Source organism: Streptomyces sp. NPDC013157, assembly GCF_042899865.1.
Taxonomy (GTDB): Bacteria; Actinomycetota; Actinomycetes; order Streptomycetales; family Streptomycetaceae; genus Streptomyces.
The window spans coordinates 1-83,775 of the sequence record NZ_JBIBAK010000030.1; the positions used below are offsets into that span (position 1 = coordinate 1).

Sequence of the window (83,775 nt, forward strand, 5' to 3'; positions counted from 1 at the left end):
CCACCACCCCCCGGGGGCCCTCGGCCCCCACAACCTCTATGCGGACGCGGGGCGCCCGCCGGTATTCCTCCCCCCCCCCCCCCCCCCGGGGGGGGCCCCCCCCCGGGGGGGGGGCCCACCACTTTTTCCCGGCGGAAGCCGTCCCCGGCCGTCGGCCTGACGGACCCCGGACTCAGAGCTGCGTGGCGGCGCGGACCAGGCCGGCGACGGCCCGGGAGCGGCTGTGCGGCGGCCACGCGATCACGGTGGTGACCGGCGGCGCGTCCACCACCGGTACGGCGGCGAGGTCCTCGCGCAGCTGGGCCCGGACGGACTCCGGCACGACACAGCAGGCACGGCCCAGCGCGATCAGCTGGTACAGCTGGGCCTGGTCCCGGACCTCCGGACCGGGACCCTGCGGGTACCTGCCGTCGCGGCCCCGCCAGCGCGCCAGGGGCAGCCCGGCCGGCTCGCCGATCTCGGCCGTCCGCACCTGTTCGCGGACGGCCAGGGGATGCCCGGCCGGCACCACCAGCACCTGGCCCTCCGTCAGCAGTTCCTCGGTGTCGAAGCCCGCCGCGGAATCGAACGGCAGGTGCAGCAGCGCCACGTCGGCCCGTCCGTCACGCAGCATCCGCTCCTGCTCGCCGACCCCGCACAGCAGCAGATCGACGGCGACCGCGCCCGGTTCGGCGGCGTAGGCGTCGAGCATCTTCGCCAGCAGTTCGCCGGACGCGCCCGCCTTCGTGGCCAGCACCACGCCCGGCCGGCCGGACGCGGCGAGCGCCGCGCGCCGGGTGCGCTGCTCGGCGGCCGCCACCGCGTCCAGCGCCGCCCGGGCCTCCCGCAGCAGCACCGACCCCGCCTCGGTCAGGCGGACCGCGCGGCTGGTGCGTTCCAGCAGGGTCGCCCCGAGCCGCCGTTCCAGCCGGCTGATCGCCCGCGACAGCGGGGGCTGCGCCATCCCGAGTCGCTGGGCCGCCCGCCCGAAGTGCAGCTCCTCGGCAACGGCCACGAAGTACCGCAGCTCCCGCGTCTCCACACCTCCATGCTACCGATCCGGCCGGGATCGATACCCCTGCGGTATCGCTGCCCACCCGATCGGTCCTGGCCCATACGCCCCGGCCCCGGACAGGATCGAAGCATGACCGAACAGCAGAAGACCGCGCTGGTCACCGGCGCGAACAAGGGCATCGGACACGAGATCGCGGCCGGCCTCGGCGCCCTCGGCTGGCGCGTCGGCGTCGGCGCGCGCGACCCGGAGCGCCGGGAGACCGCCGTGGCCAAGCTGCGGGCGGCCGGCGTCGACGCGTTCGGCGTGCCGCTCGACGTCACCGACGACGCGAGCGTGACCGCGGCCGCCGCGCTGGTCGAGGACCTCGCCGGACACCTCGACGCCCTCGTCAACAACGCCGGTGTCACCGGCGGCATGGCACAGACACCGACCACCGCCGACCTCGCGACGGTACGGGAGGCCGTCGAGACCAACGTCATCGGCGTCATCCGCGTCACCAACGCGATGCTGCCGCTGCTGCGCCGCTCGCCGTCCCCGCGGATCGTCAACGTCTCCAGCAGTGTCGGTTCCCTCACCCGGCAGACCGCGCCCGGCGCCGAAATGGGTCCGATCGCCGTCGCCTACTCGCCGTCCAAGACGTTCCTCAACGGCGTCACCGTCCAGTACGCCAGGGAACTCCAGGACACGAACATCCTGATCAACCTCGCCTGCCCCGGCTACTGCGCCACCGACCTCAACGGCTTCCAGGGCCACCGCACCCCGCAACAGGGCGCGGCGACCGCGATCCGCCTCGCCACCCTGCCCGACGACGGCCCGACCGGCCGCTTCTTCGACGACGACGGGGAGGTGCCCTGGTGACTCACCCCGAGGTACGAGCTCATCCCGGTTGAGTAGCTCTACTCAGGCGGGGACACCCGGGCGGGGACGAGATTGGGAGCATGAGCCTTCCACCGTCGCGCCCCGCGCAGGGCGGGCCCCTCAGGGTGGTCTTCGCCGTCGTGGTCGTTCAACTCCGCAAAGCGGGGGTCCAGTTCGACGCAGTCGGGGTGGACGACGGGGAGTGGGGGCGGCGGCTCGCCGACCGGCTCGCGGAGATGACCGGGGGTGACCCCGGGCCCGTCATCGAGGTCGCCAGTGGGCGGCGGTGTGTGTACTTCCTGGTGCCGGCCGGGAGTACGGACCACCTGCCCTGGCCTGCGGAGGTGACCAGGCTGACCGCGGTTCCGGCGCGGGTGTCGTACATCCCGGTTCCCGCGCTGGACGACATGACCTGGCCGCTGTCGTGGCGCTACCGGCCGACCGCGCACGGCCGTTTCGTGCACACGCGACTGCTGCGTTCCGCGCTTCACTCGCCGGAGTGAAAAACGTCAACAAACGGCCAGAAATAGGGGATTGCGGCTTGCGCTCGCCGCTTTGCGGGGCCCTAGAGTCACGATCAACAGATCGCCCCCGCGGTGCGCCAACACCCGGGGGCTCGACACCTGGAGACAGCCCTCCGATGCGCGTTCATCGTATGGCGCCCGTGCGCGCCTTCGCAGCCCTTGCCCGCACTCGTTTCGGGGACCGTCGTCTGTCCTGGGGTGCGGTAGGCGTACTGACGTACCTCTTGGGGCTGCCCGACGGTTCCTGGATCACGGAGCGCATCCTCGCCGAACGGCGCCGAGAAGGGTGCATGTCGGTCGTCGCCTCCCTGTGTGAGCTGGAGGAACGGGGTTATCTGCGGCGGGTGGTGTGGCGGGACCCGGTCACCCGGCAGTACTCGACGGTCTGCGAGGTGTTCGAGAGGCCGTACGAATCCACTTCACCGACGGGTGAAATGCAAAAAGTTCGCCCTGTGGCGGCCTGGAAAGCAGAGAAGGGAACGTCGTTGACTGTCACCACTCGTACGCCCTGAGGTGGTATACCGACGGTATACTGTCCTCATGGCTGACACCACGATCAAGGTCGACCCCGCTGTCCGTGACCGCCTCCAGGAGCTTGCCCGGGAGCGCGGGATGAGCATGCGGGACCTCGTGGCGGAGCTGGCCGGAACCACGCCCACCAAGGAAGAGCTGCGCAAGCGGTACGAGGAGACCAGGGCTTACGTCGAGGAGCACTTCCTCGGGCGGCCCTACACGGAAGAGGACGAGAAGGCCGGCGAGAAGTTGTGGGCCGACATCGAGTCCGGGCGTATCGGGGAGGTCCAGTGACCGAGGAGGAGCGGTACCCGCTGCCGCGTGCCGTCATCTTCGACGACACGGCGGCCCTGGCGCTCGGCGCCGGTAACAGGATGACCTCCCGGCTGGTCGTCGAGGCGGAGAAGGACGCCGCGCTGCGGGTCTACATCCCCGCGGTGAGCCTGGCCGCCGCGGAGCGGGAGCGGGCCGGGGTCGCGGAGCACGTCGGTGCGCTGCCGTCCGTCAACATCGAGGGGCTGGACTTCGCGGCGGCCACCGCTGTGGGCAAGCGGCTGCGTGCCGCGAACGGCGAGCCGGAGGAGGGGAAGGACGAGCCGGACTGGAGCGGCGCCCATGTGCTGCACCTCGCCCTGCCGACCGTCGAGTGGCCGCGTGGCCGTCCCGTCCTGACCAGGACCCCGATGCGGTACCGGGGCACGGGCATCCGCACCATCAGGATCGTCGAGCAGGGCTGACCGCGGTCCCGACGGCACACCCCAAGGCTCCGGACCGGGGACGGTCCGGAGCCTTTTTCACTCACACAGAGATGAATACGCGGCTCACGGCCGCTTCAGTGGTGCGTGACGGCCTACCAGTCGCCGCGGCCGCAGTCGGAACCGAGGTCGGTGAACTGCGCGCCCGGGCTGCCCTCGCCGTTGAGGAGGTTGCCGGCGAGCCCGTTGGCGATGCCCACGTTGCCGAGGATGTCGAGGTTGAAGTCGTGGGACCGGCAGCCACCGCCGTGACCGCCGTACGCGTGCTGCTGCGCCGTGAGGGCGGTGGCCGGGACGGTGCCCATGAAGCCGACGCCACCGACGATGGCGATCGCGACAGCTGCCTTGTGAAGCTTGCGCATGTTCCTCCTCGAGCTGATGAGAGCGCGCGGTCATATGAACTGATAAGCGCTCAATTCGGAGGCTAGATCGACATCGCTCGCCGCGCTCTTCGGAGGAGCCATATGGGGTGACCGGCATCCGGGTGACCGGTCGTCAGCGTGACCGGCCGTCAGCGTGATGTGTCATCAGCGTGATTTGGCGTCAGCTGAAGACGATCATCGAACCCTGGGCCAGGCTGCGGGTCGCCGCCGCGTGCAGGCCCAGCCACACGTGCCGTTCCCGTGCGAACGGGCTCGGGTCGTAGGGGGCGGGGACCGCCGGTTCCTCCAAGTCGGTGGGCGCGGCCGGGGGTTGGGGCGGGGTCGGGGGGTTCGCCGGGTCGATGCCGATCGACGGGGCGACGTACTCCAGCTCGCGCAGCAGGGCGTGGGAGGAGCCCAGCGGGCCGCCGCTGGCGAGGAGTTCGTCACTGGAGAGCGGGCGCGGGAAGTCGACCGGGACGTAGGCGCCCGCGTGGTCGTAGTGCCAGACCAGGTGCGACTGCTGGGCCGTCGACTCGAACATCTCCAGGAGCTGCTCGTAGTCGCCGCCGAGGTCGTCCACGGGGGAGACGGGCAGGCCGCAGACCTGGAGGAGGTAGGCGCGGCGGAGGAAGTGGAGCGCGTCGTAGTCGAAGCCGGCCACCGGGGCGACCTCGCCGGACAGGCCCGGCATGTACTGGTACACCGGCACCGGGGGCAGCCCGGCCTCGGCGAGCACCTTGTTGTATTGCGCGAGTTCCTCGGCGAAGGGATTGTCGGGGGTGTGGCACAACACGTCGACGAGCGGTACCAGCCAGAGGTCACAGGCCAAAGAGGGCTCCTCATATCAGCGCGTTCACAGCAGGTGCTCAGCTAGGTGGTCAGGGAAGAGTAGTCCGTGCGGCGCCGGTCAGCTCCCCTCGTGCAGGTCCCATACCCAGACCCCACCGGTCCACTTACCGGGTTTTCCGGTCAGGGCCTCCACCGCCTGTCGTAGTTTCTCGTCATTGGGTTGCGGGGCGACCACCAGGGCCCCCGCCTTCCAGTACGCGAAGTCCTTCTTCGCCTGCGCCCGCCAGTTCTTGCCGATCACCGGCACCTTGCCGGAGTAGCGGACGTCCCGCAGCATGCTGGAGGTGTAGCGCGGGACGGCGCCGTAGATGCCGGTGCGGTCCGCGCCGTAGGGGCCGTTGAAGTACCCGCCGGGGAGCTTGAAGCCGAGCCCCGCGCTGGTCTGCCAGTGCAGGGCCTCGGCGTAGCCGGGATCCGGGAGCGGGAGGGGGACGAGGGACTCGCCCTTGCCCACGTACGACTTCCACATCCCGCTGCTGATGAACGACGGGACAGCTTCCCGCTGTTCGGACTTCAGCGGGGCGGGGACGATCGGGAGCAGGGCGAGGGCGACCGCCAGCAGACCGAAGTACTGGGCGCCGAGGCGGCGGGTGGCCAGCGCCTTTTCGACCGCGAGCGCGAGCAGGATGCCCAGTGCCGGGGCGCAGATCATCGCCACCCGGCCCTCGATGACGGACTCGAAGAGCGGGAACCTCCGCACCAGCGCCCAGGGTCCCGGATACACCGTCTCCGTCAGCGGGATGCGGATCTCCGGGCCCATGGACAGCACGGCCGCGGCCACCGAGGTGAACGCCAGCGCCTTGACCAGCGGCCGTTCCCAGAGCCGTACGACGATCCCGAAGGCGACCAGGACCAGCGGCCAGCCGTAGAAGGCGTTCTGCTCGGTGGGGTTGAGGGAGAGCTCGTTGGCGCGGCCGGCGTCGCCGTAGAGCATCGAGCGTTCGGCGAAGGCGAGGAGGGAGAGGGGGCTGTTTCCGGCGTTGTCGCCGTGCAGGACGCTGTGGTAGCTCTGCGGGCCCGAGAACTGCCAGTGGAGCGGGAAGGCGACGAGGGGCAGGCAGACCGCCCCGGCGATCAGCAGGCCCTTGCCCAGCGGGCGCCATGCCTCCTTCGCCACCTGCGGGCGTACGGCCGCGTAGGCGAGGGCGAACAAGGTCATCCCCAGTGCCGCCAGCAGGAACGGCTCCTCGCCCAGGAAGACCTGGTACGCCGCCATCAGGCCGAGCACGATCCCGTCCCGCCGGACCCGGGCGCCGGTGGCGAGGCGCAGGGCGCGGTCGATGACCAGCGGGATCATGAACAGGATCACGAAGTTGGGGTGCGCGTTGGCGTGGCTGACCATCGGCGGCGCGAAGGCCGCGAGGGCCGCGCCGACGAAGGCGGCGGCCCGGTGCCGTACCACCCGCCTGACGATCAGCCAGTACCAGGCGACGGCGGTCGCGGCGAGGCCCAGCGCCATGCAGACGGAGAGCGAGACGGCCGGACCGGCCATGAGGGTCAGCGGGGCGAAGGGGACCGACAGGCCCAGCATGACCGTGTTGGCCATGAGGTTGACGCCGTCGGGGAAGTTCTGGAAGTCGGAGAAGAGCGGGTTGCGGAAGTGCGCGAGGTTGTCCGCGGTCACCGCGAAGAACCACTCCCACTGGTTCTGGTCCTGGAGGGAGTCGGTGAGGTAGCGGTGGTCCGGGTCGAAGAAGCGGCCCGAGTAGAGGGCGACGGAGAGGGCGAGGAAGAGGACGGGGACCAGCAGGTCCGCCGGGCGCAGCCGGCGCAGCCGCAGCCGGGCCAGGTCGGCGAGGACCTTCGGGTAGTCCAGCGGGCCCACCTTCGAGCCGGGCTGGTGGCTCCAGCGGACCGGGACCTCGGTGACGGGGTGGCCGGCGCGGTGCAGGTGCTGGAGGACCTCCACGTCGATGCCCCAGCCGTCGAGCCGGGAGCCGGCGAAGGCCTCGCGGGCCAGGTCGCCGTCGAAGAGCTTGAACCCGCACTGGGTGTCCCTGAGACCCGGCACGGCGGTGGCGCGTATCAGCAGGTTCCCGGCGCGGCCGAGCAGTTCGCGCAGCCGGTGCTGGTGGGCGGCTATCTCCGCGCCCGGCACCGCACGCGAGCCGATCGCCGCGGCGCCGCCCTCGCTGAGCGCCTTGTCCAGCCGCTCCAGCTCCTCGATCGGCGCCGCGAGGTCGGCGTCGGTGACCAGCACACGGCCGCCGGAGGTGGCGGCGACGCCGAGCCGCAGGGCGTTGCCCTTGCCCCGGTTGCGGTCGGCGGTGACCAGCCGGACGTGCGGGTGCTGTAAGGCCGCGACCTCGCGGGTCCCGTCCGTCGAGCCGTCGTCGGAGACGATCACTTCCCAGGAACCGAAGCGGCTCTCGTTGTCGGCGAGGTAGCGGGTGACGGCGTCGAGGGTCGGGCCGAGCCGCTCCTCCTCGTTGTACGCCGGGATGACGACGGAAAGGTCGACGGTGGTGGGCGCGGTCATCCGTCCTTCTCCGCCAGTCGCTCGATCAGGGCGAGGGAGTGCGTGTTGTACGCGGCGACGATCCCCCGGGCGGCCTCCGTGTCCCGGCGCGACAGCGCGTCGACCAACTCGGTGTGCCGGGACCACAGATACCCGCGTAGATCGGGCAGCCGACGAAGATGCCGCACCGCGCACACCCAGGACTGCACGCGCAGCCGGTGCAGGAAGTCGGCGAGGTAGGGGTTGCCGAACAGGGCGGACAGCTCCCGCCAGAACCGGAGGTCGTAGCCGATGAGGACGGTCAGGTCACCGGCGGCCGCGGCGCGCTGCGCCTCCTCGCCACGCCGCCGGACCGCCGCCAGGGCGGCCGAGACCCGGGGCTCCTCGGGGTCCTTGAAGGCGGGGTGCAGGCCGTCGGTGAGGGCCTGGAACATGCCGTCGGTGACCAGGCTGCGGGCCTCGATCATGCCCCGGTAGTCGGCGAGCGTGTACTCCGGCACCCGGAACCCGCGGTGCTGGTCGGCGTCGAGGATGCCCTGCGCCGACAGGTCGACCAGCGCCTCGCGGACCGGGGTGGCGGAGACCCCGTACTGTTCGGCGATCTCCTTGACCGTGAACTCCCGGCCCGGCTGGAGCCGCCCGGCGAGCACTTCGTCACGGAGCGCGTCCGCGATCTGCTGGCGCAGGGTACTGCGGGTCACAGCGCCGTTGCCGGGCATCGTGGGGTCCCTCTCCTCACGCGTTCGGGTGACGTGCTCGCTTACACGTACATGTACGAGCACGCCACCTTACGCGTTCGGGTTCCGCGTGTACTCCTTCCGTGTCCGCGAAGCTACCCGTGGGTCGTTTCTACGGATCCTGTGAGCGTCCTGTGCTGTAGCGCCCCGCAAGGGGCGTACCCCCGGCCGAAGGCCGGGGGTAGGAACTGCGCGACCAGCCCCCACGCACCCGCAGCCAAAACCCGGCCTCAACCCACCGTGTACTCGTCGGCCACACTCAGCGCCGCGTCCAACGCCGCGAACCCTTCCTTCAGCTCCGCCTCACTCACGTTGCACGGCGGCACGACATGCGTCCGGTTCATGTTCACGAACGGCCACAGCCCGTGCTTCTTCGCGGCGGCCCCGAACGCGGCCATCGCCGCGTTCGCCTCCCCGGCCGCGTTGTACGGCACCAGCGGCTCCCGGGTCTCCCGGTTCTTCACCAGGTCGAGCGCCCAGAACATGCCGACCCCGCGGACCTCGCCGACGCTCGGGTGCCGCTCGGCGAGCGAGGCGAGCGCGGGTCCGACCACCTCGGCCCCCAGCCGCTTCGCGTTCTCGACGACCCCCTCCTCCGCCATCACGTTGATGGTGGCGACGGCCGCGGCGCAGGCCAGCGGGTGCCCGGAGTACGTCAGCCCACCCGGGTAGGGCCGCCTGCCGAAGGTCTCGGCGATCTTCTCGCCGATGGCCACACCGCCGAGCGGCACGTACCCGCTGTTCACCCCCTTGGCGAAGGTCATCAGATCGGGTACGACCCCGAACAGGTCGGCGGCGAACCACTCACCGGTCCGCCCGAACCCGGCCATCACCTCGTCCAGGACGAAGACGATCCCGTACTTGTCGCAGATCTCCCGGACACCGGCGAGGTACCCGGCCGGCGGCACCATGATCCCCGCGGTGCCGGGGATGGTCTCCAGCACGATGGCCGCGACCGTCCCCGGCCCCTCGAAGGCGATGGTCGTCTCCAGGTGCTCCAGCGCCCGCGCGGTCTCCTGCTCCTCGGTCTCCGCGTAGAAACGGGAGCGGTAGAGGAAGGGCGCCCAGAAGTGCACGACCCCGGCGGCGGCGCCGTCGGAGGCCCAGCGGCGCGGGTCGCCGGTGATGTTGATCGCCTGCTGGGTGCCGCCGTGGTACGAGCGGTAGGCGGACAGCACCTTCGGGCGCCCGGTGTGCAGCCGGGCCATCCGCACGGCGTGCTCGACGGCGTCCGCGCCCCCGTTGGTGAAGAAGATCTTGTCGAGGTCCCCGGGCGTCCGCTCGGCGATCAGCCGTGCCGCCTCCGACCGCGCCTCGACGGCGAAGGCGGGAGCGAAGGTCGTCATCTTCGCGGCCTGCTCCTGGATGGCGGCGACGACCTTCGGGTGCTGGTACCCGACGTTGGTGAAGACGAGCCCGCTGGTGAAGTCCAGGTAGCGCCGGCCGTCGTAGTCCCAGAAGTACGACCCCTCGGCGCCGGCCACGGCAAGCGGGTCGATGAGGTCCTGCGCGGACCAGGAGTGGAAGACATGCGCACGATCGGCCGCCTTCACGGCGGCGCCGGCCTGGGGATTGGGCTGAGGGGTCATGCTGGGGAGCGTAGGAGCGGCCGGCACCGGAGCGGTATCGGCGACCTGTTCCGTGGCCAGGGGGATTCCGCGACAGATTGTCCACAGCCTGGGGACATGGCCCGCGGTCGGTCCCTGTTACGTAACCGTAGACATGGCACTGCGCGATCCCCGGAAGGGCCGCATTATTCTCGGCTCGATCACAAGTGTGAGCGAGGGGCGGATCTGCCATGGAGAAGCTGGGGCCGGGGGATCCGCAGCACATCGGGAGCTACCGGCTGCTGGCGCGGCTGGGCGCGGGCGGCATGGGGCACGTGTATCTCGCCCGGTCGGAGCGCGGTCGTACCGTCGCCGTGAAGCTGGTGCGGGCGGAGCTGGCCGCGCAGGAGGAGTTCCGGGCGCGCTTCCGGCAGGAGGTCCGCAACGCCCAGCGGGTCGGCGGGTTCTGGACCGCGCCCGTGCTCGACGCCGACACCGAGGCCGCCGTGCCCTGGGTGGCCACCGGCTATGTGGCCGGGCCGAGCCTCCAGCGGGTCGTCGAGCACGACCACGGGCCGCTGCCCGAGCGGTCGGTGCGCATCCTCGCCGCCGGGCTTGCGCACGCGCTGGGCAACATCCACGCGGCCGGGATCGTCCACCGGGACCTCAAGCCGTCCAACGTGATGCTCACCATAGAGGGGCCCCGGGTCATCGACTTCGGCATCGCGCGGGCGCTGGAGACACTGCCCGGCGAGCGGCTCACGCAGACCGGCTCGCTCCTCGGCTCGCCCGGCTTCATGGCCCCCGAGCAGGTGCGCGGCGACCGGATCACCCCGGCCTGCGACATCTTCTGCCTCGGCTCGGTGCTCGCCTACGCGGCCACCGGCCGGGTTCCCTTCGGCTCCACGGAGGGCGGCGCACACGCCCTGATGTTCCGGATCGCCCAGGAGGACCCCGACCTCTCCGGCCTCCCCGAGGACATCGCCGACGTGGTCCGCGACTGCCTGCGCAAGGACCCCGCGGCCCGTCCGTCACTGGACGCGATCCTGTCCCGGACGGGAGCGGGCGACACGGTCTGGGAGGGCCGGTCGAGAGACCCGTGGCTGCCGGGGGCACTGGTGGCGCAACTGGGCCGCCACGCGGTGGAGCTGCTGGAGGTGGAGGACCCGACGGTCTACGGGGCCTTGAACGAGGCCCCGGCAACCGCGGCCGCGGCGACGAATCAATGGGCGCAGGGGCCAACTCCCCGAGGGGCGCGGGGCGGTGTCGAATCTGCGGCTGCCGCCGCGGGGGCGCGATCAGCCCCCACCGACCCGCAGTCGCCCCACAACGCCTCGTCCCCCGAACACGCCCCCGCCCACCCGGCCTACGGCTACCCGAACCAACCCCACCAGCACCCGCAGTCGTCGCCGAACCCGTACAACCCGTACAACCCGTACACCGCGACCGCACCCGAGCCCGCCCCCGACCCCACCCAGATCTACCCGCCCGTCCCGCCGCCCCCGCTGTACGACCCCCTCCCCGCCGACGAGCCCCGCCGCACCGCCCGCTCCACCGCCCTCCTCGTCACCGTCGCCCTGATCGTGCTGCTGGCCGCGGGCGGCTCCGTCTACGCGCTCATGAACAGCGGCGGCGACGACGGCACGGACGCCAAGGCGGGCGGCCGGACCACCGCCGCTCCCTCGGCCACCGCCCCGACCACCGCCGCGGAGCCGTCGCCCACCGAGCCGCCCTCCTCCTCGGCCGCCCCCAAGGGCACCGTTCCGAGCGGCTTCCTCGGCACCTGGGTCACCTCGATAGACAACGACACCGGTCACAACACCCGCGAACTGGCCATCCGCCAGGGTGCCGTGGGCGACACGGTCCTCACCCTGGTCGCGGACGGCCCGGGCTACCACTGCGAGTTCGCGGCGAAGCTGGCCGAAAAGCCGGGCTCGGACGGTCCGTTGGAGATCGGCCCGTCCACGGTCACGGCGGGCAAGCCCCGTTCGTCGTGCACCGCCGGAGAGGCCACCGAGGTGACCCTGCTCCCGGGCGGCAAGCTGAAGCGCGTGACGAAGGGCGGCGACGAGAGCCTGACCTACAGCAAGGAGTGAACTGCCGCCGGACACGGGGTAGTTGAACGTTCGGCGAACAACAGTGCGGGCGACCGATATGTCCCTTCGCGGCCGCATCCGGCCCCTTACGGTGACCCCACCATCCGACTCCGGGGAGTGGCGGGGGCACCCACATGGAGTGGCTGAGCGCGGAGAACATCGTCGCCGTGGGGACCGCGGTGCTCGGCATCGTCGCGTCTGCGGGCATCTTCTGGTACGAGCGCCGGGTCCCGCGCCGTAAGCGCATCGGCTACCGGGTGCAGATGGACAACCCGATCGGCGACGACGTCCGTTCGGGCCGTATCGGCAGACGCCTGGGCCTCTTCGACGAGGCCCCGGACATGACCGACGCCACCCTGGTCCTGCTGCGCATCGAGAACGACGGCTCCCAGGGCATCGGGCGCGACGACTACACCAGTCCCGAGCTGCACGGTCTCACCGCGGTCTTCACCGACCGCATCATCCGCGGCGTCTCGGTCACCCAGCCGACCGACAGCGACCACCTCATGCCGCACTTCACGCCGGACCGCGGCTTCGGCTACTCGGGCAACACCCTGCGCATCCCGCGGGTCCCGCTCAACCACGGCGAGCACTTCAAGCTGCTCGTGCTGCTCTCCGGCGGTGACGTCGGCCGGGAGATCAGGATCGTCGGCGGTCTCCACGACGGCGAGGTGCACCCCAACCGCAGCGCCACCCCGGACGACGCCACGCCCCTGTTCAGCCGCGCCTCCCGGCTGATCACCATCATGCTGACGCTCAGTGTCCTCACCCTCGCCACGATCGTCGTGGCCCGTGACGACACCCCGCCGCCGATCGGCTGCGCGAAGGGCTCGCTGCGGGTCATCGGCTCGACCGCCTTCGCCCCGGTGATGCAGGACGCGGCGAAGAAGTACGAGAAGCAGTGCGAGGGCGCGTCGATCGCGGTGGACGCGCACGGCTCGACCGCCGGGATCAGGGAGCTGGACGGCGCCGGGAAGGACGCGAAGAACGGCTCCCCGCCGGTCCTGGCCCTCTCCGACGGTCCCAAGCCCACCGACATGCCCCAGTTGAAGGAGAACCGGGTCGCCCTGGTGGTCTTCGCGCTCGTCGTGAACGACGACGTGCCGCTGCGCAACCTCACCACGTCCGACGTGCGACGGCTGTACCGGGGCGAGATCACCGACTGGAAGCAGCTGGGCGGCCCCGACCTGCCGGTGGTGCTGGTCAGCCGGGACGCCAACTCCGGTACCCGGCAGGTGTTCCAACGGCGGGTCCTGAAGCGCGGCGAGATCGCCAACTCCTCCGTGGACTGCCTGCACAAGGACGACCCGACGGCGAAGGTGATCCGCTGCGAGCTGGACTCCACCGACCAGGTGCTGTCGGAGGTGGCCCAGCTGAAGGGCGCGGTCGGCTACGCCGAGCTGAACAGGGCGGAGGGCGCGAAGGGTCTGCACATCCTCTCGCTGGACGCCGAGGCCCCGTCGGTGGACGCGATCGAGCGCGGCGTCAGCCCGTACCCGTACCGCGAGATCGAGTACGCGTACACCTACGGTCAGCCGGCCGCCACCTCGCTGGCGTCGAGCTTCCTGTCGTACGTCGAGAAGGGCAACGGCCAGGACGTGATCCGCTCGTACGGGCACGTGGCCTGCTACACGCCGGTGGGCATGAAACTCTGCGCGTGACGCCCGCCGCCCGCCCCGGTCAGCCGAGGCTCACCCAGCTCCCCTGTGCGGCCGAGCGGCTCATCGCGTCCAGGGCCGTCGCGCTGTGCACGGCGTCCTCCAGGGTCGGGCCGTAGGAGGTGCCCTCGGCGACGGACCGCAGGAAGTTGCGGGCCTCGATCACCTTGAGGTCGTCGTAACCCATGGCGTTGGCGGCGCCGGGCTGGAAGGCGCCGTACTCGCCGTGGCCGGGGCCGACGAAGACGGTGGAGACGGGCTGGTCCTGGTAGGAGGTGCCGAGGCTGACGCCCAGCTCGCCCATCCGCCGGTAGTCCCAGAAGACGGCGCCCTTGGTGCCGTGCACCTCGAAGCCGTAGTTGTTCTGCTCGCCGACCGAGACCCGGCAGGCCTCCAGGACACCGCGGGCGCCCGAGGCGAAGCGCAGCAGGCAGTTGACGTAGTCCTCGTTCTCGACCGGGCCGAGTTCGCCGCCGGTGGCGAGGGTGTGGCCGGCGGTGGCGCCGGTGGGCCGGGCGCGCTCCGGGATGAACACCGCCGTGTCGGCGGCGAGCGACTCGATGTCGCCGAGCAGGAAGCGGGCCAGGTCGACGCCGTGCGAGGCGAGGTCGCCCAGCACCCCGCCGCCGCCCCGGGCCCGCTCGTACCGCCAGGTCAGGGCGCCGTCCGGGTGGGCCGCGTAGTCGCTGAAGAGCCGGACGCGGACGTGTGTCACGGTTCCCAGCTCACCGGAGGCGATCAGCTCACGGGCGTGGGCGACGGCGGGCGCGTTGCGGTAGTTGAAGCCGACCGTCCCGCGCACCCCGGCCTTGGCCACCGCCTCCGCCACCGCGCGGGCGTCCTCGGCGGTCAGCCCGACCGGCTTCTCGATCCAGATGTGCTTGCCGGCCTCCGCCATGGCGACGCCGATCTCGCGGTGCAGGAAGTTCGGTGCGGTGATGCTGACGGCGTGCACCCGCGGGTCTGCGGCGACCTCGCGCCAGTCCCGGGCGGTGGACGTGAACCCGAACTGCGCGGCGGCCTCCTCCGCCCGCCCCGGCACCTCCTCGGCAACGGCCACGAGCTCGGGCCGCACGCCCAGCTGCGGGAAGTGGTGCCCCACCCGCTGGTAGGCCTGCGAGTGCACCCGCCCCATCCACCCGAATCCGACGACGGCGACGCCGAGCGTACGCACCATGGGGCTGCCCCTCCTTGGACCGTCCAGAGCCTGCGTGCTCACGATGGGGCGCCGCTTCCAAAGATGTCAAGACATTCGGGCGTCTGGACAAGGCCGTGTGCACCGCCGTCGTGGTTGCCCGCGCAGTTCCCCGCGCCCCTCAGGGGCGCCTCCGCGGCCCCGCCCGCTACAGCGCCCCGTCAGGGGCGCGGGCAACTGCGCGACCAGCCCCCACGGCGCGGCACTGAACCATGGTGCGATGCACCCACCTTCCAGGGGCGCTGGGGGTCCCCGGCCGAAGGCTGGGGGGAGGAACTGCGCGAACACCCCCGCGGCGCCGCACCGAACCGACGGCGCGCACCCCTCTCACCGAGGTTCCGGCGGCCGCTGCCTCGGCATGTTCGGGCGAGTCCCGTTCGGCCCCGGCGGTAGCGGGAACCGTCCGTTCAGATGCCCCGCATCCGCCCGCGGCCCCGCCGTCACCGTCGCCTGCATGCCCAGCGGCGCCGGCCCCGTCCGGAACTCCACCATCCAGTCGGCCGTCTCCGTACGGACCAGCTCGGTCACGTCCTCGGAGAACCTCCGCAGCACCCCCAGGCACCGCTCGGCCGCCTCGCTCGCCGTACCCTCGGCCGGCCCCAGCACCTCCCGCACGCTCTCCGACGCCCAGTCGAACTGCAGCACCTGCAGCCGCCGCTGCACGGCCTGCGCGGTCGCCATGTCCCTTATCCAGCCGGACGTCACCCCGAAGAACCGGTCGATGCCGACGCAGGACACCGCCAGCAGCAGCGCGAGATATCCCCAGGGCGCGACCCCGCCCACCACCCCGGTGAGGTCGAGGAGCGGCAGCGCGGCCCCCAGCACCGCCCCCACGGCCGCCCCGCACCGCAGCGCCCTCGCCCCCCGCCGCTTCCAGACCCGGTCCGCCAGATACCACCCGGCCGTCTCCAGCGCCCCGCGCTCCACCCACCGGTACAGCTCGTCGAGCCGCTCGGCCGGCTCGCCCCAGTCCCCGAGCGGGAACGCCCGCCCGGTCAGATCACCCGGCCGCAGTCCGGCCGCGCCCTCGCCGCCCCGCCCGTCCTGAGGCGGCCCCTCGGGCTGCATCTCCGGCTGACCCACCCGGCACTCCCTTACTGATCCCGACCGGTCACGTTCCGTGACATCGGACCTGACATCGGACTGACGTCGGGCCTGACACTGACCCCGGCACTGGACCTGACAATGGATGCTGACGACGGGAACCCTTCCTACCGCCCAATGGGTGGCGAAGGCTGTGCTTTCGTCTCTTTTCCGCCCGGAAGGGGGTCTTGATCAGGTATAGGGCGGCCGGGAATCTCACTCGAAAGAGTGGCGGGGCGATGGCTGCGTCAACCACGTAGGCTCATGCACAACAGAGAAAATCCGGACCCGACCCAGGAGCTGATCGTGATCCCCGGTGGTGGCCAGCCCAACATGCAGCAGCTGCTCCAGCAGGCCCAGAAGATGCAGCAGGACCTGGCACGGGCCCAGGAGGAACTGGCGGGCACGGAGGTCGAGGGACAGGCGGGCGGCGGCCTGGTGCGGGCCACCGTGACCGGTTCCGGCGAGCTGCGCGCGCTGAAGATCGATCCGAAGGCGGTGGACCCGGAGGACACCGAGACCCTCGCCGACCTGATCGTCGCGGCAGTGCAGGCGGCCAACGAGAACGCCCAGGCGCTCCAGCAGCAGAAGCTCGGCCCGCTGGCGCAGGGTCTGGGCGGCGGCAGCGGCATCCCCGGCCTGCCGTTCTGATGTTCGTCGCCCGCACGACACCCGCACCGCCTTCCTAGGACAGGCGGCAGCCAACTACCGTACGTACCGAAAGACTCCAGGAAGGGCAGTCCGTTGTACGAAGGCGTGGTCCAGGACCTCATCGACGAGCTGGGGCGGCTGCCCGGCGTCGGTCCGAAGAGCGCGCAGCGGATCGCCTTCCACATCCTGCAGGCGGAGCCGACGGACGTACGGCGTCTCGCGCAGGCTCTCCTGGAGGTGAAGGCGAAGGTCCGCTTCTGCGCGACCTGCGGCAACGTGGCACAGGAGGAACTGTGCAACATCTGCCGCGACACCCGCCGCGACCCGACGGTGATCTGTGTCGTGGAGGAGCCGAAGGACGTCGTCGCGATCGAGCGCACGCGTGAGTTCCGCGGCCGTTACCACGTCCTCGGCGGCGCGATCAGCCCGATCGAGGGCGTCGGCCCCGACGACCTCCGCATAAGGGAGCTGCTCGCCCGCCTCGCGGACGGCACGGTCACTGAGCTGATCCTCGCCACGGACCCGAACCTGGAGGGCGAGGCGACTGCCACCTACCTCGCCCGCATGATCAAACCCATGGGCCTGAAGGTCACCCGCCTGGCCAGCGGCCTCCCGGTGGGTGGCGACCTGGAATACGCGGACGAGGTCACGCTCGGCCGCGCCTTCGAGGGGAGACGACTCCTAGATGTCTGACGCCACGCTGCACGCGACCGCGCAGAACCCCGACGACTTCGCGGTCCAGATCGCCGACCAGGTGGAGAGTTTCCTGGTGGCCGTCACGGAGGTGTCGAAGGGCGACGAGCCGGACTCGGCGGTCCCCTTCCTCCTCCTGGAGGTCTCCCAGCTGCTGCTGGCCGGCGGCCGCCTCGGCGCGCACGAGGACATCGTCCCCGACGAGCGTTACGAGCCGGACCTGGGCCCGGAGCCGGACGTCGACCAGCTCCGCGAGAACTTCGGACGCCTCCTCGACCCCATCGACGTCTACTCCGAGGTCTTCGACCCGTACGAGCCCCGCAAGGCGCCCGTCCCGGCCCGGATCTCGGACGACCTGGCCGACATCATCACCGACCTCCGCCACGGCATGGCCCACTACCGCGCGGGCCGCACCACGGAGGCACTGTGGTGGTGGCAGTTCTCCTACTTCTCCAACTGGGGCCCCACCGCCTCCGCCGTCCTCCGCGCCCTCCAGTCCGTCCTCATCCACGTCCGCCTCAACCAGCCCCTCGAAGAACTGGACGGCCTCGACACCGACCAGGCCACCATGGGCGACGAGACCCTGGAGTTCGAGGCGGGCCAGGTCATGCAGCAGGAGATCGGCGGGCCGGTGGGGATGCGGCCGGTCAAGTAGCCGTCCTCGGGAACCGGCCCACCCGCCCCAGCAGGTCGAACAGCTCGCTCGGGGACTGCGTTACGCCGTTGCCCCGGGCGGCGGCCACCTGCTCCCGGCGGGCCGTCGCGCCGCTGCCGCCGTAGATGAACACCGGGGTCGTGGCATCGGTCTCGCGGATCTTCCGGATCAGCGTGAGCCCGGCTTCGGGGTCGAACCCGCCGGCCTCGGCGCGGCCCATGTCGGAGATCACGGCGTCGAAGGGCCGCGAGGCCCTCCGCAGGGCCCGCAGGCCCTCGTCCGTGGACTCGGCTTGTACGACCTCCACGCCTATCGCCTGTAACTGGGCGGTCTGGTAGGCGTTGTTGGAGGGGTTGTCATCGACCCACAGAACCCTGTGCAGGACGCGTTGCGGCGGTGGCGACGGCTCCTGCCGGAGCCGGCTCTGATCCGTCCGGACTGTGAGTTGCTGCTGGAGCTCCGCGGTGGTCTCGACGACCTGGTTCGTGAACTCCTGAACCGTCAGTTCGTTGTTGCCGACCTTGATGCTGAAGGCCCGGTGCCTGACGATGCCCCGGATCTCCGGAAGCAGCTTCCACACCACCCAGGCGGCGAACAGCGGCCAGGCCAGCCCGGTCAGCGCCCTGATCAGTTCCGTCGCGTCCTTCATCACAGATCCAGCCCCCCGTCCGAGCCGTCCGGGTCCAATCCGTCGTCCGGGTCGCCCAGCTCCGTTCGATCCGGGTCGAGATGGCCCCAGTTGCGACGGCCCCAGGTGAGGTCCGGGTCGAGACCGTCCGGGGCGAGATCATCCACTTCCAGTCGGTCTCGACGTAGACCAGACGGATCTGGGTCAGGTGGGTCCGGTACGTCCACCACCTCCAGGCCGAGGTCCAGCGGCACCAGGGCGAGGTCGGGCAGTTCTGCGGTGGCCAGCAGGACTCGCATCCGGCGCCGGCCGAAGTGCCGTGTGCCCATCGCCGTCGTGCCGATCACGTCCAGGTCCGCCACGTCGATCGGGGCCGCGCCGTTGGACCAGGTCAGGGTGTTGGCCATGGCGAGGCCGACCGTCCTGGCATAGGCGCGGGACAGTTCGGCGAGCGTGTCGGCGTACCGTCGGGCGGCCTCGCTGTCCTCGGGAGAGAGCATGTCCACCGCCAGTCCCCAGAAGGTCCGCACCGGCATGGCCATCGACCCCATGGGAACGACGCCGTCCCGGTGCGGTGACTCGGTCGCGAAGGACCTGAGCTCTGTCGCCTGCGGGCTCCCGGGCGTGGTGAGCAGGGCGCAGGCCAGGAGCAGATAGGCCTGCTGCTGGACATGTCCGAGGATGTCGTCCGGCCGGTGGTCCTCAAGCCCGAGCTCGACGAGTGGTTCGCTCTCGCGGTGTCGCTGCCCGGCGGTGCGCAGGAGCCGTTCCACCCAGGAATCGAGCTGGTCGCCATGGCTGACAGGTGCCAGCGAGGCGCTGAGGTAGGCGCCGTAGGTGAGTCCGGCCCGGGTGAACAGTGAGGCGGCGTGGAGCAGCAGTTCGACTCCGGCGTCCTGTTCGACCAGCCACCGCCACTGGCCCGCGAGGCGGTACGCCGACGCGGCCTCGACGAGGGCCTTGAAGTCGGCGTTCTCCTGGTCGGGTTCCACGAGGCGCCCGTATGCCTCGTGGAAGTCCGCGGCGGTCCCCGCCTGCTCGGCGCGGAGCCCCAGGAGGCCCAGTGAGCGAGAGGTCATCTCAGAGCATCTCCCTGACGTTGCTCAGCGCTTCGGGCCGCACGAAATGGGGGTTGGAGTGAGTCCACGTCTGCCGGATCGTCTTGCTCTCGCGGTTCCACTCCCATCGCTCGCACCGGCTGATCTGGTTCGCGGGCACGAGGATCTTCGCGGCCACCTCGCCCTCGACCTGGTACGCAGAGTATCTGCGGTAGGTGTTCAGGTCCCGGACCTCTTCGGCGACGCCCTGTACGGCCACCGCGGAGCGGGGGGCCAGGATGACCCAGCAGAAGTAGAGATAGGCGACCGGCTCCTGGCCGAAGCGGGTGCCGAACCACAGGGCCGTGTGCCGGGCGGTGTGCACGAAGTTGGTCTTCGCCGCCGTGTCCCGCTCCACCGTCCCGCACGAGAGGGAGATGAACGGGGTCTCCTCGCAGAACGGCAGCCCCGTGGCCGGATCGGGGCTCTCGAAATGGTTCACATGCAGATTGAGGTTCTGCGCGGTCAGTTTCGAGGCGACGTCACCGTGCGGCAGGGGGTCGATCCGCTGCCACCAGCGGCAGGCGATCCCGAACCTGTCGTCGATCACTTTTCTGGCGACGTCGTCGCCGGGGAGCGCCATCCCCTTCACACACCACTGCACGATCAAAGCTCGTCCCCCGAGTTCATGCGCGTGCGGGACCCATCAGCGTAGAGCAACTTCGCCGCTCTGCTGATGAGTTGAGGCCACAACAGTCATATAGGACAGGGGCGGTCCTAAGTCTTGCCTACGGTCGTCGATGGCACCGACACCAGCGAGGGGACCGCAGTGACCGAGCAGGCCAGCGCTTCACCGGAGGGGTACACCACAGTCGCGCCCTGGGTCGTCACCGACGACACCGGGGCGTTCCTGGACTTCGTCAGCCAGGCGTTCGGGGGTGCGGAACTGGGGCGCGTACAGACCGAGGACGGTCTGATCGGGCACGCCGAGATCAGGGTCGGCGACACCGTCGTCCTGGCCTTCGACCGGCGCGCGGACTGGCCCGCCATGCCGAGCCTGCTCCGGGTGTTCGTCGCCGCCGCCGACGACTCGTTCACGCGTGCCCTAGCGGCCGGGGCGACGGTCGTCACCCCCCTGGCCGACAACGCCTTCGGTCAGCGCGGAGGACGTGTCAAGGACCCCTTCGGCAACATCTGGTGGGTGGTCGCCCACGTCGCGGACGTCCCCGAGGACGAGATGTGGACCCGGCTCCAGGAGCCGGTGTACGCCGATGCCATGCGCGTGGCCCAGGAGACCCTCGACGTCGAACTCAGCGGCCGCGGCCGGGGGCGCAGCAGCCCGCCCGTGAAGTCGACCGGCTGATCCTTGGTTCTGACCGTCAGCCGCAGTTCGTCCCGGGGCCCGAGCCCCGGGCTTCGAGCTCTTCCCATGGGTGTCCGGGGTGGTTTGAACCGACCCAACCGAGCAGACCTGTGAACGAGTTGGAGTCGCCTACCTCGTGTATCCCCGTCCACCTCCCAGGAGAGGCTGCCGTTCGGAGCGGCCGTGGAGCTTCCGGAACCGGTGGACATCGCCCTCGACACCGAGCCCCTCGAGGAGTTCGTGGACTGAGTCTCGTCGGCGCGCGGGTCACAGCGTCCACACCCCCTTCGCCACCGCGGTGACCCCGCCCGTCAGGGCCAGGAGGAGGACCAGGCGGCGGGCGTGGTGTTCGGGGGTGCGGTCGGCCACCGCGCGGCCTGTCAGGCCGCCCGTCAGCATGGCGCCACCCACCGCCGTCCACTGTGCCGCGCTCAGCCCCGGCACCCCGTTCGCCGTTACCGAGAAGGCGTTGACGACGACGCCGTAGAACTGGGCGTTGGGGACGAACTCCCGTACCGTCCAGCCCGCGTTGAGGGCGTAGAGGGAGATCGGCGGGCCGCCCACGCCCGCCGCCGAGTTCATGAAGCCGCCCACCGCGCCGGCCGTCAGTGCGCCGCCCCGGCCGCCGAGGGCCGGGAGACGGGCGCCCCGCATCACGAGGAGCACGGCCAAGGTGACCAGGGCTCCCATGGTCAGGAGGAGGAAGGGCGGGGGGAGTTGGCGGGTCAGCCAGGTGCCCGCCGGGACCGTGCAGGCCGCCGCCGCGCACAGCGGGACCATCGCGGCGGGGCGGACCCGGCGCCAGCCGCCCGCCAGGCCCACCACACTGATCGCGCCCGCCGCGCAGTTGGCGAGCGCGACGCCCTCGGCCGGGCCGAGGAGGAGGATCAGGGCGGGGACGGCGACGAGCGCGAAGCCCATGCCGGTCAGCCACTGCACGCTCGCGCCCAGCAGCACGATGCCGGAGAGAAGGATCAGCGCCGTCATGGTGTACCTGCCTACACCAGCGGTTCGGGGGTGCGCTTCCTCGTTGCGGCCGCCGGGAGACGGGATTGTTGATCTCGCCAGGTCAGCCAAGCCGAGAAACAAGGATCCCGCCGTGAAGCCGCTGCTCTCCTCCCGTCCCGTCCTGTGGTTCCTCTTCCTCTTCAACCTCGCCGTCGCCGCCGTCGCGCCGTTCGTCGTCGACGGCACGCAGGGCGTGCTGACGGCCGTCGGGATGGGGGTCGTGTCGCTCGGTGCCGGCGTCAGTCTCCTGCGCAGCTGAGGAAGTTGGCTCAGCCCTGCACCCGCGCTGTACGTCGGCTGCACGGGCGTTAACCAGCGGAAAGCGAGTCTTGGGTCATGACCAGAAAGAACCGCATACGCGCCGCCGTCGTCACCGCCACCGCCCTCGTCACCGCCGCCACGGTGAGCGTGGGGGTGAGCCAGGCCGGTGGCTCGCGGACCGCGCACGAGCCCAGCAAGAAGCAGATCGCCGGCCTGTTCGACAGGTGGAACGCGGCCCTGAGGACCGGCGACCCGGAGAAGGTCGCCGACCTGTACGCCAAGGACGCGGTGCTGCTGCCGACCGTCAGCAACAGGATCCGCACCGACCGCGCCGGGATCGTCGACTACTTCGAGCGCTTCCTGCAGAACAAGCCCGTCGGCAAGAAGGTCGAGACGATCGTCAACGTCCTCGACACCGACTCCGCCGTCGACACCGGGATCTACGAGTTCACCCTCACCGACCCGAAGACCGGCGCCAAGCGGGTCGTCGAGGCCCGCTACACCTACGAGTACGAGAAGCGCGGCGGGACGTGGCTGATCGTCAACCACCACTCCTCGGCGATGCCCGAAGGGTGACCGCCACCCACAGGCCGCCGCCGGGCGCGTCCCGCAGAGCCACCGTGCCGCCGTCGTCCGCCACCAACTGGCGTACGACGGACGGGCCCAGGCCCGGGCCCGACCCCGAGCGGCCGGTCAGGCCCTGGCCGCGCCAGAAGCGGTCGAAGGCGCGGGACTTCTCCGCGTCGGTCATGCCGGGGCCCTCGTCCAGGACGGAGAGCGTCACCTCGCCGGCGCCGGCCTCGACGCGCACGGTGATCGTGGCGCCGTCCGGGGAGACCTCCAGGGCGTTGGAGAGCACGTTGTCCGGCACCTGGTCCAGGTGACCGGGACTGGCCGGCACGGACGGCCGGCCGTCGGCACTCCCCCTGAGCGCGATGTGGACTCCGCGCTCGTCGGCGGCCGGTCTCCAGACGGCGAGGCGTTCGTCCACCTGGTTTTCGGGCAGGGTGCCCGGTCCTTCAGGACCGGGGTGAATGCCCCGCTCCCGCGGAGCGGGGCAGAGGAAGCCGAATCGCCGTCAGGGCGATTCGGCTTCACCGTCCACGGTGCTGAAGGTGGCTGGGTTCGCCGCATGGCACGTTTCCGGTTGTATCCGACGCGCGCGCAGGCGGTGCAGATGCTTCTGCACTGTGCGCATGCCCGGTACGTCTGGAACCTGGCCGTCGAGCAGCACGCGTACTGGAAGCCGGGCCGCAGGTCCGCGCCCGGTTTTGCGGAGCAGTGCCGCCAGCTCACCGAGGCTCGGCGTGACAACGAGTGGCCGGCCGCTGGGAACGCGGACGTGCAGCAGCAGGCCCTGAAGGACTTCGCCACAGCCAAGAACGTCCGCTTCACCTCCGGCTCCGGTGAGCCGACCTGGCGCAGGAAGCACGAGCACGAGGGCTTCGCGAGGCCGCCGCGTACGGGAAGGTCGCCGACTCGAGGCCCGTGAGGTGAACCGGCGAAAGGACTGGTGCGAGAAGACCGGCACCATGCTCGCCCGCAGCTACGGCGTGATCCGGTTCGAGAAGCTGAACATCAAGAACATGACCCGCTCCGCGAAGGGGACGGTCGAACAGCCCGGCACGAAGGTCAGGCAGAAGGCCGGGCTGAACCGGGGCATCCTCGCTCAGGGCTGGGGCCTGCTGAGGCGGCGCACGGAGCACAAGGCCCTGGGCCGGATCGAGGACGTTCCCGCGCCGTACACGAGTCGGGGGGAGGATCGAGAAGAAGTCGCGCAAGAGCCAAGCCGACTTCGTCTGCGTGTCCTGCGGGTTCACCTGCAAGGCGGATGAGAACGCAAGCATCAACGTCGCGGCAGGACAGGGCGGGTTTCCACGCCCCCGGCCGACGGCCGGTGCCGGAGGGGCGACAGCGGCCACCAGCTGTTCGAGCGCCCGTGAACCACAACCCACCCGGGTTGGAATCCCCCTCTTCCCAGAGGGGGAGGATGTCAACAGAAGTACGCGCACGCCGTCGTCCCGTACCTCAATTCTTGAAACTTAATCCACAGCCGTCACTGTGAGCCAGGGCACTTTCCGCGTGGGGTGCCGTTCGCTGGGCAGGTTCCGGTCGCGAGCGGCGAGGGTCCCGCCGGTCTCACCATGCGGGAGCAGGCTGGTGGAATTCGGACGCTCGTTAAACTGAGCCGACACAACAAACCGAGCGAGGAGCGCACGTGGGCCTTGTCGTGCAGAAGTACGGAGGCTCCTCCGTTGCCGATGCCGAGGGCATCAAGCGCGTCGCCAAGCGAATCGTGGAAGCGAAGAAGAACGGCAACCAGGTGGTTGTCGTCGTTTCCGCGATGGGCGACACGACGGACGAGCTGATCGATCTCGCCGAGCAGGTATCGCCGATGCCTGCCGGGCGTGAGTTCGACATGCTGCTGACCGCCGGAGAGCGTATCTCCATGGCACTGCTGGCCATGGCGATCAAAAACCTGGGCCACGAGGCCCAGTCGTTCACCGGCAGCCAGGCAGGCGTCATCACCGACTCGGTCCACAACAAAGCCCGGATCATCGACGTCACGCCGGGGCGGATCAGGACGGCGCTGGACGAGGGCAACATCGCGATCGTCGCCGGGTTCCAGGGCGTGAGCCAGGACAAGAAGGACATCACCACGCTGGGGCGCGGCGGGTCCGACACGACCGCCGTGGCCCTCGCCGCCGCGCTGGACGCCGAGGTCTGCGAGATCTACACCGACGTCGACGGTGTGTTCACCGCCGACCCGCGCGTGGTGACGAAGGCGCGGAAGATCGACTGGATCTCCTTCGAGGACATGCTGGAGCTCGCCGCCTCCGGTTCCAAGGTGCTGCTCCACCGCTGTGTGGAGTACGCGCGCCGATACAACATCCCGATCCATGTCCGGTCCAGCTTCAGCGGACTGCAGGGCACGTGGGTCAGCAGCAAGCCGATTGGGGACAAGAAGGTGGAACAGGCCATCATCTCCGGTGTCGCGCACGACACCTCCGAGGCCAAGGTCACGGTCGTCGGGGTGCCCGACAAGCCGGGCGAGGCCGCCGCCATCTTCCGGACCATCGCCGACGCCGAGATCAACATCGACATGGTCGTGCAGAACGTGTCCGCCGCCGCCACCGGCCTGACGGACATCTCCTTCACGCTCCCCAAGACCGAGGGCCGCAAGGCCATCGACGCGCTGGAGCGCAACCGGTCCGGCATCGGCTTCGACTCGCTGCGCTACGACGACCAGATCGGCAAGATCTCGCTGGTCGGCGCGGGCATGAAGACCAACCCGGGGGTCACGGCGTCGTTCTTCGAGGCGCTCAGCGACGCCGGGGTCAACATCGAGCTGATCTCGACCTCGGAGATCCGCATCTCGGTCGTCACCCGGGCCGACGACGTGCCGGAGGCCGTGCGCGCCGTGCACACCGCCTTCGGTCTCGACTCCGACACCGACGAGGCCGTCGTCTACGGAGGCACCGGCCGATGACTGCCAAGCCGGCGCTCGCGGTCGTGGGTGCGACCGGGGCCGTCGGCACGGTGATGCTCCAGATCCTGTCCCAGCGGGCGGACGTCTGGGGCGAGATCCGCCTGATCGCCTCCGCGCGCTCGGCCGGCCGCAAGCTGACCGTGCGCGGGGAGGAGGTCGAGGTCGTCGCGCTGTCGGAGGAGGCCTTCGACGGCATCGACGTCGCGATGTTCGACGTCCCCGACGAGGTGTCCGCGCGCTGGGCGCCGGTCGCGGCCGCCAAGGGCGTCGTCGTGGTGGACAACTCCGGCGCCTTCCGGATGGACCCGGAGGTGCCGCTGGTCGTCCCCGAGGTCAACCCGCACTGCGCCCGCAACCGGCCGCGCGGGATCATCGCCAACCCCAACTGCACCACCCTGTCGATGATCGTCGCCCTGGGCGCGCTGCACGCCGAGTTCGGGCTGCGCGAGCTGGTGGTGTCGTCGTACCAGGCGGTGAGCGGGGCCGGGCGGGCCGGCGTGGAGACACTGCGGGCCCAGCTGTCGATGGTCGCCGGTACGGAGCTGGGCACGAAGCCGGGTGACGTACGGCGGGCGGTCGGCGACCTGACCGGGCCGTTCCCGGAGCCGGTCGCGCTGAACGTCGTACCGTGGGCCGGGTCGCTGCGGGAGGACGGCTGGTCGTCGGAGGAGATGAAGGTGCGGGACGAGTCCCGCAAGATCCTCGGGCTGCCGAAGCTGCCGGTCGCGGTGACGTGCGTGCGGGTGCCGGTGGTCACCACGCACTCCCTGACGGTGCACGCCCGCTTCCAGGGCGAGGTCACCGTCGACAAGGCCCGGGAGATCCTCGACACGGCTCCGGGCGTCGTCCTCTTCGACAACCCGGCCGCCGGGGAGTTCCCGACGCCCGCCGACGTGGTGGGCACCGACCCGACCTGGGTCGGGCGGGTGCGGCGGGCGCTCGACGACCCGACCGCGCTGGAGCTCTTCGTGTGCGGGGACAACCTTCGCAAAGGGGCCGCGCTGAACACCGCTCAGATCGCCGAGCTGGTGGCGGTGGAACTGACCGGCCGTTCAGGTATGGCGGATTTCGTGTGAACACCCGGTGACCACGGCAAATGCCCCGGATGCGCCCTGAGTGGGAGCGGGCCCACAGGTAGGGTCCACGTAAGAAATGTGTCCCGGAGCATGGTCCAAACCTCTTGAACCGGGGCCGGTCCGCGTTCGAAGATTTTCCTCCCCGTCCTCCGCAACCATGCGGACGGCGGGGAGCGTCTTTGCGGTCGCCCACTTACCGGGCGCTTACGCAACCGGGCCTTGGGGGCGCGGGGACGCATGATCCTGGCGTGGGGACGCCGTGATCGGGGCGTGGGGACGCCCGTTCATAATGGGACATAAGGGAAGAGCGGGACGCATGGCGGCAATTGACGCACCGTCGGGTGTGCTGCCGGACGCGCACAGAACGGTGCCGACCGCGCAGCGCGCGCCCGGCAGAGCCGACGTGCGCCCGTCCGGCGGGCTCGGTACGCGCCCGTCCGGCAGACCCGACGCAAAAGTGATGCCCGGCACGTACAACCCCGGCGGGGGTAGACGTGTCCAACTTGCGTGGCAGAGGTACTCGAACTCAGCGCGCCCCGCGGCGCGACGGCCCTGCGGCCGCCCCGCGCCGGCCTGCGCCCCCGCATGCCCGGCGCGCCCGGCGGCATGCCGGTGATCGCGCCCATGCCCGCAGCGCGGCCCACCCGCATACCCAGCCAGCGCGACGGCGCGGAGGAGACGGCGACGGCGGCCGGTACCACCGTCGACCACCTCACCGAGACCTACCGGGCGCACTACCGCTCGCTCCTCGGCCTCGCCGCGCTCCTCCTCGACGACACCGCCTCCTGCGAGGACGTCGTCCAGGAAGCGTTCATCCGCGTCCACTCCGCCCGCAAACGCGTCCGCGACCCGGAGAAGACCCTGGCCTACCTGCGCCAGACGGTCGTCAACCTCTCCCGCTCCGCGCTGCGCCGCCGCATCCTCGGCCTCAAGCTCCTCTCCAAGCCGATGCCGGACGCGGCCAGCGCCGAGGAAGGCGCCTACGACCAGCTGGAGCGGCGCGACCTGATCAAGGCGATGAAGGGCCTCCAGCGCCGCCAGCGCGAGGTCCTCGTCCTGCGCTACTTCGCCGACATGACCGAGGCCCAGGTCGCCGAGACGCTCGGCATCTCGCTGGGCTCGGTGAAGGCCTACGGCTCGCGCGGCATCGCGGCACTACGGGTGGCGATGGAGTCGGCGGCATGACGGACAGCCCCGAGGGAGGCGACTCGCATGATCGCCACGAGCCCTACGCCTGGCACGAGCCGATGCCGGAACAGCACCACGAGCACGAGCACACGCAATCGCACGCTGGGAACGGAACTGTGAACCACGGCCCCGACGACAAGGGCCCCGACGGCCTGGAAGAGGGCCCTGAAGGGCTCCGGAGCGGGCTCGGCGCCGGCTTCGGGGCCGGTGCCGACGGCCCCGAACCCCTGGACGGGCTCGACACGGACGAGCTGGCCCTGCGCCGGCTGCTGCACTCCGCGGTCGACGACCTCGCGCCGCGTGACGGCAGCCTCGACCACCTGCGCCGCGCAGTGCCCGCCCGCCGGGCCCGCAAGCGGCAGGCCGCCGTCGGCATGGCGGCGGCGGCCCTGTTCATCGGCACCGCGATCCCCGCCCTGGTGCACGTCTCCAACTCCGGCGGCGCCGACCCCAACACCTCCATGGCCGGCCAGGCCTCCGAGGCGCAGGGCGGGTCCACCGGCGGCAAGAACCCCGACGGCGGTGCCGGCACCGCGGGCGGCAGCGGCGGCCAGGCCGCCGACCAGAGCCCCGGCGGCGCGAAGGACGGCGGCAAGAGCGAGAGCACCGGAGCCGCCTCCGGCACCAAGGTCGTCCCGACCGCCAGCGCCGCCAGCAGCGCCCCCGTCTGCACCTCGGCACAGCTCGCCACCCCGACCTCCACCGTCGGCGCCCCCGACTCGACGGGCGCCGTCTACGGCACCTTCCGCGTCGTCAACGTCTCGACGACGAGCTGTACCGTCGGCGGCCCCGGCAGCGTGGGCGTCCTCGCGCAGGGCGCGGCCGACGCCACCAAGGTCCTCACGGCCCGGCACACCTCCGGCGACGCGGCGGCCGGGCTGCCCGACCCGACCACCGAGCTCACCGGCCTGGTCCTGGCGCCCGGCGCGGCCTACGAGGAGAAGTTCGGGTTCGTCCCCTCGGAGACCTGCCCGACCAGCGGCTCCAGCACCGGCGGCTCCACCGGCACCGGCTCCACCGGCTCCACCGGCGGTTCCACGCCTTCCCCGAGCCCCTCCGAGGGCGCCAGCAGCAGCGCCGGTACGACCACTTCCGGGTCGGACGGCACCACCACCCAGCTGCTCACCGAGGACGGCGGCACGGCCGACGGGAGCGTCGCGGTCTCCTACACCCCGCAGGCCGGGTCCCCGACCGGCTCGGCGACGGTGACGAACGCGTGCGCCGGGACGGTCTACTGGACCGGGGTCCTGGCGGCCCAGTGACCGGCGGGACCGGCGGGGGCCGTCATACGGCGGTCGGCTGCTGGGCTTCCTCTTCCGGGTCCGGGACCAGGCCGAGCGCCGCGTCCCGGGCGAACTCCACCTCGCGGCGCAGCAGCCGGAACCACATGAACACCACGAACCCCGCGAACACGAACCACTCACCGGTGTAGCCGAGGTTCTGGAACGCCTTCAGGTCGAGCCCCGAGTTGTCCGGCGCGGTCGCCGGTACGGCCGTCATCCCCGAGTCGGCCTTGTCCAGGGTGATCCACGCGTCGTACACCGGGTACGGCACCAGGTTCACCAGCGAGGCCGCGCTGATCGCCGCCGTCTGCCCGGACGGCAGCCCGCCCTGGTTGCTGACGCCGTTGTCCCCCGGCGTCTCGGAGGCCTGCAGCGCGCCGGTCACGGTGACCTCGCCGGTGGGCGCGGCGGGCACCTTGGCGGCGTCCGCCCTGCCGGGCAGCCAGCCGCGTACGACGGGCAGGGCCTTGCCGGAGTCGGTGCGCAGCAGGGTCAGGACGTAGAAGCCGTTCTTGCCGTCGACCTGGCGGTCGGGCACGAGCAGCTGCTTGGCGTACCGGCCGGTGACGGTGGCCCGCTTGCCGGAGGTCGACTGGTCGACGGGCAGCAGGTCGGCCAGCGGGCGGGCCGCCTCCGTCTTCGCCGTCTCCACCTGCTCGTCGGCGCTGCGGTGCGCGGCGACCCGCGCCTCGAAGCGGCTCAGCTGCCACGACCCCATGAAGATGCAGAACGGGATGGCGAGCAGCACGAAGACGTTGATGCCCCACCAGCGGGGTGTCAGCAGAAAGCGGTACACACCCTCCACGGTACGGGGCGCCTTGTACGGGTCTGACTCGGGGCCTCGCAAAGTTATCCACAGGCTGCGGACACGCGCCAGCGCGTTGTGGGCGGGTGCAGGCACTATGGGGCCATGACTGCGGCCATGAGTGAGAGCGACATGCCGGACTGGGAGAAGCGCTTCCGCGCCCCTCGGGTCTCCCTGCCGGACTGGGCGGAGGACGCCCCCGACCGTTCCCTGTTCGTGTCGAACGCGACGGGGACGTACGAGCTGTACGCCTGGGACCGCGCGAGCGGGGAGCAGCGCCAGGCGACGAACCGGCCGAACGGCACGACGGACGGGCTGCTCTCCCCGGACGGCGCGTGGATCTGGTGGTTCGACGACAAGGACGGCGACGAGTTCGGCGTCTGGCGCCGCCAGCCCTTCGGCGGCGGTGCGGACGAGGAGGCGACGCCGGGCCTGGAGCCGTCGTACCCCTCGGGGCTGGCGCTCGGCCGGGACGGCCGCACGGCGGTCGTGGGCCGCTCGACGGACGACGAGGGTACGACGATCTACCTGGTCAGAGTGGGGGAGGAGCCCCTGGAGATCTACCGGCACGCGGAGTCGGCCGGTGTCGGCGACCTCTCCCACGACGGCTCGCTGATCGCGATCGAGCACACCGAGCACGGCGACGCGATGCACTCGGCGCTGCGCGTGGTCCGCCCGGACGGCACGACGGTCGCCGAGCTCGACGACACCGACGGCGGCACGGAGGAACTGGGCCTGGAGGTGCTGGGCTTCGCCCCCGTCGACGGCGACCCGCGCCTGCTCATCGGCCACCAGCGGCGGGGCCGCTGGGAGCCCCTGGTCTGGGACGTCGTCTCCGGCGCGCAGACGGACCTGACCCTCGACCTGCCGGGCGACGTGAGCGCGGAGTGGTACCCGGACGGTGGCGCGCTGCTCATCGCGCACAGCCACAAGGCCCGCAGCGACCTGTTCCGCTACGACCTGGCCACGCGCGAGCTGGCCCGCATCCCGACCCCGCCGGGCTCCGTCTCCGGCGCCACGGCCCGCCCCGACGGCACCGTCGAGTACCTGTGGTCGTCGGCCGCAGAGCCGCCGGTGGTCCGCTCGACGACCGGCGAGGTGGTGCTGGACCCGCCCGGCATGAAGTGCCCGCCGTCGGTTCCGGTCTCGGACGCCTGGGTGGAGGGCCCCGGCGGCCTGATCCACGCCCTGATCCAGAAGCCGGCCGGAGCGACGGGCCCCCTCCCCACCGTCTTCGACCTGCACGGCGGCCCGACCTGGCACGACAGCGACAGCTTCGCGGCCGGCCCGGCGGCCTGGGTCGACCACGGGTACGCCGTGGTCCGCATCAACTACCGCGGCTCCACGGGTTACGGCCGGGCCTGGACCGACGCGCTGAAGCACCGGGTGGGCCTGATCGAGCTGGAGGACGTGGCGGCGGTCCGGGACTGGGCGGTCGAGTCCGGCCTCGCCGACCCCGACCGTCTCGTCCTGACCGGCGGCTCCTGGGGCGGCTACCTCACGCTCCTCGGCCTGGGCACCCAGCCGGCCTCCTGGGCGGTGGGCATCGCGGTCGTTCCGGTCGCCGACTACGTCACGGCGTACCACGACGAGATGGAGGCCCTGAAGGCGATGGACCGCACGCTGCTGGGCGGCACGCCGGAAGAGGTCCCGGACCGCTTCGCCGCGTCCTCCCCCCTCACCTACGTGGACGACGTCAAGGCCCCGGTCTACATCTCGGCCGGCCTCAACGACCCCCGCTGCCCCATCCGCCAGATCGACAACTACGTCAACCGCCTGGCCGCCCGCTCGGCCATCCACGAGGTCTACCGCTACGACGCGGGCCACGGCTCCCTGGTGGTCGACGAACGCATCAAACAACTCCGCCTGGAAATGGAGTTCGCGGAACGCCACCTCGCGCCTACGGCGACAGCGCCGACGGAATGACGGGAGTCTGCCCACCCACCCGACTCGGTTCATCGAGAAGCGAGGCCCGCACTCGTGCGCTCCGCCAAGGGGGAGTGCAGAGCAAGCGGCACCGAAGCGCCCCGTAAGGGGCGCAGGGCACTGCTGAGCACGCGGCACTCAGGCGCCCCGTCAGGGGCGCTGGAGGTACCCCCGGCCGAAGGCTGGGGGAGGAACTGCGCGCTCGGCCCCCGCCCGGCCGCACGTGGGTGCTCCACCCCAGCCCATCCACCCCACCTCTCAACCGAGCGAGTCGGGTGGGTGGGCGGGCGGCACCCGGCGGCCGGACAGCTCCGCCAGCCCCCTCCGGGTGGCGACCACCACCGCCCGGTCCCCACCCCGCAACACGTACTCCCCCGCCGCAACCCCCTGTCGGCCCTCGAGCGCCAGCACCCGCCACGCCCCCGCCCGAAACGCCCCCGCCACCGTCCGCCCCTCCAACTGCGGATGTCCGCCCACCTCCACCACCGCCACCAGCAGCACCTTCCGCTCCACCGGGATCGCCCCGAGGATCTGCCGCCCCAGCATCGCCCCCGCGAAGGACGGCGCCGCCAGGTACGAGACACTCCGGCTCCGGGTGATCGCATGCGGATGCGCCGCCCGCAGCGTCCGGTACACGGCGGTCGCGAAGTCGTCGTCGTACAGCCGCAGCACCGCCGTCAGATCGGGCCGCACGGACCGTGCGTACAGCACGGCCTCCAGGTTCGTCGTGTCCGCGCTGGTCACCGCGAGCAGCGCCTGCGCCCGATGGATCTTGGCGGCCTCCAGGACCCCTTCCTGGGTCACGTCCCCGAGCACCACCGGCACCCGGAGCCGCCGTGCCACCGCCAGTCCGCGCGCCTCGGGGTCGGCCTCGACGCACACCACGGGCACGTGCAGCTCGCGCAACCGCGTCAGCACCCGCGTGCCGATCTTCCCCAGCCCGAGGAGCACCACATGCCCACCCAGCCCCCGCGGCGGCTTGCGCAGCGCGGACGCGGTGCGGAAGGTCCCGAGCGCCTCCAGCACCGCCGCCAGCAGCACCGGCAGCAGCAGCAACCCGACCAGCCCCGACAGCAGCTGCAGGATCTGCCGGCCGACCGGCGCCCCGATCGCGGGGTCGTCGATGGCGAACAGGTCGAGGAGCGTGTAGTAGAAGGCCCGCACCGGATGCATGTGCGTCACCACCGACAACGCGACCGCGAGCGCGACCACGCACCCCACGCTCCCGAACAGCGACCACCTGAGCCGCCGCGAGAACAGCGAGGCGAGCGGGGGTACGACCCCCACCCCGCGCCCGGCCGGCTCCGCCGCCCCCGCCGACGACGACACGTGCTCCAGCACCATCACGCCACGCTCGCCCGCGGCCCGTACCTGCTCGTCGTCCGGCAGCAGCCGCGGCCCCCGCTCCTCCCGGCCGCCCTCGGCCGGTTCGGGCCCGGTGCCGTTCGGCGAGAGCAGCGCCAGCGGGAACAGCCCCCGCTCGACGGCGTCCTGCCCCGCACCGGCACCCGGCGGCAGATCCACCGCCCGCAGCACCAGACCGTCCGTATGGATGACCTTGCCGCGCCCGGCGAGCGCGGTGGCGGCGAGCGCCGGCGCGGCGGTGTCGGCGTCGGACAGCACGATCGTGGAGGCGTCCCCCACCGCGCCGCTTCCGCTGCCGTCCGCGTCCCCGATCGCCAACGCGGCCGCCTGGTCGAGGAGTTCCTCGATGTGCGCCCCCAACCGCCGGTTGTACAGCCGCAGCACCAGCCGCAGCCGCGGATTCAGCCGGCGGGCGGTGAGGGCGGCCCGGATGTTGGTCTCGTCGTCGTCGTACACGAGCGCGAGCGCGGCGGCCCGCTCCACCCCCGCCTCGGCGAGCACCGCCTCACTGGCCTCGTCGGCCTCCAGCACCCGTTCCCCGCGCGGCCCTTCACCGCCACCGGAGACCGCACCGGCACCGGTACCGCCACCGCCGCTGCCGCCGTTCCCGCCCGTCCGGCCCACGGTCGCACTGACCACCCGGTCGAACAGCGCGGCCGAGGCGGCCCGGGCGCGTCCGACGACCGGCGGCCGGGCGATGCGCACGTTCGGCGGTACGACGAGGGTGACCTGTTCGCCGTAGACCGTGCGCAACTCGGCGGCCAGCCGGTGCGCGAGTCCGTCGTCCCCGCACACCACCATGGACGCCGGGGCCCCACCACCCTGATACGGAACGCTCGCCACGAGGGAAAAGACTGCCTCAACGCAACGCATGGTTCCAGCAACGAGATGAACAGCCGCCCCCGGCCTCCCGTACGGAGGGAGAGGGAGCATAATCCCGGATCTGACCGAAGTGCCGGAGGTATCCGACCCGTGGCCATCACCGAGAAAGCCGCCCCGCCCGGCGCCGTGCCCGAGGACGGGACCCCCGGCGCCGACGGCACCGGCACCCCGCCCGACCGGGAGGGCTGGCACCTCAACTCCCCCCTGGCCCTCACCCTTCTCCTCCTCCTGGTCGTGGTGTTCCAGGGCCCGGTGCGCGGCGCGCTGTCGAAGCCGGTGATGCAGAGCTGGATGACGGTGTTCGTGGCGGTGGTCGTCCAGGCGCTCCCGTTCCTCGTCCTCGGCGTGCTGCTCTCCGCGGCCATCGCGGTCTTCGTCCCGCCCTCCTTCTTCGCCCGCGCCCTGCCCGGCCATCCCGCCCTCGCGGTACCGGTCGCGGGGCTGGCCGGTGTCGTACTCCCGGGCTGCGAGTGCGCGTCGGTCCCGGTGGCCGGCGCCCTGGTCCGCCGGGGTGTCACCCCGGCCGCGGCCATCGCCTTCCTGCTCTCCGCGCCCGCGATCAACCCGATCGTGCTGACGGCGACGGCGGTCGCGTTCCCGCGCAACCCCGAGATGGTGGTGGGCCGGTTCGCCGGCAGCCTGCTGGTGGCGTGCGCGATGGGCTGGCTGTGGCAGCGGCTCGGCCGCACCGACTGGCTGCGGCTGCCGGCCCACGCGCACCACGAGGGCGAGACCAAGGGGGAGGCGTTCTGGTCCTCGGTCCGGCACGACACCATGCAGGCGGGCGGCTTCCTGGTGCTCGGCGCGATGGCGGCGGCGACGCTGAAGGCGGTGGCCCCGGCGGAGTGGCTGCGCACGGCGGCCGCCAACCCGGTGGTCGCGATCCTCGCGCTGTCCGTCCTGGCCGTGCTCCTGTCCATCTGCTCGGAGGCGGACGCGTTCGTGGCGGCTTCCCTCACCCAGTTCTCGCTCACCGCGAAGCTGGCCTTCCTGATCGTGGGCCCGATGATCGACCTCAAGCTCTTCGCGATGCAGGCGGGCACCTTCGGCCGCGGCTTCGCCCTGCGCTTCGCCCCGGCCACCTTCGCGGCGGCGATCGCGGGCGCGGTCCTGACCGGGGCGGTGCTGCTGTGAACCGGCAGGCGCAGGCGGCGGTGATGTTCCTGGTGGGCGCGGCCCTGCTGCACGCGGGCATGACCGACCTCTATCTCCGTTACGTCAAGGCGGGTCTGCAGCCGCTGCTGCTGGCGGCGGGCGCGGTACTGATCGTCTCGGCGCTGGCGACGGCCTGGTACGAGTGGAAGCGCGCCCGCAGCCGTAAGGAAGCCGCGCAGGAGGTTGCGCGGGAGGCCGCGCGGGAAGCCGTGCAGGAGGCCGCGTCCGAGGGGCACGTCCACCGCGAACCCCGCATCTCCTGGCTGCTGGTCCTCCCGCTCCTCGCCCTGATCCTCATCGCGCCGCCCGCACTCGGCTCCTACAGCGCGATGCGCACCGGTACGGCCCTGCAACAGCCCTACGGCTACAACAAGTTGCCCGCGTCCGACCCGATACCGCTCAACCTGGTCGACTACGCGGGGCGCGCCGTCTACGACCACGGTCGTTCGCTGGCCGGCCACCGGGTCCGGATCGCCGGCTTCGTGGCCGTCGACTCGGCCGGCACCCCGTATCTCGTTCGGATGGCGCTGAACTGCTGCGCGGCGGACGCCCAGCCGGTGAAGGTGGCCCTGACCGGGAAGATCCCCCCGGTCCTCCAGCCGGACGCCTGGCTCCAGGTGACGGGCACCTACACCGCCCGCGAGACCCGCGACCCGGTGAACAACGGCCCGATCCCGTACCTCCAGGTCACCGAGGCCAAGCCGATCCCGACCCCGGCCGACCCGTACGACGAGACCTGGAACAACTGACGGCCCGGCCCTGGCCGCGGAGCCGTGGCCGGAGAGCGGATGTCACGGGCTGTGGTCACGTCCGTCCCGTGGCGCGAAGGCCGCCAGGGCGTCGGCGTCGCTCGCGCGGGCGTGCAGGAAGCAGTCGGCCCACTCGGTGATGCCCGGGTAGGACGACTCCTCGCCGAGGCCGGTCAACAGGTCGAGAACCTGGGCCGGTTGCGGGCCGGCGATGGTGTCACCGTTTCCGCGGGGGTAAGAAGCACGTATCGAGCCTCCCACCTGCCGGTGGACCGCACACCCGGTCACCGGCTCAACCGGCCGCACGGACACCGTTCCCGGACCGGCAGTCCCGGCAGCGTCCGGGGTCCGGCGCTCGGAACGCCCGCTCGCAGCCGTCGCAGGTCTGGAAGCGCGCGACGGTCGGGCGGTCTGTGACGCGCTCGGACCGGAGTGGGGGCGGGGCAGGGAGGGGCGTCTCGCGCAGGCGGAAGGCGAGGATGCCTGCCGGGCGGGTGCGGAGCCGGTCGGGCAGCCCTGCGGTGAGGAACTCGGTGAGTCTGGGAGCGTCGACGCCTGCCGCGAGCCATTCGGAGACTGCCGGCGCGAGTCGTGCGGCCTCCTGCGCGGAGAGGATCAGGCGCGGATCGACGCGGCGCAGTGTGGTGAGTACGGCGACGGCTCGCGGGTCGGCATCGGCGAGCGACGCCGGGGACTCCGCTTCGGCAGCCGGTTCGGGAGTGTGCTCAGCGGCTTGCCGGGGCACCGGCGCGCTCGCGGGCTGTTCCCGGGGGCGGCGGGTCTTCGGCGGTTCGGGCGGCTCCGGGCCGGGATCGCCGCCGGGTACGTCGTGGAAGAACGTCCGGGTGCGGACCTGCCCGGTGGACGTCCGCTCGCGGCGGCGTTCCAGGTATCCGGCCGCTTCCAGTTCCCTGAGTGCCCGCGAGATCAGGATCTCGCCCTCGGTGAAGTGCTCGCAGAGGGCGGCGATGCTCACCGGTGAACCGTCGTGCAGGGAGAGGACGTAGGCCGCGACGCCGACCGTGACCGCGCTGCCGCGCCGTTGCGCGAGGGCGTTGGAGATCACGGTGAAGCCGGCGGTGAGCCGGGTGCGGACGTGGATCACGCCGGAGGCCGGAGCTCCGGCGCCGGTGCGCGAGGGCGCGTTAGACTGCGGGTCAGCCATCGGGAAGCGATCTCTTCCTGATCGGTCAGGCCCTCGTTCGGGATTGCCGTCCCGGCCGGGGGCCGTATCTGTTTGCGGTTGTCGCGGTGAACGTAACGGCCCGCATCCCGAGCCTGCAAGCCGGTCACCCGGACGGGTGACGCGCGCCGCGCGGCCGGGGAGGGTGGGTGGGCGGGTAGTTCTTTCCCCCGGTTCTTTGGGGAGGTCAGCGGCCCGCCGGGCCCTCGCGGACAAGGTTCCGGCGGACCGGGAGGCGTGCCGTGGCCGGGGCCCGGCGGACTCAGACGCGGTGGCGCCGACCGGCCTTCAACTTGCCTATGAAAGCTGCCCAGGAGCCGGCCTCGAAGATCAGTGCGGGTCCGTCAGGGCTCTTGCTGTCCCGGACGGGGACGGCGCCGGGGAAAGCGTCGGCCACCTCCACGCAGTCGCCCCCCTCCTGATTGCTGTAGCTGCTCTTGCGCCAGGCGGCGCCGTTCAGATCGGGACGGGACCTTCGCTCCACGGTGGTTGTCCTCCATCACGGATCGGATCATGCCGAGCGACATGAGCGGGGGCAGAGCTGCCGCCCGCAGCCGATCGTAGGTCAGCGCGAAACTCCTGACCTCGTCCGGATCCTCGACGAGTTGGCCGTAGTGCGCGCCCTCCGTGTAGGCGGCTTCCGAGTCGTCCGGCATGGTCAGAACGGTGAGCGAGCCGCCCATCACGTCGTGCTCGCCCTGATCGAACGGCAGTACCTGCACGGTGACTTGGCGCTCCGCTGCGGCATCGAGCAGCCGCTCCAACTGGTCACGCATGACCTCCGGGCCGCCGACCGGACGCCTCAGCACCGCCTCGTCGAGAACGACCCACAGTTCCGGCCGATCGGCCGCACCGAGCCGTTCCTGGCGGCCGAGACGCGCGGTGACCCTCTCCTCCAACTGCTCCTTGCTGCCCAGCGTTCGACCGACGCTCAGCACCGCCCGCGCGTAGTCCTCGGTCTGCAACAGGCCGGGCACCACATGTGCCGCGTACTGCCGGATGACCACGGCCCGCTCCGAGTACGCCATGAACTTCCGCGACCAGTCCGGAAACGCCTCCCTGTACACGTACGGCCACAGCTCGACCAGCAACTCGTCCGCACCCAGCGCCGTGTCCAGCGCCCGCGCGAGCTCCCGTGTCGGTCTCGCCCCGGAGGCCCGCTCGATCTGTGTGATCCGGGTGCTCACCACGTGTACCGCGGCGCCGAGTTCGGCCTGGGTCAGGCCGGCGTCCGTACGCAGTCTCCGTACCCGCGAACCGAACAGCGCCGCCATCGACGTACTGGGGTCGATTCCGTTGGCCAAGGCGTCACTTCCATCCCTTACGAACCCAGAAGTAAGGCTGCGTCACCTTTCGAGCGTAGGGCGCCGGGGCGACTCTTGGACACGGAACGTGATGTCTCGCGTACAGGGCGGGACATCCAGGCTCGACAGGCAAGGACGGGCAGGCAGTGCTGACAGCGATGGTCGAATCACACTCTTTCGCGGGGCAGTTCGCGTCCTCACCGCGGGGCGCCCGGCACGCTCGGCGCCACGCCGTCCGTTGCCTGGAGGGGTGGGGATTTCCTCCGGCGTCGGACGCGTCGTGCGCGGTCGCCCTCGTGGTGGGCGAACTCGCCGCGAACGCGGTGCGGCACGGCAGGGTGCCGGGGCGCGACTTCGGGCTGAGGCTCGCCCTCGACACCGCGGCGGGCCTCGTCCGTGTCGAGGTCGTGGACGCCGCATCCGGGAAGAGGCCGCCCGCCGCCGTGCCCTCGTCCTTTCCCGAGGGGGAGTCGGGCCGCGGTCTGCTCCTGGTGGATGCCCTGGCCCTGCGGTGGGGGGTGACGCCTCGTCACCCCGTGGGCAAGACGGTGTGGGCGCAGGTGCCCGTCGCCTCGCCGTGACCGGGGTGGCCGCCGGGCCCGGTCACGTCCGGCGAACCGTGTCCTGGTCGTCGACCGGGGCGGCCGGGGCCGGCAGGGCGAGGGGCTGCTCGGGGCGGCGCGTCCGGCGGGTGAGGCGGCGGGCCAGGGGTTCGGTGTAGCGGGCGGTGAGGGGGCCGAGGACGACGAGGATGAGGACGTAGGCGGTGGCCAGGGGGCCCAGGGAGGGTTCGATGCCGGCGGTGACGGCGAGGCCCGCGATGACGATGGAGAACTCGCCGCGGGCGACCAGGGTGCCGCCCGCCCGCCAGCGGCCCTTGGCCGAGATCCCGGCGCGTTTCGCGGCCCAGTAGCCGGTGGCGATCTTCGTCAGCGTGGTGACGGCCGCCAGGGCGAGCGCGGGCAGCAGCACCGGCGGGATGCTCGACGGGTCGGTGTGCAGGCCGAAGAAGACGAAGAAGACGGCGGCGAACAGGTCGCGGAGGGGAGCGAGGAGGAGGTGGGCGCCCTCGGCCACCTCGCCGGAGAGGGCGATGCCGACCAGGAAGGCGCCCACCGCGGCGGAGACCTGCAGTTTCTGCGCGATGCCCGCGACCAGCAGGGTCAGGCCGAGCACCACCAGGAGCAGCTTCTCCGAGTCGTCGCTGGAGACGAACCGGGAGATGTGCCTGCCGTACCGGACGGCGATCAGCAGGACCAGCCCGGCGACCCCGAGGGCGACCGCCAGCGTCAGGCTGCCCGCCGCCAGGCCGGCGCCCGCCAGCAGCGCGGTGATGATCGGCAGGTAGACGGCCATGGAGAGGTCCTCCAGGACCAGGATGCTCAGGATCACCGGGGTCTCCCGGTTGCCGAGCCGTCCCAGGTCCCCGAGCACCTTCGCGATCACCCCGGACGAGGAGATCCAGGTGACGCCGGCCAGCACCACGGCCGCCACCGGACCCCAGCCGAGCAGCAGGGCCATCGCGGCGCCGGGCAGCGCGTTCAGCGCGGCGTCGACCAGGCCCGCCGGGTACTGCGTCCTGAGGTTGGAGACGAGATCGCTGGCGGTGTACTCCAGGCCCAGCATGAGGAGCAGGAGTACGACGCCGATCTCGGCGCCGATCGCGACGAACTCCTCGCTGGTGCCGAGCGGGTAGAGCCCGCCCTCGCCGAAGGCGAGCCCGGCCAGCAGGTAGAGGGGGATGGGCGAGAAGCGGAGGCGCCCGGCGAGCCGGCCCAGCAGGCCGAGGCCGAGGATGATCGCACCGAACTCGATCAGGAACACGGCGGAGTCGTGCACGGCGGCCTCACTCCCGCCCGAGTATGGAGGCGGCCGCGTCGACGCCCTCACGGGTGCCGATGACGATGAGCGTGTCGCCGCCCGCCAGGCGGAAACCGGGCGTGGGGGAGGGGACCGCCTCGGCGCGGCGCAGCACGGCGACGATGGACACCCCCGTCTCGGTCCGCATCCGTGTCTCGCCGAGCAGCCGGCCGTTCCAGTACGAGGTGGCGGGGAGTTCGATCCGCTCGGCCACCAGCCCCAGGTCGGTGGTGGAGAGCAGGTTCGGGCTGTGGTGCGTCGGCATCAGCGCGTCGATGAGGGCCGCCGTCTCCCCCGAGGACAGCCGCAGCGACAGGGCGCAGGCGTCGGGGTCGTCCCGGTGGTAGGCGCTCAGGATCCGTGAACCGTCCCGGTGCGCGACCACGGACACCCGGCCCTGCTCGCGCGTGGCGAGGTCGTAACGCACCCCGATTCCCGGCAACGGCGTCCTGCTCAGACGTGGAGCCCCCAAGGCTGTCTCCCCTGTCTCGTCGTCTCGTCCCGCTGGGTCTTTGCCCTTTCTTTAACAACACCCTAGCGGGGAGGCGGAGGAGACGGGGGGACGGGCCGGGCAGGGGGGAGCGGTCAGGAGAGCGGTCAGGACGGGTAGGGGACGTAGCAGTCCAGGGCCGGGTGGTACAGCACGTGCCAGGTACGGCCCTCGACGACCCCGCTCGCCGGCAGGCCGTGGCAGGTCTGGATCCACTCGATCTTCTTCTGCATGACCGTGCCGTAGACCCCGTCGGTGGTGAGCCTGGGCGGCTGCCCGCCCCACGCGTTGCTGAGGCACTGCGCCTGCCTGACCGCGGCTCCGGTGGCGCCGTATCCGAGCGTCGGCCGGTAGTCCGCCGCCACGTAGGAACATGCCGGGCCGGAGGCGGCCGCCGCGGTGTGGGGCAGCGCGGGGCCCAGGGCGACGGCCGCGCCCAGCAGCGCGGCCGAAGTGAGCAGTCGGTTCCGTCTCATGCCCGCTCCTCAGGGCCGACTCGACTTCCGACCATGGTCGCGCGCGGGCGGTGACCTCCGCGAGTCGGGAGCCGGCGGTCACCTGGAGCCGGGGACGCCCGCCATCTCCGGTGCTTCCGCCGTCTCCGCGGCCCCGCGGCGGGCCGAGCGCCGGTCGCGTACGGCGGTGAGCGCGCCGAGCAGCGTCATGGCCAGGCAGCCGAGCAGGACGACGGTGGACGACGCCTTCAGCATCGCAAGCCCGGACCCGGTGAGCAGCACGACCAGGGCCCAGCGCACCGTGGATCCGGCGACCCGGCTGGAGACGAGGGAGCCGAGCAGCACCCCGGGAACGGCACCGATCAGGAGCGTCGCCGCGAGCCCCAGGTCGGCGTCGCCGACGAGCAGGTGGCCGAGGGCGGCCGCGGCCACCATGGGGATGGCCTGCACCAGGTCCGTGCCGACGAGATGGTTGGCCCTGAGCCGCGGATGGGCCAGCATCAGCATCACGATGATCAGGGAGCCCGAGCCGACCGAGGTCATCCCGACGATCACCCCGCCCACCAGCCCGATGAGCAGGGTGGCCACGGGCCGTACGGGAACGTGCGCGTCCTCGCCGGCCGAACCGTCCGGGCCGTCGGCGGCGGTGCGGCGGTGGTCGAGCCACATCCGGGCGAGCATGCCGGCGACGGCGAGCATCAGCGCCGTACCGACGACGTACTTGACGCGCTGCTGAAGGTCGTCACCGTCGCCGAGCGCCCGGAGCAGGAACACCCCGCCGAAGGCGGCCGGGACGGCGGTCGGCAGCAGCCAGCGCACGATGTCCCAGCGGACGGTCCCGGCCCGCTGGTGGACCAGCGCGCCGAACGGCTTCATGAACACGGACGCGGCCAGGTCGCTGCCGATGGCCGCGGTGGGATTCACCCCGAACACCATGACCATGATCGGCGTCATGAGCGCTCCGCCGCCCATGCCGGTGAGCCCCACGGCGAAGCCGACCAGGGCTCCCGCGATGACGATCGGAACGGTGGAATCCATGGTGGGGGACCTTAGACACCTTTCCTATGGGAAAGGTATGGAACCGCGTCCCGTCCCCGCTGAAACCGGGCTGAAGCCGGGCTGAACCGCCGTGGCCGCACGCTCTGCGGCATGACGACGAACGAACACGAACGCCGAGACGAACGCGAACTCGCGATCGCGGCCACCGGGCTGCGCAAGGCCTACGGGGACAAGACCGTCCTCGACGGCATCGACATCCGGGTGCCGGCCGGCACGGTCTTCTCGCTCCTCGGGCCGAACGGCGCGGGCAAGACCACCGCGGTCAACATCCTGTCCACCCTGATCTCCGCCGACGCCGGCACCGCCCGGATCGCCGGGCACGACCTCACCGCCGAGGCCCAGAAGGTACGGGCCGCCATCGGGGTCACCGGCCAGTTCTCCGCCGTGGACGGACTGATCACCGGCGAGGAGAACATGCTCCTCATGGCCGACCTGCACCACCTCTCCAAGCCGGAGGGACGGCAGGTCACCGCCGACCTGCTGGAGCGCTTCGACCTCACCGAGGCCGCGAGGAAGCCCGCCTCCACCTACTCCGGCGGCATGAAGCGCCGCCTCGACATCGCCATGACCCTGGTCGGCCGCCCGCGCATCATCTTCCTCGACGAGCCGACCACCGGACTCGACCCGCGCTCCCGCCACACCATGTGGCAGATCATCCGCGAGCTGGTCTCCGGCGGCACCACCGTCTTCCTCACCACCCAGTACCTGGACGAGGCCGACCAGCTCGCCGACCGCATCGCGGTGCTCAACGGCGGCCGGCTCGTCGCCGAGGGCAGCGCCGGGGAGCTGAAGCGGCTGGTGCCCGGCGGTCACGTACGGCTGCGGTTCTCCGACCCGGCGGCCTACGAACGGGCGGCGACCGAACTGCGCGAGACCACCCGGGACGACGAGGCCCTCGCCCTGCAGATCCCCAGCGGCGGCACCCAGCGCGAGCTGCGCGCCATCCTCGACTGGCTCGACGCCGCCGGCATCGAGGCCGACGAACTCTCCGTGCACACCCCCGACCTGGACGACGTGTTCTTCGCCCTGACGGGCAACCCCATGGCTTCGACCGACAAGGAGACCGTCCGATGAGCACCGCTTCCCACGCCCTCCGCGACAACCTCACCATGCTGCGGCGCAACCTCCTGCACGCCCGCCGCTACCCCTCCCTCACCCTCAACCTCCTGCTCACCCCGGTCATCCTGCTGCTCCTGTTCGTCTACGTCTTCGGCAACGTGATGAGCGCCGGCATCACCGGCGGCCACGCCGACCGGTCCGAGTACGTCGCCTACCTCGTCCCCGGCATCCTCTTCCTGACCGCCGCCATGACCTCGCTCGGCACCGCCGTGTCCGTGGCCACCGACATGACCGAGGGCATCATGGCCCGGTTCCGCACCATGGCGATCTCCCGCGCCTCGGTGCTGATCGGACACGTGGTCGGCAGTGTGATCCAGACGATGATGGCCCTGGTCCTGGTCCTGGGCATCGGACTTGCGATCGGGTTCCGGCCCGACGCGTCGCCGGTGGAGTGGCTCGCCGCGGCCGGGCTGATGGCCCTGGTCAGCCTCGCGCTGACCTGGCTCGCGGTCGGCATCGGCCTGATCAGCCCCAACGCCGAGGGCGCCAGCAACATCGGGACGCCGCTGGTGATGCTGCCGTTCCTGTCCAGCGCGTTCGTCCCGGTGGACGCCATGCCGGGCTGGTTCCGCTGGTTCGCCGAGTACCAGCCGTTCTCGCCCTTCATCGAGACCCTGCGCGGTCTGCTGCTGGGCAGCGGGATCGGCACGAGGAACGCGCTGCTCGCCGTCGGCTGGGGCCTCGGGCTGACCGTGCTCGGCTACCTGTGGTCCAAGGCCCGGTTCAGCCGCGAGCCCCGGCAGTGACCTCGTGCAGCGCCTGCCGGGCCGCCGCCCGCAACTGATCCCGCCCCAGGGCCGCGTACCCCGACCTCGCGTCGGTGTACGCGGCCCCGTCCGCGTTCTCGGCCGCCTGCCGGGACCTGGCCGAGGAGAGGGTGGGCAGGTCCCGCATCACCGGCAGCACCTCCGCCAGCGCCAGCAGCCGTACCGCCGCCGTGTCGCCCCGGGCCAGCCCGGCATGGCCGAGCGCGAGCAGCACCGAGCCGTAGACCGGCAGTTCCAGCAGGTCCCCGGCGCCGGAAGCGTCGTCGGACAGCATCCCGAGCAGGCGGTCCCGCAGGTGCCGGGCGAGCTCGGCCACCGGCTCGAGCCGGCCGTGCTGGGCGTGCGCGGCGAGCGCGGCCGCCTGCACCTGGAGCGACCACGAGTCCAGGAAGGGATCGTCCGGGGTCAGCGCACCGGCCTCCCGGATCCCGGCCGCCGCCTGCCGCCACAGGCCGAGGCCGACCTCGGTCAGCCCCCGGGCCAGCGCGATCTCCGCCCGGGCCTGCAGCAGTTCGGGGCTGAAGGCCTGGGCGGCCTCCGGCTGCCGGTCCGGGGCGGCCCGGCCCAGCCAGTACTCCGCCTCCTCGACCTCCCCGCGCTGCAGGCAGGCGGAGACCAGCCCGTAGCGGACGCCGATCGCGTCCGACCAGGTACCGGCCTCACTGAGCGCGTCGGCGGCCCGGAGATGGTCGTACGCCTCCGCGCCGCGCTCCGTCTTGAGGCACAGCTCGCCGATCCGGCCGTGGCTGAGCAGCGTCATGACCGGATTGCCGAGCGGCCCCACCGCCGCGAGCATCCGGCGCGCGTAGCGGAGCGCGCGTTCCGTCTCGTACGCGGACTCCCACAGGTAGCTGGCGACACCCGCCGCGAGGCCCGCCAGCAGGGGCTCGTCGGCGTCGCACAGCTCCTCCAGCTGTGCGTACCCGGGCGGGCGCATGTCCGGGACCGCGCACAGCACGACGGCCAGGGCCCGCGGCACGGTGTCCGCCGGGGCGGGCGGCAGGCGGCGCAGCGTGACGAGCTGGCGTACGGCGTGCGGGCCGTAGCCCATGAAGAGACCGGCCGCGCACACCGCCGCCGCGCTCCGGGCCGTCTCCACGTCCTCGGGGTGCTCGGCTCCCGGGCGGAAGTGGGACAGCGGAACGCCGGTCTCGGCGGCGAGGGTGACGAACCGGGTGTAGCTGTTGCCGACCGACCACAGGGAGGCCAGGACGGCTGTGACGGCGGCGGTGGCGGGCCCGTCGGCGCGGGCCAGGGCGTGCCGCAGCGCGAGGACCAGGTTGTCCTGCTCGGCCCGGACCCGGTCGAAGGAGTCCGGCGCCTCGGTGCCGTACATCCCGGCGTGGTGGGCCCGGCCGAAGTCCCGGGCCCAGGCGAGGAACCGGCCCGTGACGGCCTCGTCCTCACCCGCCTCCGCCCGCCGGGCGGCGCCGAACTCCCGCAGCGTCTCCAGCATGTGGAACCGCACCCCGGCGGCGCTCTCGCCGACCTTGACCAGGGACTGTCCGGCCAGCTGCTCCAGCAGGTCCATCGCGTCGCCGTCCCCGTCGGCGGCCCCGCCGGAGCCGAGCACGTACTCCGCCGCCGTCACGTCGAAGCCCCCGGGGAACACCGACAGCGCGCGCAGGGCCGCCCGTCCCTCCGGCTCCAGCAGGTTCCAGCTCCACTCGACCACGGCCCGCAGCGTGCGATGCCGCTCGGGGGCGTCCCGGGCACCGCCGCGCAGCAGCGCGAAACGGTCCCGCAGCCGGTGCGCGATGTCGGCCACGGAGAGCACCCGCACCCGGGCCGCGGCCAGCTCCACCGCCAGCGGCAGCCCGTCCAGGTGCCGGCAGATCTCGGCGACGCGGTCGGCGGGCAGCTCCACCCCGGGCCGGGCGGCCCGCGCCCGCTGCCCGAAGAGCTCGACGGAGGTCGCCAGGGACAGCTCCGGCAGGGCGTACACGGACTCCGAGGTCAGCCCGAGCGGGGCCCGGCTGGTGGCCAGGACGCGCAGCTCCTTCGACCGTGACACCAGCCCCTGTACGAGGGCGGAGGCGCCGGCCACCACGTGCTCGCAGTTGTCGAGGACCAGCAGCGCGGGGCCCGGACCCAGCGCGGCGACGATCCCGCTCACCGCGTCCTTGCCGCCGCCCGGGAGCCGGCCGCCCTCGCCGCCGCCGACGGCCGAGGCGACCTCGTCCGCCACGTCGTCGTCGGTGACCCCGGCCAGGGTCACGAAGTGGACGACGGACTGTTCGGCCGCCCGGCTCACCGCGTGCGAGAGACGGGTCTTGCCGAGCCCGCCGGGGCCGACCACGGTGACCACCCGGGCGCCGCGCAGCAGCCCGGCCACGGCGGCGATGTCGGCGTCCCGCCCCAGCAGCGGGTTCGGTTCGTGCGGCACCCCGTGCCGGACCGGCGCCGCCTCCGCGCTCAGCAACTCCTGGTGCACGGCCCGGAGCCGGGCCCCCGGATCACTGCCCAGCTCGTCCCGGAGCCGGCGCCGGTAGCCGTCGTACCGGGTCAGCGCCGCGGCCCGCCCCGCGCCGGCGGCCTCGCAGCGCAGCAGCTCCGCCAGCACCTCCTCGTCCCGGGGCAGCTCCCGGTTCAGCTCGGTCAGCGGTGCGGTGGCCTCCGCCCGCCGGCCCAGCCGGGCGAGCGCGAGGGCGTGCGAGCGCACCAGCGCCCGGTACGCCCGCAGCCGCTCGGCCCGCAACGCCGCCACCGGGTCGTGCAGTTCCTCGTCCGCCCCGGCGCCCACGCTCCCGTCCCACAGCGCCAGCCCCGCCTCGGCCCGCGCCAGGGCGCCCTCGTGGTCCCCGGCCCGCGCCCGCTCGGCGGCGGCCGCCTCGTGCACGAGCAGCGCGGAACTGTCGACCTGGGTCTCGTCCAGCCCCAGCCGGTACCCCGTCGGCGTGCTCACGACCAGCTCGGCACCCAGCTGCGACCTGAGCCGGGACACCAGGATCTGCACCGCCTTGCCCGGCCGCTCCGGCAGCTCGTCCGGCCACAGCCCCTCCACCAGCCGCCCGGTGCTGCAGCCGGTGCGCAGGTCCGCGGCGAGCAGTGCCAGCAGCCCGCGCAGCCGCGGCGCGGTGATCTCCCGCCCCCGGCACGCGACTCGGGGCAGCAGGGTCAACTCGGGGGTCTCGGTCACCCGTGCAGACTAGGCGGGTCCGGCGAAGTCCGCTCCGGTTCTGCAGCGCCCCGTAAGGGGCGCTGGGGGTACCCAGCCGAAGGCTGGGGGAGGAACTGCGCGACCAGCCCCCACGGTGCCGCACCGGACACACGGCCTATCGCGCCCCTGCTTTCGCGGTCGAGGCCCGCCCGAAGGTCCGCTCGAAGGACGCCGACGCGGCCTCCTCGCGCCACTGCAGCGCAGCCTTCGCGCTCGCGTCGAGCAGGGCCCGGCACTCCGCGCCCGGCGCCCGCCCGCTGCCGGGAAGCTGCCCGGCGCAGGCGGCGGCCGGCCGGTAGCCGCCGCGGGTGGGGTTGCCCCGCCACAGGCTCTCGCCCGGGAGGAAGGCGTACTCCAGCGAGGCCCGGGCCAGGTCCTTGAGCTCCGGGTACGTCAGGCCGTAGGTCTCGGCGGCGTACTGGTACTCGTGGCTGATGTCGGTGCGGGAGACACCGGGGTCGTCGGTGGCCAGGACGACCGGCACCCCGTAGGACCGGTAGGTGTCGAAGGGGTGTGCGGCCCCCCGCACGCCGAGGATCTGGGCGTTGCTGGTGAAGGGCACCTCGACGGCGATCCGCCGGGCGGCCATCGTGCGGGCCGTCCGCTGCCAGTCGTCCTCGTGGCGGAGGTCGACGCCGTGCCCGACGCGCTCGGCGCCGGCGATGTCCACGGCCTCCCGGACGTGGAACCGGAGGTCCTCGGGGTCGACCAGGCCGGGCCGCAACTCGCCCGCGTGCAGGGTGACATGGGCGCTCGGGTAGACCGTGTGCAGGAACCTCACCATGCGCATCTGCACGGTGTAGTCGGCCAGCGCGACGGGCCCGTCCTCGGGCTGGACGAGGTTGACGGCGAGGAAGCGGGGGTCGGTCTCGGCGAGTCGCATGCCGAGGGCCAGCTCGGTGAAGACGCGTTCGCGGGACTCGCCGCGGAAGGCCTGGTAGACGTAGCGCACGGTGAGCCGGCAGCCGGGGCGGGGCCGGTCGGTGCCGCAGCGGGCGGCGGCCCGGAACCCGGCTTCGGCCTCGTCCGTCGCCCGGCGCGCCTCGGCGACCACCTCGTCGAGGCGGCCGTCCGCCACGAGCCTCGCGTACATCTCGGGGAGGTCGGGGTCCCAGCCGACCTCGTCGGCCAGCTGCTCGGCGCGGTCGGAGGCCGGGTTGACCATGGTCTCCAGGTAGAACTGGTGCTGCGCCGCCACCGAGTCGGCGACCTCGGCGAGCACCTTGCCCGGGTGGCGCGCGGGCACCAGCCCGAACGTGTCGAACGTGGCGAAGAAGTGGTCGTGGCCGCTTCGGTCCGGCGGGAAGCCGTACATGGACCAGGCCCGCAGGATCGCCTCGCGGAAGTCACGGTCGCCGCGGGCGTCGGCGGCCGGCCGGGTGCCGGGGCCGCAGGGCGGTACGACGGCGGTCAGCGTCGCCGTGTCGATGCACAGCCCGTCCCCGGCGGCGAGCGCGATCAGGTACTCCGTCCTGACCGCGCCGAAGAGGTGGTTGTGCAGGTCGCCGCCCTTGGGCAGCTTCAGGAAGAACCTGCGCAGGGCCCGGGGGTCCGGGGCCTGCGCCCGCAGCGATGCCAGGTACGCGTCCGTGCGGGCCTCGGCATCCGTCAGGGAGCGTGGGCCGGCGTGGGGTTCTCGGGACGGCCGGGGGAGCGCGGCTGCGGGTGGTGCGGCCGACAGGCAGGCCAGGAGGCAGCAGCAGAGCAGGGTCAGGGCCGCGGCGAGGGCGCGGGCGGGGCCCGGGTGCGGGGCGGTGGCTGCGACGGCGGGCGCCGTGCGGCGTGGGTGGCCGGCGGGGCGAGCGCCGTCGTAGGTCGTCACGGACCGATGATCATCAAGTCGGCCCGGTCCCGGCCGGACAGCCACGCGGCACGCACCGCAGAGCCACCCGGGCGGGCGCAGCACCGTCCGGTGGCCGCGGTGCGGGTCAGCGGCCGGCGAGCGGGCGGTCCGCCGTGACGACGTAGTAGTCCAGCAGGCCGTCGCGGTAGGCCGGCAGGAAGTTGCGCGGCCACTGCACGGGCAGGTCGATGCCGGCGAGGAAGCGGTCCAGGCCCGGCCAGACGTGGTCGCCGATCGACTCGGCCCGTACGCCGGTCAGGCCGGCGCTGCCGAGGGCGTCGAGCAGGGACCCCAGCGGGTGGGCCACGTCCAGGCCGGACGCGAAGCTCTCCAGCCGCGCGGCCAGTTCCCCGCCCGCGTCCTCGGCGCCGGCCGGCAGGAAGAAGCTGGTGACGGCCAGCCGGCCGCCGGGCCGCAGCACGCGGGCGGCCTCGCGGGCGAACGCGGTCAGGTCGCGGAAGTGCTGGGCGGCCTCCACCGAGTACAGCCGGTCGAAGCCGCCGTCCTCGAACGGCATCCGCTCCGCCGCCCCGTGCGCGAAACCGAGGCGTTCCGGCGCCCGGGCGAGCAGCCCGGCGTTGGTCCGGCGGGCCCGTTCCAGTTGCTCGGGGTGGATGTCCAGACCGGTCACGGCGGCGAAACCGAACTCCTCCAGCGCGAGCGCGGCGCCGACCCCCAGCCCGCAGCCGACCTCGACGGCACGGGCGTCCGCCCCGTCGAGGGCCCCGAACACGAGACGGTAGAGGTCGCGCTGGCTGCGTACCCGGTCCTCGGCGGTCAGCGGACGGTCGAGCGGGATCCCGGCCCAGTGCCCGAAGTTGATGAACCCGCCCGCGAACGCCGGTGCGGAGCTGAGGTCCTGCGGCCCGTAGACGGCACGCACGGCGGGCGCGACGGCGAGGTCGCGGCTGCGGTCCACGTGATCTCCTTCTGCACGATCGCGGTCTCCACGGTCACGGATGGTGTTCGCTGTGCGGATGCTCGTGCCCCTCCTGATGCTCCCCGCGGTGTCCGTCCGGCGAACCCCCCATCATCCGCAGCATCGCCCGGCCGCCGGTGCGCAGGAACCGTACGACCAGCGCGGCGGCCAGCAGCAGGAAGACGATGTTGAGGTACGTGGTGTAGTTCCAGCTGATCCCCTCGTCGGGGATCTTCGCGTCGGCCTGGTCGGGGATCAGCCCGAGGCCCCCGAAGACGAGTTCCACCACATAGCCGGCCACCACGATCGAGGCGTAGAAGGTGCCCAGCAGGAACGCGGCGGTCCGGGCGCCGTAGTACTTCCGGTAGATGTTGAGGATCGGCAGGATCAGCAGGTCGGCGTAGATGAAGGCGATGACACCGCCGAAGCTGATGCCCCCTTTCCAGAGCACCACGGCCAGCGGCACGTTGCCGATGGAGCAGACGAACGACACGATGGCCACCACGGGACCGATCAGCGGTCCCGTCACCTTGGCCGCGAGCGGATGGCCGGCCAGGAAGAAGCTCTGCCAGAAGTCGTCCGGCACCCAGGCGGCGATCGCCCCGGCGATCAGCAGCCCCGCCACCAGGTCGCGCAGGATCGCCGCCCACTCCATGACGAAGATGTGCGAGACGGACGTGAACCCGTCCCGGGAGAACAGCCGGCGGACGAAACCGCCCTCGCCGCCCACGGACATGTCCATCGCCGCGTGCCCCTCCATCGAGCCCGCCAGCCCGCGCTCGGCCTGCTCCCGCGCCTGTCGCAGCAGCCGTTCGCGCAGCAGCACGCGGAAGAGCACGGCGAGGACGACGATCATGACCGGGCCGCCGACGAACTCCGCGGCGGTGAACTGCCACCCCATCAGCAGGGCCAGGATCACGCCCAGTTCGATCACGAGGTTGGTGGAGGCGATCTCGAAGGCCATGGCCGCGGTGAAGTCGGCGCCCTTGCGGAACAGGGAGCGGGCGAGCGCGACGGCGGCGTAGGAACAGGACGAGGAAGCGGCGCCGAATCCCGCGGAGATCGCGAGCGTACGGGGCCGGTCGTCCCCGAGCAGCCGTACGACCGTCTCGCGGCGCACCACCGCCTGCACGACCGCGGAGAGTGTGAAGCCGAGGATCAGCGCCCAGGTGATCTCCCAGGTCATCGACCCGGCGATGGAGAGCGCGTGCCCGACCGCGTGCATGGTGTCCGCCCTTCGCAGATGACCGAGACCATCTGTATATACCCCCCCAGGGTATGAGGCCAAGGGGGCCACGGAATCCGGGTGGTACGCATGGCGCCCGTCCGTGCCGGCGGCAGTAGACTCCGGCTGCCGTTCCGGCTGCCTCGGCTGAGTGGGGCTTCGGGGGTCTTCGGCGGTCTTCGGGGGGAGCCCACATGGTCTGGCCGTGGTCGCGTCGTGGGCGGGCGGCCCCGCCGCTCCCGCTGCCCGGCCCGTGCGGGCACCGGCGGCACACCCTGCGGACGGAGCGCCTCCTGCTCTACTCCCCGGAGACGATGCTGGACCTCCTCGCCGCGGCGGCCGCCGCCTCGGACCCGCAGGCGCAGCGATGGCTCGGCTGGGGCGTGCGCGACCTCGTCGGCCCGCGCCACCGCAAGGACCTGCTCCGGCTGCGCCCCGGTGACACCGACGCGCTACGAGCGTCCGAAATGGCCGTGCGCCTGCTGGCCATGCCCTACGAGCCCCGCCCCGGCGGGGGGGAAATACTGATCGGCGTCCGTCTGGACGACGGCAGATACGCCGGGTCCACGGGGCTGGACCCCGCCACCGGGGAGGTCGGCGGATGGCTGGCGCCGCACGCCCGCGGCCTGGGGCTCGGCACCGAACTGTTCCGGGCCGCCGTGCTCCTCGGCCACGCCCACCTGGGACTTCAGACGCTGCGGGCCGGATACGAACCGGCGAACAGGGCGAGTGGCCGGGCCCTGGCGAACGCCGGCTTCGTGGCGGCCGTCGGACCGCCACGCCACACCCTCCCGGACGGCCGCGAGATCGAGGCACGTTGGCTCCGGCACACGTCGACGGTCCCGCTCGGCCGCTGCCACGGCGCCGCCCCGCTACCTGCGTGAGCCGCACCCCGGGCAGAAGGCCGCACCGTCCGGCACCACCGCGGAGCACGACGAACACCGCTCGGACTGGGCCAGGTGGTAACCGCAGCCCGAGCAGAACGCGGCACCGTGCGTCTCGGTGCGGCACTGCGGGCAGACCAACTGGCGGGGCGTGCTGGGGTCGTAGCCCTGCCCGGCCTGCTGCCCGGCCGCGTACGCCCGCTGCGAGGCCATGTCGTTGAGGCCGCGCTGCTGGGCCGCCATCGCCTCGGCTGCCGTGTCCGGAGCGCAGCGCAGGCACAGGCCCTGAGCCGCGTTCCAGCAGCGGCCGCACACGTAGTCGGTGCAGCGCGCGCAGCGGTTGAAGTGCCCCTGCGCGTTGTTGATCGCCCGCTGGAACGCCTCGTCGCGGGAGCGCCCGTAGCCGGCCCCCGCCAGCCCGTCGGCCGCCGACGTCAGCCCGGTGCCGGTCCGGCCGAGCAGTCCCCATGCCACGTCGACGCCCTTGCGGAGCCAGGTGGCGGCCCGTTCCCCGGTGTACGGCTCGAACGGTGAGCGCCAGGTGTCGTAGCAGCGCGAGCAGGAGAACTCGAACTGGAACCCGGCACCCGTCCCGTTCCGCTCGCACAGGTCCCGGTAGTTGTTGCTGAAGTAGATCTCGGCGCTCATGTGGTCCCCCCACAGGTCAGGCCATCGGCACACATGCCGTACGACGCAGGGGAAACGGTACTGGTTCTGGCCAAGGCGGCCGAGTTCAGGCCATGGCCCGAGACGGCTGCCCCGGGCCTATCAGCCGACGGCCACCAGGAGCCACCGCGGGTCGGCGTGCGAGATGAAGGCCGGCGAAGGTCTGCCGGTTCTCGCCGATCTCGGTGTCGTAACCGTCCCTGGTGTGCAGCCGCACGGCCGACTTCAGGCCGAAGGCGTCGACGCGGGTGGTGTTGCCGTTGAGGACGTTGGCGCCGGCCGTGAACTCGAGGCCGGGCGTTCCCCGGCCCTCACATCGTCGCCGTACCGCCGCCGGTGAGCCCCGGAGCCAGCCCCGGGAACCAGAACACGGCGACGGCCAGGGCGATCGAGGTGATCCCCACGGCACGGGCCACCAGGTGGCCGGCCGGAGCCAGCTTCTCGGCGGTGATCACGGCGGTCAGGACCACCATGGCCCACAGGTTCATCACGCCGAACGCGGTCAGCAGCACCATCAGCGACCAGCAGCAGCCCAGGCAGAAGGCCCCGTGGTGGGTCCCGGCACGCAGATCGCGGGAGCGCCCCGGGTACGCGGCATAGCGCAGCATCTGCCCCACCGGCGAGCGGCACTTCGCCAGGCAGCGGTCCTTGAGGGGCGTGAGCTGGTAGACGCCGCCGACGACGAAAACGGCCGCGGCCACCGCGGTCCCGGTCGCGGCGGGGAGGCCCCCCACCCGGCCCAGGCCGGTGGCCAGCGCGTACGCCGGCAGTCCGGCCGCGGCCCAGACGAGCAGGTAGGCGACCGTGAAGACGATCATGCGCGGTGTCCGGTGCACCGTGATGGTGCGTGCGTACAGTGCGGCGACGGGCGCCGTGCCGGGCAGCATCATCGCGGCCATCATCAGGGTCCACACCGCGAGGAAGGCGGGCAGGCCCAGGCCCATCGTGCCCGGCATCGCCCGGGTGCCGCCCCAGCGCGTCACCATCCAGACCCAGGCGGCGGCCGCCGCGACCAGGAGCAGTCCTGCGGGGGCCGTCCCGCCACGGACGGTGACCGGCCGACCGGTCACGCGGACCACGCGAAGGGCGCCGAGTGGCCGTTGCCACCGGAGAAGTCCCAGGACCGGCCGTACACGCCACCGCCCCTCGCCCGGACGGACCGGGCGACGGACAGCGTGCTGTTCGCCGGGTGGAACATGCCGGTCAGGTGCATCACCGGACCGTCCTCGCCGAACTGCGGGGCGACCTGGTCCTCGATCTCGATGTCGATGACCTCGCCCACCCGAGCGGTGTGGCGGCGCCCGTCGTCGAGGTACTCGATGGGAACGCGCTCCACGCCGAGCACCTTGCCGATGAGCGGCGCGAGAGCCGCCATCGGCCCGCCGGCCTCACCGGAGAAGACCCTGCCCAGGGCCTCCGCCTGGCCGTCGTCGGCCGAGGCGTCGAGGTACAGCGCCACCTGCCAGCCGCCGTCGGCCATCACCCGGGGGGCGTCGATGAAGACGGCGACGCTGCGGTCGGAGACGTCCACGCCGTCCACGCTCCCGCTGTCCACGTGGAACGCGAAGGTCACCCGGCAGCGCTCGTGGTCGGCGGGCGCGGTCAGACCCGAGGTCGTACAGGGACAGACCACCTCGCAGTTGCAACTCTCCAGATACGTGCCGTTCAGAGTCCAGGGCATGTCTCTACCTCCCCTTCGGCGAAGGGAATGCCGCTGGAGGGCCCGTTCCATCCGGTACCGCTCTCCCCTTCAGGCTATTCCCGACGCCCCCCGTCGCGCAGATCCACCGCCGGCCGGGCGGCCCGCACAGCGGTCTGCGCCTCGGTGAGGGTCAGCTCAGTGAGGGTCAGCGGGTCGCCGTGGAGTGGAGGTGGTTGAGGGCGGAGATCACGGTGGTGCTGCGGTGCCAGACCAGCCAGCGGCCGACCTGCCTGCCGAGCTGGTCGAGCGCCGCCGACTGGGCGGGGGTGAGGTGGTGCAGGGGCTGGTCGTGGTGGGAGGAGACCATGCCGATGACGGCGCCTCTGGGGCTGAGCAGAGGAACGCTGTGGCAGGCACGGCTGCCCGTCTGCAGGATCGCGCGCCGGGAGGCTTCGTCGAAGGTGTCGGAGGCGGCGACGTCCTCGACGGTGACCTGCCGGATCTCCTCCGCGGCCTGCGCGCAGGACGTGGTGGAGGTGTCGACGAAGGTGAAGTAGTCGGTGAAGCGCCCGTTCAGCCCGGTGTGGTGTTCCATGCGCAGCATGCCGTTCTGCACCAGTTGCACGTTGCCCATCTCGGCACCGGTGATGCGCAGGGTGCGGTCCAGGGCGGTCTTGAGGACGGCACTGTCGTCGGCGAGCCGGCGCTCGTCGCCGCGCAGGGCGGGCAGCGGCGGAGCCGCCGGACGCGGTCGGCTCGGCACCCAGCTGGAGGCGCCCGGTAGCGGGGCGGGCAGGTGGACGGCCGTCTCGGCGAGGGTGTGCAGTTTGACGTTGAACCGCTGGGAGGCACGGCGCAGCAGGTCGAACGCCTCCTGCTCCGAGGAGAGCCGGTACGAGGAGACGAGGAGCCGCTCGGCCCGGGCGACACCCGCACGCGCCAGTCTCCTGTTCCGCGCGTCGATCGCCTGCTGCTCGGCGTCCTGGGACCCACGCTCTCCCGGACGGAGCGCAGGCGTACCGGAATTCTCAGTCATATGAGCAACTCACCTCTTGATCTGCCCCAACCACCCACATGCCGCTCTGCCGCGGTTGTGCCCCACCACGTCTTCCCGCTTCCCCCACGGGCATGTCCGCCTGTGGCATGCGCCACCCGGAGCCGGTGCCCCCACGGCACGGTGCCGACCGGTGCGCCTCCCGCTCGACGCCTGGGCAGAGCTGCCGGGGCGGCCGCACCGAACTCCCCGACAGGCCTGCCGGCCGACGGCGGTGAACCACTCGTAGCCTGGCCCGCCGCAGGTGCGGCAGCACGCACCGCGGAGGCACTCCGTCGGCCACGAGGGGAACGCGACATGAGGGACACCATCGGGCTGCTGCACCCCGGCAGCCTGGGATCCGCCTTCGGGGCCCAGCTGCGAGCCCGCGGCCACACCGTGCTGTGGTCTCGTCTCCCGCTCCGACGTGCTGCTCTCCCTGTGCCCTCCTGCCGCAGCGGAGGAGACTGCAGACCCCGTCGAACGCCTTGACCAGGCCGTCCGTGGCGTCTGCAACAGCGGGCGCCGCCACCAGGTGTTCCAGGCCGGCGGCCCGCTGGGCGTCGAAGTGTCCTGCCGTATGAGGGACACGGCGTCCGATACCTGCTGACTCAACAAAGTGGCCGAAGTGCAGCCGACTGCGGCGGGGATGCTGTCCTTGACCGCAGCGGCGGCCAGTTGTGGTCCCCGCAACCCGCTGGGCGCTTCAGGACGGGTAGGGCACGTAACAGTCCAGGGCCGGGTGGTAGAGCACCTGCCAGGTGCGACCCTCGATGACGCCGCTTTGGGGCAGACCGTGGCAGACCTGGATCCACTCGATCTTCTTCAGCATGCCGGTGTCGTAGACCCCGTCGACGGCGAGCTTGGGCGGCCGGCCTCCCCACGCGTTGCTGAGGCACTGGGCCTGCCGGACCGCCGCTCCGGTATCGCCGTAGGTGATCGTGGTGCGGAAGTCCGAGGACACGTAGGAACAGGCAGCCGAGGCGGGGGCGGCTGCGGCGGCGTGGGGGACCATGAGGCCGAGTCCTGCGGCTGCGCACACTGCCGCAGCCGATGTGAGTCGGTTCGGTCCCATGCTCACTCCTTCGGAAGCGGTACCTGCCCATGATCCCGCGCTGACGGCGACACCCGCGACTTGTGGTCGGCGCGTCCTGAAAGAGATGGACGCGGTGGAGAACGACGGCGGCCGTTCTCCACCAGTCGCCGAGGCGATCGACGCAGGCGACGGCCCCCGCTACGCCGTCACGAGTTTCGGCGTTTGTGCGGTCAGGCATCCGGTGCGGGCCAGAGCGGCGACCGCGGCCGCGCACCCCAGCCCGGTCGCGGTGAGGGCCGTCCAGGGCAGCCAGAGCGCGTCGTGCTGCCGGGCCAAGTCCCAGAGGGCGCCGGTGGCGAGGTTGCCCAGGGTGATGCCGAGGCCCGAGACGGTGTTGTAGAGGCCGTAGTGGGTGGCGACGAGGCGGTCACCGGACAGGGCGACGACCGTGTCCATTTCGAAGGGGTAGACCACCGCGGATCCGGCCGCCAGCAGGACCACGGCCACGATCAGCGAGGTGAGTACGGCTGTGGCGGAGCCGCGCGGGCTGAGGGCGAGGGGGACGAACGCGAGCCCCATCGCCGCCAACCCGCGTACCAGAGCCTCGCTCGGCTGCCAGCGTTGCCTGGCCCAGCCGGTGAGCCGTAGTTGGCCGGCGACGGCGATGGCAGCGGAGACGACGAACAGACCGCTGGTGACCGTCGTGCCGTTCGCCCCGAGGGCGTCCGTCGCCGCGAGCGGCAGGGCGAGGTAGACCTGGAAGGTCAGGACGTACGAGCCGATCATCGCGGCGGAGAAAAGGAGGAAGGGACGGTTGGCGGTGACCGTTCGCCACTGGGTGAGGACCTTTTCCCGGTTGGTGGTGGTCGTGCGGCTCTGATGGCCGGGAAGCGCGCGCCGTTGCAGGAGCGTGAGTGCGGCGAAGATGGCCGCGGCGACCGTGCAGACGAGGCGGAAGTCGGCGGCCAGGAGGGCGAGTCCGACCAGGGGGCCGAGGAGCATGCCGGCCTGGTAGTAGACGTTGAAGGTGGCGAAGGCGTCCACGCGCCGCTCGCCCGCCGCCGCGGCGAGGTAGGCACGCACGGCCGGGTTGAAGAGGGCGCCGGCGAAGCCGGTGGCGGCGGACGCGGCGATGAGGGCGGGGAGGTTGTCGACCCAGCCGAGGAGGCCGAAGCCGACGGTGCGCAGCAGGCAGCCGATCACGATCGGTGTCTTGTAGCCGAAGCGGTCGGCGATGGTTCCGCCGATGAGGAACATGCCCTGCTGGGAGAAGTTGCGTACGCCCAGGACGAGGCCGACCGCCCAGGCGGCCAGGCCGAGGCCGCCGGACAGGTGGGCGGCCAGGTAGGGCATGAGCATGTAGAAACCGAGGTTGATGGCGAACTGGTTGGCCATCAGCAGGCGTGCGGCGGGTGGGAAGGAGTGCGTCTGGTGCCAGAGGGTCTTCATCGGGCGGCTCCGGCGAGGGCGCGCCGCCCGGCGGCGGAGAGCGGGCTGGTGATCTGGGTGCAGCGGGTCCAGCGGGTGACGACCCGGTCGTCGGGGTGGGCGATCTCGTCGGGGTCGTCGGTGGGCGGATGGCCGAGCAACTGGTGTTCTCGGCAGTAGGCGTCGTCGAAGACGGTGCCGACGTAGCGCTGGGGGCCGTCGGGGAAGACGGCGACGATCCGGTCTTCGGCGGGCAGTGTGCGGGCCAGCCAGCGGGCGACGACCGCGACCGCGCCGACGCTCCAGCCGCCGGTGGCGTAGTGGTCGCGGGCCAGGCGGCGGGCGGCCCACACCGCCTCCGGCGCGGCGATCCAGTGGACCTCGTCGAAGAGGTCGTAGGCGACGTTGCCGGGGTAGATGCTGCTGCCCAGGCCGCGCATCAGGCGGGGTGCGGCGGGCTGGCCGAAGATGGTCGAACCGGTGGTGTCCACGCCGACGACGCGCAGGCGGGGGAAGTAGCCGCGCAGCACGGAGGCGGTGCCGGCGGAGTGGCCGCCGGTGCCGACGGAGACGACGAGGGTGTCGATGCGGCCGAGCTGGGCGACGAGTTCGTGGGCGAGCGGGGCGTAGGCGGCGATGTTGTCGGGGTTGTTGTACTGGTCGGGGCACCAGGCGTCCGGTTGTGCGGCGAGGAGTTCCGCGACGCGCCTGCGGCGTGCTTCCTGCCAGCCCCCGGTGGGGTGCGGGGTGCCGACGAGGTCGACCTCGGCGCCGTACGCGGTGAGCAGCCCGGTCATCAGGGGTTCCATGCCGGGGTCGGTGACCACGGTGACGGGGTGTCCGTGGATGGCTCCGGCGAGGGCCAGTCCGAGGCCGAGGGTGCCGGAGGTGGACTCGACGATGCGGGCGCCCGGGGTGAGCTGTCCGCGTTCGCGGGCGGCGCGGACCATGTGCAGGGCGGTGCGGTCCTTGATGCCACCGGGGTTGTGGCCTTCGAGCTTGGCCCAGAAGCCGCGGCCCGCAGCGGTGAAGGGGGCGCCGATCCACAGGACGGGGGTGTCGCCGACCAGGCCGGCGGGGGTGTGCATCGGGCGTTTGGCGTGGGCCAGTAGCTGGGCTGGGGACATGGGCACGGTGATGCGGGTGGTGTGGTTCATGGCGTGCTTCTCCTGCGGCCGGCGCAGAGAATGCGGGCCGGCCGTGTGTCGGGGGAAGAGGCGGAGGTGCTCGGCTGCACGCCGCGGTCGCGAGTCGGAGCGCGGCGGCGGGGCCGGTCAGGTCCGCCACACGCCGAGACGGGCCCGCGTCCCTCCCGGGGAGGCCGCGTCGGGGGCAGGGCGCGCATGCCGAGGGGCCGGACGTGCGAGCGGCAGCGGCGCGCCGTGATGCTGGGCGGGCGGGTCGCCGTGGACCGTGTCAGGGAGGGCCAGGGCCACGTCGCGCGGCGGCTGAAGCGTCGGCTCGTCCGAGCCGCAGCAGTGCGCCGTCCCCTCCTGCCCGGGAGCTGTCTGCCGAGCGGTCGTCCGATGCGCCTGCCCGGGCGCCGGTGTGCAGCTCGCCGATGAGGTCAGCAGCAGGGTGTCGGCTCGCCCCGACGGGTCGCCGTTCGGTCCGTGCGCGCAGTCCAGGACGTGCAGGAGCGCGGCCAGCAACAGCAGGAGCACCGCTCCGGTCCGTGCCACGGAGCGGCTGCCGCCAAAGACCGAGCCAGCCCTCATGAACACACAGCGTAATCGCGTGAGTGCATAAGGTTCTTGTCAAACCTCGGGGTCGCCACCCGGCGTCAGCAGCGCACAGAGGCCGATATCCCGCCGCGGCCGGTGTCCGTACGCGCCTCTGGCAGACACCCGTGCGGGCAAATCCCGTTGCCGTCGATCACTGCATCGGATGAAGCCGGACTCCAATCGGCCGCAGCCGGACCCGGCGGCCGGCGGCCAGGGGTTCCCCGTCGGGAGGACACCAGGAGGTCCCGATGCGGCGCAACCCTCGCACGGCCAGCCCCGCGGCAGCCCGCAGCCCGCAGCCTGGGTGCCGTTGTGCTTCTGGCCCTCCTGGCTCTCCTGCACGCGTCGTTCAGCCCTGGCTCGTCACACCTGCCCGCTCTCGACTTGGACAGCTGCCGGACGCATCTGGTCTGCGAGGAGATGACGGACTTCGACGGCTGCTACGCCGAGATGTCGGTCGACGACCACCTGGTGTCGGTGGCCCGGTCCATGAAGACGGCCTACGAGGTGTACGGCGACGGCCTCGGGCTTCTTCTGGCCGTGAAGGGTAAGGAATCCCAACCGGCCTGTCTGCGTTGGCGCGCAGGCAGGTCGGCTCCTCGGCTCGCTCGGCAGACACGTTGCCTCGGTGATCGGGCCGAGCGGCTGCTGGAGGAGCCGAGTGGTCCCGGAGCCAGGCACATGAGACTTTGCTGCCCTCCCCCGGCGCAGGCACACCGTGAACCCGAAAGGCGCTGCTCGAAACCTCACAGGCTGAGGTGAGCACGGTGATGTAGGGGAATGGCGGCTGGGCTTTCATGTCCCTGCGGGGGACAGCGCTGCTCGGCCTCCCCACCCGCCTTTCGCGGTCGTTCACGGGGCGAGGGAGAAGTAGTTCTCCTCCTCCTGGGTGAAGTGCAGGCGCAGGACGGTGTTGAGGCCGTAGAGGCAGGAGCGGAGGTCGTCGAGTTGCTCGGCGGAGAGGCCCCCGTCCGCGTGGGCCAGTTGCAGGTGGGTGGCGATGCGGCGCGAGAGGCGTTCGATCTCGGTGTGGGCGCGGCTCATGGTGGCGGTGGCCTCGGGGCCGCCGAGGGTGGGGGCGAGGGCGGGGTAGAGCTCGTGCTCCTCCGCGTACTCGTGCGGCAGCAGCCGATCGGTGAGCAGACGGTGGGTCTCCTCCACCGCGGTCAGGGCCGTTGGGCCGGAGCTGTCGGACAGGCGGTCGGCTGCGTCGCGCACCGATTCCAGGACGTCCTGGAGTTCGTCGTGTTCGGCGGCGAAGCGGTGGATGAGGGCTTCGGCAGCGGGGGTGAGGGCCGGGTGCGCGGCTCGGCCGACGCGCAGTGCGCGCAGGGCGTTGAGGATGACAGCGGCGTCGATGCCCTCTTGGAGCAGGGCGCCGGCGGCCGGCGGAAGGAGTCCGGCCGCGGCTGCGGCCATGGCGGCCAGGGACATCAGCATGCCGCCGAGGGCGCTCTGTACGGCGATGTGGCGGGCCCGTTGGGCGATGGTGACGGCGTCGGCGAGGCGGTCGACGCGGTCGGTGGTCAGGACGATGTCGGCCGCTTCGGAGGAGGCGGTGGACCCGCGTGCGCCCATGGCGACGCCTATGTCGGCGGCGGCGAGGGCGGGGGCGTCGTTGACGCCGTCGCCGACCATGACGGTGACCGCACGTTCGCGTTCGGCGCGTACGGCGGCGACCTTGTCGGCCGGGCCGAGTTCGGCGCGCACGTCGTCCAGGCCGAGGACGGCGGCGACCTCATGGGCGGGTGCGGCGCGGTCGCCGGTGAGCATCAGCAGCCGTTCGATGCCCGCCGCTCGCAGGTGGCGCAGGGTGCGGGGCGCGTCGTGGCGGAGAGGGTCGCGCAGCAGGACTGCGCCGGCCGGCTGTCCGTCGACGGTGAGCCAGGCGACAGCCGCACCGTCGAGGAGCGCGCGGTTGTCGACCGCATTCGCCCAGCCCGGCCGGGCGGTCGCCGCGCCCATACGGCCTACGGAGACCTGATGCCCCTCCACGCTTCCGGTGGCGCCCCGGCCGGGTTCCTCGGTGACGTCCGTCGGGACCGAGAGCGCCAGTCCGCGTTCGCGGGCTGTGTCGACGATGGCATGGGCGAGGACGTGCGGCGAGTACTGGTCGAGGGAGGCAGCGAGGCGCAGCACTTCTGCGGCTTTGACGTCGGGCGCGGCGATCACGTCGAGGACGCGGGGGCGGCCGCGGGTGAGGGTGCCGGTCTTGTCCAGCAGGAGGGTGCGGGCTCGGCCGAGGTTCTCCAGTGCGCCGCCGTCCCGGATGACGACGCCGAGACGGGAGGCGCGCGAGAGGCCCGAAACGATCGCGACCGGGGCGGCCAGCAGCAAAGGGCAGGGGGTGGCGACCACCAGAACGGCGACAGCCCGTACCGCGGAGCCGCTGATCAGCCAGGCCAGGCCCGCCACCGCCAGGGACAGCGGCAGGAACCAGGCCGCGTACCGGTCGGCCAGCCGTACGACGGGCGCGGACTCGGCGCCCGCCTGCCGGGCCAGTCGTACGATCCCGGCATAGGTGCTGTCCTGCTCGGTGGCCGTGGCGCGCAGTTCGAAAGCGCCACCGGCGTTGACGACGCCGCTGCGCACCGTCTCGTCGCGGGCCCGCTCGACCTGGAGGGCCTCACCGGTGAGAACCGACTCGTCGAGGACGGCGGCGTCGCTCTCCAGCCGGCCGTCGACGGGAACGACCTCGCCGGGACCGACGATGAGCAGGTCACCGACGGCGACCTCGGCCAGCGGCACCGAGGCCACACCGGCGTCGGTGCGGCGGCGCGCGGAGCGCGGTGCGTGCTCCAGCAGGGCCCGCAGGTCGTGGGAGGCGCGCCGCTGGGCGGCGGCTTCCAGGGTGCGGCCGGTGGCCAGCATCAGCGCGATCAGTGCACCGGCGAGGTATTCGTGGACGGCCAGGGTGCCGCCGAGCGCGAGCACGGCGATGAGGTCCACGCCCGCGTGCCCGTGCCGCAGGGCGACGAGCACCCATGCCACGGCGGGGACGACGGCGGAGAGGGTGCCCAGCCCCCAGAAGAGGTCGGCGAGGTCGCCTGCTCCCGTGAGCCAGGCGATGCCGCCGGCTGTCAGCGCCGCCGCGGTGACGGCCAGGAGGACGGGTTCGAGCCGTGGCGACCCGATTGCCGAGGTCAAGCGGCGCAGCTGCGCTGTGAACGTGCGGTGGGTCATGGCGTACCTCGGTCCGTCCGGCGCGGCGATCCTGAAACCGGTTCCTCTCCATCACAAAGCGCCGCTGGGTGTCCACGGCAGGGGTCGTCCGGCCCTGATTCAGGGCCATGCGGACGGTGCCTGGTGCGTTCCCGGATCCGCCCGGCTCTGATCGAGGCGAGTCATGACGCGCAGCCGGTCGTGGCCGGTGCCCGTGGCCGCAGTGGCTTCACCGGCCTGCTGCTCGGCTCGGTCAGCCAGGCCCTGCTGCAGCACGCGCACTGCTCCGTGGCGGTGGTCCGCGGCAAGGAGTGAGCACCGCCACGCGTTCCTCGCGTATGCGGCGGTCGTGCCGGTCATGAGAGTCGGCCGTCGGCGACGGTGGTTGCGGAGTGGGTGAAGGCGACGGTCAAATCCAGGGTGGTGAACGGCCTGGGCGGAACGTCGTGCTCTGCGAAGGTCTTCCGCACAGCCATGGACGGCGGAGCCGGGTGGGGCGTTGGGTCCTCCGGCCCTACTTCTGGGAACTGTGGCCCAGATCGACTGAGGTCTCACTGATCCATCCTGGTGGCACTGGAGCAATCAGCCGAGGGAAGTGATCGGCATGATGTGGTACGGCGACGGATGGGGCTGGAGCGGCTGGATCGTCATGGCGGTGTTCATGGTGTTTTTCTGGGCCGTCCTGATCGTCGGGTTCATCGCACTTGTGCGCTACCTCACCGGTGCGCGGCAGCAGCAACTGGGCTCTCCTCCACCGTCCGGTGACGGCGGGTGGCAGGACCGACGGGCCGAGAACCTGCTCGCCGAGCGGTTCGCGCGCGGGGAGATCGACGAGGACGAGTACAAACGTCGGCATGCGCTGCTTCGGGAGCACCGATGAACGCGCGCCGCCGCCGAGGAGTGTGGTCGGTGATCGCCATTGCCGCCGCGGCCTTGGTGCTGGGTGTCGCCACGACCGGTCTGATGGCCGCGTCCGGCTCCTTCCACAGGACGGGACCGGCCTCCTGGCGGGCGCAGAGCGCCCGATGCAGCGCACCGGACGCGAAAGGTAGCGCCGTCGACGTGACCGTGTGGGACATGGGGCGCATGATGGGGGGTCCGAACGGGCCCGCCCCGAACAACAGCCGTCCTGGTTGGCACGGCATGGGCATGATGCGCCTGACGGCCCACCCCGTGACGATCCCGGAGGGCACAGTGACCGTGCGGGTGGTCAATGCGGGAACCCTCACGCACGAGGTGGTCGTGTTGCCGCTGCCGACCGGCCGGGCCGCAGGAGAACGTGCCATCGGCTCCGACGGCCGGGTATCGGAGACAGGCAGCCTCGGCGAGGCGTCGCGCACGTGCGGCAGCGGTGCCGGAGACGGCATCGCCCCCGGTGCGGCAGCCTGGACCACGGTGACGCTGCGGCCGGGCCGCTATGAGCTGCTGTGCAATGTCCGGGGCCACTACGCGGCCGGGATGTACACGGAGCTGGACGTCACTCGGTGAGTGAGGGAATCGGCGGCTGCCAGAGCCGGGGGTCCGGGAGCGTTCCCGGGTGACGCTCCGGTCTGCGCGCAAGTGTCCGGTCAGACTGTCGGTTTCTTCGGGCTCCGTCGCTTGGCAGGTTTGCGCGCGGTTGCAGTGACGAGCTGCCGGGCTGACGCTCGGCTCAGCGACCGGCCAGGCAGCCGGAAAGCGGCGCAGGTCTGTGGGGAAGATGAGAATGTGAGTGATTCCGCAGGCCCTGGGCAGGCGCAACCGTCATGAGCACCCTCTATCGGAGCACGGCGGACGAGGCCGCGGAGCAGGGCCTGGATGTGCGGGCGACTCCACGTCCCGTCCCTTCGTCGGCGGAACGCGGTAGACGCGGCGGGCGGGGCTTTTCGTCGGCGCTGCGTGGTGGTGGGCGGGTGCCAGGGCTGGACGGATTGCGCACGGTTGCGGTGGCCGTGGTGATTGCCTACCACGTGGAGCCGGACCTGTTGCCCGGCGGCTCGGTGGGCGTGGATGTGTTCTTCACGATCAGCGGTTTCGTCATCACCCGGCTGCTGGTCGCCGAGCACTCCCGTACCGGTCGGATCGGGCTGTGGTCGTTCTACCGGCGGCGGTGGCTGCGGCTGATGCCGGCCTTGCTGGTGATGTGCGCGGTCACCGCCCTGCTGGCCGCGGCGTTTACGCTGCCGTTGTTCCGCGGGGTGTGGCTGGCGGTGGCGCTGGCCGTGGGTTCGGCGGTCAATGTCGTACGGGCCGGGGAGCCCGGGGCGTACTCGGGTGTCACCGCGCCGTTCGGCCACACCTGGTCCCTGGGTGTGGAGGAGCAGTTCTATCTGGCCTGGCCGCTTCTGTTGCTGGTGCTGCTGCGGCACGCGAGGGCACGGATGGTGCTGGGCTGGGTGGCGGTGCTGTGCGTCCTGCCGGTGCTCTGGCGGACGGTGCTCTGGGATCCCGCGGCGGCACATCGCATCTACAACGGGCCCGACACCCGCGCCGACCAGCTCCTCGTCGGTGCTCTGCTGGCCCTCGTTCTGGCCCGGCTGCGTGCCGAAGACCCCCGGCTGGCGCTGCTCCGCCGCTGGGCGGGACGACTGTGCTGGCCCGCGCTCGCGCTGTTGGGACTGATCGTCTGGCAGATCCCGATCACCGGGGCAAGCGGGTGGAATCCAGTCTGGTACACGGTGGGATTCCTGGCCGCCGCCGTTCTGTCGGCATGTGTGGTGGCCGCACTGGAGCTGTGCCCGCGGTCGTGGCCCTCCCGTCTGCTGTCGCTGGCCGTGCCGGTGTGGGTCGGGCGCAACCTCAGCTACGGGATGTACCTGTGGCACTACCCCCTCATCCGGCTGCTCGCCGGCCTCGGTGTCCACGACGGCTGGCTGCTCCCGGCCGGCCTTGCGGTGACACTCTGCGCGGCTCTCGCCTCGTACGCCCTCATCGAACGGCCCCTGCTGCGACGCACCCGGCTCCGCGGACGCCGACTGGAACCGGCCGTCGCCGCGGCACGTACGCCAGCCCTTTGACCAGCGCGGCTTGAAGATGCGATTGAGGTCGGACAGGTTGTGGCCGGTGGCCGCGAGAGGCAGCGCGAGCAGGGCTACAGCGGCCATCACCACCGTTGCCCGGACTCGGAATTGGCGCCAGGTCAGCCGGCTCGTCGCAGAGCCTCCCGCGCTTCGGCGACGGGGCTTGTGGTCATGGAGCGTCGCAACTGGCTCGAACGGTTCGCCGCGTGCACCGGCTGGGTGTGGCTGACCGGCGGACTGGCCGCAACGGCGGCCCTGTTCGCTGTCGGTGCCGACGCCCCCTGTTTCGGCCCCGGCGGCCTCACGAGGGCGAGGCCGGGCCCGTGCTGTGCGGCTGGTCCACCGGTGGTGTGTCGGCCGAGCTGTGGTCGGGGGAGAACCACGCGATGCCGAGCAGCAGGGCCCCGAGGAAGATCACCAGTGCGGCGAGGGCGCTCACCGTCCTCGACCGGCCTGCGGAGAGTGCGCGGCCTCCCGCACGCTGACCGCGCCGGGCCCGGTGGGCCGGAGCGGTGCCGGTGGCGGACGGGAAGGCGTAGGTGGTGACGGAGCCGGGGGGCACGTTCGTTCCGGACCGGGGCCCCGGGAGCGGCCCCAGGGTGCTCGGATGCGGCTCCGGCTCGGGGTGCGGTGCGACGGCCGGGAGGGGCTCGGGACGCCCTCTCCAGGATCCCGCGGCGAACCACTCGGCCGTCTGGCGTGCCGTGGGGCGGTCCTCGGGCCGCTTGGCAAGGAGACCGAGCAGGTAGTTCTCGAAGGCGGGCGGCAGCCCGATGCCCAGCTCCCGCGGCGGTACGGGGGGCGTGTCGAGGTGGTGGTGGAGGACGGCGATGGCGCTGTCGGCGTTGAACGGCACCCGTCCGGCGAGGAGTTGGTAGAGCACGCAGCCGAGCGAGTAGACGTCGGAGGGCGGTCCGGCGGGTTGACCCAGGGCGCGCTCGGGGGCGATGTACAGGCTGGTCCCCACGATCTGGCCGGTCGCGGTGAGTCCGCCGCCCGGGTCGTCCATGAAGCGGGCGATGCCGAAGTCGCCGATTTTCACGGATCCGACGGCGTCGAGCAGAAGGTTGCCGGGCTTGATGTCCCGGTGCACGACACCCTGTTCGTGTGCGACGGCGAGCCCGGCGGCCGCCTGGGCGGCGATGCGGGCGACCTCCTCGGCCGGCAGGGATCCCGCCTGGGCGAGCACGCGGTGCAGACTGTGGCCCTGGACCAGCTCCATCACCAGGAACAGACGGCCCTCCTGCTCGCCGAAGTCGACGACGCCGACCACGTGCGGGTGCCGGAGCCGGCCCGCGGTCTGGGCCTCCAGACGGAAGCGGGCGGCGGCGGTGGGATCGGTGTTCTGGGCGAGCAGCAGCTTGACCGCCACCGGACTCCCGAGCATCTCGTCGTACGCCTGCCAGACCTCTCCCATCGCGCCTCGCCCGATGACGGTCTCCAGCCGGTACCGGCCCGCAATCAGCACCTGTTCCTTCATCCTCACACAGTGAGACGACATGACCGCTGTCGGCCATGTCCCTCTGGCAGAGCGGGTGTTGTGGGGATGCCGCAGCTTCCACACTCTACTGGCGGGCCGACGGCGGTCAGCCGCGACCAGGACTCCGCAGCCTGGACGACCGGAGTAATGGGGCCTGCCGCACAATCCTCTGTCCGAGACCCCTGTCCCGATACCTTCGGGATCCGTGCCCGCAGGTGAGATCGTGCGCATTCTCCTCACCGCGCACGACGTGGTGCACGTTCATGAGCTGGACGGTTGGGCCGGCACGAAGGACATCGAGCTGTACGCGAAGGCCAAGACGGAGGGCTTCCAGGCGATCATCACCAATGACGCCAAGCAACTGAACCGGCCCATGGAAGTCGAGGCGATCGCGCGGTCGGAACTCCACCGCATCCAGTACCGCCAGAACAACAAGCACGGCGGTCTGGTCGGCCTCGGCACTGCGATAGCCACCGTGTGTGCCGCGCTGCCGCACGCCATTGCCGAACTCGAAGGGGCCGACGGGCAGCGGCTGGTGTCCCTCACGGCCGTCGACCCCTCGCGCCACAAGCGTCTGCAGATCACCGACCCGAAGGCGTCCCCGCCGAAGCACTGGCCCGCATCCTGAGCCCGGCGTGCCCGACGGCGTCAGCGCCGCGAGTCCGGCACCGAACTGTCTGTTTTGCGGCTGACCGTCTTGCACTGGGGCGCAGCGGTCCGGGACGGGAACCCTTTATGCCGGCAGTTGGCGTACCACGTCGTCGTCCGTCACCTCGTACACGTCGATGCGCAACAGCTTGCGAACATGCGCCGGAACGCGCTCGACGGCCTTCACGGACGAGGACGGCACCACCAGCGCGTACCGCGTGTGGGGTTCCAGGCTCGACGTCATCCGCCGCAGCAACTGCCCGTAGGCGATGTCAGCGTCGATACCCTTCTCACTGGTGCGGCCCTTGGCTTCGCAGATCAGCCGCTCATCGCCACGCACGGCTTCGAGATCGGTCCAACGGTCCGTGGGATCAACCGGTGTCCAGCCCTCGACAAGAAGCCACGTACGGAAGGCGTCCGTGACCCGGTCCTCGTCGCTGTTGCGTGCCAGGACCCTCTTCAGCGCAGCCAGGTCCGTCTCCCGGTTACGGCGCAGTCGTCCGCGACCGTCCGCATCGAGGTCGGCCGACCGGATCACGATCAGCCGCAGTCCGTGCGCGGGAATCTCCGTATCACGCCGGGCGTCGTACAGCGCCCGCTGTTCGCCCCGGTGGACGCCGCTGACAGTGAGCCTGTCGGGCTTGTCGAAGTGGGGCATGGGCTGGTCGTGCTGGAGTTCCCGGTATTCGACCACGAGTTGGTGGCCGGGCCAGTAGGCGTCGACCGGGAGTTTGGCACGCCGGCCGCCCGTCCCGGGGTCGCCCAGCAGCCAGTCGAACTTGTGCTGGATTAGTGCGGTCTCGCCGAGCACCTGGTTGCACAAGCCGACCACGTACGCCTCGTCACTGTCGTCTCTCGTTCCCATGAGCGCGCATCATGCCAGCGTTCGCAGACACCGAGGCGGGTCTTTCGAAACGGCTGCCACACCGGCACGTACGGATTTCAGAGGTCGTCTTCATCGACGGGTTCGGGCTCACCGGCGTAGGCGAGGTCGAAGACGTAGCGTTCGGTGACCGGGCAGTTGCTCCATGCCTGGGTGAGGTGGTCTTCGAAGGTGTCGTCCGTGGGGTGGTCGAGGCTGCTCTCGTAGTAGTCGGCGGTCGCCTGGCGGCCTTCCCACCAGGTGTGGCCTTCGTAGACTCCTGGGCGGGACAAGGCCATTTCGCCCGCGGGCCCGTACTCGAGTTGGTTGACGACGAGGATGCCGCTCTCGGACTCGATACTCACGGAGACTTGGCCTTCCGCGTCGGCGGGCGGAGCCGGCGGGATGTCCCAGACACGGATGGTGATCTCGACGTCGATGTCGGGTTGCAGACTGCGGATGTACAGGTGGTAGCCGTTACCGGCCACCACCTGTCTGCAAGCAGCGGCCATGGCCTCGTCGTCGCTCAGGTAGGCGTCGGCGTCGTACACCTCCACCACGCGGCGGGCCGGTGTGGCCTTGCAGCTGTATTCGGTCAGGAGTGCCATGAGCCGCTGCCCTTCTGCTAGTTGGTGATCTTCATGTAGAAGGCGTCACCGTCGAGGATCCGGTTGAGGGTGTACATGTGGTCGAGCCTGCGGCCGCCTGTCTCGTTGTCGTCGCCGTCGATCGTGATTGAGTGGATTCCTTCCCGTCGTGCGGCGCATCCCTGCCAGGATCGGACGCGTGACATACGTAGTGACCGTGGACACCCACATTCCGGAGGGCGCTCCGGAGATGGACCCCCTTCAGCGCGCGGGCGCCGTGGCGCTCATCGAGGACGGTTTCGACTCGGTCGAGGCCATCGAGGGACCCGACGGCATAGAAGTCGATCTCCTCGACAGCATCGTGGCCGTCTACCCTGGCGGAGCGCTTCTGAAAGTGTTCGTGGACGGTCCGGCCCTGGAATTCGCCGAGAAAGCCGTGCGGTCGGTTGTGGGTGAACTGCTGGAACTCTCCGAGCTGTTGGCCGACTGGCACATCGAGCGATGCGAGGTCGAACTGCACCCGGAGCTCGCGCAGGAGAGTCTCGACGCCGCCGACGGCCCCGATGCCCCGCCCGATGATCCGGCTGACCGTAAGGCCCGGCACGCGGGGCCTCCCACGGCCGAAGATGACGACTACGACGCTGAGGCACAAGCCGAGACCGTACGCGGTCAGATGCTGGCTCTGGCAGACGAACTGCGCTCCTTTCCACCCGTGATGTTCGGCGTCCTCGATGACGAAGACGACGAGGACGAAGACATCGTCAGTGAGTTCGCCGTTTCGCCGGAGGACGCCAAACTCGCTGCTGGTGCCTTGGTGTACGCGACGGACATCTTGGTGGACGAGCTGTTCCAGGACGTGCAGACCCTGACGCAGGAGGAGACCAACGCTGCGGAATGCGACTGACTCCTGTGGCACTTCGAGGACCTTCCCGAGCGATACGCCCTCCAGTACGACGCCCGCTTCGCCCGCCGCTTCCTGGTGACGGTGATCGCCATGACCACACGCTTCACGGACGGCAGCTTCCAGCAGTTGAGCTGCGTCGCCGAGGAACTCGCCCTGAGGCTCCTGCTGAATGAGACGAACGTAACCCTGGAGACCTTCGGGCTGCTCGACGACGGCGTCTCGGCCGCTCTCGACGCGTTCGCGAACAACGTCTACGAGGACATGGATCACGAGTGGCTCTACGACGATTCCATGGACGGGATTGCCGAGAGCGCCGTCGGGGCCGCTCTCGGCGTAGCGCCCATGTCGTTCAAGGCGTGGTTCACCCCGTTCAACGAAGGCAGGTATGTCCACCCGTCTGCAGCGGATGAATCCGAGGGGGCAGCGCAGTGAGGTGCCCCGAATCCTATGGCTTCATCCGTAGCGGCTTCTGGCTGGTTGTGGAGACCGGTTCCGCGGCCAGCGACGGATTGAGGACAGCGGCGAGCCATTGAGGCCAATGACCGCCCGGGTCGTGCTCCGCTCCCCAAGTCTCCAGCCCAGGTGCCCGGGCGAGTCAGTATGGGGCGGCGAGGCGGTCGGCCGGTCGCCCCGAAAATGCCCACGTCGATGTCAGTGCCTGCCCGTATCGTCATGACATGAGCAAGTCCTCCGGGAAGGCGAAGCTGAAGCGCCGCCACCACACCGTTCCGCGCCTACTCCTGCGACGATTCGCCGACGGCGAGCGTCTCGTTCGCGTCCCCCTCGACGGAAGCGAGCCCCGCTTGTGCGGGATCGCCGACGTCACAGTTCACCGCGACTTCTACTCGATGCGGGATGCGTCGGGCGAGCTCGACGACACCGTGGAAGACCTGCTCGCCGAGTTGGAGGGGAAGGCCGCGAAGGTCATCCGCAAGGTCATCAACGGGACATGGCCCCTGTTGGTCGAGGACCGGGCGATGGTCGCCGAGTGGATCGCAGCGCAGCACGCGCGGATCCCGGCCGCTCGCACAGCACACAACGAGATGGCGGACCAGCTCGGCAAGATCCTCATCGCCATGGGAGGGAAGCCCGAGATCCGTCGACGCCTCGAAGAGGACGCCGCAGGGCCCGTCTCGGATGCCGAGGTGGAGGCGCTGTGGGAGGAGATGACGGACTTCGACAGCTACTACGTCGAGATGCCGGTCAACGACCACATGGCGTCGATGGCTCAGTCCCTGAAGACGGCCTACGAGGTGTTCATGAGGCGCTCCTGGGGCCTGTGCCGGTTCCAGCGCCGGACGCTGCTGATCCCGGACCATCCGGTGACGCTGATGCGTCACCCGGAGACGTCGAGTTGGCGCGGAGTCGGCATAGGCAATGCAGCCGCGATCCTCATGCCGATCGACCGGAGGGCGGCCATCATCATGGCGTCACCCGGACCGGACTTCGTATTCCCGGCGACCACCAAGGTGGCCAAGGAGCTGAACCACCGCCTTGCGTGGAACGCGCGCAAGGAATTGTTCCACCACCCGGAGGACAACCCCCTGGAGGGGATCGAACTGCCGCCGGTGCGAGAACGCGAGATGGAGATCAGCCAGCCGCTGGAGAGCATCCTGCTGCCGGACGGCCCTGCTGGTGCCCCCGAGGACGCTGCTGCTGACGGGCCCGCCGCCTGAACCGCATACTCGGAGACCCCGGATTCGCGAAACGTGTAGCAGCCAGCCCCTGGATGTGACGCACCCCGTGCGACAGGTACTGGCACCATCTGGGAGAAGCCGATCAAGATCTTCTCCCAGATTTCTCCCAAGCGATCTCCAGGAACCACCCAGGGGCCCGACCCGCTAAGCGGATCAGGCCCCTGACCTGGTATTACAGCGTCGGGGTGGCGGGATTTGAACCCACGACCTCTTCGTCCCGAATGAGGCTCGCTCAAGATGCACACCGGGTAGTTTGGTGTTTTGCCTGGTCAGGGTGTTGGAGAGAAACGGTTTCGGGTGGTGTGGAAGGGGCTCGGGGAGCGGGTCGGCTCCCAGATGGCTCCCAGACGCCGGCACGGAGGCGTCGATGTCCCTACGCCCGGCGTGACAGGTCGTCCACCAGGAGGTCGAGGGTCGCCTCCTCATGGAGCGCGACGCCGAGGGCGGTCATGGCAGGGGCGAGATCCGCGTCCCAGTCCGCGTCGACCGGCTGGCCGTCGAGCGCCAGTTGAGGGATGCCCTCAGCCTGACTGCGAGCGGCCAGATGCTCGTAATCCGCAGTGCCCATGCGCCACGGCCGGGCTTCGTAGCGGCGGATGACCCGGTTGGCCAGAGCGATCCCCGGCCAGTCGAAGTCGCCGTGGTACGCGAAGTGGCAGCCTGTGGCGGCGAGGGCGTCGAGGAGCGTGAAGACCACGGTGGCGGCGCTGCCGGAGGTGCACACGAGAGGTTGGGCGCAGGCCGCGTCCGCCGCGGCTTCCACCACGCGCGGATTCTCACAGATGTGGATGAGCGTTCCGGCGGGGAGTCGCAGTCGGAGGTCATGCAGGTCGCGTGGTGTGACGTGAACCTCGGCGTGATGGTCGGCCCGCTCCCGCAGAGCACGCTCCCGCCAGCCCTCGCCGTCAGGCCGCAGCCCGTAAGTCAGCACCGTGCCGGAGACCTCGTCCGGCGTGACGGACACTAGCCGCCACAGAGCGCGTCGGCCAGCCGCGTCGTCGGGGAACTCGGTGCCATGGGCGAGGGCGACCCCGCGTTGGACGAGGCGTGCGAGCCAGGTACCGTCGTCCAGGCCGTGCGCGGAGCCGGTCGTCATGGCGGCGAGTTCTCCCCGGCCGCATGTGCCGTTGCGTTCGGGTGCCTCGGGTCCGAGGAGAGCGGTGAGGACTTGGACCGCCTGCTGGAGTGTCCATATCGCCGCTTCGGGCGTCACTCCTCTCGGAACACCGGCACGGCGCAGCAGGTCGTACCACTGCCGCGGCCATTCCTGGCCGGCGAGCGGGGAGGCGTCCAGTGACGAAGCAAGGGACGACCACACCTGTTCCCGCCGTGCTGCCACGTCCGCGCGGGCGGCACGGCGGTCGGTGAGTGGCGGGCCGAGTTCCTCCAGGGTCTGTCTTAGGCCGAGTCCGGCGGCCGAAGCACGTAGCCGTGCGTCGAGCACGTCGAGCCGTACGGTCACGGCGGCACCTGTGAGGGGTTTGCCCAGCAGGAGAGACAGGTCGTTGCGTTCCTGCGCGTTCATCGCGGTCAGCCGGAGCGAACCCGTGGCCTGTACGCCGTTGCTCTCCAGGCGTTTACGTGCCCCCTGCCAAAGGCGGGTGAGCCCAGGTCCCGTCAGCCAGTCGCGCGTCGCGGCGGGCAGCCCGCTCATACGGACACCAGACGCCGGTGCCGACCGTTCCAGGTGTAGTGCAGTGTGGCCACCCCGCGCGCATGGGGATCACGGAGGCACTCGTAGATGTGCAGGGACGGAACCTCGGGCCAGTTGCCCATGAGCCGCTCGCTGGTGAGGACGAAGTCGAGATCGAGGTCGACGAGGATACGGCCCAGCCGGCCGTGGGTGGGTTCGTCGACCTTGGCGAAGGCGTCGTCCAGGAGAATCAGGCGTGGCGCGTGCGGTGCCGACTCGGCGAGGCTGGTGAAGTGGGCGGCTGCCGCTGCGAAGAGCACGAGGTAGGAGAGGACTCGTTGTTCACCCTGGCTGAGACCGGTCCGCCCGGTGAGCTTCCTACGGCGGCCCGGGGCCGCGTCCTCGACCACGAAGGTGTGGAAGCGGAACCAGTCGCGGTAGTCCAGCGCGGTCCGCAGATGGGCGGCGTAACCCGCTGAGGGGTCGGCGCGGCGGGCGTCCTCGATCCGGCGTTGCAGCACCTCGCGCAGCTGCTCCGTCTCGTCGCGAGTCCTGAGGCTCGACGGACTGCGCAGCAGCTCGACGGCCGCACGCACATCCGCGTCCACGTCCTCGTCCAGCTTCCACAGCAGCTCGACACCGAGACCATGGGATGTGCGTACGGTCTTCAGGGTGTCGTTGAGAGCCGCGACCAGGTTCGCCGCGGTGATGACCTGTGCCGAGAGGTGGTCGCCGAGCTCACCGGTCAGGAACCGCTGGAAGACCTCACGTTCGCGCTCGGTGAGCCGCCCCCGGGCCTCCGCGGCCTGAACCGCGATCCGCTCGCCCACGGATGCGACGTCATGAGACCCGTGGTCGTCGACCAAGCGGCACACCTTGATTCCGTCGCGCTCCTCCAGCTGCGCGTCGAACCCTCCGGCCAGTTGGTCGCGCAGATCGGTGTGGCGGTTGAGCAGGGTGCTGTCCGACACCTCGCCCTTCGGGCGGCCGAGGGCCTGTTCCACGGCGTCGGCGAGGGCCCGAAGCGCACGCAGACGGCTGCGCACGTCCGTGCCGGGATCGTCCGACATGTACTCGGGCAGCGAGGACCGGTCAAGGCCGGCACCGAGCACCACCTCCGGTCGGCCGAGAGCCCCGCGCAGAGCGCTGCCGGTGTCGATGACCGCCGTCTCCTGGTCCGCCAGGGTCCCGCGCAGGCGCTTCTCGTCCTCTTCCGCGCGCACGCGCAGGTCGTGGAAATCGTCGCGAGCTCGTTGTGCCGCGGGGAGCGCTTGGACGGCGTGCGCGATGCGCTGCTTGGCGTCCTGCTCGCGGGAGAGGATCTCCTCCTCGGACGACCCGATGGCCTCCTCGCGGGTACGTAGGTCCTGCTCAGCGGTGCGCAGACCAGCGAGGTGGAGCCGGTAGCTCTCGTCTGCGGCCAGGCGATCCTCTCGGGCGCGTCCGTACCGGTCGGCATCGGCGTGGTTCGCGCCGAGCCGCTCCCCCGTGCCGCCGACGGCCCTGCGCAGATGCCCGACACCGCTGAGCAGGCCGGCCAGTGCGGTGCGCACACGGTCCAGGGCGGCGGGGTCGCCGGGCAGGTCGTGGGCGGTGGCGGTGGCCTCTGCCTCGGTCCGCGCCGATACCGCGAGAGCGCGTGCCTCCTCGGCCAGCCCCGCCGCCCGGGTCGCCTTGGCGGTCAGGTCGCGCAGCGTCCGCTCGGCTGATTCGGTCCTGCTCCAGGCGTCCGCGAGACTCCGCGCCCTGGGGAAGTCCCGTTCCGCGAGCGTGAGAGCCCGACGCATGGCATCGGCTACGGCGAGCTCTTCGCGGACATCGGCCAGCCGCTGTTCCGTATGCGCGATCCGCTCCTCCAACTCGGCGAGAATGCGTCGCCGAGTCTCGGCGCGTACGGCGGCCCCCACGTACTCGGTGTCGCGCTTGTCATGACGACCGCTGAGTACGCCCAGACGCCAACTGCCGTCGTAGAAGACCGCGTTGTGCGCGGAGGTCTCCTGTGCCGATGTGAGTGCGATGGTGGCCAGGAGAACCCCCACCTGCTCGGAGGTGACGCCGCAACCCGGTTCAGGGGCTGGGCGTAGGGCCGAGGCGAGAGTCGGCCCGTCGGACAGCGTGGGACCCGGCTGGAGAAGGGTGTCCCGGGTGCGCGGATCGAGAAGGACGCCGTCCGCACTCACCCACGCGTCCAGGATTCCACTCGCCTCCAGCGCCCCTTCCAGACCGGCTCGGTCGGCCGGAGCCAGGTCTTCCACGAAGTCCACGAGCCGATAGAAAGGGGCTCCACTGCCCGGCGTCCTCGCGGCGGCGCGATGGTGCGGGGCCGGCGGCTCGGGGTCGGTACGTTGCTCCCAGTCCCGCTTCTGCTCCGCCAGGTGGTCGAGTTCCTCGCCGAGCCGGTTGACGCCGAGTGCCAGGGCGTCCCGGCGTCCGGTGAGCTCCTCGCCGTACGGCTCCAACGCGGCCTGAGCGATCTGCCGCGCCTGGCTGTCGATGTCGGGCGGCAGCGTGCGGTCTGCGAAGGGCGCGTCGGTAGAGGTCTCGTGGCCGACGGTGGCGTGGACGGCGTTCAGCGACGGGCAGTCGGGACCGAGCGCATTCCGCGTGCGCGCAGCCCACTCGGCGACTTGAAGGGAGTAGGCGCCGCTCTCCTCGGCGACCTTCTGACGGCTGCCGTCGAGACGGCCGGCGGCCTCTTCTGCCTCGCCCTCCAGCCGTTCCCGCTCGGCATCGGCCTGAGCCGCCGCGGCCCGGGCCTCGTCCGCCCGTGAGATGAGGCGGGTCACCTCCTGAACCATCCGGGCCCGGTTTCTCACGACCGACTCGGCGTCCTCCAGCTGGTTCTGCCAGGACCGCAGCCCTTCCTGCGCCGTGACGGTGTCCACACGGGCCACCGATCGGTGCCGTACGGTGCGCATCTCCCCGTCCAGAGTCGTCAGTTCGGTCTCGGCGGCCTCGGCCAGAACCGTGCGCGGCAGGGCTACCGCCTCGCCGAGATGGCCGGTGGGAAGCCCCGCCTTCTCCGCCTGCGTCAGCAGCTCCCGGTGTTCGGTTCCCAGCTCGGCCAGCCGACTTCCGAGGTGTTCGACACCTTCGGCCAGCCGCTCCGCCGAGCCCTCCTCCGCGTCGTGTGCGTTCCGCAGGGTGGTGAACGCGGCCGCGGCGGCGGTGTGCAGCGCCTCCACCGTGCCGCGGCGTTCCGACAGTTCGCGCAGACTGCGGTAGGCGTGACTGGCGTGCAGGGCGGCCAGGTCGGTCCGGGCGGCCTGCTCCTCCTCACGCAGGGTCTCCAGCCGGCCCTCCGACTCCTCCTCCTGCGTCCTCAGGTCGCTCGTCCGCTGTGCGGCGTCTCCGGCTGCCCGGCGCCGCTGTGCGAGGACGCCCAGCTCGTGGCTCACTCTCTGGGCGGAGGTGCGCAGGACCCCGGCCAGGTAGCTGCGGTAACTGGTGAGGAACGTGCGCAAGGCCGCGTCGGTGCGTTCCAGGCGGCCGAGTTCGTCCCGTACGGCGTCAAGGTCATGGAGGTTGCGCGCCACCTTCTCGACGACGTCCTCGTCGAGCCCCGGCAGGGTCTCGCTCAGCAGGGAGACCAAGCCCCCGTGTTCGATCCGGTCGCCGACCGTCGGGCGCCGCAGCCGGTGGAGGAGCTGGGTGAGGTTGCGATAGCGCGTCGCGTCGGTGATGCCGAACAGTTCCCGGGCCACACGCGCACGGTGCTGGACCGCACGGTCGGTCGTGTTGTCGGAGCCGACGATCTCCTTGAGTCGGTCGACCGGCAGCGGCTTACCGGCCTCGACCAGATGCAGGTCCTCACCGATCCGCAGCGGGGTGACGAAGAACGTCGGCAGCGCCTTCTGTGTCGACTTCGAGGCGCGGATGGCGGCACCGAGCGTCAGGTGGCGCTGACCGCCGTCGTCGGCCATGCCCCGGAACTCCACCCACAGGTAGCCGAGACGGTTGGTCTGCTCGAACCCGTCCAGCATCAGCCAGGCGAGCGTGGTGCGGCCGGTGCCGGTCGCGTCCAGTGCCCGGGAGTCGCCGTCCAGAAGATACGGGAGCAGCATCTCCAGGGCCTTGGACTTGCCCGCGCCGTTCTTGCCGCGCAGCAGCAGCCGTCCGTCGCCGAAGGAGAAGTCCTGCTCGTCGTACTGCCAGACGTTCTGGATGCCCGCCCGGTGCAGCCGGAAGCGCGCGCTGGTGGATGTCGCGGGGCCGGAACGCGGCACCGGAACGAGGCCACGCGCGTCGGTGGTCATAGCGGCAACTCCTCTTGAACGTCCGTGCCTTTGCCGGCTGCGGTGGCCGGGCGCACCGTGACGTGGGTGGCGTAGCGGGCCGCTGCGGCCAGCAGCACCCAGCCGTCGCCGCCGGGCCGTGCACCATGGACATCGGTCACCGTGCGTCCTTCCGACGCCTCTTCGACGTACCCCTCCGGCAGTCCTTCGCCCTCGGCGCGCAGCCGGTCCGCGCGGGCCATCAGCCGCATGCGGACCAGCAGGTCCAGTACGGCCTCTCGCAGGGAGGGAAGGTCCTCCAGGTAGCCGCGTTGCCAGCTGCTGCGCTGCCCGTACTCGGTGATGAGCTCGGCGAGCACCTCGTCCACCAGGCCGTCCGGGACGGCCACCCCGATGACGAGCGTCCCGCCGGTCGCCGGATGCCCCGGTTCCTGCGGCCGAAGCCGTTCCACGAGCCGTTCCGCCAGCAGCAGCGCGGCCTGTGCGACGGTCCCGGTGCCCGGTAGGTGCAAATCCGTGAGCTCTTCCTCGGGGTCCACCAGCGCCACGCCCTCGGCACGGATCTCCATCTCCAGGCCCAGGAGCTCGGAGAAAGCCTGGGCTTCCCGGCGCTGCCGGGTGCGCAGCCAGTCACGCTCGGCGTCGGTCAGCTCGTCGAGGTGGACGACGGGTGTCTCGACGAGCATCCGGCGCACGTAGGTGCGTGGTCCGCCGAAGCCCGGGTCCGCTGCGCGCCGGACCAGGTCGGCGCCGTCCCGTGCCTGGGAGAGCGGGCCGGCGACGACCACGCGTGCCAGCTCCCGATCTATCGTGATCAGGGCTTCTCCGCCCGCCTCCTGCGCAAGCGCGGCCACATGGCCCTCGGTCTCGATGAGCACGCCCCAGTCGACGAGCTGGCGCAGAGCCGCGACCAGGGTCCGCTTCCCGGCCGCCCGGCCCGGTTCCTCCAGCTCGATCCCGGCGTCGGCTGCGGCCGCCCTGATATCGGCGACCAGGTGTGACAGCAGCATCTGCTCGGGCGCGGTCACCAGAACGGACAGGGCCAGCGCGAGGCAGGCGTACGTGTGCGGAGTGAACGGGGTGCCGGTGGAGCGCTCCAGCCGATGACCCGAACTTGTCCCCAGCCCCGCCTTGAACAGCCGGGCGTAGGAGCTGTCGACCAGCAGGCGGTAGCCGAGCACTTGCTGGAATCGTTTGCCCAGCCAGTCGGCGTGCCTGCGGATCAGCGGGAAGAGGTCGGCGTGGGGGCCGTCCGACGCGACCAGCGGGTGGGCGAGCAGCAGCCGGGCGGCGGTGCGGCGCTCGGCTGCCAGGGCTACGTCGTGAGTCGAGGGGAGGGTCATGACACGCTCGCCTCCGCTTCGCCCTCGACCGCGGCGGAGATACGACCGATGTCCAGCTCCAGGTCGTCCAGCAGCAGGTCGCCGTCGGCCGAGTACAGCACCGTTCGCGTGCCCGCCGTCCGGCGCACGGTGAGGCGGATACGCAGTTCGGCGTCTTCACTGCTGGCCGAGTCGAGGTCGAACCCCGCCGTCCTCTCCCCGTCCGTGCTGAGGGGCCTGCTGAGCTGTGCGTTTCCGAGCGCTGTGGCCAGCAGCTCCAGGAGCAGCCCGAGCGCCGCTGACGTGAGGCGTACCTCGGCGAACCGGCCGGACGCGCTGCGCAGTTCGTCTGCCGCCGCTGCTCTGGTCGCTGCCCGCTGACGGGCTGCCTCCATCAGCAGCTGCTTCTGTGCAGAGTGGTCCTCCACCGCTGAGGCTCGGCCCCGCTGGGCTCGGCTGCCTCTTTCGCGCAGGGCCACCGGCACCTCGACGACCGGACCGGTCCACCAGCTTGTGTAGGCGGGCACCACCTCGTCGGTGGCCGGAGGTATGCCCAGATGGCGGGCGCCGTACAGCCCGAATGCGGCGACAGCGATGTCGTGTGCGTCCCGCGGCGCCGCTTCGTCGAACCAGCGGGCCAGCCGCAGCAGATCCTTGCGCCGGGACATCTCACCGGTGGCCGACCGCAGCATCCGCTTGGCGTTGGCGAGCAGCGACTGCAACGCGCGCAGGGTGGCGTCGCGCAGCTGGTCGACCTGGCTTCCCTGGCCGTCGGTGTTGCTGAACCAGCCGCGCAGCCCCTCCCAGTCCGCGAATTCGCGGCCCCGGCTGCGCTGGATCCGGACCTCCGGGCGGCTTTCGCCCTGCGCCTGCGCCGAGAGCCCGTTGAGCCCCTGGGCGTGGGAGTCCAGCCGGTCCAGCAGAGCCGGGATGTGCGGCCACAGGGTGTCCAACGCCGCCGAGATCCGGGGCGCGCGGAACGCCACGTCCTCCGTGATCGCCTCGACGTAGTCCAGGAGCAGCTCCTTGAAGCCCTGGTACTCGGCGCTGTCCAGGTCGTAGCGGGACAGCACCTGGCCGAGGTAGGCGTAGAAGTCGCGTATGGAGTCCGCGAACTCGGTGAACTGCACGAACAGCGTGCTGATCCGCTCCAGTCCGTCCTGCGGCTCGACGCCGCCCGGCGCGGTCACGAGGTCGGCCAGCTCCCGTAGCCCGCGCTCGACCAGTGCCAGCAGTTCGTTGCTCACCTCGCGGGCGGCGTCGGCTTCGGCCAGGACCCCGTCGGCGTCCCGCTGGATGCGTTCACCCAGTTTCGAGAGCTGGTAGCGCGAGCGGGAGCGCTGGTACTCGCTGATGCTGGACGCGTTCACCGTGTGGCTGCTGCGGAGCAGGTTTCCCCACTGGACCAGCTGCTCCAGTCGGACCGTGAGGGTGTCGGCGTCGAGTACTGCGGCGGAAGCACCGGCCTGGCGCAGTTTCGCCATGATGTCTGGGACGGCGAGATCCGCCAGCAGCGTTCCGCAGAAGACCCGCATGATCGCGACATGCTCCAGCCGCTCGGGCGCGCTGAGGTACGTGTACGCGTTCAGCCGCCGCCGTGCCTCCTCGACGGCGTCCTGACCTGCACCGGATGCTGATGCCCCCATGCCCGTGAGGTTACGCGGCGCATGCGGGCGCCACCGGTGAGTGGCCGAAAATGCCACGGACGTGTGCCGGCCTGTGGCGATTCCCGTGGCAGCGGCCTCTGCGGCATGCGGGCGTTCGGCGTCCCTGGCTCACCCCGAATGGGGCCTTCGGTTTCTGTGCTGGGTGGCCTCCAGGAGAATGGGGTACGTTCAGGCCGATATCGATGGGGGCGGAAGACGGAAGGAGGCACGCGGTGTCGTACGAACCCAAACTCGCCGCGGCTCTTTCCGGCGCGACTCTGCGCCAGCTGTCCCACTGGCGCCGGGCCTCCGGGCCCAAGGGCGCCGTGCTCGTGCCCGAGATCTCCAGCGAGAGGCCGATCCTCTACTCGTTCCGCGACGTTGTCGCACTCCGCATCTGTGTGCAGCTGCGCGAAGAGGCTTCGTTGCAGAAGATCCGCCGTGCGCTGAACACGCTTCGAGAGGACCTCGGCGAGTGGGAGCACCTCTCCTCGTACAAACTCGTCGCGGGCCCGGACACGATCTATCTGGCTGAACCCGAGCACGCCGTAGACCTGATCAAGGGAGGCAACGTGGTCATCCACCAGATGGTGGATGTTCTCGCGCCCTTCTATAAGGACGGCCGCAGCATTCCCGCTCTGCTCACCCCCCGTGAGCACGTCGCGGTGGACGAGTCGGTCCGCGGCGGAGAACCGGTCATCCAAGGCACCAGGATCCCGGCGTCAGATGTCGCTGCCCTCGTGAGAGACGGCATCCCGCCGGACCAGATCGGTGAGTTCTACCCAGGAGTGACGGCCGAGGCCGCCCGGGACGCGGCCGACTTCAGCGAGTACGTCGACAGCTATGGCAGCAGCCAGCCCCGGCAGGTCGTCGCTTGAAACTGCTGCTCGACGAGAACGTGCCCCGCCCCATGGCCGAGATCGTGCGCATCCTGCTGAAGGCACATGAAGTCGTCCACGTCCACGAACTCAATGGCTGGACGGGCACGAAGGACATCGAGCTGTACGCCAAGGCCAAGGCCGACGGCTTCGAGGTCGTCATCACCAACGACACCAAGCAGCTCAGCCGGCCCCTCGAAGTAGCGGCCATCGCACAGTCGGGCCTGCATCGCATCGAGTACCGCCAGAACAACAAGCATGGTGGCCTGGTGGGCCTGGGCACGGCGATCGCCACTGTCTGCGCGGCCCTTCCTCACGCCCTGGCCGAACTCGAAACAGCCGATGGGCAGCGTCTCGTCGCCCTGACTTCGATCGACCCGACCCGGCAAAAGCGCCTCCAGATCACGGACCCGGCCGTCGTCCGGCCGAAGCACTGGCCCGGTGGCGATTCAGCTGCCGAGTCCTGACCTCTCGATTCACGAAGGTTCCCGGCCGGTAACCCAGCACACGCGATGCCAGGAAATGAGCCGGCGTCGCGCCGACTGCGCTTGTTCTCACCAGGACTCGCCGCTCAACTCTTCCTGGATCTCGGTGATGCGACGCTGGGTCGCCGCGGCGTTCTTCTGCTGACGGGCCAGCTTCGCCTTGGCAGCCGCCAGCTCCTGGGCGAGCCGCTCCTGATCAGCCTCCGCCCGCTCACGGATGGTCCCGTCATCGCGGTACGCGGGCCCTACCCGCTCACTGCTCACAACTCCGCGACGCTCCCCGCATTCTGGGCAGTCGACGACGCGGGCGGAAACGTAGCTGTGCTCGCGATGCTGGATGTGGGGCACCACGTGGTCGCAACGGAGGGTGAGGTTCCAGGTATCGAGGTCTTTCTTGCGTTCCTCCTGGGAGGGCCAGGAAGCGAACAGCCTGGCGACCTTCTCCATCTGCTTCGGTCCCACCGGCGGTGGCGGGCAACAGAAACAGCAATGCGTCACCCGAGAGCCGCTGATGCTCCACCGGCCACTCCGGCAGTCGGCGTGCCGCTCGCGGAATCTCCGGTCGGCTTCCTCGTACTCACGCCTCTCCGACTCGGACAACTTCATGAGGGGATACCAGTCCCCCAGCCCATCGTGCATAGCCTCTCCGCAGCCCCGGCAGGACTCACCGGCCGCGTACTCCGCCCAGCTGAGGCGCATATTCTCTCGCTTCCACCGCTCATCGCGCTCGCGACGCCGCTGGTCATCCGCTTCGGCATCGAGCGCCGAGCGTAGAGCACGTTTGGCAGCTCGCTGTCGGCGCTGCTCCTCCGTCAGCTTGGCCATGGGCTCCACCTTCCGCTGCGCCGCGTTCTTGTGCACAACCGCGGAATCCATGCTGGCGTGGCTGCCCCTGGTATCGCTTGCCTGTGCTCTGGATGACGACCTGTGACCAGACTCGGATCGCAAGTGGTTCTCACTTGACTGTTGTCGTCTGGTACTCGGCCGGATTCCGCGCAGTGCCCCAGGGCGCACGGCGCCGAGTTCACAAGCGCGCGAGCGAACAGGGTGGGGTGACGCCGTGATCAGGCGGGTGTCGGGACCGCCCTTTGGGAGAGCTCGACCACGGGCCTGAGTGATCAATGGATCAGGCTCCTGGCCTGCCTGGAACTTCGCCGCCGTGGTGGCGGGACTTTACCTCGTGACCTTTTCGTCCCGAATGAGGCTCGGCCAAGATCGACACCGGTTGGGTTGCTGTTTTGCCCGCTCAGGGTGTTGGCGTGCGGTGGTATTGGGTGGTCTCGAAGGGGCTTGAGGAGCGGGTCGGCTCCCAGATGGCTCCCAGGAGTCTTCCCTCTCGTGCTTCCCGTTGGGCGGAACCGGTACGCCTCGGAGATCGAGAAGGTGACTCTTGTGGACCACGTTCGACTGCTTCTGTCACGTGCCTCGCGGATAGGAGTCTGGCCTTGCCACGTTTCAGCGTCTTCTTTATGGCGAGCCGGTGCCAGGGGCGCAGCCTGTGGTTGCGTCCAAGGAAGTGGTGTACGGGTTCGACCTGATCCGGGGGTTTGCTCCGGCGTTGGGATGGTGCCCGCATAGATGAACGGCCACCGG

The 83,775-nt window shown here is 71.4% G+C and carries 80 protein-coding genes and 2 pseudogenes; 37 read left to right on the top strand and 45 right to left on the bottom strand.

The window, feature by feature from the left end; genetic code table 11:
* Positions 1-172: 172 nt before the first annotated feature.
* Complete coding sequence (locus tag ACFY6U_RS49930; protein ID WP_390049489.1) at positions 173-1,021, bottom strand: LysR family transcriptional regulator; 849 nt, start codon at positions 1,019-1,021, stop codon at positions 173-175.
* A 102-nt stretch (positions 1,022-1,123) separates the two neighbouring features.
* Between ACFY6U_RS49930 and ACFY6U_RS49935 the strand changes: the two genes are divergently transcribed.
* The 5 genes from ACFY6U_RS49935 (at position 1,124) to ACFY6U_RS49955 (ending at position 3,626) form a co-directional block, all read left to right on the top strand.
* The gene (locus ACFY6U_RS49935) at positions 1,124-1,852 is read left to right on the top strand and encodes an SDR family oxidoreductase (RefSeq protein ID WP_390049491.1); all 729 of its coding nucleotides are present in this window, start codon (positions 1,124-1,126) and stop codon (positions 1,850-1,852) included.
* Positions 1,853-1,932: 80 nt separating this feature from the next.
* Positions 1,933-2,355, top strand: a complete 423-nt coding sequence (locus ACFY6U_RS49940; protein ID WP_390049493.1) for a hypothetical protein — start codon at positions 1,933-1,935, stop codon at positions 2,353-2,355.
* A 311-nt stretch (positions 2,356-2,666) separates the two neighbouring features.
* Positions 2,667-2,888 carry a hypothetical protein gene (locus ACFY6U_RS49945; RefSeq protein WP_390049495.1) on the top strand — a complete coding sequence of 74 codons (222 nt, stop codon included), beginning with the start codon at positions 2,667-2,669 and terminating at the stop codon, positions 2,886-2,888.
* A 28-nt stretch (positions 2,889-2,916) separates the two neighbouring features.
* Entirely contained in the window at positions 2,917-3,183 is a 267-nt protein-coding gene (locus tag ACFY6U_RS49950) for a hypothetical protein (RefSeq protein ID WP_390049497.1), read from the top strand.
* Positions 3,180-3,626 (top strand): hypothetical protein, encoded by a 447-nt coding sequence (locus ACFY6U_RS49955; RefSeq protein WP_390049499.1) that lies wholly within the window; start codon positions 3,180-3,182, stop codon positions 3,624-3,626. The genes ACFY6U_RS49950 and ACFY6U_RS49955 overlap by 4 nt, the downstream gene beginning before the upstream one ends.
* 113 nt (positions 3,627-3,739) lie before the next feature.
* Here ACFY6U_RS49955 and ACFY6U_RS49960 read toward each other — a convergent pair whose 3' ends face one another.
* From ACFY6U_RS49960 to ACFY6U_RS49980, 5 genes are all read right to left on the bottom strand, one after another.
* The gene (locus tag ACFY6U_RS49960; protein WP_390049501.1) at positions 3,740-4,006 is read right to left on the bottom strand and encodes a hypothetical protein; all 267 of its coding nucleotides are present in this window, start codon (positions 4,004-4,006) and stop codon (positions 3,740-3,742) included.
* Between the two features lie 181 nt (positions 4,007-4,187).
* The gene (locus ACFY6U_RS49965) at positions 4,188-4,838 is read right to left on the bottom strand and encodes a hypothetical protein (protein WP_390049503.1); all 651 of its coding nucleotides are present in this window, start codon (positions 4,836-4,838) and stop codon (positions 4,188-4,190) included.
* Positions 4,839-4,916: 78 nt separating this feature from the next.
* Positions 4,917-7,337 carry a dolichyl-phosphate beta-glucosyltransferase gene (locus ACFY6U_RS49970; RefSeq protein WP_390049504.1) on the bottom strand — a complete coding sequence of 807 codons (2,421 nt, stop codon included), beginning with the start codon at positions 7,335-7,337 and terminating at the stop codon, positions 4,917-4,919.
* Complete coding sequence (locus tag ACFY6U_RS49975; protein WP_390049506.1) at positions 7,334-8,035, bottom strand: GntR family transcriptional regulator; 702 nt, start codon at positions 8,033-8,035, stop codon at positions 7,334-7,336. The genes ACFY6U_RS49970 and ACFY6U_RS49975 overlap by 4 nt, the downstream gene beginning before the upstream one ends.
* Positions 8,036-8,283: 248 nt before the next feature.
* Complete coding sequence (locus tag ACFY6U_RS49980) at positions 8,284-9,642, bottom strand: aspartate aminotransferase family protein (protein ID WP_390049508.1); 1,359 nt, start codon at positions 9,640-9,642, stop codon at positions 8,284-8,286.
* A gap of 209 nt (positions 9,643-9,851) precedes the next feature.
* Between ACFY6U_RS49980 and ACFY6U_RS49985 the strand changes: the two genes are divergently transcribed.
* Entirely contained in the window at positions 9,852-11,696 is a 1,845-nt protein-coding gene (locus ACFY6U_RS49985) for a serine/threonine-protein kinase (RefSeq protein ID WP_390049510.1), read from the top strand.
* Between the two features lie 134 nt (positions 11,697-11,830).
* Positions 11,831-13,357 (top strand): substrate-binding domain-containing protein, encoded by a 1,527-nt coding sequence (locus ACFY6U_RS49990; protein ID WP_390049512.1) that lies wholly within the window; start codon positions 11,831-11,833, stop codon positions 13,355-13,357.
* A 19-nt stretch (positions 13,358-13,376) separates the two neighbouring features.
* On the opposite strand, the gene ACFY6U_RS49995 is transcribed toward ACFY6U_RS49990, so the two are convergent.
* The gene (locus ACFY6U_RS49995; protein WP_390049513.1) at positions 13,377-14,531 is read right to left on the bottom strand and encodes a Gfo/Idh/MocA family protein; all 1,155 of its coding nucleotides are present in this window, start codon (positions 14,529-14,531) and stop codon (positions 13,377-13,379) included.
* A gap of 345 nt (positions 14,532-14,876) precedes the next feature.
* On the bottom strand, positions 14,877-15,632 hold the full coding sequence (locus ACFY6U_RS50000; RefSeq protein ID WP_390049515.1) for an SLATT domain-containing protein: 756 nt from the start codon (positions 15,630-15,632) through the stop codon (positions 14,877-14,879).
* A 306-nt stretch (positions 15,633-15,938) separates the two neighbouring features.
* On the opposite strand from ACFY6U_RS50000, the gene ACFY6U_RS50005 reads away from it, so the two are divergent.
* From ACFY6U_RS50005 to ACFY6U_RS50015, 3 genes are all read left to right on the top strand, one after another.
* Complete coding sequence (locus ACFY6U_RS50005; protein ID WP_351487147.1) at positions 15,939-16,283, top strand: YbaB/EbfC family nucleoid-associated protein; 345 nt, start codon at positions 15,939-15,941, stop codon at positions 16,281-16,283.
* A 93-nt stretch (positions 16,284-16,376) separates the two neighbouring features.
* Positions 16,377-16,976, top strand: coding sequence for a recombination mediator RecR (recR, locus tag ACFY6U_RS50010; protein WP_093500254.1), 600 nt, complete (start codon positions 16,377-16,379; stop codon positions 16,974-16,976).
* Positions 16,969-17,631 (top strand): DUF5063 domain-containing protein, encoded by a 663-nt coding sequence (locus ACFY6U_RS50015; RefSeq protein WP_390049517.1) that lies wholly within the window; start codon positions 16,969-16,971, stop codon positions 17,629-17,631. The genes recR and ACFY6U_RS50015 overlap by 8 nt, the downstream gene beginning before the upstream one ends.
* Here the strand turns inward: ACFY6U_RS50015 and ACFY6U_RS50020 are convergent.
* Genes ACFY6U_RS50020 through ACFY6U_RS50030 form a run of 3 tightly spaced genes read right to left on the bottom strand, consistent with a single transcriptional unit; the run spans position 17,624 to position 19,939 of the window.
* Positions 17,624-18,280 (bottom strand): response regulator, encoded by a 657-nt coding sequence (locus ACFY6U_RS50020; protein WP_390049518.1) that lies wholly within the window; start codon positions 18,278-18,280, stop codon positions 17,624-17,626. The two genes, ACFY6U_RS50015 and ACFY6U_RS50020, sit on opposite strands and share 8 nt — an antisense overlap.
* The gene (locus tag ACFY6U_RS50025; protein WP_390049520.1) at positions 18,280-19,338 is read right to left on the bottom strand and encodes a hypothetical protein; all 1,059 of its coding nucleotides are present in this window, start codon (positions 19,336-19,338) and stop codon (positions 18,280-18,282) included. Before ACFY6U_RS50025 ends, ACFY6U_RS50020 begins: the two co-directional genes overlap by 1 nt.
* A gap of 1 nt (position 19,339) precedes the next feature.
* Positions 19,340-19,939, bottom strand: a complete 600-nt coding sequence (locus ACFY6U_RS50030) for a hypothetical protein (RefSeq protein ID WP_390049521.1) — start codon at positions 19,937-19,939, stop codon at positions 19,340-19,342.
* Positions 19,940-20,125: 186 nt separating this feature from the next.
* Here ACFY6U_RS50030 and ACFY6U_RS50035 point away from each other — a divergent pair, with 186 nt between their 5' ends.
* On the top strand, positions 20,126-20,659 hold the full coding sequence (locus tag ACFY6U_RS50035; protein WP_390049523.1) for a VOC family protein: 534 nt from the start codon (positions 20,126-20,128) through the stop codon (positions 20,657-20,659).
* Between the two features lie 267 nt (positions 20,660-20,926).
* Here ACFY6U_RS50035 and ACFY6U_RS50040 read toward each other — a convergent pair whose 3' ends face one another.
* On the bottom strand, positions 20,927-21,646 hold the full coding sequence (locus ACFY6U_RS50040) for a sulfite exporter TauE/SafE family protein (protein WP_390049525.1): 720 nt from the start codon (positions 21,644-21,646) through the stop codon (positions 20,927-20,929).
* A gap of 112 nt (positions 21,647-21,758) precedes the next feature.
* Between ACFY6U_RS50040 and ACFY6U_RS50045 the strand changes: the two genes are divergently transcribed.
* A complete protein-coding gene (locus ACFY6U_RS50045; RefSeq protein ID WP_390049527.1) occupies positions 21,759-21,926 on the top strand; it encodes a hypothetical protein in 168 nt (55 codons plus the stop codon).
* A gap of 77 nt (positions 21,927-22,003) precedes the next feature.
* On the top strand, positions 22,004-22,504 hold the full coding sequence (locus ACFY6U_RS50050; RefSeq protein ID WP_390049529.1) for an SgcJ/EcaC family oxidoreductase: 501 nt from the start codon (positions 22,004-22,006) through the stop codon (positions 22,502-22,504).
* Here ACFY6U_RS50050 and ACFY6U_RS50055 read toward each other — a convergent pair.
* A pseudogene (locus ACFY6U_RS50055) lies at positions 22,470-22,919 on the bottom strand (sensor histidine kinase); the annotation flags it as partial. The gene ACFY6U_RS50050 and the pseudogene ACFY6U_RS50055 overlap by 35 nt on opposite strands.
* A gap of 141 nt (positions 22,920-23,060) precedes the next feature.
* Between ACFY6U_RS50055 and ACFY6U_RS50060 the strand changes: the two are divergent.
* From ACFY6U_RS50060 to ACFY6U_RS50090, 7 genes are all read left to right on the top strand, one after another.
* Positions 23,061-23,420: a helix-turn-helix domain-containing protein gene (locus ACFY6U_RS50060; RefSeq protein WP_390049530.1), complete on the top strand. Its 360-nt coding sequence runs from the start codon at positions 23,061-23,063 to the stop codon at positions 23,418-23,420.
* A gap of 40 nt (positions 23,421-23,460) precedes the next feature.
* Positions 23,461-23,763 carry a hypothetical protein gene (locus ACFY6U_RS50065; protein WP_390049532.1) on the top strand — a complete coding sequence of 101 codons (303 nt, stop codon included), beginning with the start codon at positions 23,461-23,463 and terminating at the stop codon, positions 23,761-23,763.
* Complete coding sequence (locus ACFY6U_RS50070; protein WP_390049536.1) at positions 23,732-23,974, top strand: hypothetical protein; 243 nt, start codon at positions 23,732-23,734, stop codon at positions 23,972-23,974. Before ACFY6U_RS50065 ends, ACFY6U_RS50070 begins: the two co-directional genes overlap by 32 nt.
* A 172-nt stretch (positions 23,975-24,146) precedes the next feature.
* Positions 24,147-25,418 (top strand): aspartate kinase, encoded by a 1,272-nt coding sequence (locus tag ACFY6U_RS50075; protein WP_294002992.1) that lies wholly within the window; start codon positions 24,147-24,149, stop codon positions 25,416-25,418.
* Positions 25,415-26,494 carry an aspartate-semialdehyde dehydrogenase gene (locus ACFY6U_RS50080; RefSeq protein ID WP_351487121.1) on the top strand — a complete coding sequence of 360 codons (1,080 nt, stop codon included), beginning with the start codon at positions 25,415-25,417 and terminating at the stop codon, positions 26,492-26,494. The genes ACFY6U_RS50075 and ACFY6U_RS50080 overlap by 4 nt, the downstream gene beginning before the upstream one ends.
* 507 nt (positions 26,495-27,001) lie before the next feature.
* The gene (locus tag ACFY6U_RS50085; RefSeq protein ID WP_351487123.1) at positions 27,002-27,679 is read left to right on the top strand and encodes a SigE family RNA polymerase sigma factor; all 678 of its coding nucleotides are present in this window, start codon (positions 27,002-27,004) and stop codon (positions 27,677-27,679) included.
* Positions 27,676-28,944, top strand: a complete 1,269-nt coding sequence (locus tag ACFY6U_RS50090; RefSeq protein WP_390049537.1) for a hypothetical protein — start codon at positions 27,676-27,678, stop codon at positions 28,942-28,944. The genes ACFY6U_RS50085 and ACFY6U_RS50090 overlap by 4 nt, the downstream gene beginning before the upstream one ends.
* A gap of 22 nt (positions 28,945-28,966) precedes the next feature.
* On the opposite strand, the gene ACFY6U_RS50095 is transcribed toward ACFY6U_RS50090, so the two are convergent.
* Positions 28,967-29,761, bottom strand: a complete 795-nt coding sequence (locus tag ACFY6U_RS50095) for an SURF1 family protein (protein ID WP_351487127.1) — start codon at positions 29,759-29,761, stop codon at positions 28,967-28,969.
* A 126-nt stretch (positions 29,762-29,887) separates the two neighbouring features.
* Between ACFY6U_RS50095 and ACFY6U_RS50100 the strand changes: the two genes are divergently transcribed.
* Positions 29,888-31,696 carry a prolyl oligopeptidase family serine peptidase gene (locus ACFY6U_RS50100; RefSeq protein WP_390049539.1) on the top strand — a complete coding sequence of 603 codons (1,809 nt, stop codon included), beginning with the start codon at positions 29,888-29,890 and terminating at the stop codon, positions 31,694-31,696.
* A 258-nt stretch (positions 31,697-31,954) separates the two neighbouring features.
* Here the strand turns inward: ACFY6U_RS50100 and ACFY6U_RS50105 are convergent, their stop codons facing one another.
* On the bottom strand, positions 31,955-33,862 hold the full coding sequence (locus ACFY6U_RS50105) for an NAD-binding protein (RefSeq protein ID WP_390049621.1): 1,908 nt from the start codon (positions 33,860-33,862) through the stop codon (positions 31,955-31,957).
* Positions 33,863-34,033: 171 nt separating this feature from the next.
* On the opposite strand from ACFY6U_RS50105, the gene ACFY6U_RS50110 reads away from it, so the two are divergent.
* On the top strand, positions 34,034-35,077 hold the full coding sequence (locus ACFY6U_RS50110) for a permease (RefSeq protein ID WP_390049541.1): 1,044 nt from the start codon (positions 34,034-34,036) through the stop codon (positions 35,075-35,077).
* A complete protein-coding gene (locus tag ACFY6U_RS50115; protein ID WP_390049543.1) occupies positions 35,074-35,847 on the top strand; it encodes a TIGR03943 family putative permease subunit in 774 nt (257 codons plus the stop codon). Before ACFY6U_RS50110 ends, ACFY6U_RS50115 begins: the two co-directional genes overlap by 4 nt.
* A 42-nt stretch (positions 35,848-35,889) precedes the next feature.
* Here the strand turns inward: ACFY6U_RS50115 and ACFY6U_RS50120 are convergent, their stop codons facing one another.
* The 4 genes from ACFY6U_RS50120 to ACFY6U_RS50135 all read right to left on the bottom strand — a co-directional run bounded on the left by ACFY6U_RS50120 (position 35,890) and on the right by ACFY6U_RS50135 (position 38,304).
* Positions 35,890-36,024, bottom strand: a complete 135-nt coding sequence (locus ACFY6U_RS50120; protein ID WP_390049545.1) for a hypothetical protein — start codon at positions 36,022-36,024, stop codon at positions 35,890-35,892.
* A gap of 115 nt (positions 36,025-36,139) precedes the next feature.
* A complete protein-coding gene (locus ACFY6U_RS50125; RefSeq protein ID WP_390049546.1) occupies positions 36,140-37,012 on the bottom strand; it encodes a hypothetical protein in 873 nt (290 codons plus the stop codon).
* Between the two features lie 280 nt (positions 37,013-37,292).
* Entirely contained in the window at positions 37,293-37,433 is a 141-nt protein-coding gene (locus tag ACFY6U_RS50130; RefSeq protein WP_390049547.1) for a DUF397 domain-containing protein, read from the bottom strand.
* A complete protein-coding gene (locus tag ACFY6U_RS50135; protein ID WP_390049623.1) occupies positions 37,375-38,304 on the bottom strand; it encodes a helix-turn-helix domain-containing protein in 930 nt (309 codons plus the stop codon). Before ACFY6U_RS50135 ends, ACFY6U_RS50130 begins: the two co-directional genes overlap by 59 nt.
* A gap of 188 nt (positions 38,305-38,492) precedes the next feature.
* On the opposite strand from ACFY6U_RS50135, the gene ACFY6U_RS50140 reads away from it, so the two are divergent.
* The gene (locus ACFY6U_RS50140) at positions 38,493-38,915 is read left to right on the top strand and encodes an ATP-binding protein (protein WP_390049549.1); all 423 of its coding nucleotides are present in this window, start codon (positions 38,493-38,495) and stop codon (positions 38,913-38,915) included.
* Between the two features lie 22 nt (positions 38,916-38,937).
* Here ACFY6U_RS50140 and ACFY6U_RS50145 read toward each other — a convergent pair whose 3' ends face one another.
* From ACFY6U_RS50145 to ACFY6U_RS50160, 4 genes are all read right to left on the bottom strand, one after another.
* Positions 38,938-40,173, bottom strand: a complete 1,236-nt coding sequence (locus ACFY6U_RS50145) for a cation:proton antiporter (protein WP_390049550.1) — start codon at positions 40,171-40,173, stop codon at positions 38,938-38,940.
* A gap of 7 nt (positions 40,174-40,180) precedes the next feature.
* Positions 40,181-40,666 carry a cation:proton antiporter regulatory subunit gene (locus ACFY6U_RS50150; protein WP_390049552.1) on the bottom strand — a complete coding sequence of 162 codons (486 nt, stop codon included), beginning with the start codon at positions 40,664-40,666 and terminating at the stop codon, positions 40,181-40,183.
* Between the two features lie 125 nt (positions 40,667-40,791).
* Positions 40,792-41,160: a peptidoglycan-binding protein gene (locus tag ACFY6U_RS50155; protein ID WP_390049554.1), complete on the bottom strand. Its 369-nt coding sequence runs from the start codon at positions 41,158-41,160 to the stop codon at positions 40,792-40,794.
* 78 nt (positions 41,161-41,238) lie between these two features.
* A complete protein-coding gene (locus tag ACFY6U_RS50160) occupies positions 41,239-42,177 on the bottom strand; it encodes a sulfite exporter TauE/SafE family protein (RefSeq protein WP_390049556.1) in 939 nt (312 codons plus the stop codon).
* A gap of 111 nt (positions 42,178-42,288) precedes the next feature.
* Here ACFY6U_RS50160 and ACFY6U_RS50165 point away from each other — a divergent pair, with 111 nt between their 5' ends.
* Both ACFY6U_RS50165 and ACFY6U_RS50170 read left to right on the top strand, forming a co-directional pair.
* Positions 42,289-43,272 carry an ATP-binding cassette domain-containing protein gene (locus tag ACFY6U_RS50165; RefSeq protein WP_390049558.1) on the top strand — a complete coding sequence of 328 codons (984 nt, stop codon included), beginning with the start codon at positions 42,289-42,291 and terminating at the stop codon, positions 43,270-43,272.
* Positions 43,269-44,063 carry an ABC transporter permease gene (locus ACFY6U_RS50170; protein WP_390049560.1) on the top strand — a complete coding sequence of 265 codons (795 nt, stop codon included), beginning with the start codon at positions 43,269-43,271 and terminating at the stop codon, positions 44,061-44,063. Before ACFY6U_RS50165 ends, ACFY6U_RS50170 begins: the two co-directional genes overlap by 4 nt.
* Here ACFY6U_RS50170 and ACFY6U_RS50175 read toward each other — a convergent pair.
* From ACFY6U_RS50175 to ACFY6U_RS50190, 4 genes are all read right to left on the bottom strand, one after another.
* On the bottom strand, positions 44,041-47,223 hold the full coding sequence (locus tag ACFY6U_RS50175; RefSeq protein WP_390049562.1) for an ATP-binding protein: 3,183 nt from the start codon (positions 47,221-47,223) through the stop codon (positions 44,041-44,043). The genes ACFY6U_RS50170 and ACFY6U_RS50175 overlap by 23 nt on opposite strands.
* Positions 47,224-47,359: 136 nt before the next feature.
* Positions 47,360-48,958: an adenosine deaminase gene (locus ACFY6U_RS50180; protein ID WP_390049625.1), complete on the bottom strand. Its 1,599-nt coding sequence runs from the start codon at positions 48,956-48,958 to the stop codon at positions 47,360-47,362.
* A 214-nt stretch (positions 48,959-49,172) separates the two neighbouring features.
* Positions 49,173-50,006, bottom strand: a complete 834-nt coding sequence (locus tag ACFY6U_RS50185) for a class I SAM-dependent methyltransferase (RefSeq protein WP_390049564.1) — start codon at positions 50,004-50,006, stop codon at positions 49,173-49,175.
* 34 nt (positions 50,007-50,040) lie between these two features.
* Positions 50,041-51,231, bottom strand: coding sequence for a permease (locus ACFY6U_RS50190; RefSeq protein ID WP_390049566.1), 1,191 nt, complete (start codon positions 51,229-51,231; stop codon positions 50,041-50,043).
* A gap of 194 nt (positions 51,232-51,425) precedes the next feature.
* Between ACFY6U_RS50190 and ACFY6U_RS50195 the strand changes: the two genes are divergently transcribed.
* Positions 51,426-52,115, top strand: coding sequence for a GNAT family N-acetyltransferase (locus ACFY6U_RS50195; protein ID WP_390049568.1), 690 nt, complete (start codon positions 51,426-51,428; stop codon positions 52,113-52,115).
* On the opposite strand, the gene ACFY6U_RS50200 is transcribed toward ACFY6U_RS50195, so the two are convergent.
* The 9 genes from ACFY6U_RS50200 to ACFY6U_RS50240 form a co-directional block, all read right to left on the bottom strand.
* A complete protein-coding gene (locus ACFY6U_RS50200; RefSeq protein ID WP_390049570.1) occupies positions 52,104-52,763 on the bottom strand; it encodes a zinc ribbon domain-containing protein in 660 nt (219 codons plus the stop codon). The genes ACFY6U_RS50195 and ACFY6U_RS50200 overlap by 12 nt on opposite strands.
* 329 nt (positions 52,764-53,092) lie before the next feature.
* Positions 53,093-53,851: a DUF2182 domain-containing protein gene (locus ACFY6U_RS50205; RefSeq protein WP_390049572.1), complete on the bottom strand. Its 759-nt coding sequence runs from the start codon at positions 53,849-53,851 to the stop codon at positions 53,093-53,095.
* The gene (locus ACFY6U_RS50210) at positions 53,848-54,462 is read right to left on the bottom strand and encodes a DUF1326 domain-containing protein (RefSeq protein ID WP_390049574.1); all 615 of its coding nucleotides are present in this window, start codon (positions 54,460-54,462) and stop codon (positions 53,848-53,850) included. The genes ACFY6U_RS50205 and ACFY6U_RS50210 overlap by 4 nt, the downstream gene beginning before the upstream one ends.
* A gap of 166 nt (positions 54,463-54,628) precedes the next feature.
* The gene (locus ACFY6U_RS50215; RefSeq protein ID WP_390049576.1) at positions 54,629-55,459 is read right to left on the bottom strand and encodes an ANTAR domain-containing protein; all 831 of its coding nucleotides are present in this window, start codon (positions 55,457-55,459) and stop codon (positions 54,629-54,631) included.
* A 703-nt stretch (positions 55,460-56,162) separates the two neighbouring features.
* Positions 56,163-56,471, bottom strand: a complete 309-nt coding sequence (locus ACFY6U_RS50220) for a peptidoglycan-binding protein (RefSeq protein WP_390049578.1) — start codon at positions 56,469-56,471, stop codon at positions 56,163-56,165.
* Between the two features lie 219 nt (positions 56,472-56,690).
* The gene (locus ACFY6U_RS50225) at positions 56,691-57,941 is read right to left on the bottom strand and encodes an MFS transporter (RefSeq protein ID WP_390049580.1); all 1,251 of its coding nucleotides are present in this window, start codon (positions 57,939-57,941) and stop codon (positions 56,691-56,693) included.
* A complete protein-coding gene (locus tag ACFY6U_RS50230; protein WP_390049582.1) occupies positions 57,938-59,077 on the bottom strand; it encodes a PLP-dependent cysteine synthase family protein in 1,140 nt (379 codons plus the stop codon). Before ACFY6U_RS50230 ends, ACFY6U_RS50225 begins: the two co-directional genes overlap by 4 nt.
* Positions 59,078-59,194: 117 nt before the next feature.
* Positions 59,195-59,638: a hypothetical protein gene (locus ACFY6U_RS50235; RefSeq protein WP_390049584.1), complete on the bottom strand. Its 444-nt coding sequence runs from the start codon at positions 59,636-59,638 to the stop codon at positions 59,195-59,197.
* An 858-nt stretch (positions 59,639-60,496) separates the two neighbouring features.
* The gene (locus tag ACFY6U_RS50240; protein ID WP_390049586.1) at positions 60,497-62,827 is read right to left on the bottom strand and encodes a heavy metal translocating P-type ATPase; all 2,331 of its coding nucleotides are present in this window, start codon (positions 62,825-62,827) and stop codon (positions 60,497-60,499) included.
* Between the two features lie 120 nt (positions 62,828-62,947).
* Between ACFY6U_RS50240 and ACFY6U_RS50245 the strand changes: the two are divergent.
* The 4 genes and pseudogenes from ACFY6U_RS50245 to ACFY6U_RS50260 all read left to right on the top strand — a co-directional run.
* Positions 62,948-63,121, top strand: a pseudogene (locus ACFY6U_RS50245) (universal stress protein); the annotation flags it as partial.
* Between the two features lie 289 nt (positions 63,122-63,410).
* Positions 63,411-63,686, top strand: coding sequence for an SHOCT domain-containing protein (locus ACFY6U_RS50250; protein ID WP_390049627.1), 276 nt, complete (start codon positions 63,411-63,413; stop codon positions 63,684-63,686).
* Complete coding sequence (locus ACFY6U_RS50255; RefSeq protein WP_390049588.1) at positions 63,683-64,294, top strand: sulfocyanin-like copper-binding protein; 612 nt, start codon at positions 63,683-63,685, stop codon at positions 64,292-64,294. Before ACFY6U_RS50250 ends, ACFY6U_RS50255 begins: the two co-directional genes overlap by 4 nt.
* A gap of 257 nt (positions 64,295-64,551) precedes the next feature.
* The gene (locus ACFY6U_RS50260) at positions 64,552-65,802 is read left to right on the top strand and encodes an acyltransferase family protein (RefSeq protein WP_390049589.1); all 1,251 of its coding nucleotides are present in this window, start codon (positions 64,552-64,554) and stop codon (positions 65,800-65,802) included.
* Between the two features lie 304 nt (positions 65,803-66,106).
* Here ACFY6U_RS50260 and ACFY6U_RS50265 read toward each other — a convergent pair whose 3' ends face one another.
* Positions 66,107-67,285, bottom strand: a complete 1,179-nt coding sequence (locus tag ACFY6U_RS50265; RefSeq protein ID WP_390049591.1) for a protein kinase — start codon at positions 67,283-67,285, stop codon at positions 66,107-66,109.
* Between the two features lie 205 nt (positions 67,286-67,490).
* Between ACFY6U_RS50265 and ACFY6U_RS50270 the strand changes: the two genes are divergently transcribed.
* Positions 67,491-67,913 (top strand): hypothetical protein, encoded by a 423-nt coding sequence (locus ACFY6U_RS50270; RefSeq protein WP_390049593.1) that lies wholly within the window; start codon positions 67,491-67,493, stop codon positions 67,911-67,913.
* 105 nt (positions 67,914-68,018) lie between these two features.
* On the opposite strand, the gene ACFY6U_RS50275 is transcribed toward ACFY6U_RS50270, so the two are convergent.
* The 3 genes from ACFY6U_RS50275 to ACFY6U_RS50285 all read right to left on the bottom strand — a co-directional run bounded on the left by ACFY6U_RS50275 (position 68,019) and on the right by ACFY6U_RS50285 (position 69,588).
* Positions 68,019-68,798 (bottom strand): hypothetical protein, encoded by a 780-nt coding sequence (locus ACFY6U_RS50275; RefSeq protein WP_390049595.1) that lies wholly within the window; start codon positions 68,796-68,798, stop codon positions 68,019-68,021.
* A gap of 77 nt (positions 68,799-68,875) precedes the next feature.
* Positions 68,876-69,403, bottom strand: a complete 528-nt coding sequence (locus ACFY6U_RS50280) for a hypothetical protein (RefSeq protein ID WP_390049597.1) — start codon at positions 69,401-69,403, stop codon at positions 68,876-68,878.
* A gap of 17 nt (positions 69,404-69,420) precedes the next feature.
* The gene (locus ACFY6U_RS50285) at positions 69,421-69,588 is read right to left on the bottom strand and encodes a hypothetical protein (protein WP_390049599.1); all 168 of its coding nucleotides are present in this window, start codon (positions 69,586-69,588) and stop codon (positions 69,421-69,423) included.
* An 11-nt stretch (positions 69,589-69,599) separates the two neighbouring features.
* On the opposite strand from ACFY6U_RS50285, the gene ACFY6U_RS50290 reads away from it, so the two are divergent.
* From ACFY6U_RS50290 to ACFY6U_RS50300, 3 genes are all read left to right on the top strand, one after another.
* Positions 69,600-70,286, top strand: a complete 687-nt coding sequence (locus ACFY6U_RS50290) for a hypothetical protein (protein ID WP_390049601.1) — start codon at positions 69,600-69,602, stop codon at positions 70,284-70,286.
* Between the two features lie 90 nt (positions 70,287-70,376).
* Positions 70,377-70,718, top strand: a complete 342-nt coding sequence (locus ACFY6U_RS50295) for a hypothetical protein (protein WP_390049603.1) — start codon at positions 70,377-70,379, stop codon at positions 70,716-70,718.
* 245 nt (positions 70,719-70,963) lie between these two features.
* Positions 70,964-71,962, top strand: a complete 999-nt coding sequence (locus ACFY6U_RS50300; RefSeq protein ID WP_390049605.1) for a DUF4238 domain-containing protein — start codon at positions 70,964-70,966, stop codon at positions 71,960-71,962.
* Positions 71,963-72,356: 394 nt separating this feature from the next.
* Here the strand turns inward: ACFY6U_RS50300 and ACFY6U_RS50305 are convergent, their stop codons facing one another.
* From ACFY6U_RS50305 to ACFY6U_RS50320, 4 genes are read right to left on the bottom strand one after another with little or no spacing between them, the layout of a single operon-like run.
* Positions 72,357-73,637 (bottom strand): TIGR02679 family protein, encoded by a 1,281-nt coding sequence (locus ACFY6U_RS50305; protein WP_390049607.1) that lies wholly within the window; start codon positions 73,635-73,637, stop codon positions 72,357-72,359.
* Complete coding sequence (locus tag ACFY6U_RS50310) at positions 73,634-77,872, bottom strand: TIGR02680 family protein (RefSeq protein ID WP_390049609.1); 4,239 nt, start codon at positions 77,870-77,872, stop codon at positions 73,634-73,636. Before ACFY6U_RS50310 ends, ACFY6U_RS50305 begins: the two co-directional genes overlap by 4 nt.
* Positions 77,869-79,194: a TIGR02678 family protein gene (locus tag ACFY6U_RS50315; protein ID WP_390049611.1), complete on the bottom strand. Its 1,326-nt coding sequence runs from the start codon at positions 79,192-79,194 to the stop codon at positions 77,869-77,871. Before ACFY6U_RS50315 ends, ACFY6U_RS50310 begins: the two co-directional genes overlap by 4 nt.
* Entirely contained in the window at positions 79,191-80,819 is a 1,629-nt protein-coding gene (locus ACFY6U_RS50320; RefSeq protein WP_390049613.1) for a TIGR02677 family protein, read from the bottom strand. Before ACFY6U_RS50320 ends, ACFY6U_RS50315 begins: the two co-directional genes overlap by 4 nt.
* 233 nt (positions 80,820-81,052) lie before the next feature.
* Here ACFY6U_RS50320 and ACFY6U_RS50325 point away from each other — a divergent pair, with 233 nt between their 5' ends.
* Together ACFY6U_RS50325 and ACFY6U_RS50330 are read left to right on the top strand one after the other, a co-directional pair.
* Entirely contained in the window at positions 81,053-81,697 is a 645-nt protein-coding gene (locus tag ACFY6U_RS50325; RefSeq protein WP_390049615.1) for a DUF433 domain-containing protein, read from the top strand.
* Complete coding sequence (locus ACFY6U_RS50330) at positions 81,694-82,164, top strand: DUF5615 family PIN-like protein (protein WP_390049617.1); 471 nt, start codon at positions 81,694-81,696, stop codon at positions 82,162-82,164. Before ACFY6U_RS50325 ends, ACFY6U_RS50330 begins: the two co-directional genes overlap by 4 nt.
* Before the next feature lie 87 nt (positions 82,165-82,251).
* Here the strand turns inward: ACFY6U_RS50330 and ACFY6U_RS50335 are convergent, their stop codons facing one another.
* Positions 82,252-83,007, bottom strand: a complete 756-nt coding sequence (locus ACFY6U_RS50335; protein ID WP_390049619.1) for a hypothetical protein — start codon at positions 83,005-83,007, stop codon at positions 82,252-82,254.
* Between the last annotated feature and the right edge of the window lie 768 nt (positions 83,008-83,775).

Excerpts from the sequence above, each read along its gene's own strand:
- ACFY6U_RS49935 (WP_390049491.1), top strand. The coding sequence starts at position 1,124 with ATGACCGAACAGCAGAAGACCGCGCTGGTCACCGGCGCGAACAAGGGC.
- ACFY6U_RS49940 (WP_390049493.1), top strand. The coding sequence starts at position 1,933 with ATGAGCCTTCCACCGTCGCGCCCCGCGCAGGGCGGGCCCCTCAGGGTG.
- ACFY6U_RS49945 (WP_390049495.1), top strand. The coding sequence starts at position 2,667 with ATGTCGGTCGTCGCCTCCCTGTGTGAGCTGGAGGAACGGGGTTATCTG.
- ACFY6U_RS49950 (WP_390049497.1), top strand. The coding sequence starts at position 2,917 with ATGGCTGACACCACGATCAAGGTCGACCCCGCTGTCCGTGACCGCCTC.
- ACFY6U_RS49960 (WP_390049501.1), bottom strand. The coding sequence starts at position 4,006 with ATGCGCAAGCTTCACAAGGCAGCTGTCGCGATCGCCATCGTCGGTGGC.
- ACFY6U_RS49970 (WP_390049504.1), bottom strand. The coding sequence starts at position 7,337 with ATGACCGCGCCCACCACCGTCGACCTTTCCGTCGTCATCCCGGCGTAC.
- ACFY6U_RS49975 (WP_390049506.1), bottom strand. The coding sequence starts at position 8,035 with ATGCCCGGCAACGGCGCTGTGACCCGCAGTACCCTGCGCCAGCAGATC.
- ACFY6U_RS49980 (WP_390049508.1), bottom strand. The coding sequence starts at position 9,642 with ATGACCCCTCAGCCCAATCCCCAGGCCGGCGCCGCCGTGAAGGCGGCC.
- ACFY6U_RS49985 (WP_390049510.1), top strand. The coding sequence starts at position 9,852 with ATGGAGAAGCTGGGGCCGGGGGATCCGCAGCACATCGGGAGCTACCGG.
- ACFY6U_RS49990 (WP_390049512.1), top strand. The coding sequence starts at position 11,831 with ATGGAGTGGCTGAGCGCGGAGAACATCGTCGCCGTGGGGACCGCGGTG.
- ACFY6U_RS49995 (WP_390049513.1), bottom strand. The coding sequence starts at position 14,531 with ATGGTGCGTACGCTCGGCGTCGCCGTCGTCGGATTCGGGTGGATGGGG.
- ACFY6U_RS50015 (WP_390049517.1), top strand. The coding sequence starts at position 16,969 with ATGTCTGACGCCACGCTGCACGCGACCGCGCAGAACCCCGACGACTTC.
- ACFY6U_RS50020 (WP_390049518.1), bottom strand. The coding sequence starts at position 18,280 with ATGAAGGACGCGACGGAACTGATCAGGGCGCTGACCGGGCTGGCCTGG.
- ACFY6U_RS50025 (WP_390049520.1), bottom strand. The coding sequence starts at position 19,338 with ATGACCTCTCGCTCACTGGGCCTCCTGGGGCTCCGCGCCGAGCAGGCG.
- ACFY6U_RS50030 (WP_390049521.1), bottom strand. The coding sequence starts at position 19,939 with ATGGCGCTCCCCGGCGACGACGTCGCCAGAAAAGTGATCGACGACAGG.
- ACFY6U_RS50040 (WP_390049525.1), bottom strand. The coding sequence starts at position 21,646 with ATGACGGCGCTGATCCTTCTCTCCGGCATCGTGCTGCTGGGCGCGAGC.
- ACFY6U_RS50050 (WP_390049529.1), top strand. The coding sequence starts at position 22,004 with ATGACCAGAAAGAACCGCATACGCGCCGCCGTCGTCACCGCCACCGCC.
- ACFY6U_RS50060 (WP_390049530.1), top strand. The coding sequence starts at position 23,061 with ATGGCACGTTTCCGGTTGTATCCGACGCGCGCGCAGGCGGTGCAGATG.
- ACFY6U_RS50065 (WP_390049532.1), top strand. The coding sequence starts at position 23,461 with ATGCTCGCCCGCAGCTACGGCGTGATCCGGTTCGAGAAGCTGAACATC.
- ACFY6U_RS50080 (WP_351487121.1), top strand. The coding sequence starts at position 25,415 with ATGACTGCCAAGCCGGCGCTCGCGGTCGTGGGTGCGACCGGGGCCGTC.
- ACFY6U_RS50090 (WP_390049537.1), top strand. The coding sequence starts at position 27,676 with ATGACGGACAGCCCCGAGGGAGGCGACTCGCATGATCGCCACGAGCCC.
- ACFY6U_RS50100 (WP_390049539.1), top strand. The coding sequence starts at position 29,888 with ATGAGTGAGAGCGACATGCCGGACTGGGAGAAGCGCTTCCGCGCCCCT.
- ACFY6U_RS50105 (WP_390049621.1), bottom strand. The coding sequence starts at position 33,862 with ATGGTGGTGTGCGGGGACGACGGACTCGCGCACCGGCTGGCCGCCGAG.
- ACFY6U_RS50125 (WP_390049546.1), bottom strand. The coding sequence starts at position 37,012 with ATGGCTGACCCGCAGTCTAACGCGCCCTCGCGCACCGGCGCCGGAGCT.
- ACFY6U_RS50135 (WP_390049623.1), bottom strand. The coding sequence starts at position 38,304 with ATGGCGGCGCTGTTCGGTTCGCGGGTACGGAGACTGCGTACGGACGCC.
- ACFY6U_RS50140 (WP_390049549.1), top strand. The coding sequence starts at position 38,493 with ATGGTCGAATCACACTCTTTCGCGGGGCAGTTCGCGTCCTCACCGCGG.
- ACFY6U_RS50155 (WP_390049554.1), bottom strand. The coding sequence starts at position 41,160 with ATGAGACGGAACCGACTGCTCACTTCGGCCGCGCTGCTGGGCGCGGCC.
- ACFY6U_RS50160 (WP_390049556.1), bottom strand. The coding sequence starts at position 42,177 with ATGGATTCCACCGTTCCGATCGTCATCGCGGGAGCCCTGGTCGGCTTC.
- ACFY6U_RS50165 (WP_390049558.1), top strand. The coding sequence starts at position 42,289 with ATGACGACGAACGAACACGAACGCCGAGACGAACGCGAACTCGCGATC.
- ACFY6U_RS50170 (WP_390049560.1), top strand. The coding sequence starts at position 43,269 with ATGAGCACCGCTTCCCACGCCCTCCGCGACAACCTCACCATGCTGCGG.
- ACFY6U_RS50190 (WP_390049566.1), bottom strand. The coding sequence starts at position 51,231 with ATGCACGCGGTCGGGCACGCGCTCTCCATCGCCGGGTCGATGACCTGG.
- ACFY6U_RS50195 (WP_390049568.1), top strand. The coding sequence starts at position 51,426 with ATGGTCTGGCCGTGGTCGCGTCGTGGGCGGGCGGCCCCGCCGCTCCCG.
- ACFY6U_RS50200 (WP_390049570.1), bottom strand. The coding sequence starts at position 52,763 with ATGAGCGCCGAGATCTACTTCAGCAACAACTACCGGGACCTGTGCGAG.
- ACFY6U_RS50210 (WP_390049574.1), bottom strand. The coding sequence starts at position 54,462 with ATGCCCTGGACTCTGAACGGCACGTATCTGGAGAGTTGCAACTGCGAG.
- ACFY6U_RS50215 (WP_390049576.1), bottom strand. The coding sequence starts at position 55,459 with ATGACTGAGAATTCCGGTACGCCTGCGCTCCGTCCGGGAGAGCGTGGG.
- ACFY6U_RS50220 (WP_390049578.1), bottom strand. The coding sequence starts at position 56,471 with ATGGTCCCCCACGCCGCCGCAGCCGCCCCCGCCTCGGCTGCCTGTTCC.
- ACFY6U_RS50225 (WP_390049580.1), bottom strand. The coding sequence starts at position 57,941 with ATGAAGACCCTCTGGCACCAGACGCACTCCTTCCCACCCGCCGCACGC.
- ACFY6U_RS50230 (WP_390049582.1), bottom strand. The coding sequence starts at position 59,077 with ATGAACCACACCACCCGCATCACCGTGCCCATGTCCCCAGCCCAGCTA.
- ACFY6U_RS50235 (WP_390049584.1), bottom strand. The coding sequence starts at position 59,638 with ATGAGGGCTGGCTCGGTCTTTGGCGGCAGCCGCTCCGTGGCACGGACC.
- ACFY6U_RS50240 (WP_390049586.1), bottom strand. The coding sequence starts at position 62,827 with ATGACCCACCGCACGTTCACAGCGCAGCTGCGCCGCTTGACCTCGGCA.
- ACFY6U_RS50250 (WP_390049627.1), top strand. The coding sequence starts at position 63,411 with ATGATGTGGTACGGCGACGGATGGGGCTGGAGCGGCTGGATCGTCATG.
- ACFY6U_RS50255 (WP_390049588.1), top strand. The coding sequence starts at position 63,683 with ATGAACGCGCGCCGCCGCCGAGGAGTGTGGTCGGTGATCGCCATTGCC.
- ACFY6U_RS50260 (WP_390049589.1), top strand. The coding sequence starts at position 64,552 with ATGAGCACCCTCTATCGGAGCACGGCGGACGAGGCCGCGGAGCAGGGC.
- ACFY6U_RS50265 (WP_390049591.1), bottom strand. The coding sequence starts at position 67,285 with ATGAAGGAACAGGTGCTGATTGCGGGCCGGTACCGGCTGGAGACCGTC.
- ACFY6U_RS50275 (WP_390049595.1), bottom strand. The coding sequence starts at position 68,798 with ATGGGAACGAGAGACGACAGTGACGAGGCGTACGTGGTCGGCTTGTGC.
- ACFY6U_RS50280 (WP_390049597.1), bottom strand. The coding sequence starts at position 69,403 with ATGGCACTCCTGACCGAATACAGCTGCAAGGCCACACCGGCCCGCCGC.
- ACFY6U_RS50285 (WP_390049599.1), bottom strand. The coding sequence starts at position 69,588 with ATGTCACGCGTCCGATCCTGGCAGGGATGCGCCGCACGACGGGAAGGA.
- ACFY6U_RS50295 (WP_390049603.1), top strand. The coding sequence starts at position 70,377 with ATGACCACACGCTTCACGGACGGCAGCTTCCAGCAGTTGAGCTGCGTC.
- ACFY6U_RS50300 (WP_390049605.1), top strand. The coding sequence starts at position 70,964 with ATGAGCAAGTCCTCCGGGAAGGCGAAGCTGAAGCGCCGCCACCACACC.
- ACFY6U_RS50305 (WP_390049607.1), bottom strand. The coding sequence starts at position 73,637 with ATGAGCGGGCTGCCCGCCGCGACGCGCGACTGGCTGACGGGACCTGGG.
- ACFY6U_RS50310 (WP_390049609.1), bottom strand. The coding sequence starts at position 77,872 with ATGACCACCGACGCGCGTGGCCTCGTTCCGGTGCCGCGTTCCGGCCCC.
- ACFY6U_RS50315 (WP_390049611.1), bottom strand. The coding sequence starts at position 79,194 with ATGACCCTCCCCTCGACTCACGACGTAGCCCTGGCAGCCGAGCGCCGC.
- ACFY6U_RS50320 (WP_390049613.1), bottom strand. The coding sequence starts at position 80,819 with ATGGGGGCATCAGCATCCGGTGCAGGTCAGGACGCCGTCGAGGAGGCA.
- ACFY6U_RS50335 (WP_390049619.1), bottom strand. The coding sequence starts at position 83,007 with ATGGCCAAGCTGACGGAGGAGCAGCGCCGACAGCGAGCTGCCAAACGT.